The organism is Leucothrix mucor DSM 2157, from assembly GCF_000419525.1.
Lineage (GTDB): Bacteria > Pseudomonadota > Gammaproteobacteria > Thiotrichales > Thiotrichaceae > Leucothrix > Leucothrix mucor.
Genome location: NZ_ATTE01000001.1, coordinates 4880001 through 4995343 on the forward strand (window position 1 = coordinate 4880001; position 115343 = coordinate 4995343).

Annotated in this window: 109 protein-coding genes and 2 rRNA genes (2 of these 111 cut by a window edge); 66 read left to right on the plus strand and 45 right to left on the minus strand. The window is 47.9% G+C overall.

What is annotated here, in order from left to right:
* The 3 genes from LEUMU_RS0122395 to LEUMU_RS0122405 all read left to right on the plus strand — a co-directional run.
* Positions 1-1718: ribosomal RNA gene (locus LEUMU_RS0122395) — 23S ribosomal RNA — on the plus strand (it extends 1156 nt beyond the left edge of the window).
* 132 nt (positions 1719-1850) lie between these two features.
* Positions 1851-1966 (plus strand): 5S ribosomal RNA (gene rrf / locus LEUMU_RS0122400).
* A gap of 114 nt (positions 1967-2080) precedes the next feature.
* Positions 2081-2992: a homocysteine S-methyltransferase family protein gene (locus LEUMU_RS0122405; RefSeq protein ID WP_022954536.1), complete on the plus strand. Its 912-nt coding sequence runs from the start codon at positions 2081-2083 to the stop codon at positions 2990-2992.
* A 60-nt stretch (positions 2993-3052) separates the two neighbouring features.
* Here the strand turns inward: LEUMU_RS0122405 and LEUMU_RS0122410 are convergent, their stop codons facing one another.
* The 5 genes from LEUMU_RS0122410 to LEUMU_RS0122430 all read right to left on the minus strand — a co-directional run bounded on the left by LEUMU_RS0122410 (position 3053) and on the right by LEUMU_RS0122430 (position 9597).
* The gene (locus LEUMU_RS0122410) at positions 3053-3727 is read right to left on the minus strand and encodes a sarcosine oxidase subunit gamma (protein ID WP_022954537.1); all 675 of its coding nucleotides are present in this window, start codon (positions 3725-3727) and stop codon (positions 3053-3055) included.
* Positions 3720-6740, minus strand: a complete 3021-nt coding sequence (locus tag LEUMU_RS0122415; RefSeq protein ID WP_022954538.1) for a sarcosine oxidase subunit alpha — start codon at positions 6738-6740, stop codon at positions 3720-3722. Before LEUMU_RS0122415 ends, LEUMU_RS0122410 begins: the two co-directional genes overlap by 8 nt.
* Positions 6740-7036 carry a sarcosine oxidase subunit delta gene (locus LEUMU_RS0122420; RefSeq protein ID WP_022954539.1) on the minus strand — a complete coding sequence of 99 codons (297 nt, stop codon included), beginning with the start codon at positions 7034-7036 and terminating at the stop codon, positions 6740-6742. Before LEUMU_RS0122420 ends, LEUMU_RS0122415 begins: the two co-directional genes overlap by 1 nt.
* 14 nt (positions 7037-7050) lie before the next feature.
* Entirely contained in the window at positions 7051-8304 is a 1254-nt protein-coding gene (locus tag LEUMU_RS0122425) for a sarcosine oxidase subunit beta family protein (protein ID WP_022954540.1), read from the minus strand.
* Between the two features lie 219 nt (positions 8305-8523).
* On the minus strand, positions 8524-9597 hold the full coding sequence (locus LEUMU_RS0122430) for a CNNM domain-containing protein (RefSeq protein WP_022954541.1): 1074 nt from the start codon (positions 9595-9597) through the stop codon (positions 8524-8526).
* A 233-nt stretch (positions 9598-9830) separates the two neighbouring features.
* On the opposite strand from LEUMU_RS0122430, the gene LEUMU_RS0122435 reads away from it, so the two are divergent.
* On the plus strand, positions 9831-11453 hold the full coding sequence (locus tag LEUMU_RS0122435) for a GGDEF domain-containing protein (RefSeq protein ID WP_022954542.1): 1623 nt from the start codon (positions 9831-9833) through the stop codon (positions 11451-11453).
* 4 nt (positions 11454-11457) lie between these two features.
* Here the strand turns inward: LEUMU_RS0122435 and LEUMU_RS0122440 are convergent, their stop codons facing one another.
* The 3 genes from LEUMU_RS0122440 to LEUMU_RS0122450 form a co-directional block, all read right to left on the minus strand.
* Positions 11458-12765, minus strand: a complete 1308-nt coding sequence (locus LEUMU_RS0122440) for a TRAP transporter large permease (protein WP_022954543.1) — start codon at positions 12763-12765, stop codon at positions 11458-11460.
* A 2-nt stretch (positions 12766-12767) separates the two neighbouring features.
* Positions 12768-13304 (minus strand): TRAP transporter small permease, encoded by a 537-nt coding sequence (locus LEUMU_RS0122445; protein ID WP_022954544.1) that lies wholly within the window; start codon positions 13302-13304, stop codon positions 12768-12770.
* Between the two features lie 90 nt (positions 13305-13394).
* Positions 13395-14372, minus strand: a complete 978-nt coding sequence (locus LEUMU_RS0122450; RefSeq protein ID WP_022954545.1) for a TRAP transporter substrate-binding protein — start codon at positions 14370-14372, stop codon at positions 13395-13397.
* 188 nt (positions 14373-14560) lie between these two features.
* On the opposite strand from LEUMU_RS0122450, the gene LEUMU_RS0122455 reads away from it, so the two are divergent.
* Both LEUMU_RS0122455 and LEUMU_RS0122460 read left to right on the plus strand, forming a co-directional pair.
* Positions 14561-15616, plus strand: coding sequence for a GlxA family transcriptional regulator (locus LEUMU_RS0122455; protein ID WP_026745038.1), 1056 nt, complete (start codon positions 14561-14563; stop codon positions 15614-15616).
* 74 nt (positions 15617-15690) lie between these two features.
* Complete coding sequence (locus tag LEUMU_RS0122460) at positions 15691-16266, plus strand: DUF2889 domain-containing protein (protein ID WP_022954547.1); 576 nt, start codon at positions 15691-15693, stop codon at positions 16264-16266.
* A 130-nt stretch (positions 16267-16396) separates the two neighbouring features.
* Here the strand turns inward: LEUMU_RS0122460 and yegD are convergent, their stop codons facing one another.
* Positions 16397-17776 (minus strand): molecular chaperone, encoded by a 1380-nt coding sequence (gene yegD / locus LEUMU_RS0122465; protein ID WP_022954548.1) that lies wholly within the window; start codon positions 17774-17776, stop codon positions 16397-16399.
* 192 nt (positions 17777-17968) lie between these two features.
* Positions 17969-19096 carry a CaiB/BaiF CoA transferase family protein gene (locus LEUMU_RS0122470; protein WP_022954549.1) on the minus strand — a complete coding sequence of 376 codons (1128 nt, stop codon included), beginning with the start codon at positions 19094-19096 and terminating at the stop codon, positions 17969-17971.
* Positions 19097-19265: 169 nt separating this feature from the next.
* Between LEUMU_RS0122470 and pepQ the strand changes: the two genes are divergently transcribed.
* The gene (gene pepQ, locus LEUMU_RS0122475) at positions 19266-20582 is read left to right on the plus strand and encodes a Xaa-Pro dipeptidase (protein ID WP_022954550.1); all 1317 of its coding nucleotides are present in this window, start codon (positions 19266-19268) and stop codon (positions 20580-20582) included.
* 121 nt (positions 20583-20703) lie between these two features.
* On the opposite strand, the gene cobD is transcribed toward pepQ, so the two are convergent.
* From cobD to LEUMU_RS0122490, 3 genes are all read right to left on the minus strand, one after another.
* Positions 20704-21669 (minus strand): threonine-phosphate decarboxylase CobD, encoded by a 966-nt coding sequence (gene cobD, locus LEUMU_RS0122480; RefSeq protein ID WP_022954551.1) that lies wholly within the window; start codon positions 21667-21669, stop codon positions 20704-20706.
* 28 nt (positions 21670-21697) lie between these two features.
* Entirely contained in the window at positions 21698-22603 is a 906-nt protein-coding gene (gene cbiB / locus LEUMU_RS0122485) for an adenosylcobinamide-phosphate synthase CbiB (protein WP_022954552.1), read from the minus strand.
* Positions 22604-22734: 131 nt separating this feature from the next.
* Complete coding sequence (locus tag LEUMU_RS0122490) at positions 22735-23571, minus strand: DUF533 domain-containing protein (protein ID WP_022954553.1); 837 nt, start codon at positions 23569-23571, stop codon at positions 22735-22737.
* Positions 23572-23794: 223 nt separating this feature from the next.
* On the opposite strand from LEUMU_RS0122490, the gene LEUMU_RS0122495 reads away from it, so the two are divergent.
* Positions 23795-25036, plus strand: a complete 1242-nt coding sequence (locus tag LEUMU_RS0122495) for a sirohydrochlorin chelatase (RefSeq protein ID WP_022954554.1) — start codon at positions 23795-23797, stop codon at positions 25034-25036.
* Positions 25037-25184: 148 nt separating this feature from the next.
* On the opposite strand, the gene LEUMU_RS29095 is transcribed toward LEUMU_RS0122495, so the two are convergent.
* From LEUMU_RS29095 to LEUMU_RS0122510, 3 genes are all read right to left on the minus strand, one after another.
* The gene (locus LEUMU_RS29095; RefSeq protein WP_211223053.1) at positions 25185-25889 is read right to left on the minus strand and encodes an ankyrin repeat domain-containing protein; all 705 of its coding nucleotides are present in this window, start codon (positions 25887-25889) and stop codon (positions 25185-25187) included.
* 173 nt (positions 25890-26062) lie between these two features.
* On the minus strand, positions 26063-28540 hold the full coding sequence (locus LEUMU_RS0122505) for a right-handed parallel beta-helix repeat-containing protein (RefSeq protein ID WP_022954556.1): 2478 nt from the start codon (positions 28538-28540) through the stop codon (positions 26063-26065).
* Positions 28541-28838: 298 nt separating this feature from the next.
* Positions 28839-29300, minus strand: coding sequence for an Lrp/AsnC family transcriptional regulator (locus tag LEUMU_RS0122510; protein ID WP_022954557.1), 462 nt, complete (start codon positions 29298-29300; stop codon positions 28839-28841).
* A 133-nt stretch (positions 29301-29433) separates the two neighbouring features.
* Between LEUMU_RS0122510 and phhA the strand changes: the two genes are divergently transcribed.
* Positions 29434-30216, plus strand: coding sequence for a phenylalanine 4-monooxygenase (phhA, locus tag LEUMU_RS0122515; RefSeq protein WP_022954558.1), 783 nt, complete (start codon positions 29434-29436; stop codon positions 30214-30216).
* Between the two features lie 36 nt (positions 30217-30252).
* Complete coding sequence (locus LEUMU_RS0122520) at positions 30253-30594, plus strand: 4a-hydroxytetrahydrobiopterin dehydratase (RefSeq protein ID WP_022954559.1); 342 nt, start codon at positions 30253-30255, stop codon at positions 30592-30594.
* Between the two features lie 220 nt (positions 30595-30814).
* On the opposite strand, the gene LEUMU_RS0122525 is transcribed toward LEUMU_RS0122520, so the two are convergent.
* The gene (locus tag LEUMU_RS0122525; RefSeq protein WP_022954560.1) at positions 30815-31702 is read right to left on the minus strand and encodes an NAD(P)-dependent oxidoreductase; all 888 of its coding nucleotides are present in this window, start codon (positions 31700-31702) and stop codon (positions 30815-30817) included.
* Between the two features lie 380 nt (positions 31703-32082).
* Between LEUMU_RS0122525 and LEUMU_RS0122530 the strand changes: the two genes are divergently transcribed.
* The 4 genes from LEUMU_RS0122530 to LEUMU_RS27360 all read left to right on the plus strand — a co-directional run bounded on the left by LEUMU_RS0122530 (position 32083) and on the right by LEUMU_RS27360 (position 35500).
* Complete coding sequence (locus LEUMU_RS0122530) at positions 32083-33627, plus strand: ATP-binding protein (RefSeq protein WP_022954561.1); 1545 nt, start codon at positions 32083-32085, stop codon at positions 33625-33627.
* Positions 33628-33634: 7 nt separating this feature from the next.
* The gene (locus LEUMU_RS0122535) at positions 33635-34585 is read left to right on the plus strand and encodes a helix-turn-helix transcriptional regulator (RefSeq protein WP_022954562.1); all 951 of its coding nucleotides are present in this window, start codon (positions 33635-33637) and stop codon (positions 34583-34585) included.
* A gap of 90 nt (positions 34586-34675) precedes the next feature.
* Entirely contained in the window at positions 34676-35086 is a 411-nt protein-coding gene (locus LEUMU_RS0122540) for a RidA family protein (RefSeq protein WP_022954563.1), read from the plus strand.
* Between the two features lie 126 nt (positions 35087-35212).
* Positions 35213-35500, plus strand: coding sequence for a hypothetical protein (locus tag LEUMU_RS27360; RefSeq protein WP_022954564.1), 288 nt, complete (start codon positions 35213-35215; stop codon positions 35498-35500).
* Between the two features lie 210 nt (positions 35501-35710).
* Here the strand turns inward: LEUMU_RS27360 and LEUMU_RS0122550 are convergent, their stop codons facing one another.
* Positions 35711-36793, minus strand: coding sequence for a class I mannose-6-phosphate isomerase (locus tag LEUMU_RS0122550; protein WP_022954565.1), 1083 nt, complete (start codon positions 36791-36793; stop codon positions 35711-35713).
* A 24-nt stretch (positions 36794-36817) separates the two neighbouring features.
* Positions 36818-38290: a mannitol dehydrogenase family protein gene (locus LEUMU_RS0122555; RefSeq protein ID WP_211223054.1), complete on the minus strand. Its 1473-nt coding sequence runs from the start codon at positions 38288-38290 to the stop codon at positions 36818-36820.
* Between the two features lie 136 nt (positions 38291-38426).
* Between LEUMU_RS0122555 and LEUMU_RS0122560 the strand changes: the two genes are divergently transcribed.
* Entirely contained in the window at positions 38427-38777 is a 351-nt protein-coding gene (locus LEUMU_RS0122560; protein ID WP_022954567.1) for a hypothetical protein, read from the plus strand.
* Positions 38778-39154: 377 nt separating this feature from the next.
* Here LEUMU_RS0122560 and LEUMU_RS0122570 read toward each other — a convergent pair whose 3' ends face one another.
* The 7 genes from LEUMU_RS0122570 to LEUMU_RS0122600 form a co-directional block, all read right to left on the minus strand.
* Complete coding sequence (locus LEUMU_RS0122570; protein ID WP_022954569.1) at positions 39155-40642, minus strand: aldehyde dehydrogenase; 1488 nt, start codon at positions 40640-40642, stop codon at positions 39155-39157.
* A gap of 94 nt (positions 40643-40736) precedes the next feature.
* Positions 40737-41972 (minus strand): Tm-1-like ATP-binding domain-containing protein, encoded by a 1236-nt coding sequence (locus LEUMU_RS0122575; protein ID WP_022954570.1) that lies wholly within the window; start codon positions 41970-41972, stop codon positions 40737-40739.
* 21 nt (positions 41973-41993) lie between these two features.
* Positions 41994-42935 carry a phosphotransferase enzyme family protein gene (locus tag LEUMU_RS0122580; RefSeq protein ID WP_022954571.1) on the minus strand — a complete coding sequence of 314 codons (942 nt, stop codon included), beginning with the start codon at positions 42933-42935 and terminating at the stop codon, positions 41994-41996.
* Entirely contained in the window at positions 42935-44242 is a 1308-nt protein-coding gene (locus LEUMU_RS0122585; RefSeq protein WP_022954572.1) for an aspartate aminotransferase family protein, read from the minus strand. The genes LEUMU_RS0122580 and LEUMU_RS0122585 overlap by 1 nt, the downstream gene beginning before the upstream one ends.
* Positions 44239-45744 carry a tripartite tricarboxylate transporter permease gene (locus LEUMU_RS0122590; RefSeq protein WP_026745044.1) on the minus strand — a complete coding sequence of 502 codons (1506 nt, stop codon included), beginning with the start codon at positions 45742-45744 and terminating at the stop codon, positions 44239-44241. Before LEUMU_RS0122590 ends, LEUMU_RS0122585 begins: the two co-directional genes overlap by 4 nt.
* A gap of 8 nt (positions 45745-45752) precedes the next feature.
* Entirely contained in the window at positions 45753-46292 is a 540-nt protein-coding gene (locus LEUMU_RS0122595; protein ID WP_022954574.1) for a tripartite tricarboxylate transporter TctB family protein, read from the minus strand.
* Between the two features lie 97 nt (positions 46293-46389).
* On the minus strand, positions 46390-47340 hold the full coding sequence (locus LEUMU_RS0122600) for a tripartite tricarboxylate transporter substrate binding protein (RefSeq protein ID WP_022954575.1): 951 nt from the start codon (positions 47338-47340) through the stop codon (positions 46390-46392).
* 131 nt (positions 47341-47471) lie between these two features.
* On the opposite strand from LEUMU_RS0122600, the gene LEUMU_RS27365 reads away from it, so the two are divergent.
* The 4 genes from LEUMU_RS27365 to LEUMU_RS27370 all read left to right on the plus strand — a co-directional run bounded on the left by LEUMU_RS27365 (position 47472) and on the right by LEUMU_RS27370 (position 50580).
* Positions 47472-48251 carry an IclR family transcriptional regulator gene (locus LEUMU_RS27365; protein ID WP_022954576.1) on the plus strand — a complete coding sequence of 260 codons (780 nt, stop codon included), beginning with the start codon at positions 47472-47474 and terminating at the stop codon, positions 48249-48251.
* Positions 48248-48916, plus strand: a complete 669-nt coding sequence (locus tag LEUMU_RS0122610) for an HAD-IA family hydrolase (protein WP_022954577.1) — start codon at positions 48248-48250, stop codon at positions 48914-48916. Before LEUMU_RS27365 ends, LEUMU_RS0122610 begins: the two co-directional genes overlap by 4 nt.
* Positions 48909-50279 carry an aspartate aminotransferase family protein gene (locus LEUMU_RS0122615; protein WP_022954578.1) on the plus strand — a complete coding sequence of 457 codons (1371 nt, stop codon included), beginning with the start codon at positions 48909-48911 and terminating at the stop codon, positions 50277-50279. The genes LEUMU_RS0122610 and LEUMU_RS0122615 overlap by 8 nt, the downstream gene beginning before the upstream one ends.
* Positions 50280-50367: 88 nt before the next feature.
* Positions 50368-50580: a Uma2 family endonuclease gene (locus LEUMU_RS27370; RefSeq protein ID WP_022954579.1), complete on the plus strand. Its 213-nt coding sequence runs from the start codon at positions 50368-50370 to the stop codon at positions 50578-50580.
* Positions 50581-50652: 72 nt separating this feature from the next.
* Here LEUMU_RS27370 and LEUMU_RS29365 read toward each other — a convergent pair whose 3' ends face one another.
* Positions 50653-50787, minus strand: coding sequence for a hypothetical protein (locus tag LEUMU_RS29365; RefSeq protein ID WP_281169943.1), 135 nt, complete (start codon positions 50785-50787; stop codon positions 50653-50655).
* A gap of 168 nt (positions 50788-50955) precedes the next feature.
* Here LEUMU_RS29365 and hpaR point away from each other — a divergent pair, with 168 nt between their 5' ends.
* The 15 genes from hpaR (at position 50956) to LEUMU_RS0122700 (ending at position 66265) form a co-directional block, all read left to right on the plus strand.
* Complete coding sequence (hpaR, locus tag LEUMU_RS27375) at positions 50956-51372, plus strand: homoprotocatechuate degradation operon regulator HpaR (RefSeq protein WP_281169954.1); 417 nt, start codon at positions 50956-50958, stop codon at positions 51370-51372.
* 228 nt (positions 51373-51600) lie between these two features.
* A complete protein-coding gene (hpaE, locus tag LEUMU_RS0122635) occupies positions 51601-53109 on the plus strand; it encodes a 5-carboxymethyl-2-hydroxymuconate semialdehyde dehydrogenase (protein WP_022954582.1) in 1509 nt (502 codons plus the stop codon).
* Between the two features lie 4 nt (positions 53110-53113).
* Complete coding sequence (locus tag LEUMU_RS0122640) at positions 53114-54586, plus strand: NAD-dependent succinate-semialdehyde dehydrogenase (RefSeq protein WP_022954583.1); 1473 nt, start codon at positions 53114-53116, stop codon at positions 54584-54586.
* Positions 54587-54590: 4 nt separating this feature from the next.
* Positions 54591-55454: a fumarylacetoacetate hydrolase family protein gene (locus tag LEUMU_RS0122645; protein WP_022954584.1), complete on the plus strand. Its 864-nt coding sequence runs from the start codon at positions 54591-54593 to the stop codon at positions 55452-55454.
* Positions 55455-55487: 33 nt separating this feature from the next.
* Positions 55488-56525 (plus strand): TRAP transporter substrate-binding protein, encoded by a 1038-nt coding sequence (locus tag LEUMU_RS0122650; protein WP_022954585.1) that lies wholly within the window; start codon positions 55488-55490, stop codon positions 56523-56525.
* Between the two features lie 56 nt (positions 56526-56581).
* Entirely contained in the window at positions 56582-57088 is a 507-nt protein-coding gene (locus tag LEUMU_RS27380; RefSeq protein WP_022954586.1) for a TRAP transporter small permease, read from the plus strand.
* Positions 57085-58401 carry a TRAP transporter large permease gene (locus LEUMU_RS0122660; RefSeq protein ID WP_022954587.1) on the plus strand — a complete coding sequence of 439 codons (1317 nt, stop codon included), beginning with the start codon at positions 57085-57087 and terminating at the stop codon, positions 58399-58401. Before LEUMU_RS27380 ends, LEUMU_RS0122660 begins: the two co-directional genes overlap by 4 nt.
* A 58-nt stretch (positions 58402-58459) precedes the next feature.
* The gene (locus LEUMU_RS0122665) at positions 58460-60388 is read left to right on the plus strand and encodes an FAD-dependent monooxygenase (RefSeq protein ID WP_022954588.1); all 1929 of its coding nucleotides are present in this window, start codon (positions 58460-58462) and stop codon (positions 60386-60388) included.
* A gap of 41 nt (positions 60389-60429) precedes the next feature.
* Positions 60430-60816: a 5-carboxymethyl-2-hydroxymuconate isomerase gene (locus LEUMU_RS0122670; RefSeq protein ID WP_022954589.1), complete on the plus strand. Its 387-nt coding sequence runs from the start codon at positions 60430-60432 to the stop codon at positions 60814-60816.
* 46 nt (positions 60817-60862) lie between these two features.
* Positions 60863-61666: a 2-oxo-hept-4-ene-1,7-dioate hydratase gene (gene hpaH / locus LEUMU_RS0122675; RefSeq protein ID WP_022954590.1), complete on the plus strand. Its 804-nt coding sequence runs from the start codon at positions 60863-60865 to the stop codon at positions 61664-61666.
* Positions 61667-61680: 14 nt separating this feature from the next.
* Complete coding sequence (locus LEUMU_RS0122680; protein WP_022954591.1) at positions 61681-62478, plus strand: aldolase/citrate lyase family protein; 798 nt, start codon at positions 61681-61683, stop codon at positions 62476-62478.
* Positions 62479-62844 carry an Aromatic-ring-opening dioxygenase LigAB, LigA subunit gene (locus LEUMU_RS27385; protein ID WP_022954592.1) on the plus strand — a complete coding sequence of 122 codons (366 nt, stop codon included), beginning with the start codon at positions 62479-62481 and terminating at the stop codon, positions 62842-62844.
* Positions 62841-63659: a DODA-type extradiol aromatic ring-opening family dioxygenase gene (locus LEUMU_RS0122690; RefSeq protein WP_022954593.1), complete on the plus strand. Its 819-nt coding sequence runs from the start codon at positions 62841-62843 to the stop codon at positions 63657-63659. The genes LEUMU_RS27385 and LEUMU_RS0122690 overlap by 4 nt, the downstream gene beginning before the upstream one ends.
* 457 nt (positions 63660-64116) lie before the next feature.
* Positions 64117-65139, plus strand: a complete 1023-nt coding sequence (locus LEUMU_RS0122695; RefSeq protein WP_022950591.1) for an IS110 family RNA-guided transposase — start codon at positions 64117-64119, stop codon at positions 65137-65139.
* Between the two features lie 529 nt (positions 65140-65668).
* Positions 65669-66265 carry a Uma2 family endonuclease gene (locus tag LEUMU_RS0122700; RefSeq protein ID WP_022954594.1) on the plus strand — a complete coding sequence of 199 codons (597 nt, stop codon included), beginning with the start codon at positions 65669-65671 and terminating at the stop codon, positions 66263-66265.
* A gap of 4 nt (positions 66266-66269) precedes the next feature.
* Here LEUMU_RS0122700 and LEUMU_RS0122705 read toward each other — a convergent pair whose 3' ends face one another.
* On the minus strand, positions 66270-66668 hold the full coding sequence (locus LEUMU_RS0122705; protein ID WP_022954595.1) for a TerB family tellurite resistance protein: 399 nt from the start codon (positions 66666-66668) through the stop codon (positions 66270-66272).
* Positions 66669-66891: 223 nt separating this feature from the next.
* On the opposite strand from LEUMU_RS0122705, the gene LEUMU_RS27390 reads away from it, so the two are divergent.
* Positions 66892-68055: an efflux RND transporter periplasmic adaptor subunit gene (locus tag LEUMU_RS27390; protein WP_022954596.1), complete on the plus strand. Its 1164-nt coding sequence runs from the start codon at positions 66892-66894 to the stop codon at positions 68053-68055.
* On the plus strand, positions 68052-71111 hold the full coding sequence (locus LEUMU_RS27395; RefSeq protein WP_022954597.1) for an efflux RND transporter permease subunit: 3060 nt from the start codon (positions 68052-68054) through the stop codon (positions 71109-71111). Before LEUMU_RS27390 ends, LEUMU_RS27395 begins: the two co-directional genes overlap by 4 nt.
* Positions 71112-71230: 119 nt before the next feature.
* On the opposite strand, the gene LEUMU_RS0122720 is transcribed toward LEUMU_RS27395, so the two are convergent.
* Positions 71231-71965, minus strand: coding sequence for an autoinducer binding domain-containing protein (locus tag LEUMU_RS0122720; RefSeq protein ID WP_022954598.1), 735 nt, complete (start codon positions 71963-71965; stop codon positions 71231-71233).
* 336 nt (positions 71966-72301) lie between these two features.
* Here LEUMU_RS0122720 and LEUMU_RS0122725 point away from each other — a divergent pair, with 336 nt between their 5' ends.
* Positions 72302-72661, plus strand: coding sequence for a transposase (locus tag LEUMU_RS0122725; RefSeq protein ID WP_022954599.1), 360 nt, complete (start codon positions 72302-72304; stop codon positions 72659-72661).
* Between the two features lie 80 nt (positions 72662-72741).
* Here the strand turns inward: LEUMU_RS0122725 and LEUMU_RS0122730 are convergent, their stop codons facing one another.
* From LEUMU_RS0122730 to LEUMU_RS27405, 3 genes are all read right to left on the minus strand, one after another.
* A complete protein-coding gene (locus LEUMU_RS0122730) occupies positions 72742-73014 on the minus strand; it encodes a LysM peptidoglycan-binding domain-containing protein (RefSeq protein ID WP_022954600.1) in 273 nt (90 codons plus the stop codon).
* Positions 73015-73210: 196 nt separating this feature from the next.
* The gene (locus LEUMU_RS27400) at positions 73211-73639 is read right to left on the minus strand and encodes a LysM peptidoglycan-binding domain-containing protein (RefSeq protein ID WP_022954601.1); all 429 of its coding nucleotides are present in this window, start codon (positions 73637-73639) and stop codon (positions 73211-73213) included.
* A gap of 152 nt (positions 73640-73791) precedes the next feature.
* Complete coding sequence (locus tag LEUMU_RS27405) at positions 73792-74727, minus strand: fatty acid desaturase (RefSeq protein ID WP_022954602.1); 936 nt, start codon at positions 74725-74727, stop codon at positions 73792-73794.
* A 197-nt stretch (positions 74728-74924) separates the two neighbouring features.
* On the opposite strand from LEUMU_RS27405, the gene LEUMU_RS27410 reads away from it, so the two are divergent.
* The 3 genes from LEUMU_RS27410 to tmpT all read left to right on the plus strand — a co-directional run bounded on the left by LEUMU_RS27410 (position 74925) and on the right by tmpT (position 77713).
* Entirely contained in the window at positions 74925-76496 is a 1572-nt protein-coding gene (locus LEUMU_RS27410) for a DNA-3-methyladenine glycosylase 2 family protein (RefSeq protein ID WP_022954603.1), read from the plus strand.
* Positions 76493-77005 carry a methylated-DNA--[protein]-cysteine S-methyltransferase gene (locus tag LEUMU_RS27415; protein WP_022954604.1) on the plus strand — a complete coding sequence of 171 codons (513 nt, stop codon included), beginning with the start codon at positions 76493-76495 and terminating at the stop codon, positions 77003-77005. The genes LEUMU_RS27410 and LEUMU_RS27415 overlap by 4 nt, the downstream gene beginning before the upstream one ends.
* Before the next feature lie 66 nt (positions 77006-77071).
* Positions 77072-77713: a thiopurine S-methyltransferase gene (gene tmpT, locus LEUMU_RS0122755; RefSeq protein ID WP_022954605.1), complete on the plus strand. Its 642-nt coding sequence runs from the start codon at positions 77072-77074 to the stop codon at positions 77711-77713.
* On the opposite strand, the gene LEUMU_RS0122760 is transcribed toward tmpT, so the two are convergent.
* On the minus strand, positions 77703-78512 hold the full coding sequence (locus LEUMU_RS0122760; RefSeq protein ID WP_022954606.1) for a phosphate/phosphite/phosphonate ABC transporter substrate-binding protein: 810 nt from the start codon (positions 78510-78512) through the stop codon (positions 77703-77705). The genes tmpT and LEUMU_RS0122760 overlap by 11 nt on opposite strands.
* A 29-nt stretch (positions 78513-78541) precedes the next feature.
* Here LEUMU_RS0122760 and LEUMU_RS27420 point away from each other — a divergent pair, with 29 nt between their 5' ends.
* The gene (locus LEUMU_RS27420; protein ID WP_022954607.1) at positions 78542-79435 is read left to right on the plus strand and encodes a LysR family transcriptional regulator; all 894 of its coding nucleotides are present in this window, start codon (positions 78542-78544) and stop codon (positions 79433-79435) included.
* Here LEUMU_RS27420 and LEUMU_RS0122770 read toward each other — a convergent pair.
* Together LEUMU_RS0122770 and LEUMU_RS0122775 are read right to left on the minus strand one after the other, a co-directional pair.
* Positions 79432-80004, minus strand: coding sequence for a DUF4360 domain-containing protein (locus tag LEUMU_RS0122770; protein ID WP_022954608.1), 573 nt, complete (start codon positions 80002-80004; stop codon positions 79432-79434). The genes LEUMU_RS27420 and LEUMU_RS0122770 overlap by 4 nt on opposite strands.
* A gap of 110 nt (positions 80005-80114) precedes the next feature.
* Positions 80115-80795, minus strand: coding sequence for a phosphoglycolate phosphatase (locus LEUMU_RS0122775; RefSeq protein ID WP_022954609.1), 681 nt, complete (start codon positions 80793-80795; stop codon positions 80115-80117).
* A gap of 219 nt (positions 80796-81014) precedes the next feature.
* Between LEUMU_RS0122775 and LEUMU_RS0122780 the strand changes: the two genes are divergently transcribed.
* Both LEUMU_RS0122780 and pntB read left to right on the plus strand, forming a co-directional pair.
* The gene (locus tag LEUMU_RS0122780) at positions 81015-82580 is read left to right on the plus strand and encodes a Re/Si-specific NAD(P)(+) transhydrogenase subunit alpha (protein WP_022954610.1); all 1566 of its coding nucleotides are present in this window, start codon (positions 81015-81017) and stop codon (positions 82578-82580) included.
* Between the two features lie 3 nt (positions 82581-82583).
* Positions 82584-83975 (plus strand): Re/Si-specific NAD(P)(+) transhydrogenase subunit beta, encoded by a 1392-nt coding sequence (pntB, locus tag LEUMU_RS0122785; RefSeq protein WP_022954611.1) that lies wholly within the window; start codon positions 82584-82586, stop codon positions 83973-83975.
* Positions 83976-84052: 77 nt separating this feature from the next.
* Here pntB and LEUMU_RS0122790 read toward each other — a convergent pair whose 3' ends face one another.
* From LEUMU_RS0122790 to LEUMU_RS0122800, 3 genes are all read right to left on the minus strand, one after another.
* Complete coding sequence (locus LEUMU_RS0122790) at positions 84053-84826, minus strand: tetratricopeptide repeat protein (RefSeq protein WP_022954612.1); 774 nt, start codon at positions 84824-84826, stop codon at positions 84053-84055.
* Between the two features lie 138 nt (positions 84827-84964).
* Positions 84965-86719: an ATP-binding response regulator gene (locus LEUMU_RS0122795; RefSeq protein ID WP_022954613.1), complete on the minus strand. Its 1755-nt coding sequence runs from the start codon at positions 86717-86719 to the stop codon at positions 84965-84967.
* On the minus strand, positions 86716-87228 hold the full coding sequence (locus LEUMU_RS0122800) for a putative pterin-binding protein (protein ID WP_022954614.1): 513 nt from the start codon (positions 87226-87228) through the stop codon (positions 86716-86718). The genes LEUMU_RS0122795 and LEUMU_RS0122800 overlap by 4 nt, the downstream gene beginning before the upstream one ends.
* Positions 87229-87341: 113 nt before the next feature.
* Between LEUMU_RS0122800 and LEUMU_RS0122805 the strand changes: the two genes are divergently transcribed.
* On the plus strand, positions 87342-88004 hold the full coding sequence (locus LEUMU_RS0122805; RefSeq protein WP_022954615.1) for a response regulator transcription factor: 663 nt from the start codon (positions 87342-87344) through the stop codon (positions 88002-88004).
* Here the strand turns inward: LEUMU_RS0122805 and LEUMU_RS0122810 are convergent.
* Entirely contained in the window at positions 87990-88442 is a 453-nt protein-coding gene (locus tag LEUMU_RS0122810; protein WP_022954616.1) for a rhodanese-like domain-containing protein, read from the minus strand. The genes LEUMU_RS0122805 and LEUMU_RS0122810 overlap by 15 nt on opposite strands.
* Before the next feature lie 249 nt (positions 88443-88691).
* Here LEUMU_RS0122810 and urtA point away from each other — a divergent pair, with 249 nt between their 5' ends.
* The 11 genes from urtA (at position 88692) to tnpC (LEUMU_RS27425) (ending at position 100575) form a co-directional block, all read left to right on the plus strand.
* Positions 88692-89990, plus strand: coding sequence for an urea ABC transporter substrate-binding protein (gene urtA, locus LEUMU_RS0122815; protein WP_022954617.1), 1299 nt, complete (start codon positions 88692-88694; stop codon positions 89988-89990).
* A 92-nt stretch (positions 89991-90082) separates the two neighbouring features.
* Positions 90083-91705 carry an urea ABC transporter permease subunit UrtB gene (gene urtB, locus LEUMU_RS0122820; protein WP_022954618.1) on the plus strand — a complete coding sequence of 541 codons (1623 nt, stop codon included), beginning with the start codon at positions 90083-90085 and terminating at the stop codon, positions 91703-91705.
* A gap of 11 nt (positions 91706-91716) precedes the next feature.
* Complete coding sequence (urtC, locus tag LEUMU_RS0122825; protein ID WP_022954619.1) at positions 91717-92805, plus strand: urea ABC transporter permease subunit UrtC; 1089 nt, start codon at positions 91717-91719, stop codon at positions 92803-92805.
* Positions 92802-93632 (plus strand): urea ABC transporter ATP-binding protein UrtD, encoded by an 831-nt coding sequence (gene urtD, locus LEUMU_RS0122830; RefSeq protein ID WP_022954620.1) that lies wholly within the window; start codon positions 92802-92804, stop codon positions 93630-93632. The genes urtC and urtD overlap by 4 nt, the downstream gene beginning before the upstream one ends.
* Entirely contained in the window at positions 93625-94332 is a 708-nt protein-coding gene (gene urtE, locus LEUMU_RS0122835) for an urea ABC transporter ATP-binding subunit UrtE (RefSeq protein ID WP_022954621.1), read from the plus strand. Before urtD ends, urtE begins: the two co-directional genes overlap by 8 nt.
* A 277-nt stretch (positions 94333-94609) precedes the next feature.
* Positions 94610-95686, plus strand: coding sequence for a glycine zipper domain-containing protein (locus tag LEUMU_RS0122840; RefSeq protein ID WP_022954622.1), 1077 nt, complete (start codon positions 94610-94612; stop codon positions 95684-95686).
* Positions 95687-95750: 64 nt separating this feature from the next.
* Entirely contained in the window at positions 95751-96125 is a 375-nt protein-coding gene (locus tag LEUMU_RS0122845) for a hypothetical protein (protein ID WP_022954623.1), read from the plus strand.
* 18 nt (positions 96126-96143) lie between these two features.
* Complete coding sequence (locus tag LEUMU_RS0122850) at positions 96144-96563, plus strand: hypothetical protein (protein WP_022954624.1); 420 nt, start codon at positions 96144-96146, stop codon at positions 96561-96563.
* A 71-nt stretch (positions 96564-96634) separates the two neighbouring features.
* A complete protein-coding gene (locus LEUMU_RS0122855) occupies positions 96635-97204 on the plus strand; it encodes a hypothetical protein (protein WP_157474434.1) in 570 nt (189 codons plus the stop codon).
* Complete coding sequence (locus tag LEUMU_RS0122860; protein ID WP_022954626.1) at positions 97204-98685, plus strand: AAA family ATPase; 1482 nt, start codon at positions 97204-97206, stop codon at positions 98683-98685. Before LEUMU_RS0122855 ends, LEUMU_RS0122860 begins: the two co-directional genes overlap by 1 nt.
* A 423-nt stretch (positions 98686-99108) precedes the next feature.
* On the plus strand, positions 99109-100575 hold the full coding sequence (gene tnpC / locus LEUMU_RS27425; RefSeq protein ID WP_022950222.1) for an IS66 family transposase: 1467 nt from the start codon (positions 99109-99111) through the stop codon (positions 100573-100575).
* Between the two features lie 210 nt (positions 100576-100785).
* On the opposite strand, the gene LEUMU_RS0122870 is transcribed toward tnpC (LEUMU_RS27425), so the two are convergent.
* The 4 genes from LEUMU_RS0122870 to LEUMU_RS29100 form a co-directional block, all read right to left on the minus strand.
* Positions 100786-102333: an ATP-binding protein gene (locus tag LEUMU_RS0122870; RefSeq protein WP_022954627.1), complete on the minus strand. Its 1548-nt coding sequence runs from the start codon at positions 102331-102333 to the stop codon at positions 100786-100788.
* A gap of 80 nt (positions 102334-102413) precedes the next feature.
* The gene (locus LEUMU_RS0122875) at positions 102414-102983 is read right to left on the minus strand and encodes a Uma2 family endonuclease (RefSeq protein ID WP_022954628.1); all 570 of its coding nucleotides are present in this window, start codon (positions 102981-102983) and stop codon (positions 102414-102416) included.
* 548 nt (positions 102984-103531) lie between these two features.
* Positions 103532-104998 (minus strand): IS66 family transposase, encoded by a 1467-nt coding sequence (gene tnpC, locus LEUMU_RS27435; RefSeq protein WP_022950222.1) that lies wholly within the window; start codon positions 104996-104998, stop codon positions 103532-103534.
* A 24-nt stretch (positions 104999-105022) separates the two neighbouring features.
* Complete coding sequence (locus tag LEUMU_RS29100) at positions 105023-105364, minus strand: sulfurtransferase (protein WP_022954630.1); 342 nt, start codon at positions 105362-105364, stop codon at positions 105023-105025.
* Between the two features lie 269 nt (positions 105365-105633).
* Between LEUMU_RS29100 and LEUMU_RS0122895 the strand changes: the two genes are divergently transcribed.
* A complete protein-coding gene (locus LEUMU_RS0122895) occupies positions 105634-106335 on the plus strand; it encodes a transglycosylase domain-containing protein (RefSeq protein WP_022954631.1) in 702 nt (233 codons plus the stop codon).
* A gap of 28 nt (positions 106336-106363) precedes the next feature.
* Here LEUMU_RS0122895 and LEUMU_RS0122900 read toward each other — a convergent pair whose 3' ends face one another.
* On the minus strand, positions 106364-106912 hold the full coding sequence (locus LEUMU_RS0122900) for a YcxB family protein (protein WP_022954632.1): 549 nt from the start codon (positions 106910-106912) through the stop codon (positions 106364-106366).
* Between the two features lie 221 nt (positions 106913-107133).
* Here LEUMU_RS0122900 and LEUMU_RS0122905 point away from each other — a divergent pair, with 221 nt between their 5' ends.
* From LEUMU_RS0122905 to ureG, 7 genes are read left to right on the plus strand one after another with little or no spacing between them, the layout of a single operon-like run.
* Positions 107134-107982: an urease accessory protein UreD gene (locus tag LEUMU_RS0122905; RefSeq protein ID WP_022954633.1), complete on the plus strand. Its 849-nt coding sequence runs from the start codon at positions 107134-107136 to the stop codon at positions 107980-107982.
* An 18-nt stretch (positions 107983-108000) separates the two neighbouring features.
* Positions 108001-108303, plus strand: a complete 303-nt coding sequence (ureA, locus tag LEUMU_RS0122910) for an urease subunit gamma (protein WP_022954634.1) — start codon at positions 108001-108003, stop codon at positions 108301-108303.
* 14 nt (positions 108304-108317) lie between these two features.
* Positions 108318-108644 (plus strand): urease subunit beta, encoded by a 327-nt coding sequence (locus LEUMU_RS0122915; protein WP_022954635.1) that lies wholly within the window; start codon positions 108318-108320, stop codon positions 108642-108644.
* Complete coding sequence (gene ureC / locus LEUMU_RS0122920) at positions 108641-110344, plus strand: urease subunit alpha (RefSeq protein ID WP_022954636.1); 1704 nt, start codon at positions 108641-108643, stop codon at positions 110342-110344. The genes LEUMU_RS0122915 and ureC overlap by 4 nt, the downstream gene beginning before the upstream one ends.
* Positions 110344-110943, plus strand: a complete 600-nt coding sequence (gene ureE / locus LEUMU_RS27445; RefSeq protein WP_022954637.1) for an urease accessory protein UreE — start codon at positions 110344-110346, stop codon at positions 110941-110943. The genes ureC and ureE overlap by 1 nt, the downstream gene beginning before the upstream one ends.
* Entirely contained in the window at positions 110943-111671 is a 729-nt protein-coding gene (locus LEUMU_RS0122930) for an urease accessory protein UreF (RefSeq protein WP_022954638.1), read from the plus strand. Before ureE ends, LEUMU_RS0122930 begins: the two co-directional genes overlap by 1 nt.
* 9 nt (positions 111672-111680) lie before the next feature.
* On the plus strand, positions 111681-112289 hold the full coding sequence (gene ureG / locus LEUMU_RS0122935; protein WP_022954639.1) for an urease accessory protein UreG: 609 nt from the start codon (positions 111681-111683) through the stop codon (positions 112287-112289).
* On the opposite strand, the gene LEUMU_RS27450 is transcribed toward ureG, so the two are convergent.
* Positions 112284-112799 (minus strand): TlpA family protein disulfide reductase, encoded by a 516-nt coding sequence (locus LEUMU_RS27450; protein ID WP_022954640.1) that lies wholly within the window; start codon positions 112797-112799, stop codon positions 112284-112286. The genes ureG and LEUMU_RS27450 overlap by 6 nt on opposite strands.
* Before the next feature lie 515 nt (positions 112800-113314).
* Here LEUMU_RS27450 and hppD point away from each other — a divergent pair.
* The 3 genes in view from hppD to fahA are tightly spaced (at most 15 nt apart) and all read left to right on the plus strand, a layout consistent with a single transcriptional unit that may run on beyond the window.
* The gene (hppD, locus tag LEUMU_RS0122945; protein WP_022954641.1) at positions 113315-114409 is read left to right on the plus strand and encodes a 4-hydroxyphenylpyruvate dioxygenase; all 1095 of its coding nucleotides are present in this window, start codon (positions 113315-113317) and stop codon (positions 114407-114409) included.
* 9 nt (positions 114410-114418) lie between these two features.
* Positions 114419-114952, plus strand: coding sequence for a VOC family protein (locus LEUMU_RS0122950; protein ID WP_022954642.1), 534 nt, complete (start codon positions 114419-114421; stop codon positions 114950-114952).
* 15 nt (positions 114953-114967) lie between these two features.
* Positions 114968-115343, plus strand: the 5' portion of a protein-coding gene (gene fahA, locus LEUMU_RS0122955) for a fumarylacetoacetase (protein ID WP_022954643.1). 965 nt of this gene lie beyond the right edge of the window; the window shows 376 of its 1341 coding nt (coding positions 1-376); it begins with the start codon at positions 114968-114970; the stop codon falls past the right edge of the window.

The window sequence follows — 115343 nt, forward strand, 5'->3', positions numbered from 1 at the left end:
ATCGGATTTATCCGATTGGTAGAGGAGCGTTCTGTAAGCCAATGAAGGTGAATCGTAAGGTTTGCTGGAGGTATCAGAAGTGCGAATGCTGACATAAGTAACGATAAGACGGGTGAAAAACCCGTCCGCCGAAAATCCAAGGTTTCCTGCGCAACGTTAATCGGCGCAGGGTTAGTCGGCCCCTAAGGCGAGGCAGAGATGCGTAGTCGATGGGAAACAGGTTAATATTCCTGTACCGCTAATAAGTGCGATGGGGTGACGGAGAAGGCTAGGCTAGAACACAGTTGGTGTGTATCTAAGCGTTTAGGCAGAGAACTTAGGCAAATCCGGGTTCTTAATGCTGAGGCGTGATGGCGACGGTTCTACGGAACTGGAGTAGTCGATGCCATGCTTCCAGGAAAAACCTCTAAGCTTCAGCTTATTAGTGACCGTACTCTAAACGGACACACGTGGATAGGATGAGAATTCCAAGGCGCTTGAGAGAACTCTGGTGAAGGAACTAGGCAAAATAGCACCGTAACTTCGGGAGAAGGTGCGCCCCTGACGGTTCATAGCTGTTGGGGGCCGCAGAGACCAGGTGGCTGCGACTGTTTATCAAAAACACAGCACTCTGCTAACGCGAAAGCGGACGTATAGGGTGTGACGCCTGCCCGGTGCCGGAAGGTTAATTGATGGGGTTAGCTTCGGCGAAGCTCTTGATCGAAGCCCCGGTAAACGGCGGCCGTAACTATAACGGTCCTAAGGTAGCGAAATTCCTTGTCGGGTAAGTTCCGACCTGCACGAATGGCGTAACGACGGCCACACTGTCTCCACCAGAGGCTCAGTGAAATTGAAATCGCAGTTAAGATGCTGCGTACCCGCGGCTAGACGGAAAGACCCCGTGCACCTTTACTACAGCTTTGCACTGAACATCGGGCCTACTTGTGTAGGATAGCTGGGAGGCTTTGAAACCGGGACGCTAGTTCCGGTGGAGCCAATCTTGAAATACCAGCCTGGTAGTTCTGATGTTCTAACCACGGCCCCTGATCGGGGTTTGGGACAGTGTATGGTGGGTAGTTTGACTGGGGCGGTCTCCTCCTAAAGCGTAACGGAGGAGCGCGAAGGTTCACTAATCATGGTCGGAAATCATGAGGTTTGTGCAAAGGCATAAGTGAGCTTGACTGCGAGACAGACACGTCGAGCAGGTACGAAAGTAGGTCTTAGTGATCCGGTGGTTCTGTATGGAAGGGCCATCGCTCAACGGATAAAAGGTACGCCGGGGATAACAGGCTGATACCGCCCAAGAGTTCATATCGACGGCGGTGTTTGGCACCTCGATGTCGGCTCATCACATCCTGGGGCTGAAGCGGGTCCCAAGGGTATGGCTGTTCGCCATTTAAAGTGGTACGCGAGCTGGGTTCAGAACGTCGTGAGACAGTTCGGTCCCTATCTGCCGTGGGCGTTAGAATATTGAGGAAAGCTGCTCCTAGTACGAGAGGACCGGAGTGGACGAACCTCTGGTGTACCGGTTGTCACGCCAGTGGCATAGCCGGGTAGCTAAGTTCGGACAGGATAACCGCTGAAAGCATCTAAGCGGGAAGCCCCTTCCAAGATGAGTATTCTCTGGAGACTAGATCTCCCTAAAGGGCCGTTGAAGACTACGACGTTGATAGGCACCATGTGGAAGCGCAGTAATGTGTGTAGCTAAGGTGTACTAATTGCCCGTGAGGCTTGATTCTATAACCCTGAATGGTTTGTTTGGACGAAAGTGTAGGACATTACCACTAGATTATTACTGATTTTACGTGCGATTGAGCGCGGGGCAGCTGAGGCTGTTGCCGCAAACCAGTTCAGTCACACACACCGGTTTTCCTGGTGACCATAGAGACATTGAACCACCTGATCCCATCCCGAACTCAGCAGTGAAAAGTGTCATCGCCGATGATAGTGTGGGGTTTCCCCATGTGAAAGTAGGACATTACCAGGATTGAACAGAAGGGCCCCGTACAGTACAACTGTCCGGGGCTTTTTTTATGCTTAAAATATGTAGTATGGTGACTTGATAGTCAGCCTTTACTTTTAAAAACTTTGGATAGTCGATATGAAAAACAATGCTTTAATGATTCTTGATGGTGGCATGGGTCGTGAGTTGAAGCGACGTGGAGCACCTTTCAGACAACCTGAGTGGTCAGCTCTAGCGATGATGGAAGCTCCGGAAATTGTTCGCCAAGTGCATGATGATTATATTCAAAGTGGTGCTCAGCTGATAACCACCAATAGTTATGCACTGGTGCCTTTTCATCTTAGTGAAGAAGTATTTAAAGAGCAGGGTTTGAGCTTGGCTCAACGCTCAGGTGATGTTGCGAGAAAAGCTGCCGATGCTAGTAGCACCCCAGTTAAGGTAGCTGGGTCGTTAGCGCCATTGTTTGGATCATATCGTGCAGATCTATTTGAAGCAGAAAAGGTTGAAGCCCTGGCTACACCATTAATTCAGGGGCTTGAGCCTTATGTTGATCTATGGTTATCAGAAACTCAGAGTTTAATTGCTGAGCCAGTAGCTGTTAAAGCGGTGATAGATAAGCTTAGTAGCAGTAAAAAACCGTTTTGGGTCTCCTTTACTCTAGAAGACTCCTTGGCTATTGAGGAACCAGTATTACGTTCTGGTGAAACAGTCGTTGATGCAGTTAAAGCGATGCATACAAGCGGCGCTGACGCAGTATTATTTAATTGCTGCCAGCCAGAGGTCATTGAAAAAGCACTGTTAGTGGCTAAAGAAACCTTTGCTGAATTAGGGCAGCCAGACTTTCCATTAGGTGCTTATGCAAATGCATTCCCACCTCAGCCAAAAGATGCCAAAGCGAATGAAAATGTCAGTGCGTTGCGGGACGATTTAGACCCTTCTGATTATTTAGGTTGGGCGAAAGAGTGGCAAAAGGCAGGAGCAAGCTTGATTGGAGGCTGCTGTGGAATTGGTCCAGAGCATATTGCAGTATTGTCTCAAGAACTGAGCTAAATGAAATAGACACTGCCTACTGGGGTTAACCTCAGTAGGCAGTGCTTGTTGGCTTAACTTCTAAGCTTTGACTGAAAAACCAAATTCCGCGCAGGCATCCTGCAACCAAAGCCAGCTGTAATCCGCAAAACTTCTGCGGATTACTAGCTCAAATCCCTGCTCACCCGTGCGACGAATCACTGCCTGTGACTTGCCAAATAGCGATGTCACAACCTTCCCCACGGGCATGTGGCTAATATGGATATCATAGGGCGTACACTTCTTCAACATTTCCTCAGAATCCGCGCCATCCACAGTAATTACCGTCTGGCCACCAGATACATTCACAATAGCAAAATGTGTATCACCGATAGCCTCGCGCAGTTGTTGCTCTAACTCAAAACCAGTGCCGCCAGTGGTGGTGATTAGCCACTCATCCGGTGAGATCCAGCGAATCACACGGCCTTCATTCTCAGTACTTTGCAAGTTAGCAGGTAGGGTCATTCCTAGTGCTGATTCTACACCCGCAGCAAATGCTGCATTGTCGGTGTTACCACGTAGTACTAAATGATCCAGTAGTGCCAATTCCTGCAATGTGATCCCAGCATCCTGTGCACCTTTTTCAGCGACAGTTTTCAAATCAGCATGATACAAAGGGCTTTCCGCACGAACGCTATCATCCGCCGGAATTTGATTCATCTGAACAACGTTTTGCGTGCTGACCGTAGTATCTGTTTGTGTAGTGATATTAGACACGTTGGCGTTCTCCTTTTGGATCGTAGAGTACAGGGCTGCAGACTTCCGCTTCAATAATGCGGCCATCTGCTAGCGGGTAAAATACAGACTCACCCATGCGATTCAAACCGTTTTTAATCATGCCCATGGCAATTGAATGACCAAGGTTAGCACTGTAATAACTGGAGGTAACATGTCCCAACATGTCCATTGGGATTTTCTGCTCAGGATCATTGACTGCCTGAGAGCCTTCCGGAATAACAGCATCAGCTACTTTAGTTTTCAGACCAACCAAGTGCTTACGGTTAGGACGAACACAATCTGCACGTGCCATGCCGCGTTTACCGATAAAGCTAAACGGCTTGGTGTTAACCACTGCCCAGCCGTGATCTAAATCATATGGATGCACCGAGCCATCGGTGTCTTGCCCGACAATAATGAAGCCTTTTTCTGCGCGCAATACGTGCATGGTTTCGGTGCCGTAAGGCGTGATATTAAATTCCGCACCGGCCTCAATAATCGCTTCCCAAACGGCTAAGCCGTAATTGGCTTGCACGTTAACCTCGTAAGACAACTCGCCAGTAAAGGAAATACGGAATACACGAGCCGGAACACCAGCGACCGTGCCAGAGCGCCAGTCCATGAACTTGAAGCTTTCTGCATCCAGATCAATATCGCTGGTGAGCTTTTCCATGACTTTACGGGCATTTGGCCCTGAGATCGTTGCCGTTGACCAATGGTCGGTGACGGAGTTGAAATATACTTCCATCTCGGGCCATTCGGTCTGATGATAGATTTCCAACCAAGACAATACCCGTGCTGCGCCGCCGGTAGTAGTGGTCATCAAGAAATGATTCTTACCCAAGCAAGCGGTCACACCATCGTCAAACACCATGCCATCTTCGCCACACATCAAACCGTAGCGACATTTGCCAACAGCTAGTTTAGCCCAAGCATTGGTATAAACGCGGCCTAAGAACTCACGTGCATCCTTACCTTGAATATCAATTTTACCCAGTGTGGAAGCATCCAAAAGACCAACACTTTCGCGAGTCGCTTTGCATTCGCGGTTAAGCGTGTCCTGCATGCTTTCGCCAGCTTTTGGGTAGTACCAAGGGCGTTTCCATTGGCCGACATCCTCAAACAATGCGCCGTTTTCCATGTGCCAGCGGTGGATTGCGGTGTAACGTTCTGGGTCGAATAAATCACCACAGTTACGTCCTACAATCGCGCCAAAGGTGACTGGCGTGTAGTTCGGGCGGAAGATGGTGGTGCCAGTTTCAGGAATGGTTTTATTCAGCGACTTGGCAGCGATCGCCATGCCGTTAATGTTGCCGGTTTTACCCTGATCTGTTCCAAAGCCCATTGCGGTGTAACGCTTCACGTGCTCAATGGATTCAAAGCCTTCACGAGTGGCTAATTCAATCGCAGCGGCTGTTACGTCATTCTGGAAATCGACAAACTGCTTCGGTGCACGGCTGGTGGCTTTGCTGTGTGGAATGTGAAATAGGGCCATTGGCTTGCCTTCAATCACAGGCTCAGTAACCGCTTCGTCCATATCCTCAACATCAAAACCGGCATTGCGTGCTGCAGTCAAACCTTGTTCGGTACCTTCTCGCAAGCAAGCATCTAACTGATAGCTGCCATTGATAGCACCTGCAGTCAGCTGCTTTTGTATGGTTTCGCCGGGTAGGAAGCCGATTGCCTCATCGCTCCAAACCGGACGGCTGCCTGTATGGCAAGACAAGTGAATCGCAGGGCTCCAACCGCCAGAGCTGGCAATTAAATCACATTCCAGCAATTGCGCATCACCAGTCAGTTTATCGCCGGCTTCATTCATTTGCGCAACCATTGCACCAGTAACGCGTTTGCTGCCTTTGGCTTCGATAACGCCTGAGCCAGTAATGACTTTAATGCCGCGAGATTTTGCGACCAAGATGCATTCACTGTCTGGGTTGGTGCGAGTATCAACGATGGCAACCACTTCACGACCTGCATCCAGCCAATCAAAAGCCGTTTGGTAGGCATTGTCGTTAGTGGTCATTAACACGAGCTTCGAGCCGGGCGCAACAGCATAGCGACGCACGTAAGTTGAAACAGCTGAGGCCAACATCACGCCCGGTAAATCATTATTACCAAATACCAGCGGACGCTCATGAGAACCCGTGGCTAAAACAACCCATTTAGCGCGAATCCGATGCATGCGTTGGCGGACCTTACCCAATGGCGAACGGTCACCTAAGTGATCGGTGCAACGCTCATGAATCGTCAGGAAGTTGTGATCGTGATAACCATTAACGGTTGAGCGAGGCAGCAACATGACATTGTCATAAGCACTTAACTCAGCAACGGTTTGCTTTACCCACTCCGCCGCTGGCAACATATTGATTTGCGCCGTGCTATCGAGCAAAGAGCCACCAAATTCAGCTTGCTCATCAGCCAGAATGACACGTGCGCCACTCTTTGCTGCAGCCAGTGCTGCACTTAAACCTGCAGGCCCACCACCAACAATTAATACGTCGGGGTGCTGATTGATGTTGTCATAAATATCAACGTCAGACTCTAGCGAGCTACGACCAAAACCGGCCGCCTTACGAATGAACTTCTCGTAGGTCTCCCACATCGATTGCGGGTACATAAAGGTCTTGTAGTAAAACCCTGGTGGCATTGCGCGGCCACCCAGTTTTCCTACCAAACCCATCATGTCGTTTTCAGCATTCGGCCAGCCGTTTGTGGCACTAGCAACTAAGCCATCGAATAAGTCTTGCTGTGTAGCACGCACGTTTGGTGTTTGAGTCGCTTCAGTGGCACCCAGCTGTAACAGCGCGTTAGGTTCTTCAGCACCGGCAGCCATAATTCCACGAGGGCGGCTATATTTAAAGCTGCGGCCAACGATGTCTACACCATTAGCGAGTAGAGCAGAGGCGACGGTGTCACCCGTCATACCGGTATAAGTTTTGCCGTTGTAGCTAAAGCTCAGGCTTTGATCACGGTCAATGCGACCACCGGAAGGGAGGCGATTTTTCTGTGTCATCAGGCGTTCTCCTCCGCACGAGTGAACTGTGGTTTCGTACCAATTTTGTAAGTCTCTTTAATCTCATACGTCTGCGTATCGCGCGTGATATTAAAGAATTTGCGACAACCAACGCCGTGTACCCACAACTCATGGTGCAGGCCGCGTGGATTCGTCCGGAAAAACAGGAATTCGCCCCATTCTTGATCGGTGCAGTTATCTGGGTCTAGCGGGCGTGGAATATGCGCTTCGCCAGCAGCGTGGAATTCTTCTTCCTCACGGTGCTCTTCGCAGTAAGGACAATAAATATAAAACATAATAAACCTCGACCTTAGTGGGCAACGCCGGCAGCGCCGTGTTCGTCAATGAGTGCACCGTCGTGGAAACGGAACATGGAGAATGGCTTGGCTAAGTCGCTGGCTTCGCCTTTCGCAAGTGTCTCAGCAAAGGTGTGGCCTGAGCCTGGTGTGGCTTTAAATCCGCCGGTTCCCCAGCCGCAGTTGAAGAATAAGTTCTCAACCGGTGTAGCGGAGATGATCGGGCAAGCATCGGCTGTCGTGTCAACGATACCGCCCCATTGGCGATTCATGCGCACACGACTAAAGCAAGGGAATAGCTCGACAATAGCTTGAATATTGTGCTCGATAGTGCCGTATGAACCACGCTGACCATAACCCAAATAGCCATCAATCCCCGCACCGATCACCAAGTCGCCTTTGTCTGACTGCGACACATAGCCATGTACTTGATTGGACATGGTGACCGTGTTCAGGATTGGCTTGATTGGCTCAGAAACCAGTGCCTGTAATGGGTGAGACTCAACTGGCAAACGGAAGCCAGCCATCTTAGCAACAACCCCTGAGTTACCCGCAACCACGCAACCAATGCGATCGGCTTTGATTTCGCCTTGCTGCTTTGTGACAACCCCAACTGCTGCGCCATCTTCTTTTAAGAAGCCGGTCACTTCGCACTGTTGGAATAGATCAACGCCCAATGTATCAGCGGCACGGGCATAGCCCCAAGCCACCGCATCATGCCGTGCAACACCAGCACGAGGCTGGAATGATGCTCCCATGATTGGGTAACGTGGACGGTCGGAGCAGTCCATCATTGGCTCGACTTCTTTCACACCTTGGGCATCTAATACTTCGCCATCAATCCCGTTTAAACGGTTGGCGTTAACACGGCGATTAATGTCGCGCATGTCTTGTAATGTGTGGCCGAGGTTAAGTACGCCACGTTGTGAGAACATGACGTTGTAATTTAAGTCTTGGGATAAGCCTTCCCAGAGTTTCATCGCGTGCTCGTAAAGGTTTGCGGCTTCATCCCATAGATAGTTTGAGCGCACGATCGTGGTGTTTCGTGCGGTGTTTCCGCCGCCGAGGTAGCCTTTTTCGATGACTGCAACATTGGTGATGTTGTGGACTTTGGCAAGGTAGTAAGCGGTCGCTAAACCGTGCCCGCCACCGCCGACAATAATCACATCGTATTTGGCTTTAGGGGTTGGATTGCGCCAGACGCGCTGCCAGTTTTCATGATAGCTAAGGGCGTGTTTGACCAGCCCGAACCCGGAATATCGCTGCATGACAGAGCTCCTCTAATGGCGAATTATGCGATGGTGTTGGGATTTATAGTAGCACTGGCGGGATGGTCTGGATTTCTTTTTTACGACATTTTTATTTTTATTTGCGCCACAAAAAATAATGCCCGACAATAAATGTGCCGGGCATTGAGTGAGCCTAGGCTCAATAGTTTGTTAGATGGATAGGTTGATAAGCACTACAACGACCAAATAAGTCGAAACCTACTTATCCTCCCCCTCAATCAAGCCAATCTTCTTAGCCCGTTGCTTCCACTTCCGACGCGCTAATTCACGCATATCATCGGTATGGTCCATCTCATCAATAATCTCTTTACCCAGCATTGTTTCAATCACATCCTCCATTGAAACAACCCCCGCCATGCCGCCAAACTCATCCACCACAATGGCGATCTGTTCACGCTTTTCCAGAAAGTCATTAAACAAGTCCGGTATCGGGTAATCCTCTGGCACCATCGAGATAGGGCGCTGAATCACAGAAACTGCCTGATCGCCTTCATTCGCCAGCAGCTTTTCCAGTACTTCATTTTTCAAAATAAAGCCTTGGATATGGTCAGGATGGGCATGCTCATAAACCGGGATTCTAGAGAAACGTAATTTAGGATGCGCTTGATAAAAGCCCGCAATCGTCTGCTTCTCATCTACCTTAATTGCCACAGTGCGTGGCGTCATCACATCACTAACCAGCACAGTATTAAACTGCAGCAGGTTATTAATCAGATGTGATTCAGTTTGTGCAAACACGCCTTCTTTAGTACCAAGCTCTGTCATAGCCAAAAAGTCAGAACGGGTAAATACCGCGTCAACCTTGTCCTTCTTCAGCATTTTAGTCAGTAACTGGCTAAACCAAACCAGTGGGTACAAGGCTTTAATCAGCAGCCCTAGCGAGGTCACTGTAAAGTTAGATAGCTCTTTCCAGTAGTTAGCGCCCAGTGTTTTTGGGATCAGTTCTGAGAACACTAAGATCGCCATGGTCATACCCGCTGGTACAACAAAGCCAGTAATAATCGGATTAGAGTCGGCCCAAATTTGCGCGGCCTGACTACCGACACCCAGCGCACCCACGGTATGAGCGATGGTGTTTAGCGTCAGAATAGCGGCTAATGGCTGGTCGATATTCTCTTTAAACAGCTGCAGCTGTTGACCGACTTTGGTGCCTTCTTTTAATTTGATTTGCGCGTAAGAGGGCGTGATACTGAGCAGTACCGCTTCCCATAAGGAGCACAAGAATGAAAATAGCAGTGCGATAAAAAAGAAAATAATCAGTAGTGAGAGCATAAGTCCAAGTGTCAGTTATTTTGAATGCGTACATTCTACCGCAAACTGTTTCTGTGACAGAAAAAACTGTGACTTTAAGCCGAAATAGTATGCATTCGAGGTTAATACGTCATATGAGCTTATAATTAATTTCAATTGCGATAAATATAGTACATTTTATATGCTAATCTCTGCTTTTAGATGTGATTAAAATAACAGCAAATTCACATTGGGTGATGAGCGTATACAAATTTATGAAAAAATGTCTTTTGATCATTTTGGTGTTTCAGGTATTACTGCTACCGCGTCATTTTGCGTTCGCTCAGCCTACAGAATCCTCGCTAGAACACGTATCTCTCCAGCTTTCCTGGAAGCATCAGTTTCAATTCGCAGGCTATTACGCCGCCGTTGCTAAGGGCTTTTATCGCGAAGTCGGTTTAGATGTGCGCTTGCTGGAAGGTGGGCAAGGCAGTCGCTGCGATGAGCAAGTACTAAGTCAGGTCGAGTATTGCAATGCCTCTGGCTCAGTGGTGAAACTACGGCTTAGTGGCCAGCCAATTGTGATGCTGGCCAGTATTATCCAGCACTCTCCAATTGTATTGATCACCCAAAAGCACAGTGATCTGAAAACCCCGCACGACTTAATTGGTAAGCGTGTCGAAGTGTTGTTGTCCGGCCAGCCAGTACCTGAAATCTATGGCATGTTGAAGAATGAAGGCATCGCGATTTCACAGCTGATGCTGTATGAGAATTCGGTTGGGATACAGGCATTACTCAACAATGAAGTGGATGCCCTGTATGGCTTTTCTACGAATGAGTTATATCAGCTACAGCAGTCTGGCTTAGAGTTTAACGTGATTTCACCACAGAGCTATGGCGTCGATTTTTATGGCGATGTGCTGCTAACCAGTGAATCAGAGGTACGCCGAAATCCCGAGCAGGTAAAACAGTTTAGAGCCGCATCGCTCAAGGGCTGGCGCTATGCGATGGCCCATCAGGAGGAAATCGTTGATCTCATTTTACGCGATTACCCGGCCTCAAAAACGCGTGAAGCTTTGCTGGCTGAAGCGCAAGCGATTGAAAAGCTGATGCTGCCAAACTTGATTCAAATCGGCCATACCAACCCCAGTCGCTGGAAACACACAGCGGATACCTTAGTGAGCTTAGGGCTGGCAAAGCCGAACTACTCGCTGGATGGGTTTATCTACGAGATAGATGAGGGCAAAGGCTATCTGTGGCTGCTGCGTTTATTGGGTGCTAGTTTATTACTAGCGTCGGTGGCAGCGGGATTATTATGGCTGTTTAATCGCAGGCTGACTGCAGAAGTTGAAACCCGCATGGCGGCATTAGAGCGCCTCAGGAAAGTGAAAGATGCCGCACTTGAGAAAGCTTATACTGATGAGTTGAGCGGGATGGGAAATCGTCGTGCATTTTTCGAGCGGGGTAAGGACTTATTGGGTTTAGCCAATAGCGACCTCACGCCAGTCTCAGCCATCGTGCTTGATATCGACCACTTCAAGCGAATCAATGATGACTATGGGCATGCCATGGGCGATGAAGCCATTCGCGTGATTGCGCGTGTGATTTTAAATATGATTCGGGCGACGGATATTCAGGGACGCATCGGTGGTGAGGAGTTTGCCGTAATGCTGCCACAAACCGAGCTGAAAGGGGCGATGGAGTTAGCAGAGCGTATGCGGCTGGCGATTGAGCAGGTAGAGATTGAGCGATTAGGGATTAAAGTGTCAGTGACCGCCAGTATTGGTGTTAGCACTGCTTTGGACTATAAAGATGATATTAATAGTCTCGTCCAGCGCGCAGATAATGCGTTGTACTGTGCAAAGCGCGCTGGACGAAACCAAGTGGTCAGTGCTTAAGCCATCACGGTAGCGCCCGCATATTATCGGGCAGGTAAGTGGCCAGTGATGGGAACCAAATCATCACAAACACCATGAGCACCATAATCAAAAACATGGGGATGGCGGCCTTGGCGATAAACGTCATTTCATGATCGGTAATGCCTTGCATCACGAACAGGTTAAAGCCGATGGGCGGTGTGATCTGCGCCATTTCAACCACGACAACAATGAAAATACCAAACCAAATCAGATCGATACCCGCTTCACGCACCATTGGCTCAACCACTGCCATGGTTAGTACGACCGATGAAATCCCATCCAAGAAGCAGCCGAGAATGATGTAAAACACCAACAGCGCCATCAGTAGTTCAAAGCGTGAAAGATTCCAGCTACCAATCATGTCAGCCAAGGCACGAGGTAGGCCGGTAAAGCCCATCGCCATCGACAAGAAAGCCGCTCCGGCCAGTATCAGCGCGATCATGGCTGAGGTACTGGTCGCACCCATCAGACTTTCCGAGAACGATTTCCAAGTCAGCGAGCCTTGGAATAAGGCCAGTAACAAGGAACCAATCACACCAAATGCCGCCGCTTCAGTCGCCGTTGCCAGCCCGCTGTACATTGAGCCGATAACGACCGTAATTAACAGCAACACCGGAATCAAAAAGCGGGAGATTTTCAGCTTTTCGATAAAGCTCAGTGGTGGTTCTGGGGTCGGGTTGAAGTCCTTGCCAAAGCGCGAATACAGCGCAACATAGGCCATAAACATACCCGCCAGTACGATACCGGGAAGGATGCCCGCCATAAACAACTTGGAGATGGATTCATTAATCGTCACGCCGTACACAATCAGCGTGAGCGAGGGAGGAATCATCAAGCCAAGTGTTGCTGCGCCGGTTAGCGTGCCCACAATCAAGTGCTCGGGATAATTACGCTTTCGCAGCTCTGGAATTGCCATTCTGCCGACGGTGGTAAGGGTTGCTGCCGAAGAGCCGGAGACTGCTGCAAACACCGTACAGCCCACGATATTGGTATGCACCAAGCCACCAGGTAAGCGCGCCAGCCATGGGGATAAGCCCTTAAACATATCCTCAGATAAGCGCGATCGAAATAGAATTTCACCCATCCAGATAAATAAAGGCAGGGCCGTTAGCGTCCATGACGATGAGGATGACCAGATGGTCGTTATCATCGCATCGCCGGCAGGGCGGGAGGTAAACATCTCCATACCCACAAAGGCTACGCCCATGAGCGCTAAGCCGACCCAAACGCCGGTTCCCAGCAATAACAGCAAGATAAATAAAAACAAAACAATGAGTTGGATTTCTTCCATGCTTAAGCGTCCTCTTTATTTTGTTTGATGATTTCACTGGTAATGCGATGATCGCCAGCAAAAATCACGTGTAGGAAGTGGTCGGTGAGGGCAATGGCAAAAATGGTTACACCAATCACCATCGACATCTGTGGAATCCATAATGGCGTGGCGTCTTGCCCTTGGCTCACGTCATTAAATTTCCACGACCAATACGTTGTTTTGATGGCGTAGTAACAAAAATACCAAGCCAGTGCAGAGCCTACGCCGAAGCACCAGATATTAAGGTAGCGACGGACTCTCGTACCCACGCTATTCAATAAAATACTGACCCGAATGTGCGAGCCACGATTCAAAGCATAGGAGAAAGCAAAAAACGAAGCCGCTGCCATGCAATAACCGGCGTAATCCGGCGCACCGGAGAACACTTCGCCAGTCCAGCGAGCGAACATTTGAATAACAATTAAGACTAAAATGGCGACTAAAAACATAGAGGCGATGACGCCACTCAACCAATACAAGCGATCCAGTGCAGTGCGCACGGTGCTGAAACTAGACATAGATATTCCCGTAAACAGGGAAGGCGCCGCAACTCCCTGTTAGGAATTAGCGACGCCTTCATTGGTCAGATGAAACTTTCCGGTCAGGGATTACTTCGCAGTGTTAAAGGCGTCCACAATGGCTTGCCCTTCGGCGCCTGTTTCTTTTAGCCAATCTGCAGTCATTGTTCCACCGATCGTTTGTAGCTCGCCAACCAGCTTTTCACCGGCAGGGGCAACCGTCATGCCTCCAGCAGCCAGGCCTTTTACGGTGAAGTCTGTGTACTGAACTGCCCGCCAGTTACCGGCGTACTCTGCCAACTCGGCGCAGGCTTTAACGACGTTTTTGTTCGCATCGCTAGTGTCTTTCCAAGTGTCTTTGTTAACGAACACATAGTTGCGTGGCAACCAGGCATTAACCTCGTAGAAGTGCGTCAGGCTCTCCCACACTTTGCGGTCATAACCGGTAGAACCTGATGACACCATCGACTCAGCAACGCCAGTAGCAAAGGCTTGAGAAATTTCAGCCGCTTCAATCGTCACAGGCAACATGCCAGTCAACTCAGCCAAGCGCGCTGTGGTGTTGTTGTATGAACGGAATTTGGTGCCTTTCATGTCTTCAACAGAATTCACTTCTTTCTTGAAGTACAAACCTTGTGGAGGCCATGGCACAGAGTAAAGCAGTACCAGATTTTGCTCATCTAGCAGTTTACTGATCGGCGCTTTAGCGGCTTCCCATAGCTTGGCAGAGGCTTCAAAAGAGGTTGCCAAAAAGGGTACAGAGTCAAAACCAAACAGTGCATTCTCATTCTGATGGCTAGACAGTAGGCGCTCACCGATTGGCGCTTGGCCAGTCTGAACAGCACGCTTGATATCGCCACCTTTAAACAGTGATCCAGAGGGATGAGTAGTGATGGCAATATCACCGCCAGTACCGGTCGTTACGCAGCGAGCGAACTCTTCACCAGTGGCTGAGTGGTAGTTGCTACCAGAGTAAGCCATGGGCATATCCCACTTTTCGGCGGCTTGTAAAGTGCCGGCACTGAAACATAATGCAGCGATCGTGGAAGCGAGTGCGATTTTTTTCATAGTATCTCTCCAGAGTTGAGGTGAAGCAGAACGGGGATTGAACATACCTAAATGACTATACCTTAATAAAGATTCATTTATCCAGAGTTTAGAAATCGATTGCGACGTTGCCCTGTACATAGGGAACCCATACAGCGCAGGCTTTTTTAGTTAGAATGCAGATTCAAGCCATTACCAGCAGTCCGCCCATGCCCAAAACCAATACACCACGCCAGCCAGACAGCCCAGTGCGCGCCCGAAATCATGGCTATATCACTCAGCCAGCGGACAGCGCAGTGCAAGATACTCAGGTCTGGCGCGTGGGTTTTGTGCTGCTGGAGCATTTCTCGATGATGGCGTTTACTGGTGCGGTCGATGCGCTGGTAACGGCTAATTTGCTGAGCCAGGCAGAGCGTTTCCAATTCGATTTTTATGGCTATCGTGGTGAAGAGGTTAAGAGTGATCTGAATATCGATGTGTTGGTATCGGGCGAATTTGAGTCGATTGATCCGGCCCGGTTGGATGTGTTGTTAGTCTGCGGGGGCTTACGCACCAATTTACAAGTGAATCCAAAATTACAGCAAGTATTACAGCAAGCGGCAAGGCTTAAGCGGCGGGTCGGTGGTATCTGGAATGGTAGCTATATTTTGGCGCAAGCAGGGATTATGCAAGGCTATGAATGCACCATTCACCCTGAAAACCATGCACTAATGAATGAAGTATTCCCGCGCGTTAAGGTCAGTAAAAAGCCGTATGTCATTGACCGTGATCGCCTAAGTAGTGCGGGTGCCACGAGTACCTTGGGGCTAATGCTGACGCTCATTGGGCAATTATCCGGCGAGGACCTTATGCGCGGCGTAGAAGGTATTTTGAATGTGGATAGCGTATTGGGGGAGGCGGCTGATGGCAGTTTAACCATGTTGCCAACCGACCCAACTCTACCGCAGCCCTTGCGCGATACGCTGCTGTTGATGGAAACCCATATTGATGAGCCCTTATCGGCTGTGGAGTTGGCGGAATCTGTGGATTTATCCCGCCGCCAAGTCGAGCGTCTATTCCAGCAATATCTTGATACCTCACCTGCGAAATACTATTTGGAGTTGCGGCTGAACCGTGCGCACCAGCTTTTGCGGCAGAGCAATGCATCGGTGGTGAATATCGCGGTGGCTTGTGGCTTTAGTAGTAGCGCGCACTTTAGTCATTGCTTTAAAGGTCACTTTGGGATGAGCCCGAGTATGGTTCGTAAACAACGTCACAATTCTTAGTCAAAATGTCTTAGTTGCGCCGCAACATAAATGCGCATAAAATCACTTGTTCTGAACAAATAAATGGATAAGTTATGCCGCTTTCAAGTCCTGCTCCTCGCAAGCAAATGCACACTCGTGTTGTGACGTGTAAAGGCTATTTACGCGAAGATGACCTTTGGGATATCGAAGGCCATATGACCGACGTTAAGCCGTATCGCTTTGAAAATATCGACCGTGGCGGGTATATCGAAGCGGAAGAGCCACTACATGGCATGTGGGTTCGCCTGACGATTGATGACCAAATGATTGTGCGTGCCGCTGAAGCATCAATTGATTTCTCGCCGTACAGTAACTGCCCGAAAATTGAGCCGGATTATGGCAAGCTGGTTGGTTTGTCAGTGGGTTTGGGGTGGAATAAGGCGGTTCGAACCTTGTTCCGTGGTACGGCTGGTTGCACGCATTTAACCGAACTGCTTGGGCCAATGGCGACCACGGCGTTTCAGACGGTTTTCTCCGGTCGTAATGAAGGGCGCAAGGTTGAGGGCAAAGCGGAGATGGGCATTCAGCCGAACGAGCGTCCGGTGTTATTGAATAGTTGTCATAGCTATGCGCCGACTAGTCCGGTAATTTTACGGCATTGGCCAGACTTTTATGAAGGCGAGAAGTGAGTCTCTGGCTTGCTCTGAACTTACGAATAAGCCAGCTGGCGCGCAGTTTTTAAGAAGCAAGCCAAGTGCTCATTACTTGGTTTAGTTTTGCGTGACTGCCTTGATTTAGGGGGTAAGATTGGTTTGCGGTTTAAGCAAATATCCGCTTAGACCACACCGTTAAGCCCGCCGCAACACTTCCGAAGTGGTCTCCATCGACCACTTCGATATTGCCCAGCTTCTGCTCAATCGCCTGACGAATTGCGGGCGATTTCGCCGAGCCACCGGTCACATAAATCAAATCTGGCTGACAGCCAGCTTGGGCAATCGCTTCTTCCATTAGCACAACCATGCGCGACAAGGGGTGAGCAATGGCTTCGGCAAACTGTTCCCGAGAAATGGTGCAGCCTAAGCCCGCTTCGATATACTCCAGCGAAACCGCATTACTTTCAGCGTCGGATAAGGCAATTTTGCATTGCTCGGCACTGCGCACCAGTTGCTGATTTTGGCCATTTTTACGCATTTTAATAAAGCGTTTTAGTAATTCAGGCTCTTTTGTTTCGCGCACCAGCTGTTGAAGTTGTAGTTTGACTGGCAGGCTGTTGAATTTAGCTTGTGCGCCTACATCATTGGTTTTTACCGCATCCAGAAAAATCTGCCGAGGCATGGAGAGGCCATTTCTGAGCGTCGATTTCATTCCAAATAGTGGCATGAAGTGCTTGCCAGCCAACTGGATATCCAAATCATTTCCGCCGACTCGCTCACCGCTGTGCGCTAGAAAATCCTGATCCCGATGTTCGTTATGGCGATAATCCGGCCCCATGCGCACCATCGCGCAATCCGTGGTTCCTCCGCCGACATCGACGACTAGCACTGTTTTGTTCTCATGCAGGCGCTCTTCAAAATCCATACCTGCGGCAATGGGCTCAAACAGAAATTCGATGTGTTTAAAGCCAGCACGTTGAGCGGATGTGGTTAGAATATCGATGGCTTGTTTATTACTTTTGCTTGCATCTGAGCCTTGGAAGTTGACCGGACGCCCGATCACGGTATGCGTAATCGCATCACCTAAAGACAGCTCAGCCTGCTGCTTTATCCGCTGCATCATAGCCGTGACAATATCTTCAAAAAACTGGATAAACTCGGGGCGAAAACCACTGCCGCCTAAAAATGATTTTGGTGATTTTACGAAGTAGCCTTCTTCCGGCAGTGCTAAGTATTGCTCAAAGGCATCTGTACCAAAAAATAGGGTTTGCTCGCTGGCTTTAATGTCCTCGTCGTAGCGCACTCGTTTGGCTTGTGCCAGTGCGGAGGAGCGGGCGATAGCATACTGATCCTGCAAGCTTTTATCAGGAATATGCGCACCAACTGACTCGGGAATGAGTTCACGCTCCAGCGCATATAAGGTGGATGGCATAAAGGCTTTGCCATGATCCAAAGGGAGGAGTTTTATGGCATCGGAACCATCTGCAGCAGGGGTGACTGCACCGATGGCACAGTTGGACGTGCCGTAATCAAAACCTGAGATCATGAGGTTACCTTTACGCGGCTTATTGAAATTTTTTAAGCCGGTAACGGTAGCATACTGAGCCCCTCTGATCTAGTTTCGCGGACCATTGGCGGGGCTTTGAATTCCTGATTAGTTAAGCGGGGATATGCTCTAGCTTAGGAGGCGAGTTGTAAACGAGTGACAGACTAAGGCGGCGACTAGTTGAGAAAATGGCTAGCTAAGTGCGTCGGACTCTTTAAGTGTTTCAATCTCAGCCTCGCTATAACCTAAACGCGATAATAGCTCAGTAGCATTGGCTCCAGCGGCTAGCGGTGCAGTGGGTGTCGCTGCTGGCGTACGGTCAAAACGTGGCGCAGGAGCGGCTTGCATAATGCCATCAACGCGCAGGAAATTTTCCCTTGCTGCATTGTGGCTATGCGACTCAACCTCGTCAAAGCCCAGCACTGGCGAGACACAGGCATCGCTCTTATCAAATATCGCCATCCACTGATCACGAGTCTTGGTTTTAAACAACGCTTGATATTGCTCACGTTTTTGTGGCCATTGTTGGTAGGCATATTGCGTGGCTAGTTCGTCCTCTGGCAAGCCTGCTTTCTTTAATAAACCGGCAAAGAAATGAGGCTCCAGCGGCCCAACGGATAAGTGTTTACCGTCGGCTGTTTCATAGCAGCGATAAAATGGCGCGCCACCATCCAGTAAATTGCTTTCGCGTTCGGGGCTCCATTGTTGGCGCGCTAATAACATGTGAATCAGCCCCATCATTGCCGGTACGCCATCGACCATTGCCGCATCGATGACCTGACCTTTGCCGGAATGACTACGCTCATACAACGCAGACAACACGCCCAGCAGTAAAAACATGGTGCCACCGCCATAATCCGCGACCAGATTCAGCGGTGGAATAGGGGCTTCCCCTTGTGAGCCGATGGCACTTAGCGCACCGGTTAAGGCCAGATAATTAAGGTCGTGCCCCGCGCTTTGAGCCAGCGGCCCCGTTTGGCCCCAACCTGTCATGCGGCCATAAATTAGTTCGGGATTTTGCTGGTGGCAAGCCTCAGGCCCAAGCCCTAATTTCTCCATCACACCGGGACGAAACCCCTCAATCAAGATATCGGCTTCGGTGATTAACTGTTGAGCGATTTTCAGGCCGCTCTCGGTTTTTAAGTTCAACGCAATGGACTGCTTATTACGGCGATTAATATCGGTCGGGTCAGCCTCGCCACTTTGGCGGTCAATTAGAATTACTTCTGCACCCAAGTCGGCCAGTAGTTGTCCAGCTAACGGGCAAGGGCCAAGCCCCGCCATTTCGATGACTTTCAAATGTGCTAAAGGGCCACTCATATCTGATTTTCTCCTCGCTAAGCCGTTGCCAGCATTGATTTTCCTGCATTATTGGCACTGACTTTAGGGCAGTAACGCGCTTGGCGCAATGCCGCAAAAAAACGGTTAACCTGCCGCCTAGGTCTGGGCTAGTATAGATAGCAAATAACTCCCCAAAGGATTTAGTCCGATGCAGTCGCTTTACCAAGATCACATTGTCACTTTGCAGCAGCGCAGCGCCACTATTCTCGAACGGCAAAATCTCGATGCCTTAATTATCCATTCTGGCCAGTTAAAAATGGCGTTTTTGGATGACCACAGTTACCCGTTTAAGGCGAATCCGCATTTCAAACATTGGCTGCCGTTGGTGAGCCATCCTAATTGTTGGTTGATTGTGAATGGACGCGATAAGCCGCAGCTGATCTTTTATCGACCGGATGATTTTTGGCACAAGGTTCCGGATGAGCCGACTGACTTTTGGGTAGATAGCGTGGAGATTCGTTATCTGCAACGCAAAGAGCAGCTGGCCAGTTTGTTACCATCTGACCCGAGCAATATGGCTTATATTGGTGAGTATTCTGAGTTGGCTGAGTCGCTAGGGATTGGTCATCAAAACCCACAGCCGGTATTGGATTATCTGCACTTTCACCGCAGCTATAAAACCGAATATGAATTGGATTGCCTGCGTGGCGCGACTAAGAGCGCAGTGGCGGGGCATCTGATTGCCAGAGCGGCTTTTTATGCGGGCGAGTCAGAATTTGATATCAATCAGCATTATCTCAAAGCCATTCGGCAGGGCGATAATCAAGTGCCGTACAGCAATATCGTGGCGCTTAATGAAAACTGCGCGATTCTGCATTACACCCAGCTACAAACCGAAGCGCTGGAAAACGGCGAATTGCGATCTTTTTTGTTAGATGCGGGTGCTGAGTTTAATGGCTATGCCGCTGATATTACGCGCAGCTATAGCCACAAGAGTGATGAGTTTGCAGGGCTGGTTGCTGCACTTGACGAGCAGCAACGTGAGATTTGCGAGGTGATTAAGCCGGGTCTTTCTTATGTGGATTTGCACATTGAAATGCATTATCGAACAGCTGCTGTGTTGGGTCAGTTTGGACTGATTAAATGTTCTGCCGAGGCAGCGGTTCAGCAGGGTGTGACCAGTACTTTTTATCCGCATGGCTTGGGTCATTTCTTAGGGCTGCAAGTGCATGATGTGGCAGGCTTTATGCAAGATGAGTCGGGCACGCATTTGAGTGCTCCGGCTGAGCATCCGTTTTTGCGTTGTACGCGGGTGATTGAGCCGAATCAGGTGTTTACCATTGAGCCTGGGTTGTATTTTATTCCGAGTTTGTTAGCGAAGTTGAAGTTGTCGGAGCAGGCGAGCGTGGTTAATTGGGAGCGGGTTGAGCGGTTTGTGCCGTATGGTGGTATTCGCATTGAGGATAATGTGATTGTCCATGAGGATAGGATTGAGAACATGACCCGAGAGGCAGGATTGGCTTAGGTTGTTTGGTTTGGGCGCCTGCTCTCAGTGTTAACTGCACTTCGCCGACTCGCAGGCTCGTAAGGACTGCGTGAAGTTAACACTGAGATCAGGCTATAACTTAACCTGAAATATTGTGTTGTTAGCTGAGATCAACGGGGGTGTTGCTTAGTCCAAATCTTAGTGCGCCAGCATCGGGGAATAGACGGGTTAGGATGCCTTTCTGGCAGAGTCTTTCGTGTTCTTTGGCGGCGGCTTCTTTTCCGAGAATTACGTAGGCGAATAGGCCGGCTTCGGCGACTTCTCTTCGATAGTGTTGTTCTAATTGAGCTTTGAGTACAGCCATGGCGACGGGAATTTGTTGGCGCTGTTGCTGTTGCCATTGCTTGTCGCTAAGCGCTAAGCGACCAGCCCATCGTGCGGGGTTGCTGACTGACCAGTCATCTTGTAGCGCGACTAATCCACTTAATATTGATTCTTCCGCCCAGACAAAACCCAGTCTAATTCCAGCTAAGCCAAAGAACTTCCCGATGGATCTGAGTACGATGAGTCCGGCTTGGGCATGTTCCTGAATCAGGCTACCTTCTGGCGTTAAATCCATAAAAGCTTCATCAACGACTAGCCAGCCTCCGCGCGCGGCTAGTTGCTGATGCCAGTTGTTTAACTGTGATTGTGAGTAGCGTTGTGCAGTGGGGTTGGTGGGGTTTACTAGTAGCAATACATCCAGCGTTGCCAGTGCATCATCCAGTTCACTTAGTGCTAATTCCAATACTTCATGACCAGCTTGTTGCCAGGCTTTGTAGTGGCTGTGGTAGGCAGGGCTGATAATACCGACGCGGCTTTTGGTTCTTAACTTTGGTAAGCGTGCGATGGCTTCTTGAGAGCCTGAAACGGGCAGTAATTCTGGGCTGCCGTAGTAAGCTGCGGCCGCAGTTTCTAATCCATCATTAACTTCGGGCAGGCGATTCCAGATTGCTGGGGGAACTGCTGGTAGTGGGTAAGTGGTTGGATTGATACCTGTCGAGAGATCGAGCCATTGTTCACGAGGAATGCCGTAGCGCTGGCTGGCGAGTTGGAGTTGTCCGCCGTGGGAGTGAGTCGGTTGCATGGGAGTTCCTGTATTTTAAGCGGTGGTTTTAAAGTGCGCTTAGGCCTGCGAATAATAGAGCGATTGCTGCCCAGATATACACGCTGCGATCAATTAGGGTGAGTGCGCGGCTTAAGTCTGGTGCTTCTGGCGGACGGCCATTGCCGAGTGTTGGGCGGCTTTTTAATTGGCCATGGTAAATGGCATTGCCGCCGAGGCTTAAGCCTAATGCACCTGCACCCGCTGCCATCACGACACCAGCATTTGGGCTATACCATTGACCGGCTTGGGCGCGCCACGCTCGCATTGCACCTTTAAAGTCTCCGGCCAAGCCGTAAGTGATGGCGGTGAGGCGAGCGGGGATGATATTTAACAGGTCATCAACACGTGCGGAGAATTTGCCAAATTGCTCGTAGCGATCGTTACGGTAGCCCCACATGGCATCCAGCGTATTGCATAAGCGGTACAACACAACGGCTGGCGCGCCGCCGACGGCTAGCCAAAATAACGGAGCAAAAATCGCATCGCTGCCATTTTCTAATACGGATTCGATACCGCCACGGCTAATAGCGGAAGGGTCTAATTCGGACGTATCGCGGCTGACAATCCAGCTGAGTTTGGCGCGGGCTTCGGTGAGATTGCCTGCGGTGAGTGCTTGTTCTACCCAGCCGCCATGTTGCCGCAAACTTTGCCAGCCGATAGCCAGCCAGCCACATAAGATGCTCATCCACCAGCCGCCGAGTAGTTGATCAATTAGCCAAACGAGCAGGGTGATCGGTATAACGGCCAATAGCCATGCAATAACGCCTTTGCTGATTTTCTCGGAGCCGTGATTAAGTAGGGCTTCGATTTTATCGACGAAGGCACCATAACCAACCAGTGGGTGAAAGCGTTTAGGTTCGCCCAGCAGGCGGTCGATCAGTAGAGAAATGGGCAGGCTTAACAGGTGTAGCATGGGATAGTGCGCCGGGAAGGAGGAGAGCGCTTAGACTATCAGCAGCGAGGGGGAGAATCATCTTTTTTACACGCCAAAAAAACGGGCCAACATTGCTGAAGGCCCGTTTTGCTAGCGTTTAAATGATGCGATTAAGCATACAGTTTTGGAGCGCCTAGCTTGTCGTGAATCTCGTTGCTGGCTTCCTGAGTCAGGTTCAAACCTTGTCTCAGAGTATCCAAGTAAACGGCTTCTTCTTTAGTATCTAAGCTGATTGCCATTAATGACATCAGGTAAACCTGCTGCTCTAATCCTGGAGGAACATCAGCGATCAGACCCGTTAAGTCCAAAGGTGCCTGCATTTCACTGCGAACAAAATCCGCTTCTTCCTGAGTGATTTCACCCAAGTGCTCAGTGATTTTACGCTGCTCATCAGCATCCATCTGGCCATCTGCTTTTGCTGCGCTGATCATTGCACGCAGTAATACTGCTGCATTTTTCTCATCTTGATCAGATACTTGCTCTGGCTCGTTGCCTTGTAGTGCGCTGTTAAACATTGCGCCAAAATCAGGGCTAGTTGCTGCCGCTGCTGCGCCGCCAACTGCTGCACCGCCGCCCAGTGAGCTTAGTAAGCCACCCAGTCCGCCGCTGCCACCTTGCTGACCACTCAGGCCAGACAGTAAGTCGCCCAATCCACCGGAGGATGCACCACCAGCGCCTGAACCACCCATCAAATTACCTAGCATGCCGCCTAAACCACCAGCACCTGCGCCGCCAGCTTGGCTTCCGCCTGTCAGTCCGCCGAGTAATCCACCCAGTCCGCCGCCTGCGCTACCGCCAGTGCTTGCGCCGCCCATCAGGCCGCCCAACATGCCACCGAGTCCACCGCCGGAAGAAGTACCACCCGCTGCGCCACCCATGACTTTACCAACGCCTTTTGCCACGATGATACCCATGGCTACTTTACCTAGTGTTCCCATTAAACTCATTTTGCTTCTCCCGATGCAGTTAAATAATTAGATTTATTAATTTGTCTTTTTATTGACCATGACTAATAAACCTCAATCGTGATGATTGTTCAACCCTTTAGTGGCAATCCAGACGAAAGGGTTCATAAACAATCTTTCGGGCAGCTATTAGTTTCCTTTCTTGTCAGGCCATAGCAACAGCGTGGATAATGGTCGCCTTTAAATACGGGTATTCAGGGTCACCATGAAAAAGACAGGGATTATGATTTGCGGCCACGGCAGCCGTTCTAAAGTTGCAGGTGAAGAATTTGGTCTATTGGCGAAGGGCCTGAAGGCGCGTTATCCAAACATTCCTGTTGAGCATGGCTTTCTGGAATACTCCGCACCCAATATCCACATGGGGCTGGATAGAATGGTGGAACAGGGGATTGAGGAGATCTACGCCGTGCCCGGCATGTTGTTTGCCGCGACGCACGTAAAGAACGATATTCCTTCAGTATTAACCACTTACCAGCAGCAGCACGATGGTTTAACGATTCACTATGGTCGTGAGTTGGGCTTGCATCCTTTAATGATTGCGGCGTTTGAAGCGCGCATTTTAGAAGCGATGGGCATGAGTGAAGCACCAGCTCCGGGCGCATTGTACGACACCATGTTAGTGGTCGTCGGTCGTGGCACCTCTGATACCAATGCGAATGCCGAAGCCAGCAAACTGACGCGCATCGTGGCGGAAGACTTGGGCTTTGGTTGGGCTGAGACGGTTTACTCTGGGGTAACGTTCCCATCCGTTGGTCGTGGTTTGGAGATGGCATTGAAGCTTGGCTACAAGAAAATTGTGGTTGCTCCTTACTTCCTATTCTCCGGTCGCTTGATTACACGTATCCACAATTATGTGGAGAAAGTGGCTGCTGAAAACCCTGATGTCAACTTTATGACCGCACATTATCTAAGTGATCAGGCGCATGTGATTGATACCTTTATGGCGCGTATCGAAGAGTGTGCCACCGGTAAAATTGTGGAAAATCACGATTTGATGAAGTCATTCCATGAGCGATTGGCGCGTGGTGAAGTAGATATTCATCATCACCATGCTGAGTTCCAACCGGAAGGTGGTGAGCATTCACATGATCATACTCACTCTCATTCTCACGGGGATCACAGTCACTCGCATGATGGGCACACGCATTCCCATGGCGACCATAGTCATTCACACGACGGGCATACGCACTCCCATGCGGCAGCTGCTAGCACGGAAGAGGCAAATGTCGCCAAGAGTGCGGGTAGCGCTGAAGAGCATGTAAAAGCACATGGCCATTCGCATGGTATTTATAAGCACATTGCGCACCCACACGGCCCACGTACCATGGTTGATGACAATCTATGTCATTGCTTTATGAGCCAGTTGCCAGCGGAAGTGATTGAAGAAGAGCGTCGTTTAAGAGCGGAGCAGGGGATTAAGCCGGTTCACGATAAGCCGCCGCACTAAGCTGTTTTGCTGCGCTAAACTGTGATTGATTTGGCTTAATGGTATGAAAAAGGCGCTCCACTATTGATTTAGTGGAGCGCCTTTTTATTGAAAGCCACGTTAAAACTGCCTGCGCAAAGCTATTGATGCGCGGCTATATTAAGTAGGATTAAAATCCACCTTGACTGCGCAGGTAGTTCTGCACCGTTGGATATTTACCGGCAATCGCTTGATCTAATGGTGTTCGGCCCGTCACATCTACCGCATTAATATTCGCGCCATTGCTCAGTAGTAGCTTAACAATTTGCAAACGGCCCGAGCGCGCAGCAGAGTGCAGCGCTGTCCAGCCATTGCCTTCCACGGTATTTACATTTACACCGGCATTCAGGCAGTTGCGTACAAAATTGACATCACCACCCGCAGCCTTTTTATGCAGGGCATCGCCCGCAAGGCAGTTTTGGCGAATTTGCGCATTGTTGTTAATCGGCGTATGTCTCGACAGGCAATTACGTAAGCCGGATTCACGAATATTGAGCTCGGCTAGTGAAGCATGTGCAGATACGCTACGGCACCATCCCTTATGACCCCACATATTATTACTCCAGCGATTTTGAAGTGCCGCATTGTTGGTAGGAATTGCGCTTGAGCAACCTTCGCTCACTCGACGATTTGCCTGCAGAGCAGAGGCTTGCGCATAACTATCGCAATAGGCGATGTAGCGTGAGTCGTTAAAACTAATGCCCTTTAGCGAATTGGCCCAGCTCACCAAGCTTTGGTAATTAGCCGTTTGGCGGTAGTGATGCGCAGACCCTGAAACGGGTATTAATAAGCCACTGATCAATATCAGCGACAGGAAAGTCGTGTGCTTTTTCATAATATCATCCATCTCATAGTCGGCAGGCAGGAATAGACCTCTCCAATTAAATGGAGGGACCTACTCAAATAACTATAGGACACTATTTGCTAACTTGTTGAACATGATCATTATTAACTGATTTAAACGGCCAGCATCACAAATGCATGCGGATGATCTGGCCGTTATGCAGCTTAATAGTATTTATGCTTACTGCGTTTCGTGCTGTGCTTGTTAGTATGTTTACCGTGTTTATCAGCGTGCTTGTGTTCCTTTGAGTCACGCCCTTGGTGTTGATGCTTAGAGTGCTTTGACTTATGAGGGGGCTCGCGCTCATGGGTATCGCTTTCGGAGCTAGTTTTAGTATTACAAGTCGCATTCGCCGCACCTGTTTTGTGATGTCCCAGTTTGCGACTTTTGCCTTTATGGTGATTCTTCTTGTTGTGATGCTTATGGCCATGAGCGTGTCGCTGTTTAGCAGTGTTGCAGGCCTCCATTCCCGCATTGTTTGCTGCTTGCTCAGCTAACTCTTCTAAGTAGCTAATGCTATCGGCATCCTGATACAAACTGTTGCTGTCATAACCGGTTGCTTCCTGAAAGTTCGACAAGCCAACATAAGACGTACCCGTAATCCCGCCCCAGTCAAAAATAGCCGAATCGGCATTTGCAGATGCACCAAAGTACAGATTGTTATCAATCGTTAAATCCGTGGCATTTGCCGCTGCAATCAGCATCAGATCAGAGCGCGAGACAAACAAGTTATTCTGAATCGATAAGCCATCGGCCTGTTGGATGGTCAGCTCGCCACCCCATTCGCCATTTTGGTAGTTTTGCTTAAACTCATTAAACTCAATCGTGGTATTGCTCACAGCTGCGCCAGCGTGAATGGTGCCGACAACCAACCCAGCATCGTCATTTTCATAAGCGACATTGTAGCGAATGGTATTGTTTTGCGTGGTTCCCGGCTGCTCACAACCCACTGAAAAGCCAACCGAGTTATGGTGGGAGATATTGTGCTCAACCAATACATTATGCGCACCATCCAAGTAAATTCCGGCCGAGTTAGCCACCGGAGAAACGGCATAGCTCACGGTATTTTTACGGATAATGCCATCACGTGCATGGTTTACGGCATCCGGAATCTGCACGCCGTTAGCATCTTTAACCCAGGTGTAATTACCCGCCGCCACAATGCCGATATTCGCGATCTCGCGGATGGTATTTTGCTCAACCAGAAAGTCCGTCACATTGCCGACAATTTTAATGCCTTCGCTGTACCCCGGCACAATGTCATACAGCTGATTACCGCGAATCACGATATTGTGCATGGCTTGCTCAGGATTATTTCCAATCACTGCAATCGGGTTTAAGTTGTCTGAAGGTAGCGGTTTGGTTTCATCTTCCGAGGCTTCATCGGCCCAACTCATGCCGTGCAATGTGTTATTGATTAGCTCGATATGGTGGCTACTGCCTTCCATATAAATGGCTGACTTTGGCCCGTATAAATTGGTAAAGGTCAGCCCTTTAAGTCGCACATAAGCCGCTGAGCTAAAGGAAGCCATGGCGCTAAATGGCTGATCTAATAAGCCACCATCAATCACGACAGACTCATCGTTATAAGCTTGTACCGTAAAATATTTACCGCTTGAGCCGCCCCGTAAAGCTTCAAAATACAGCGCAGTCGGGATTTGATACGTACCGGCGCGAATATTGATCGTTGCATTATCTTCGGCATGAGGAATACTAAATAAGGCTTTGTGGATTGTTTTCCATGGCTTATCCAAGCTTCCGATACCGGCGTCATCATCGCCATCGGTGCTGACGTAATACTGCTGATTTTCAAACACATCCGCATCGTTATCTTGCAGGGTATTGCCGCTGAGGGTTGCCAGCGCAGGCGCTAACACGAGAATCGGCTCGCCATAGCCGGTGACTAGGTCGTGTAGGTTATTATTCTCAATCGTGATGTCGTAACTGTCGCCCACCACGGCAATGCCATTAAAGCGATCGGATAGGGTAGGATAGGCGGCATCTTCTGCGTTAGTGGTCCATTGAGAATTACGAATTTCATTGCCCGAGAGTGTTATCAGGCTGGAGTTATTGATGTAAATCCCTGACTTGCCAGCGCCACTAATATTGCTCAGCTCAAAGCCGGAGATCGTGACATTCGCCGTGCCCGCAATTGAAATTAGTGCGCCATTCTCAGCGACATTGGCCCCATCTAACATTACGTTTTCATCGGGAAACGCGATTAAGTTGAAAGGTGATGAGGCACTGGCATCCCCGCCACGCTCTTCGCCAATATACAAAACGGCCGGTGCATAAACGCCTCCGCGGACGACAATATTCGCGGATTGGATATCATAGGGAACATTGTTCATGGCCCACGTAATCGACTTCCAAGGCTGGTCAATTTGGCCGGTTCGGCTGGGGTCATCAATGCCGTTGGTTGCATCTATCCAATAGGTTTGCTCGCTAATGGAGTCTGCGCTGTGTGGCGCGTTATTTACCACACTAAGTGCTGCCGCAATGGTTTGGTAACTGGCTTGCTGCTCTGCGCTAAAGTCCGTTAACGCGGCATGCGCGCTCAGGCTGATTGAAAGCGCTAAATTAAGTAGTGAAAATCCAAGAAATCGTTTGAGTGTGAAGCGTCTTTTATTAGTTTTAGTCATCTTACTGCTATCCTTGATTGCACATCCGGAGTCCGCCATGACTTGCCCGGAAGTGCCGCACTGTGTCCCTGTGCATTAACATTGAAAAGCCGGTTTTTTGATTGGTATCGTGAGGAATGACCGGCATCCATATCGTTGTGAACCTGCAGGCTCACCTCTGCGCAAGATAGCGTTTGTGGCTGAAGCTTCCCATTGAATACCCGACGAACGAGCGCGAATATTAAATAAAGGACGTGCTGGGAATTGTGATGATTACTAATGGCTCACAGGGTTTGGATGTTGAGTGTCACAGACTTGATCAATCCTGTGCGACTAACTGTGTGGTGTACTTTTTTTGCTTTAGCGCAAAGAAGGTATTGCTTGCTTTGACGATATTTCGGCCGAGTAATTGCTTCATTAAAAAGCTTTCCAGCGTCAGGTTATCTTTGACCAATACCCGCAGCAAATAGTCATAACTGCCGCTGACGGAGTAGCACTCCAATACCTCCGGCGTGCTTTCTATAAATTCATCAAATGAGCGCATGGTGGCTTCGGTGTGATCGGTGAGCGACACCTCGATATAGGCTAAGGTATTGAGGTTAACGCTGGCGGGGTCGAGCAGTGCAACATACTGTTTAATAATCCCTAAATCTTCTAACCGCTTAACCCGCCGCCAACAGGGCGCAGTCGACAAATTCACCTGATCGGCAAGGTCTTGGTTAGTGATGCGCGCATTCTGCTGCAATATCGCGATAATCGCCTTATCAAATTTATCTAGCAAGATTCTGTCCCCTCATCGCTCTATTTAGAAATATCCTTTCTAATTAGTAGTCGATCAAGAACTATTACGCAATAAGCTATCCCTAATATTTAAATATACTGAGAATCATTCGCGATGAGGGGAGGATAAAAAAGTGGCTAAACTCAGTCAGTACGTTGCTAAACAGCCCGACGCTAGCGGCTGTATTCAGTACGATGCGGTTGAAAATGAGACCTGGAAAATCTTAATTCAGCGGCAGATGCCCTTGGTGGAGCAGTATGCTTGTCCAGAGTATATCGACGCGCTGGCTAAGCTGGATTTACCCTTGGATCAGATTCCGCAATGCGCCGCCATTACCGAGCGCCTAATCGCCAAAACAGGTTGGAAAGTGGCTCCAGTCCCAGCCTTGATCGACTTCAAAACGTTCTTTGATATGTTGGCGAATAAGGTGTTTCCTGCCGCGTCATTTATTCGGTCCCGCCAAGAATTAGACTACCTACAAGAGCCGGATATTTTTCATGAAATATTTGGGCATACGCCACTGCTAAGCGACCCACACTTTGCCGAATTTACCCATAGCATTGGCTTACTTGGCCAGCAGGCGGATAAAAGCCAGTATGTGTGGATTGCACGCATTTACTGGTTTACCGTGGAGTTTGGTTTGTTAAACGATAAAGCGCTGGGCGCGGGACTTATTTCATCGTTTAGTGAGTTGTCGTATTCGGTCGAAAGCAAAGCGGCAATTCGCAAGCCATTTGATTTGATTGAGGTGTTGCGTACACCGTACCGCATTGATATTCATCAGCCAATTTATTATGTGCTGGAGTCGATGGAGCAATTGCTGGAGCTTAGTAAGCAAGACCTGTTTGCTGCGATTGAGCAAGCCCGAGCGCTTGGGCTGCATGCGCCATTGTATCCTGTGAAAGCGGCCAGCTAATTAAGCACTAATTACACTAGAGAAGAGGAAATTAATATGAGTCAGGTTTGTGATTTAAGTCAGGGAAAATGCGTGCCATGTGAAGGTGGCGTTCCGATGTTATCGCGTGAAGAAACGAAGGCATTTGCGGCGCAGTTGCATGAGGACTGGGTGATTGCCGAGGATAATAAATCGATCACGCGAGCGGTGAAGTTTAAGGGCTTTGCAAAAGTGGTTTTGTTTGTGAATGCCATGGCTTGGTTGGTGGAGAAAGAAGGGCATCATCCGGATGTGAGCTTTGGGTATGGCTATTGCGATATTACGTTTACTACGCATGCGGTGGATGGTTTGTCGGAGAATGATTTTATTTGCGCCGCAAAGGTTGATGGGTTGCTTTAGATAGCAGGTTGTCGCTGGGCTTTATTCAATTCGCTCACTCAAGCTGCGCTTGAAATGATTCGCGGAATTAAATAAAGCCCAGCGACAACAATCAGCATTATCTTAGCGGTTGGGGAGGGTGATGGTATTTCTTATAGGGCCAGTGGTGCAGCCTCGGTATGAATAAATGACGGGGAAGTGCCTTAGCGACAAAAGCTTGGCTAAGGCACTTTATGGCGGTTTACTTAGTCATATCCTTTACAAAGAAATCGACCATTTCGGACACCATGTTATCGCCCATCCCCTGCTCAACGGCGGTGGAGAATGCTTTGTTGGTGCTGGTTGACATGGTTGATTCAACGCCCAGATCAAGTGACATTTGGCGGTAATAGCCGACGTCTTTTGATGCGTTGCGAATTGAGAAGCCTAGTTTGGTTGAGTCGCCGTCGACACCATAAGCTTTTACGAAATCCATCATGGCGGAGCGCAATGGGCCTGCTGCCATGACGTCATACAGTGCTTCGCGGGATACGCCGGCTTGGTCTGCCATTGCAAAGGCTTCGGCCATCGCGCCTGCGGTTGTCATTCCGAAGAAGTTGTTAATTAGTTTGATGGTATTTCCTGAGCCTAGCTCGCCCAAGTGGAATACATTTTCGCCTAAATCTTCCAATACCGAGCGAATTTTCTCGAAAGCGGCTTTGTCGCCGGAGCACATAATATTGAGTAAGCCATCGACCGCATGGGCTGGGGTTCTGCCTAATGGGCCGTCCAGATAGGTTCCGCCAGCGGCGGCAACTTCTTCGCCTAATGCTTTTGTGGAGGCGGGGAGTGAGGTTCCAAAGTCGATCACTACGGTGCCAGGTTTTAGGCCGTTGATAACGCCATCTTCGCCACGCATACGGCCTTCGACTGACGCGGAGGTATCCATGCATAACATGACGATATCGCTGGCTTCGGCTACGGCGCGTCCGGTGCTTGCTTCAGTAGCGCCAGCTGCAACGGCTGCGTCAATTCTTGGGCGGGATACGTTGCCCATTACGGTGAGTGAATAGCCTTTGTCTTGTAAGCGTCCGACCATTGCTGCGCCCATTAAGCCAAGGCCAATAAATCCAATTGTTGGTTGAGTCATGTTTCCTTCCCTCTATGTGAAAACTGTAAGTGTTTTGGGGTATTTCCCCTGTAATCGTTTTATCTGACGGTTTCGATGTGACCATCATAGATAGTCTGACAAAAAGTGCTTCTAGCCAAGTGACGCTTGGGAGACTAGCTACTAAATGTTACAAGAGTTGCCATCAGATGAGTGGGATTATGGTAACAAATTTTTACAAATTATAAATGCATCATTATCAGTACTATTGGGTGAGAGACGCATATTCCTGCGAATGTGATTATCAGAATGGTATTACGGCCACAGGGCAATGAGGATCGTGTCATGTTTATTGTGGTGCTCTTGTCATCTTAGATTCCATGCTAAACTCAATACTCTAACCTCCTACGCACTGAACCATCATGAAGCGACGTAAATTACCCATCGGCATTCAATCCTTCGCTAAGGTCCGTAGTGATGATTATTACTACGTTGATAAAACGGCACTGGCTTTGGATTTGATTGACGGAGGTTCTCACTACTTCCTGTCCCGCCCGCGTCGATTTGGTAAAAGCTTATTTTTAGATACCCTGAAAGAGTTGTTCGAAGGCAACGAGCCCTTGTTTCAAGGCTTGGCGGTGCATGATCAATGGGATTGGTCGGTCAAATACCCCGTGTTGCGCTTTACCTTCAGCGGTGGCCATTATGCCGAGCAAGGTCAAACCGAAAAAACACTGTTTGAACAATTGGATGTATTGGAGCAAGCGTATGAGGTTCCCACCATTTATGGTACGGCTTCCGGTCGTTTAAAGGCCTTGATTGTTCATGCGCAAAAACGAACCGGGCAGCCGGCTGTTGTGTTGGTGGATGAATACGACAAACCCATTTTAGATGCGCTACATGACCCGGTCCTTGCTCGCGAAAACCGTGACTTCCTGCGCGGTTTTTATGGCACGATTAAAGACGCTGACGCGCACATCAAGTTTACTTTTTTAACCGGCGTGAGTAAGTTTTCCAAGGTCAGTTTGTTTTCTGGTTTAAACAATCTGAAAGACATCACGCTGGATGCTCGATACTCAACGCTGTGCGGCTACACAGATAACGATATTGATACTATTTTCGAGCCTGAACTAGCAGGGCTGGATCGTACTGCCATTCGTGATTGGTACAATGGCTACAACTGGCTGGGGGAGGGCGTTTATAACCCGTTTGATATTCTGCAACTGTTTGATAAGCGTGAGTTTGACAACTATTGGTTTGAAACCGGTACGCCAACGTTCTTGGTGGATTTACTGTTTGAGCGTCAGGTTAGGTCATTGCAGTTGGATAATATGTTTAGCAGCAGCACGATGTTATCCAGTTTCGATGTTGAGCAAATCATTACCGAGGCGTTGCTGTTTCAAACCGGCTATTTGACGATTAAGTTCACCGAGCGCTTAGGCGATACAACCTTCTATACCCTCGGATATCCGAACCGTGAAGTCTATAAAAGCTTAAACGAAAGCTTGTTATCGGTGATGGTGAGAAACCCATCCGAACAAGCCATGCAGAGTGGGCGACTGTACAAAGCCTTATTAGTTAACGACTTTGATGCACTGAAAACCATCTTCCATGCTTTCTTTGCCAGCATCCCTCATCATTGGTATACCAGCAACGACATTCAAAGTTTCGAAGGCTTTTATGCCAGCGTGTTTTACTCTTATTTTGCGGCGTTGGGTTTGGATGTAAAGGTTGAAGATTGCACTAACCATGGCCGCTTGGACATGACGCTGAAATTCAATAATCAGGTCTATTTATTCGAGTTTAAAGTTGTGGAGTTAGCGCCTAAAGGTAACGCACTGCAGCAAATCAAAGACAAGCAATACGCGGATAAGTATCGTGACTTAGATCAGCCTATTCACTTAATTGGCGTCGAGTTTAGCAAGGTCGATCGGAATATTGTGGGCTTTGAAGTAGAGCAAGCGTAATCCACCAATGAAAAAATTCGACCGAGTCACCTCAATCCTAATCTACCTACAAACCAAATCAGTAGTGACTGCAAAAGAGTTAGCCACCCGTTTTGAAGTCTCTGAGCGCACGGTCTACCGAGATTTACGCTCGCTTGAGAACGCCGGTGTGCCTATTGGCGCGGAAGCGGGCGTCGGCTATTTCCTGGAAAAATCCTATCGCTTACCACCCGTAGCTTTTACCCGTGAAGAAGGTGCTTCTCTACTATTTGGCGCTAAAATGCTGGAAAGCCGGGTCGATGCCGCGACGAGTGAAGAATACAGAACGGCGCTGGATAAAATTCGCTCGGTAATGGAGTCTGAAGATCAGCATTATCTCAATGCCATCGACAATTCCATTGCGGTATTTAAACCGACAACCTCGGAGGATGCCTTAGAGCAGGATACGTGGTTGCCTGAGTGTCGTGCGTCTTTATCCCGATCTCAAGTCGTGGTGATTGGCTATGAGGCCGGCTCTTCCTTGGCGGCAACCACCCGCGAACTGGAGCCGATTGGGCTTTATTATTACAACGATAATTGGCATCTGATTGCTTGGTGCAGGCTACGTGAAGACTATCGTGACTTCCGGCTGGACCGAATCAAAACACTCACCCTGAAGCCCGAGCAATTTGTGCGCAGGGAGCACGAATCACTTCAGGAATATCTGGAGCGCGAATCTTCCAAAGACTTGCATGAGATTGTCGTGGTGTTCTCCTTTGAGGCGGCTCGATTTGTGGGAGAGCAGCGTTATCGCTTCGGTATCGTTCGTGAGCGCGAGCTTGAGGAGGGCGTGGAGATGACTTTTGTCACGCCGTATCTGGATTACTTTGGTCGCTGGCTACTTCAGTTTGCCTCGGGTGCCAGTAGCGATAACACGCTTTTACAGTCGGTTATGAAAAAGCTAGTCGCTGAGCTTAGCGATAAATGGGCAAGCTCCTAATTCTCTCCTGACACACTGTTGTCAGGAGTGTCCTCTAAAGTGGGTTTCATCGGAATCATACTGAACACCGGCATTTAGAGGATAAGCACAATGAGCAAGCAAACACTTCACAGAACACCAGTAAACCCATGGGCATGGTCACAAAAAGTCGGCTATAACCAAGGCGAAATATTGGAAGGTGGCAGCCGCCAATTAATCTGCGCAGGCCAGACGTCGGTTGATGACGAAGGCAACCCTCAGCACACCGATGATATGAGAGGGCAGGTACAACTTGCACTGGAAAACCTGGAAGCCGTGCTAGTGGCTGCGGATATGAGCCTTGCGAATGTGGTGAAGCTAAATATTTACGTGACTGACATGGATGAGGCGATGAAGAACTTTGATTTACTGGGTATGCGCTTTGGACCTCTAGGTATTGCGCCGCCGATGACCTTAGTGGGTGTGACTCGACTTGCGCTGCCAAGTTTGATGATTGAAATTGAAGCAACAGCGACAGATTGATCTCAGCCGTTTATAGCGACGGACAGCTTGTGAAGTCATTCTCCATAGTTTCTTCATGACTTCTCCTTATGCGATTCATTATTGGCGTGCAAAGTCTCTGGAACGATAACTAACAGAGAACAAATAATGAAACACACTAACAAGCTAATGCTCACACTCGCGCTAACACTGTTTGTCACTGCCTGCGCGACCAATGACGAGGGCGGTGAGCGTGGCGGCAAAGGCGGCGGAAGAACCCCTCCGGCAGAAGCCTTTACGGCGTGTGAAAGCTTATCTCAAGGCGAAGCCTGCTCAGTCACAACACCACGTGGTGAAATGAGCGGGACTTGTAAAGCAGCGCCAAGCGGCCAAGTTGGAGCGCTGGCCTGTGCGCCAGAAGATGGAAAGGGCGGTAAGTCACGCATGAGCCGCTAAGCAGTACCTAGCCAAGCTACAGCTCATCAAACTGCCATGAACAATGGCCTGATGACGAAGCTATAAAAGCAGTCACGTACTCCACTAAAAGACGAGTGGAGTACGTGCTGACTTAAAACTAGTGTGACGCTTGGGCAGATTACACGGAATCTGTTACAGGGTCTTACTGGGTCGTTACTGATTGTCTGCCGCTATTAATATAGATTCCTATCACTTAATTTCTGGCGGATAACACTCAAGAATTTGAACCCCCGCTTCCGAAACAATCGTCGCCATCTCAACGCCCGCAGGGCAGAAAAACCGATCAAGCCTCTTAAGCTGAGTCGTCTCTTCACCAATCATGATACTGCATTCGCCTTCGGTCACGATCCCGATGTAAAAGTCTTTCTCCACCTTCTCAACCGCTCCTGAAATCGTCGATCTTTTGACTCGGAATTTATCGGTCACACTGTCATCAATTAATGACTCTTGAAACGACGTATTCGTGTACTGACGCTCAACTTTAGGCTGCTGATAGAACTTCTTTTTTGCATCCTCAATGGATAGCTGCGTGAAGTCAAAAACATCCATGCAGAACTCAAGATCGCGCTTCATAAAACGAGACTCAACAGGCATGGTATAACCCGCTTTTGAGAACTCAAAGCGCACTGCCCAATCAGAGGGCTCCATAATCTCAACCATCAAAATACCCTCACCAATGGCGTGAGGTGAGCCGCCGGGAATGTATAAGCAGTCGCCCGGTTTTACGGTGATTTTCTCGAAACACGCTTCCATCGCATCGATGTTTTGTGTTTCGATCATTTCCTTAAAATCTTCACGGCTTGGCGGGTGCTGAAAACCAACATACACATAAGGATCAGTGCCTTCACGCACATCTAATATGTAATAGCCTTCAGCCTTGCCGTGGTTACTGTTCAAATGCTCGCGTGCAAACTCAGCCGTCGGGTGTGCCTGAAAGTGCAGGCGTACCGAGGAGTCTAAAAACTTCACCAGTAGCATCGGGTTTAAGTCGAATGCTTGGGTGTGTTGTTCGCCCAAAAAGTAACTGGGGTTCAACGCCAGTAGCTCATCAAAACGAATCGTCTCACCGCCGATCACTGCTTGAGAAACGCCTTCTACGATATGTTCGCGGTCAGGGTTTACAGCCTGCGTAGTCGAGCCAATCCAGTCCTCAGGAAAATGGGTATCTTCCGGAACCGCTTTTTGCTCCATTTGATCAAGAATCTTGCCGCCGGTATAAGTGCGCCATACGCGGTTTGGGGGGAAGCGAACGAGCTTGTTTGTATAATTCATGAGTGTTCCGTGATGTTACTGGGTTTAATTTTGGAGGGTTTTAGCGACAAGAGCTTGAGCGCCAATGGTTCTTAATTGGTCAACAGCCTCAGTAAGTGCGCTAACCAATGTTTTGTTTTGAATCAAGTCATCGCCAAAGATTTTGCTGATACCTAGCAAGCCTAGAACAATTGATTCTGCTGTGTTCGCGCCATTGTAAGCTTCACGCAACTCTGCCAGCATTGGGTCTTTCACAACAATAGTCTCGCCTTTCTCATCTTGTTCACCGGCGTATACCATCCAGCCTGCGATACCAAGAATTAACCAAGGCGTCGGTGTGTTATTGGCTAAGTGGAAGCGCAGTGATTCGCATAGGCGCTGTGGTAGCTTCTGGCTGCCATCCGTTGCGATCTGGTAGGTCTCGTGTTTGATACTGGTATTTGAGAAGCGGGAAATCAGCAAGTTGGCGTAGGCTGCTAGGTCGGTGCCTTCTGGCATGGATAGCGTCACTGCTTGCTCATCGGTCATGAGTTTGAACGCCGCATTACGAAAGGCCTCATCCGCCATGGTTTCGTAAATGTAGCGATAGCCCGCCAAATAGCCGAGGTAAGCTAAGAAAGAGTGACTGCCGTTAAGCAAGCGCAATTTCATTTCTTCAAAAGGCCTAACGTCTTCAACGAAGGTTGCACCGGCGACATCCCACTCCGGTCGTCCATTCACGAAGTCATCTTCAATCACCCATTGTGTGAATGATTCGCAGACGATGCCGCAAGGGTCGTTAACGCCAAGCTGCTCTGTGAGCTCGGCAAAGCTGTCATCGGTGATGGCTGGCACGATGCGATCGACCATGGTGCAAGGGAAGGTCACGTTTTGCTCAATCCATGCGCCAAGCTCGGTATCCAGCTGGTTGGCATAATCCAGAATGACTTGCTTTGCGACGCGGCTGTTATCTGGCACATTGTCGCAAGACATCACGGTAAATGGTTTGAGCGATGCCTCTTTACGTATTCTCAGCGCTTCAACAATATAACCAATTGCAGACTTGGGGCTTTGCGGCGCTGCCAAGTCTTCAATAATCATGGTGTTGTTGAGGTCTAAGCGCCCGGTGCTTAAGTCTGCACAGTAGCCTTTTTCGGTGATGGTTAGCGAGACAATCGCAACTTGTGGCTCTGCCATTTTGTCTAGCACTGCCTGTGTGCCATCCAGTTTGGGATGGACTGACTCGATCACTGAGCCGCTGATTTTGGCGGTAATGGTGTCGTTGCCTTTCTCTAATACTGAGAATAGGTGGTCTTGCTGGCGAAGTTGCTTGATAAGGTCGACACCAAATAGACTGATCTCACAAATTCCCCAATCAGAGTTTGTTTTTTCAAGCATCTCATTGGTATATAACGCTTGATGAGCACGGTGAAACGCGCCAAAACCAAGGTGAACAATACGGGACTTGAGTGCTGATCGGTCGAAGCTCGGGCGAATGACTTGAGCGTTCAAAGAGGCATTTGATATATTCTTGTCCACGATTTCCATCCTTTGGTTTAGATTTGATAAGCTAGTGCAGCATTCCTGAGAATGCGTCTATTAGTATATTACGTTATTCATTTAATATGTTACTTAATGTGGTTTTCGCAATTCACCAGCAAACGAGCCCGTAAGCATGCGCAAAACAGATAAGAAAATTGATAAACAAATCAGCATCGCGCTAACCGACGTGTGCGAGAACGCTCTGGAACAGTTTACTGGTTTTGAGTGGTTAACTCATTTAGTGAATTATTCCAACTTTCCGAGAAGTCTGAAGGTGGTTTGTGTATTTGATACGGATGACAATCTTAGCCGCTTTCTGGCAGGCAATAATGCCCAAGAGCTAGGCGCTTTAATTCAGAAAAAGCTGTTTGAAATTGATGTGGTGATGAGCGATACCGCCAGCCAGATTGCTTACGATACGGAAGAGCAGTGTCAGGAAAAAGATAAGGGAAAGTGGGCGGATAGGCTAAGCAGATTAAAGTAAGCCACCCCAAGCGAGGTGGCTCTTCGGGTACTTACTCGCCGATGCCTTTAGGGCCTTTCTTTTTAGCCGCTTTTGCTGCTTTCTTTTCTTTAGCGGTTAAAAGAGGCGCTTTCTTTGTGTCTTTTTTACTGTCTTGGCCTTTACTCATAATCATTTCACCTATTGTGATGTCATAAACCTAAGGCCAGACAAGGCTGGCTTCAGGGCAGTTGAGAACTGCGTAACACTGTCAGTATGTGCCTATGAGTGGCTAATAGATATATAGCTATCAATTTAAAATCAACTATTCAGTCTGCCGCAGGGTGTTATTCAATTCGCTCACTCAAGCTGCGCTTGAAATGATTCGCCGAATCAAATAACACCCCACGGCAACGTGGTTATAGTTGAATCCATGCCGTTTTAAGGTTGGTGTATTTGTCCAATGCATGCATCGACTTATCAACACCGTTGCCCGACTGCTTAACTCCACCCAGCGGCACGGTTACATCAGGCCCACCATAGGTATTCACATGCACCACGCCTGCTTGAATCGAGCGAATCATGCGATGAGCGCGAGATAAGTTATCGGTCCAAACACCCGAAGCCAAACCATAGTTAGAAGCATTCGCCAGCTGTACCGCTTCCTCTTCTGTATCAAAGCTCACGACACCGAGTATCGGGCCAAATACTTCTTCTTTGTCCAGCTGCATTGTTGACTTAACGCCATCAAACACGGTTGGAGACATGTAGTAACCACCACTTTCGGTGAGAATGCGCTCGCCGCCAGTGACTAAGTTGGCTCCTTCTTTTACCGCACTTTCAACAAACGATAGGTCCTTTTCAAGCTGCACGGCACTATTCACTGCACCGATATCACTGGCTAAGTTTAAGGGATCTCCGATGCGCAGTTGGCGAGCGACGGCGACTAAGTGCTCGACAAATTCATCATGCGCTTCGCGCTGGACTAATAAGCGTGATCCTGCCACGCAGACTTGGCCTGAGTTTCTGAAAATTCCCATTGCGGAAACTTTGGCTGCCTTCGCTAAATCTGCGGTATCTGCAAATACAATATTGGGTGATTTGCCGCCCAGTTCCAGATACACCCGCTTCAAATTAGAGCGTGCTGAGTATTCCAGTAACTTACGTCCAACAAAACCAGAGCCGGTAAACACCAATACATCGACATCGTTGTGCAAGCCCAATGCTTCGCCAGATACAGCACCTTGTCCGGTAATCACGTTAAACACGCCATCGGGTAGCCCTGCTTCGCTACAGATTTCTGCGAGACGCAACAAGCTTAACGAGGCTGTTTCAGAGGGCTTTAGTACCACGGAATTACCGGTTGCCAGTGCGGGTGCAATTTTCCAGGCAGCAATCATCAGTGGGAAGTTCCACGGTACAATGGCCCCGACGACTCCAACGGGTTCACGGTGAATCATACCCAGCACTGAGCTAGAGGTTGGGGCAATTTCTCCGTACACCTTATCAATGGATTCTGCATAAAAGCGCATGGTCCCAGCGGCAGAGCCAGGCTCTGCACGGTAGGCCATATTAATCTCCGTCCCGTTATCACGCACACCAAGTACTGCAAGCTCTAGTGCATTGGCCTCGATTAAATCAGCAATTTTCAGCATGACTTTCTTGCGTTCGGCAGGTGCGGCTTTCGACCAACTACCTTTTTCAAACACCTCACGAGCCGCCTTCACTGCGCGATCGACATCCTCTGCGCCAGCATCTGCCATCGTAGTGAGAACCGTTCCATCAATCGGACTAATCACGTCCATGGTTTGACCACTGCTTGCGGCCTGCCATTCACCGTTAATAAATAGCTGCTGAGGGGCAACCGTCTGTTGGCGAAGCGTGTCAATTTTTTGTTGATCTAACATAGTCATTCCCGAAGTTTTAATGCACCGCTAGCGTGCAGTCCATGAACTGATAATACATAAGGTTGCCGGTCTAAACCGACCCCATTGCTGCTAATTAGCTGGTTTTAATGGTGCCGTCCGCAACCCACTGGTCAAAGATTTCAAGTGCGGTATCGGCAAATGCCTGATCATTGATATGCGCATCTATCTCCGTCATTTTAACGGGAGCCACAATGGCCTTGCGCATTTCATCACAGAATGCCGCCAAGCCTTGCGGATCGTAAGCATCGCCACCTTCCTTATCCCACTCTTCAATGCCTTGGTTCGGTAAGATGAGGTGAGTTGGCGCGCCAGACTCGGATAAGCGCTTAGCCATCTCTCTTGCTGTTTGCCTGCGTTCTTCGCTATTGAGTGCGGATGATTTAATCAAGCGGTTGTGAGCGTGAAAGGGCCGGTCCTGAAACTGTTTTGGTATGGCTTGCCAGCCCGCAAAATCAATCAGGTCGATAGCGCCCGGTGCCACTAGTTGTGGAGTACCTGCGCGGCCAGCACTTAACAAGCGATCCTGGCCTGAGTTGACTACTGAGCCAAAGACTAAGTTACTCAGCTCCTGCATGGAGAAATCCATCACACAGGCAAATTCGCCTTTGGCCGCGATACTTTCATAAGCCATACCGCCCATGCCCGTTGAGTGAAAAATGGCGACTTCAAAGCCACGTGCTTCAAGTGCAGGTTTTAACCGTTTCATATAGCGCAAACAAGAGCTGCCTAGTGATGTCATGCCGACGACCGGACGATCATTAGTGCAGGGCTCCACTGCTCTTGCGGCACCTAATACTGCACCAGCTGCTTGGCTTAGGGAGGATTTACACACGCTATTCAATCCATATAATCCACCCGCCCAGAGAATCATTTGGATATCTGCGGCTAAGCGTCCAGGCTCTATTAGCGGTGAAAAGGATACGGTTGAAACCACATACTTTGGAATACCTAGTGGTAAGGCTTGGCACACATCCAACGCTAAGTCTGTCGCCATGGTGCCGCCTAAGAATACAATGCCATCGAAGCGTCCTTGCCGGAGGAGGTCAGCTGCCAATCGGGAGGCACCGGCGGCCATCATCTGTATCGCTTTGTTTTCACTATTGAAATCAATGGCTGCTTGAATGGAGCTACCAGCGGCTTCGGCGACTTGATGCTTTGAGATATCCTTTGGCTGCTCAGGGTCGCCTAGCACACTCACATCCATGGTCAACACGCCACCGCCCATGGCTTTGATGCGTGATGCCATGTATTCCAGCTCATCGTTTTTAGTATCGTAAGTGCCGACAATTAAAATCGTTTTATCTGACATAAGATCCTCCTGAAAATCGTTTTACTCGCTGAGGTATGGTTCAGCGAGTGCGATGGCATTATTAATAAAACGCTCACTGCGTTGCAGTCCACCGGCTTCATTCAAGCGTGGTACCACCCAGCCGACATAGGTACAGGCACGTAATAACATAAGCAGCGGTAAGTATTCCGTTGCTAGCGGTCGCACCGTTTGATAGCCTTCAATTAAGGCTTGCTCCAGCTGAGGGTAGTCCGGCTCATCGCGATTTTTAAACAGCGCAGTTGCCACCTCAAATAAGCGAAACCCGTAGCCACTGTCATCAAAGTCCAGCAATTGAATGTCATCGCCTTTCAAAAAGATATTCTCACGCACCATGTCAGCGTGAATCAGACCGAAATCCAGTTGCCCATCCAGCTCATTCAATACTTGTGCTGCCTTATCTCGAACGGCTTTTAGTTGCTTGGCCTGTGCGCTGGAAAGCTGTGGATTGTCCCAAAAACGCCCCCATAACGGCTCTTCTCCGACTAGGCCATCCTGATCCCAAGCGGGTCGGGTAAAGCCATTAGGCGTCTTCCAACCGTCGGTGACTTGGTGTAAATGGGCCATGGTTTGCCCGATTTTACGGAAGGTTTCCAATCGCTTGTCAAGTATCAGAGCTTGTCCGGTACTGCCTAATGGCACACCATCCAGCAGGCTCAGGCAGTCAATTTGCCAGTCATCAATCACCTCGCCAAAACTGCCTGCGACTGAAGTAATCGGCTGAGGCACTGCCATTCCTTGATCAGCCAGATAAGCCATCCATTGCAGCTCTGAGTTTAGCTGTGCATCGCTGCGATATTGCTGGCGATGAAGGCGTAAAACACAGGGCTTTGCTTGTGCTGGTTTAATGAGATAAACGCGGTTTTCCCGCTCAGCGAGCAAAGAGTAGGGCGTCTCCTCAGACCAGCCCCAGCGCACGAATGCTTGGCGAATGATGGAGTCCATTACGCCTCCAATGGTGTAACAGCCAGTACCGCATCCAGTGTTTGCAAAAACACATCGGCTTCTGCCCGCCCAAATACCATCGGTGGGCGGACTTTGAGTACGTTGTAATGAATGCCCAGTTTGTTAATCAGTACGCCCTGTTGACGCATGCCATTGACCACGCGTTGAGTAAATTCTGTGGCGGGTGCTTTGCTTGCTTTATCCAGCACCATTTCGGCACCAAAGAATAAACCAGAGCCTCGCACATCACCGATACAGTCATACTTTTGAGCTAATTGTGACAAGCCTTGTCGGGCATATTCGCCAACGTCCCGGGCATTTTCCATTAGCTGCTCTTCCTGTACGACTTTCAGCGTTGCCATTGCTGCAGCACAAGAAACGGGGTTACCACCGAAGGTATTAAAGTAGCGGAATGAGTTACGGAAGGTGGCAAGAATTTCAGGTGAGGTCACCAGGCCTGCAACCGGATGACCATTGCCCATGGGTTTACCCAAGGTAATGATGTCGGGTGTGAAGCCCATCCGTTGGTGTGCCCACATATGAGTGCCCGTGCGGCCAAATCCTGGCTGTACTTCATCGGCAATGATGACGCCACCGGCTTTGCGAATAACCTCCACGGTAGGGGCTAGCCAGCCCATTGGCAGATCTGGAAAGCCTTCATTGGCAAAGTATGGGCATAGAATCATTCCTGAAAATCCGACGCCGGAGCTTTCCAGTTCAGCAATTTTTTCCTCAACCGCACTGGCAAAAGCGTGAGCATGGGCCATGCCGGCTTCACCACCTAAGGGGCGATAGCTGTCTGGTGCCGGAACATAGGCAACGCGATCTGCACCGCCACCGATGGGTGGGTTGGTGCGGCTTAAGCGAGACACGCTTTCGGTATTGCCATGATAAGTGTGGTCGGTCGCGATAATTCCGGTTTTACCTGTTACCGCCTGTGCCATGCGCAATGCAATATCGTTAGCTTCAGAGCCGCTACAGGTCATAATCACACTGGAAAATGGCTCTGCAAACGTTGCTGTTAAACGGTCTGCATAGTCGAGGATGCCTTCATGTAAATAGCGGGTATGCGTGTTTAGGGTGTTTGCTTGTTGGCAGATTGCTTCGACCACTTTGGGGTGGCAATGTCCGACATGTGCAACATTGTTATAACAATCTAAATACCGTCTGCCAGCCTTATCCCAAACCCAAGCGCCTTCACCTTTGACTAAGTGAACAGGCTCTTCATAGAAGGTTGAGACATTGGGCCCAAGGCGTTGTACGCGGCGCTTTAATAGGGTTTCTACTGCGGGTGAGTTAGCGGTCACGATTGATCTTCCTTTTGAATTTTCTTTTTGTGTCCGTGGTATTCTTTAATCACGGTACGCACATGTAAGATGATGACTAGCACAATAATGCCGAAGATGATTGCGGAGATGGGGCGGTCAATAAAGTCCAGAGGTGTTTTTACGCGAGCCATTGAGGAGCGCAATTTCACTTCCATAATACCGCCCAAGACCATCCCCAGAATAATGGGAACGATAGGGAGGTTCAGGCGTTTTAGTACCAAACCAAACACACCAAAGCCTGCGGCGATCACGCAGTCGGTCACTGAGTTTCTCAGCGAGTACACACCAACGAAGCTCAATGCCAGTATCACCACACCCAGCAAGCGGGTCGGGATTTGAATCATGCGTAGAATCATATTGGTGGAGAACATCAGGAAGATCAGCACTAATACATTCAGCAGCAATAAGGCGATATACAGCGCCATTACAAAGTCCATTTGATTCTGGAATAACTGCGGCCCTGGAATAACGTTGTGTACGTAAAACACTGATAACATCATGGCGGTGAGTGCTTCACCGGGAATACCCAGTGCCAGCAGGGGAATCATGGCGGCAGCCGGTACTGCATTATTTGAAGTCTCTGAGGCGACTAATCCTTCGGGAGAGCCTTTGCCAAATAACTCAGGATTCTTTGAGGTTTTTTGGGCATAGGTGTAGGACATAAACTGAGCGGTGAATTCACCCACGCCCGGAATCATTCCCATCAATATGCCAAAGCCTGCGGAAACACTGGCGACACGCTTGTAAATCCAAAGCTCTTTTAAGCCTTCAAACAAGCCACCTTCTACGGGTACGGCCTTGGGAGCGCTATCTTTTTCAGTGAGCAGTAAAAAGGCTTGTGAGAGAGCGAATAAGCCCAATATCACGACAATCAAATCAACCCCTGAAGCCAGCCAGGTCTGCTCAAAGGTGTAACGTTGGGTGTAGCCGATGGGCTCCATGCCAATACTATTTAGGAAAATACCGAAGCAGGCGAGCATTCCTGCAGCTAAGACCTGACCACGGTGGGCAAAAATCACCAGAACAATACCGAGTAGTGCCGCCATAAATATCTCACGGCTACCAAAGTGCGGAGCGATCATGGCTAAAATCGGCGCAAATAGTATCAGGCAAACGATTGAGAGTATGCCGCCAATGAATGAGGAGGAGTAAGCAAGGCTGAGCGCGCGACGACTTTTTCCTCGTTTGGTCATGGGGTAGCCGTCGTAGGTGGTGAGTGCATTAACGGCAGTGCCAGGTGTATTAATCAGGATGGCAGGGATGGAGCCACCATACATAGATGAGCCATAGATGCCGAGTAATAGTGTTAGACCGACAATGGGCTCTAAGGAAAATGTGGCGGGTAGTAAGATGGCAATGGCAACTGCTGCGCCCACGCCGGGAATCGCCCCAATCAATACACCACCTACTGAGCCAATCAGTAAAGCGATCAACACATCCCAGCGGAGCAAGGTATCCATTGCTCCCATAAAAACGTCCATAACGCCCCCTAAAAATTAATCAGCATGAAGCTACGGATTGCATCGGGTAAATATTCATAGAGCATGCCGCCCGGAATTTTCACTTCCAGAAAGGTCTTGAATATCAACACAATGAGTAAACCGATAAATGCTGCGATGAGTAGTATTTTTTTGTCTCGGTAGCCCGAACGAAAAGCCAATAGCGGAATAAATAATACCGTCATTGGCAGGTAGCCGATGATCGGCACTAACCAAACATAAGCCAGAAACCATGCCGCATATTCTAATGACCTAAGCCAGAAGCCGATCTCTTTTAAGCGGCCATAAATACGGGGTGACAAGGCTGAACCAATGAGGTGCAGCAGCGCAAAAAACGTCATGCCCACTAAGCTCACCATGGGCCAAAATCCTGGTTGCGCAAAGATCTTGCCACGCTTGTTCCACTGTACTTGATCACCCAGTTGGGAGAGCAGCAAGGCGGAGAATACTAGGAAGAGTACCGCAAACACTAAGTCTCCAGTACGGCGATCACGCTTGAACAGGGCTTGCATGGACTTCACTCTAACCATGGCTGTTCCTCAGATAGTTTATATCGATAGCTCTTAAGCAGAAGTTCCTCCCCGTATTGCATGATGCAAACGCAAATAGGGGAGAGGCAATCAGCACTTATTCTTCAAGTACTTTGTCTAACACTTTGAGTGTTTCAAGGTCCGCTTCAATCTGCTTGTTAGAAGCTTCTGCATCCTGCCAGTAGATTAGTGCACCAGTTTCTGCCGCCAGTTTTTTTGCCGCATCAGAAGCGATCACTTTCTTAGCAGAGGCAATGATCTTGTCGCGGGCAATCTGAGGGGTGTCTTTATGTACAAACAAACCATTCCACAATGAGACGTTTAACTCAGGCACCAGCTCAGCAACCGTTGGAACATCGGGCGTCAATGGAATGCGTTCTGCACCGATGGAGGCAATGATTTTAACGTCATCTATACAAGGGAGTATTTGCTGCAAAGTGGTATTCATTACATCAACATCACCCGAGGCTAAAGTGTTGCAGTTCAGGTCATCGAATGCCGCGTCAGAGCCGAACTCAAAGCCTTTTTCTTTGGCCAGTGCCAGTGTTACCCGTGTTGGAATGAGTTGTGCACCAAAGTGGCCGAGCGCCAAATCATTGTCTTTAGCATAGGCTACTAAGCCATCAATATCGTCGTAAGGGGCATCTTTACCGGCAGCGATAACAAATGGGTAGGTAAAGAAATTACCCAATGGCTCAAATGGGTTTGGTGTTAACTCGGGAATTCCAATTTGTGGTCCAATCGTTGGAACCGCAATAATGAATGAGCCTACGGTGTAACCATCTGCTGGTGCTTTGGCCACTTCAACCGCGCCGGGGAAAGGCCCACCACCACCACCAGGTTTGTTTACGACAGCGGCTGCAACGCCATAATCTTTTTGAAATTCTTCTGCAATCATTCGCGTCAAAACATCTTCCAAATCGCCAGGTGGCCAAGGCACCACAAAGGAGACCGGTTTTTCAGGGTACTCGGCGACAGCCGCAGTTGAAGCCAGTAGTGCTGTGCAAGACACGCTAAGTGCCAATGCAACGGATAATAATTTGCGCATGTAAATCCTCCAAAGAATTATTTCAATTACAATCGGTTCACTATTGTCACCGATGGTGTAAATAATTATTGCAATTAAAAAGCGCTTGTGTCAATAATTTATTGCATAAAGCGATTAACACGGGAGAACACATGAAAACGGTCGACAAGGCTGTCAAGCTGCTCAATCTATTCAGCGTTTCACAACCAGAGATTGGATTAAGCGAGCTGGCGCGAATGGCAAACTATGATAAGGCGGCGACACGACGTTTTCTGGTTGCCTTGCAAAATCATCAATTTATTGAGCAAAACTCTGAGACTAAAGCGTACCGCTTGGGCATTGGTTTTATCCATCTTGCTAAGGTTCGTGAAGCCACGATGCCTTTAGAGGTTGTTATCCAGCCGGCGCTGACGCGCTTGATGGAGCGCACCAATGAAACGTCGCACGGAAGCCTGATGGTCAATGGCAATCTGTCGAGTATTGGCATCAGCTTTCCTGCTCGTGGTAATCGTGCGCATTTAGAGTTGGGCGAGATTTTGCCACTGCATGCAACGGCTTCCGGCATTGTATTTCAGGCTTTCTCTGGTGGTATCAAACTGGACGACTTATCAGCGTACACCGATTCGACGACTACCGACCCAGATAAGCTCACCCAAATTATTACTGAGACACGCCAGCGAGGTTACGCCGTCGCCAGTGGCTTTTACTGTAATGAAGTCACGGGTATGGCAACGCCTTACTTTGATGCAAATGGCAAGCCAATGGGATGTATTGCGGTGGCGACTCCCAGCTCACGCTTGACGAATGATTTGCAGCAAATCATTCAAAATGCGCTGTTTACTGAAGCGCAATACATTACTAAAGCAATTGGTGGAAAGATTCCGCCAAGCTATCAGTCCTTTATTTCATCGTTAGAGGAGCACGCGGCATGAGCCAAGCCCCTGCGTTAGTTCTAGACTTTGGTGGAGTTATCTCCCGTACCATTTTTGAAACTCATGACCTGAGTGAAAAAGCCTTGGGTGTTCCTAGAGGAACGCTTACGTGGCCCGGGCCGTTTGCGCCTGAGCAAGATCCGCTGTGGCAAGCCATGCAAAATGACGAGATCAGTGAGCGGGATTACTGGCTAACACGCGCCAAACAAGTCGGCGAACTGGTCGGTGAAAACTGGACTACCATGCAGCAATTCGTGCAAGCCGTGCGGGGTAATGATGTGATGGCTGTGATTCGACCTGAGTTTTTAGCCACGATCGATGCAGCTAAAAAAGCCGGCTATCAACTGGCTATTTTATCCAATGAGCTGGATTTGTTTTACGGGAAGGATTTTAGAAAACAGTGCGCTTTTCTGGATGACTTCGACCTCATTGTCGATGCCACGTATACCGAAATTCTGAAACCTGATCCTCGCGCTTATCAATTAGTGACCGATGGTTTAGGCCTTGCGGCAGAGCACTGTGTGTTTGTCGATGACCAATTACGCAATATCCGTGGCGCTGAAGCCGTGGGTATGCAAACCGTACATTTTAACGTAATGCAACCAGCCGCGAGCTATCAACAGGCGCTTGAGCTGCTGGCTAATGAAGGAGAGCACCATGACTAATCTACCTGAAGCAACAGGTTTCGAGCACTTGACCGGACACGACCAGTCCTTCTGGCACCCAATGACTCACCCTGCGGATGCATTGGCTAATCCTGCGCGGATTTTTGTGAAAGCAGAAGGCGTCGAGATAACCGATAACACCGGACATACTGTGTTGGATGCAGTGGGGGGCTTGTGGAATGTGAACTTGGGCTACTCCTGTGAGCCCGTGAAAAAGGCGATCAGCGATCAGCTGCAACAGATGCCTTACTACTCCTCCTTTCGTGGTACGACAACCGCACCTGTGCTTGAGTTGGCCAGCAGTTTGAAAGAATGGTTTGCAGAAGATGGAATGACTCGTTCGTTCTTCACCTCAGGTGGTTCTGATTCGGTTGAGACTTGCCTGCGACTGGCGCGTCAGTATCATAAAGTCCGTGGCGATAAAGACCGTTACAAATTTATCGGTTTGAAAAAAGGCTACCACGGGACTCATTTTGGCGGCGCATCGGTCAACGGCAACTCTAACTTCCGTCGAAACTACGAGCCGCTGATGCCAGGTACTTATCACATTCCTGCCCCGTGGACTTACCGTAACCCGTTCAATACGACAGACCCTGTTGAGATTGCCAAGCTGTGTGCTGCCTTGCTGGAAGAAGAGATTAAATTCCAGGGCGCGGATACCGTTGCTGCGTTCATTATGGAGCCAGTGCTAGGTGCCGGTGGCGTTATCGTGCCGCATGAAACCTTTATGCCGATGGTGCGTGAAATTTGTGATCGCCACGGTGTATTGCTAATTGCCGATGAGGTGATCACTGCGTTTGGCCGTACTGGTTCTTGGTCTGGCTCTCGTCATTGGGGTGTTAAACCTGATTTGATGGCGACTGCAAAAGCAATCAGTAACGCTTATTTCCCAGTTGGCGCAGTCATGATTAATGACAAAGTGGCTGAAGCCTTTGAGTCTAACAAAGACGCAATGGGCGCTATCGGACACGGTTACACCTATTCAGGGCATCCTGTGGGTTGTGCTGCGGCTGTCGCTACCTTGGCAGAGACTAAGCGCTTGAACGTGGCTGCAAACGCCGCTGCGCGGGGTGAAGAGCTGCAGTCTGGTTTGAAAGCATTGATGGCAAAGCATAACAAAGTGGGTGATGCGCGTGGTGTCGGCCTAATGGGGTGCTTGGAGATGGTTGCTGACCGTGAGAGCAAATCACCTCTGGATAAAGGTTCAATGGAAGCGGTTGCCGACGCGGCTTATGAAGATGGCGTGATTGTTAGAACCTCGGGGAATAATATTATTGTTTCTCCGCCATTAATTATTACGAGCAGCGATGTGCAACGCATCTTAAACGCGCTTGATACCGGCTTGAGTACTATTAAGGCTTAAATCGGCAGATGCCAAAGTGAGGTGGTTAACCGCCTCACTTTGACAGTAGAACAGCTGAGGGCTAATCTGGTGATCTCCACCTGTGAACATGAAGCTGGCTAACAGTCTATTCAATCATCTAAGCAATAGTCCTTGTCAGGTATTTCAGTCTGATATGAAGGTCGCGATCGATGCTTTGGATGACACCCGCTATTACTATCCTGATGTGCAGGTTAGCTGCGAAGAAGAACACGACGATTATGTAAACCGGTCGCCATGCCTGATTATTGAGGTCTTATCGGGTCGCCATGGTGCCGCCTAAAAACACAATGCCATCGAAGCGCCTTTGCCGGAGGAGATCAGTCGCCAATAGGGAGGCACCGGCGGCCATCACCTATATCGCTTTGTTTTCACTATTGAAATCAATGGCAGCCTGAATGGAGCTACCAGCGACTTCGGCGACTTGATGCTTGGAGATATCCTTTGGCTGTTCAGGGTCGCCTAGCACGCTCACATCCATGGTCAACACGCCACCGCCGGGCTTGAGCGCTTTGTTCTACGCTGTGTATAATCGAGTATTAATCGAAGATATAGACAAAGATCGCGGAAAAGTAACCCAGCTCCCATTACCTTCATGAAATCATCCAAATCACTGATATAAGCAACCATTATGCGTAAATTCGAACGATCACTGCCCATGTCCTTACTGATAGCTCGAGAGTCGGTGATGAAAAAATTCATACCTTATTTGCGTGAGCATAAACTTTCACCACAACAATGGCGTGTACTTCGTGCATTGTTTGATAGTGAAGGTGTTGAAATGACTGACCTTTCAAAAATATGTTTTCTACTGCTGCCTAGTCTTTCAAGAATCATTCAAAACTTAGAGTCGCGCGACATTGTACTAAGAAGCAAAAGTCCAATAGATCAACGCCGTTCAATTATCAGTCTGACTGCATACGGAAAGGAGCTGGTAGAGCAAATGGCCCCAGAATCTGAAGCGCGCTATGCACATATCACTGACAAATTCGGTTACGAAAAACTAGAGTTACTTTACGGACTATTAGACGAGTTAGTTGAGAAGTTAGAAGAGAGTGAAGAAGATAAATCGTAAGAATTTACACCCATTGTAAACTCCCCCCATCACCGACGACCTTTATTTATTTTTCAAGATAGCGTTTGACATAAATAATTTTACTGCTTATTATTTTGTTACTTAACAGGTTAAGTATATATGGTTTTCACCCATCACAACGTATATACATAACTCGCGCCACAACACCCCGACATGTGTCTGCGCTAGTTATTCAATGGCAACACTATCGATTTGGAGGAGTAAAATATGAGTACGCTGGATAAGAACTTAGAGAAGCTGGATGGTTATCTCGCTCGTTTTAAAGAAACCGGTATCCTGAATAGAATTAATGGTGTTGATCAATCTGGATCAGCAGGGGTATTTCAATCGATTAGCCCAGTAGATAAGAGCCTGATATGCGATGTCACTCGTGGCACTGAAGCTGACGTTGACCTTGCTGCTCAAGCGGCTGCCGATGCTTTTCCAGCATGGCGAGATATGAAGGCGCTAGATAGAAAGCAAATCCTTCACAATATTGCAGATGGTATTGAAGCTCGCGCCGAAGAGATTGCACTTTGTGAGTGCTGGGACACTGGTCAAACTATTCGCTTTATGGCAAAAGCTGCGATACGTGGCGCTGAAAACTTCAGGTTCTTTGCGGACAAAGTGGAGTCAGCTCGCGACGGTCAACACCTTCAATCGCCTACGTTGATGAACTTGACTACCCGCAAGCCCATTGGCCCTGTTGGAGTTATCACGCCGTGGAATACCCCCTTTATGCTATCAACCTGGAAGATTGCTCCCGCACTTGCAGCAGGTTGTACCGTAGTACACAAGCCAGCTGAAGACTCTCCGCTGAGCGCACGCATTCTGGTTGAAATCGCTGAAGCAGCAGGCTTACCTAAAGGTGTTCTCAATACAGTTAATGGTTACGGCCATGATGCAGGTAAGCGCCTGACTGAACATCCTTTAATAAAGGCAATTGCTTTTGTTGGTGAAAGCCGCACCGGAAGTATTATCACAAAGCAGGGCGCTGATACGCTAAAACGCATGCACTTAGAGTTGGGTGGTAAAAACCCAGTCATCGTATTTGAAGATGCTGACCTTGATCGTGCATTAGATGCCGTGTTGTTTATGATCTATTCGATCAATGGCGAGCGTTGCACCTCATCGTCACGCTTGTTGATACAAGAGTCTGTGCGTGAAGCGTTCGAAGCAAAACTTATCGAGCGCGTGAATAACATCAAAGTTGGCCACCCGCTTAATCCTGAAACGGAGATCGGCCCGCTGGTGACAGAAGAGCATTACAACAAAGTGTGTAGCTATTTTGACATCGCAAAAGAAGACGGTGCGACGGTTGCGGCTGGTGGCGTGAAGTTGGGCGACGCAGGGTATTTCATCAGACCAACGCTATTCACGCATGCCAATAACCAAATGCGCATTGCCCGGGAAGAAATATTTGGCCCGGTGTTAACCTCCATTCCATTTTCAACCGAAGAAGAAGCGCTGGCGATTGCTAATGACAGCCCTTATGGCTTAGCAGGCTACGTGTGGACTAATGATTTGACGCGTGCTTTGCGATTCACCGATCAGCTCGAAACCGGCATGATTTGGGTGAACAGTGAAAACGTGCGTCATTTGCCATCGCCGTTTGGTGGGGTTAAATCCTCGGGTATTGGTCGGGACGGTGGTGATTGGTCATTTGAGTTCTACATGGAGCAAAAGCACATCGGTATTGCCCTTGGCCACCACAAAATTATGCGGTTAGGTGCCTAATATTATGTTTGATCTAAAGGATAAAAGCTTACTCCGTGAAGCAGCGCTAGTCGGTACTCGATGGGTCGCTGCCACAGAGGACTCGCGCATTGAGGTCACTGAACCGGCCACTAATACAGTGATTGGATATGTGCCTAAATTAGGCGCAGATGAGACGCGTGAAGCAATCGAAACGGCTGAGGCGATGCGTCACGGCTGGGCGAAGCGTACGGCTAAGGAGCGCAGCAACACTCTTAATGAGTGGTATCGCCTGATTATGGACAATCAGGATGATCTTGCGGCCATCCTGACCGCAGAGCAAGGTAAGCCACTGGCCGAAAGCAAAGCGGAAATCGCTTATGGTGCAAGCTTTATTGAATGGTTTGCTGACGAATGCCGTCGGGCTTATGGCGATATTACGCCTGGCCATGCAGCGGATAAGCGCATTATTACGATCAAGCAGCCCATCGGTGTTGTCGCAGCGATTACCCCATGGAATTTTCCCTGCGCGATGATCACGCGAAAAGTGGGGCCAGCACTGGCCGCAGGCTGTTCGGTGGTATTAAAACCGGCTTCGCAAACACCTTTCTCCGCTATTGCACTCGCAGTTTTAGCCGAGCGTGCGGGTATTCCTGCTGGATTGTTTTCAGTGCTGACAGGGTCTGCTTCAGCGATAGGTGCTGAAATGACGAGTAACCCAATCGTTCAAAAGTTGACGTTTACCGGCTCGACTGAGATTGGCTCGCTACTCTATGCGCAATGCGCGCCGACCATTAAAAAGCTGGGACTTGAGTTGGGCGGTAATGCTCCGTTTATTGTTTTCGATGATGCTGATATTGATGCAGCGGTTGAAGGCGCGATCGTGGCTAAGTTTCGTAACAATGGTCAAACCTGCGTATGCGCCAACCGGATCTATATACAAGCGGGTGTCTATGATGCATTTGCTGAAAAGCTCTCTGCTCGCTTGGCGACACTGTCGGTTGGAAATGGTTTTGATGAAGGCACTGTGTTTGGGCCATTGATCGATCAGGCGGCTGTTGAGAAAGTTCAGGAGCACGTGAATGATGCGAAAGCGAAAGGCGCTCATGTGTTGCTTGGTGGCAATCCACATGCGTTGGGCGGTACGTTCTTCGAACCGACCATTCTGACGGGTGTAACGGCAGAAATGGCTGTTGCTGGCGAGGAGACTTTTGGCCCTATCGCCCCGTTGTTTAAATTTGATACCGAAGCCGAAGTGATTAAAGCGGCAAATGACACCGAGTTTGGCCTTGCCTCGTACTTTTATACCCGTGACCTTGCACGTACCTGGCGTGTGAGTGAAGCACTGGATTCTGGCATGGTGGGCGTCAATACCGGCTTGATTTCAACCGCTGAGGCGCCGTTTGGTGGCGTCAAGATGTCGGGTATTGGCCGTGAAGGCTCACGTCATGGGCTTGATGACTTTTTTGAACTGAAATACATCTGTATGGGCGGCATCAATGACGCCGATGAGGAATAAAATAATGAAATACGCAACTTACACAGCCAATGGAAACACGTTCTACGGCGCAATTAACGATGAAGGTGCGATTGCACTGTCGCCAGAATTTCCGCAATGGCCGACCTTATATGATGTCATCGTGGCTGATGGGCTTAACGAACTCGCGACTGCGGCTGCGAACAAAGCGGTCACGCATACCGAATTCGATTATGAAATGGTCATGCCTAATGCCCCTCGCATTTTATGTGTTGGTGTGAACTTCCCAGACCGCAATGCTGAATACAAAGATGGACAAGAGCAGCCAAAATTCATGTCGCTGTTTCCACGCTTTGCCAGTGGTTTCACAGGCCATAATCGCAACTTGGTTAGACCACCTGAAAACCACACGCTGGATTACGAAGGTGAAGTCGCGATTGTGATTGGTAAAGGTGGTCGCCGCATCCAACAAGCGGATGCTTACGATCATATTGCGGCGTTAACACTCTGCAACGAAGGCACGATTCGGGACTGGGTACGCCACGCTAAATTTAATGTGACTCAAGGTAAAAACTGGGATAAATCAGGCGCTATTGGTCCTTGGCTGGTGCCTTTTACCGATGCTGCACAGATTGATGATGCAAGAATCATTACACGAGTAAATGGTGAGGTCCGTCAGGACGATGTGCTGTCTCGCATGATGTTCCCTATTCGTAAAGAGATTGAATACATTTCGACGTTTATGACGTTAAAACCAGGCGACATTATTGTTACCGGCACACCAACAGGTGCAGGTGCTCGTTTAGATCCACCGCAATACCTCAAGCCCGGCGACCGAGTTGAAATAGACGTTGAAGGGATCGGTATATTGAGTAATGGAATCGAAGACGAAATCGTTTCAAAGAAGTAAATTTAGATAGAAAATACAATGGAGGAAACATCAATGAAAAACTTTTTAAATAAGTTCATCATTTCGACAGCGACTGCCGCGACAGTATCGTTGTGTACGCTCGGCTCAGTAGCCTATGCAGATACTACTCTTGCATTATCAAGTTGGCTTCCACCTCGCCATCCTATTGTTGCTGGTGCGATTAAGCCTTGGGCTAAAGAAATTAAGAAAGTGACTGACGGTCGAGTAACTGTACGTGTTCTAGCTAAACCAATGGGTGCTCCACCGGCTCATTATGATATGGCACAAAAGGGGATTGCGGATATCACCTACGGCCTACACAGTTTTACAACTGATGACCGTTTTGTTCGCTCTCGTATCGGCCAATTTTCTTTTCTGGCAAATGATGCGGTGAGTGGTTCAAAAGCTTTTTGGGAAGTCTATGGCAACCAATTAGAGGCTCAAAAAGAGCATGAAGGAACGAAACTCTTAGGGCTATTTATCCATGGTCCTGGAGAGCTTCATAATAACAAGCATGAAATAAAGTCTACGGATGATCTTGCAGGTTTAAAGCTACGTGTACCTGGCGGCTATGTTTCAGAGTTGATGGCAAACCTGGGTTCGACCACCTTGTTTATGTCTACTGGTGAAGTTTATGAAAAACTGACGCGTGGCGTTATCGATGGTGTGACATTCCCTATGGATGTTCTGCATGCATTTAAACTGTCGAAAAATGTTAAGCACACCATGATAGTCCCTGGCGGTCTTTACAATACGAGCTGGTTTCTAGCGATGAATGAAGATAAGTGGAATGAAATCTCTAAAGAAGATCAAGCGGCTATAGAAGCACTTTCAGGAGCAGCCTTCGCAGAACGAGTAGGTAAGGCTTGGGATGAAGCAGATGCTAAAGGTATCGCAGCGGGTAAAAAAGATAAGGTAAACGTCTACGATACGCCATCAAGTGTGCTTGAAGCGATTAAAGCGAATGCTAACACGCTAGAGAGCGAGTGGGTCGAGTCCATCAAAGCAGATGGTTATGACGGAAAAGCTGCGCTAGAGAAGTTCCGAGCGCTTACAGCTGTCGTTTACTAAGTAATGAAAAAGTATCAACTCCACAGCAAAAGCACTATTGAAAATGGGAGGATAAAATGCGTTCAGTTCTAGAAAAAACGTTAGGTTTGGCGGCAGCATTGATTTTGTTCTGTTTGATCTGTGTTACCTGTGTAGATGTTGTGGGTCGGTACTTTTTCGATTCACCACTAGCGGGTGCTTTCGAGTTGACAGAAGTCATGTTGGCAGCACTTGTGTTTGCAGCATTCCCACTGGCCACTGAGCGTCGCGAACATGTGGAGGTCGATTTACTAGGCATGAAGCTAGGCCCTGCGGCTAATCGCGTGCTTTCAGTCTTTAGCGGAGCGTTTTCGTTTGCGTTATTGACTACATTTTCATGGCGTTTATTTATCCACGCGCATGAGATTGCGGCAGATGGGGCTACAACGAATGCTCTAACCATACCACTCTCGCCGTTTGTTTATATAGCAGCCTCAAGTGCACTCTTGAGCGGTTTAATCGCGTTAGTGCGAGGCTTTTATCCTTCGGCTGATGCCGTGGTGGAAAATCAAGATAGCAGCAAAGCTGAGAGGGTCGTTAAATGATTGAGTCACTATTAGGCTTTGCTGTTCTTTTTACTCTAATACTCCTGCGTGTACCCATCGCGTTTGCAATGTCTGCAGTAGGTGGTATTGGTTTTGCTTTACTCAATGGATGGAGTCCTGCGTGGTATATGACAGGACAAGTCGTCTTTGATACAACATTAAGTTATAGCTTGTCGGTCATTCCTTTATTTATCTTCATGGGAAATATGCTGGCCAGTTCTGGCGCAGCTCACGGCCTTTTTGCAGGCGCAAACCGATTGTTTGGCGGTATGCGTGGTGGTGTCGCGATGGCTTCCGTCTTTTCCTGTGGTGGGTTTTCAGCCGTTTGCGGATCATCTCTGGCGACTGCTGCAACCATGTCAAAAGTCGCTATGCCGTCAATGCGCAAGTTTGGCTATGCAGACAGCTTAGCAACAGGTTCGATCGCTGCTGGTGGCACACTCGGTATATTAATCCCGCCGAGCGTTATTCTCATCATCTACGGACTACTCACCGAGTCAAATATAGGGTTACTCTTTATTGCCGGGATCATTCCGGGGATTGTTGGCGTTGTTTTTTATCTGATTGCAGTGATGGTTGCGGTCAAGCTAAACCCAGAGTTAGCACCTGTCGAAGAAAATCCTGAACCGATGAATCGTGGAGACATCATTGGCGTCTTCAGTGTAGTCGGGCTGTTCTTATTTATCATGATAGGGATCTATGGTGGGTTTTTCACACCCACTGAAGCAGCGGGTATGGGGGCTGGTGCGTCGGTGATTATTGCGCTTGCCTTACGAAAAATGACTATGTCGTCTTTCTTCGGGGCCATTTTAGATAGCATTCGTGCTACTGCAATGATTTTTGCCGTCATCATTGGTGCTGAACTATTTACCAACTTCATCAATTTTGCAGGCCTACCTGAGGCTCTATCTGAATTTGTGGTTGGTGCTGAATTATCTGCTTGGATGGTCATCGCAATTATCATCGTCATTTATATGATTTTGGGTTGCGTGCTGGAAAGTCTGTCGATGATTTTGTTAACCGTTCCTATCTTTTATCCACTGATGTATGAACTAGAGTTCGCGAACGAATTATTGCAAGACCCTGAGTACGCCCTTATCTGGTTCGCCATTGTGGTTGTCGTAGCCACTGAGATCAGTCTTATTACACCGCCCGTTGGTATGAACGTCTTTGTACTCAAAGGAGTGCTGAAGGACGTCTCACTCGAAACCATATTTAAAGGTGTTTTACCTTTCTGGATCGCGGATATATGTCGTTTATTGTTGTTGGTTAGCTTCCCCATTATCTCGCTTTGGCTAGTGGATAAGATGTAAATAAAGGGACGCCAGACAGCTAATGATAAATATACAAATGAGTTAGGAGATTTATAACATGCAATACCACCTAAATGGTTTTAAACCTGGTAACTACCAGATTCCCGATGCGATTAGAAAGCCTGACCCTCTACCGCCGATAGTAGATCTTCCAACGGAAGTCGATGTGTTAATTGTTGGTTGTGGGCCTGCGGGACTTACGATGGCTAGACAGTTAGCTGAGTTTACTGACATCACAACCTGCATCGTTGACTTGCAAGAAGGTCCGTTGTTGTTTGGTCGTGCTGATGGTATTTCGTGTCGTACCATAGAAATCATGGAAGCTTTCAACAGCAGTGACATGGTGGTGAAAGAGACTTACCAACTAAACCAAAATACTTTCTGGGAGCCTGACAGCGACAACCCTGAAAAGATAAAACGGACGCATAAAATACCTGATGCGAGACTTGGATTGTCTGAGTTTCAACATGGCATTGTTAATCAGGCACGACTTCACCAGTTATTGCTGGAAGGCATGAAAAACTCAGTCACCGGCCTTGTTCCTCATTACAGTCGTCGCTTACTGGAGTTAGACGTTGACGCTGAGTTGACGCAGGACTTAAATGCCCATCCTATCACTGCAACGTTTGAACGTGCGGATCAGTCTGAATCACCTAAAGTTGAAACCGTACGCGCCCGATACGTTGTTGGTAGTGATGGCGCAAGAAGTGCTGTCCGAAAAAACCTAAAAATAGCATTGGAAGGCGATTCAGCAAATAAAGCATGGGGTGTTATGGATCTGTTATTAGTGACAGATTTTCCTGACATTCGCGTTAAGAGCTTTATCCAATCGAAAGAACACGGCGCAGTGATGACTATTCCGCGAGAAGGCGGTTATTTGGTTCGATTTTATATAGAGCTTGGCCTATTGGAAAAAGGTCAACGAGCTGGAGATCTGGATCTTAAAGCTGAAGACGTTATCGCTAAAGCACAGCAAATTATGTCGCCGTATACGTTAGATGTTAAAGAAGTGGCATGGTGGTCAATCTACGAGGTTGGGCAGCGTGTAGCTGAGCGCTTTGACGATACACCGGTTGGTAATCCAGAAGGTCTTATTCCTCGCGCGTTTGTTTCTGGTGATGCCTGTCATACCCATAGCCCGAAAGGTGGTTGGGGGTTGAATACTTCACTACCCGATACGTTTAATCTTGGCTGGAAAGTGGCTGCTGTTTTACAAGGTAAATGTAAGCCTGAACTACTACAGACCTATGCTTTAGAGCGTCGCAAAGTTGCATTACAACTCATTGATGCCGATAGACAATTATCAAAGCTAGTAGCGACACAGCCGTCATCTACTAACGATAAAACAGAAGCTAAAACGAATACTGCTGACATTGAGAAGTTCATGGCTCGGCAAAATGGCTTTGTCGCTGGTACTGCTATCGAATATTACCCGTCATACATATGCACGGGCGCAGAGAATCAACATTTAGCCGCTGGGTTTAAGATTGGTCAACGATTCCATTCTGCACAAGCAATACAAATAGCGGATGGTAGACGACAGCATTTAGGACACCTCAATAAAGCGGATGGTCGCTGGCGCATTTTCATTTTTGGTAATGAACAAAACCCAACTGAAAGCTCATCGGAGTCTTACAAGTTGGTAGAGTTTTTGGCCAACGATGAGTCATCACCTGTACGGAAATATACGCGTGAAGGTGACGATATTGACTCAGTATTTGATGTGTATGGGGTCTTCCAGCAAGACGACTTGTCAGTGACTGATTTACCAGATTTTTTATGGCCTGCTAAAGGCAAGTTCGACCTGAGAGATTATGAAAAAGTCTTCCAAGCAGAAACCGGCAACGACATTTTTGAGCTACGTAATATAGATCGCACTAGTGGTTGTATGGTTGTGGTTCGACCAGACCAACACGTTGCCAACATATTGCCGCTTAATGCTCATGCCGAACTATCAGCGTTTTTTGATGAGTTCATGATCGCTTAAAAAACGCTAAGCCACTTGTGTTGTATATATAGGAATTTTTTATGGCTCACTTTGTACTCGAATATTCTGAAAATTTAGGACTAAAAAACGACCAGGATGCTATCCAGCAATTATTTGCAGACTTGCATACTGCGGCGGAAGATACGGGGTTGTTCCCATTAAAAGGTATTCGTAGCAGAGCTTACTGCTGCGAGCAGTACCGTCTTGCGGATGGTAATCCTGAGCTTTGTTTTGCACACCTTGAAGTTAAGTTGGGTGCAGGGCGTTCATTAGAGGATAGACAGCAAGCAGCTGAGCAATTTTTTGCGGTGTTTACACAGCACTTTGACAGTGCTTTTGCTTCAAAAGGTGTTGCGCTATCGTTTGAAATGAAGGAATTAGAACCCGTTTTAAAATTCAACAAAAATAACATCCAAGATTATTTATAAGTGATTAGATCAACGTTGTAATTAAGCATTTAGATAGGAGTTAGTTGTGTTAAATAGTGATCAAATTCAAAAAGCGGCGGATGATTTATACACTGCGGAGTCTAGCAGAAAGCAAATTGATCCCCTTACTTTAACGTATCCAGATATGGATATGGAGGATGCCTATGCGATTCAGTCTTCATGGGTTAAGCGAAAAATTGAAGATGGTCGTAAAGTTGTCGGTTATAAAATAGGCTTAACCTCTCGTGTGATGCAGCGTGTGATGAACATCGAGACGCCAGACTATGGTGTGTTGTTGGATGACATGGTATTTCCTGACGGTGGCGATATTAAAACAGCTGACTTTACTGATCCTCAGATTGAAGTGGAGTTAGCGTTTGTACTCAAAGATCGTTTGTTTGGTGAGAATGTCACGGTAGAAGAAGTGATGGCCGCAACGGATTACATCATTCCAGCCTTTGAATTGATTGCTGCCCGTAGTCATCGTGTTCATCCTGAAACGGGGTATACGCGAAAGGTCTTTGACACTATTGCAGACAATGCAGCCAATGCAGGAATCATCATGGGTGGCCGTAAAGTGAAGCCCGGCGACGTTGATTTGAGATGGTGTGGTTCTATCGTCAAAGTAAATGGCGTGGTTGAGCAAACAGGCCTTGCTGCGGCGGTACTGGATCATCCCGCGAATGGTATTTGTTGGATTGCCAAGCGCTTTGCTGCTCATGGTATCGCGCTAGAACCAGGGCAGGTTTTACTCTCAGGTTCATTTACAGCACCAATGAAAGTTAAAGCCGGTGACACGGTTGTCGGTGACTATGGTGAGTTGGGTTCTATTTCAGTTAACTTTGTTTAATAGGAGCGCTTGTCATGCCACTAAAGAAAAATGCTTTTAAACAGGCGCTCAATGCAGACAAGCCATCCTTTGGTTTGTGGTTAGGGATTCCTGATACAACCGTTGCTGAAATAGGGGCGGGCGCTGGTTTTGATTGGGTACTAATTGACGCTGAACATGGCCCTTTTGATTTGAAGTCGATTATGGCTCATCTGCAAGCTGTTGAGCCATACCCTGTGTCGGCGGTTGTTCGACCTGTTGAAGGACAGACTGCGCTAATTAAACAGTTAATGGATATTGGTACTCAGACGTTACTAATTCCGATGGTGAATACCGCTGAGCAAGCTGCTGAGCTAGTTAAAGCGGCTTACTATCCTCCTGTAGGTATTAGAGGTTTAGGTACTTCTATGGCTAGAGCGGCTAACTGGAATCGCGAACCTGATTATCTTAAAAAGGCCAACGATGAAGTCTGCATAATCGTGCAAATCGAAACGTTAGAAGGTTTGAAAAATATCGAATCAATCGTGGCGGTTGAAGGCGTTGATGCGGTGTTTATTGGGCCATCAGACTTATCAGCAGCGATGGGTCATATCGGTAATCCGGGTCATCCTGAAGTGCTAGCAGCCATTGAAAATGGTTTTAAAGTTATTAATGACGCCGGCAAAAAAGCGGGTGTTTTAGCGGTGACTAAAGACTTGGTTAACCACTATGTAAATGCTGGCGCTCAATTTATTGGTGTAGGTGTAGATGCTGCCTTACTGGCGAATGCGACCAAAAAATTAGCCGCAGAATATATCGACACGAATGATACAAATGAATCGGCGGGGTATTAAATGAGTCTCTATTACACACAAAAAGTACTTTATGATCTAAATCGTGATACGAAGGTACAACAACGTTATCAAGATGATGTTGACAGTTTATTGGCTAATTACACACTAACAGATGAAGAAATATCTGCTATCACTGAGCCTGATATTGGCTTGCTGTACGTGCTGGGTGTGAATGGTCAAATCTTGATGCACTTTGCCGCTTTTCATCAAATTGCATGGGATGATTATCTTCAAGCGATGAGAGATGGTATAGAAAAGTATGGGCCTGTGAGAGAAGGGGTTTATGCAATGACTGGTGCAGGTCAAAGTTTTACTCAAGAGACAGAAGTCAGTGCTTCATTAGAGAATACAGAGGGCAAGTCATGAGCTTAGTTTATGCAGGTGTGTGTAGTCATGGGCCGGGAATTACTGCCCGTGCAGACAGAGCAGACCCAGAGTTGCGCGATGCTTTTTATGCAAACCTAGGCCAAATGCGACAGGATATTGTTGACTCTGGTGCTGAGGCATTAATTGTTATTGCTGCGGAGCATTTTGCGAACTTCTTTATGAATAACATGCCTGCTTATTGCATTGGTATGGCAGATGAGTATGAAGGACCGATTGAAGATCCGGATTGGTTAAAAATCCCTCGTACAAAAGTACCCGGTAATGCGGAGTTGTCTGAGCGTTTAATCACTGAAGTGTTGAAAACAACGGATACTGCATTTTCTCAAGAATGGAAGTTTGACCATGGCATTAGCGTGCCACTTAATTTCTTAACGCCAAATTACGATCTACCGATAATTCCCGTGAATATTAATTGCCAAGGGCCACCATTAACACCACTGCATCGTGCATGGGCGTTTGGTGAAGCGATTAGAGCAGCATGTGACGCATTACCTGAAAAAATAGCATTGGTTGGAACTGGCGGAATCTCACATTGGCCTGCAACACCGGACTCTGGAAAGATCAACAGCGAGTGGGATGCAGAGTTCATGGATCGTTTTCAGCGTAATGACAAAGAAGCCATGTTGTCATATACGAATGAAGAAACTTATAGAGATGGTGGACAGGGTGGGTATGAAATCAGAACATTGATTGCTACTGCTGCCGCTGCGCGAGGCGCTAAAGCAGATGTTCACTTTTTTGAGCCTATTCCTATTTTTGCGACTAGTTGTATTTGCGCGAAGTTTGAGTTGTAAAGCAAATGGTATTAAAAAATAGCTGCTCTTCCAAAAGAGTAGCTATGCAAGGCTAACTAATGGAAGTTGAGCCTTACTAGGGTGTTCTAGTTTAGAAAGCTAGAGGCTGATAGTAGCTTCAACTTTGTTATTACAGTGTTATTTCAAAATTAACGAGTTAACTGTTCAATTAAATATGTATTACGAACAAGTTAACTACATGGAGGAAGTATGAGTAATCAAGTTTTTGCAAGAATGTTAATTAATGGTGAGTCGAGAGAGTCAGATGATACATCTGACACCATAAACCCTGCAACAGGGGAAGCTTTTGCAACTTGCTTCTCGTTTTGGCGCAAGAACACGAAGACAACACCTTGTCTAAACGTAAGTGATGAAATGGTCTCCTCCCCTTAATCGGCATCTATGTGCCAGAATTGGAAGGTACAAATCTTACCAATACAAATGAGGAGAAGACCACATGAGTAATATTAGCGTCATTGGAATGGATTTATCAAAACAGGTTTTTCATATTGTTGGCCTAAATACTCGGCATAAAGTTGTTATCAAGAAAATGCTCAAACGGAAGCAGCTGATTACTTGGTTCTCCAATCTGCAACCCTGTCAAGTGAGTATGGAAGCCTGCGCTAGCGCTCATTACTGGGGAAGAACACTGAAAAAAATGGGATTTGAGGTGTCACTGCTGCCTGCGCAACACGTCAAAGCATTTGTTCAGGGAAATAAGAACGACTACAACGATGCACTGGCCATTGCTGAGGCAACGAGTCGCCCAAAAATTCACAATGTGCCGCTAAAAACAGTGGGACAGCAAGACCAACAAGCGATTCAGCGCATGAGAAAACAAGCAGTTCAGAGCCGAACAGCACTTTGCAACCAAACTCATGGTTTAGTTGGGGAGTACGGACTGGTTATACCTAAGGGGGTTACTGCATTACGCAAAGCTATTCCTGATTTATTGGAAGACGCTGAAAATGGATTGACCGACTTATTCCGACAGCTCCTCAAGCAGCGCCTTAATCAGTTGATTGAGTTAGAAGCGCATATTCAGTTCTATACTGACCTGCTAGTGAATCAAGCTGAACGCTGTGAGGAAATCAAACGCTTACAAAGCATTCCGGGGTTTGGCCCTATTGTTGCCAGCGCCTATTACAGTTATGTGGGTAGCGGTGAAGTATTCCGTAACGGGCGGGGTGTATCCGCTTCGTTAGGCTTAGTTCCTCGTCAGCACAGTACCGGCGGTAAAAACGTCCTGTTGGGCATTAGTAAGCGAGGTGATCAGGAACTGAGGGGGTTATTGGTTCATGGTGCCCGTGCTTTTGCCAGAGTGGCGAATAAGAAAAATGACCGCTTGAGCAGTTGGGTCTGTCAACTTATTGAGAAGCGGGGGATGAATAAGGCCACCGTTGCACTCGCGAACAAGTTAGCCCGCATTGCATGGGCGGTGACAACCAATAAAGAGGCTTATATTGCTTATCCGCGCTAGCGCATTGAAGGACGACAAGGTACGCTTTTATAATTTAAGGAAGAGTGTGTAGCTTTCTTCTACCCGTTGCAAAGGAACACTAATTGTTGATGACATAACTGGTTAAACCGGCCTGGCAGAAACCTGATGTGAACAGAGGCTAAAAAAGCCGTGTAAGCGATAAGGATGCTAGGCGCGACTGCTTCATCAAGGCCCCGTGTTATAGACGCGATAAACAGGCCGGATATACGAACGCAAACCTATCTGTCAATCAATGAGTATTGTTGTTTGCAAAACTGGAGGAGACCATATATGTTCACGCGCAATATCAATAACTTACAAAGCAATAGCTTAGTGAACGTTTCTTTATTGATTAATAACCACGTTATTTATATATCCTGCTAGGTCAATAGGTTATCTAACTTGTTGATTCTACGTGTGAACACTTACCTCAGTTAGGTATTAGTTCCATAGGTCAGAGCTCCACTTTGACAGCTGACTAGCTGAAGGCTAATCTTGTGATATCCAGCAGCGAAGAGAGTTACACGATATGAGTATCGCTTCCAAATCAACTTGGGTAAGCCCTGAGGAATACCTTCAGCTCGAAAATGATCGGGCAGATGATGGTGAGCGTTGCGAATATAATAATGGCCACGTCTACGCAATGGCTGGCGCGAGCAGAACGCACAATTTGCTCACAATGAAGCTTGCCAATAACTTATTCAATCATTTAAGTAGTAGCCCTTGTCAGGTATTTCAGTCTGATATGAAGGTCGCGATTGATGCTTTGGATGACACGCGCTATTACTATCCTGATGTGCAGGTTAGCTGCGAAGAAGAAAATGACGATTATGTAAACCGGTCGCCATGCCTGATTATTGAGGTCTTGTCAGTGAGTACCGCTCAAAAGGATCGTGCGGAAAAGCTGGCGGGATATCGGCTTATTCCAAGTCTGCAAGAATATGTGTTGTGCTCTCAGGACTCTCCATTTATTGAGACTTACCGACGCCGTACCAATTGGCAAGTTGAGCACTTTATTAGTGGGCAAACGCTGTACCTTGAGTCCGTAGAGTTAGATATCAAGGTGGATGAGCTGTATAGCTTTTGGCAAAACACTCCGCCACCCCAAGGCAACGGAGCGTACTAATTCTTTAGACCTTCGGAAACAACGCATCGCGGATACGCTCAAAGGCAGCGTATTCGCGCGCTTCAAACTTGTGTGAGGTCATCATCGAGTTGAGCGCCCGCATCAATCTCAGCTCCACGCCCGGAAAATCCGCTAGCTTTTCTTGCAGCACTTCCAAATACGTTTCAAAGTCGCCATCAAACTGAGAGGCTGCGCTATACAGCTGGCTGACTTGCTCATCATTCAACCCAAAATCATTCTTGAAGAACGCATTAAAACGCTGCTTTTCCTTATCGGTTTCTACCTGATCGGCTGAAATCACATGGTAAATCACCACGGCAAAGGCGCGTTGCAGGGTTTCATCCTGACGGTCCAGCTCGAGGTGAGAAGGGGTGTCAAACCATGCTCTTAGTTTTGTCGGCATCTTGTAGCTCCAATAATATGAGTCGCGATCATTAAATTATAACAAAAAGCGCATTGGCCGACTAATACAAGCGAGTGTTCATTCTTCGAACTAACCGGTTGGTGTATTGTCTGTTTAAGTGGCTTATTGTTTTAGGTTTGACAAGCCACAGAGCGCACCGATACTCTGCTCCTATAAGCGAATAAAACAATCTAACTATTTAAAATAACGAAAGATTCTAGCTATGAAATTGTCCTTACACCGCATTGCCTTGCGATCTGTTTGCCTCTGCCTGTTACTCAATCTTCAGGTATTTGCCGCGGATGAGCCCATTGTCGCAAAAACGACAGTCGCTCCCACGGTTACCGTCGATACCGCCAGAAAAACCAAGTTGATTGATCGGGTCTCGGTTTCCGGCACGTTAGTTGCTGGTGAGGAGGTCTATGTGAATACGCGGATCAATGGCTATGCGATTGAGAAGATCAATGTCGACATCGGCGATCAGGTGAAATCTGGTGATGTGTTAGCGGTGCTGGATGGCATGAATCTTAAATCACAGGTATTACAGGCTGAGGCAGAGTTATCCCGTTCGATGGCAGCCATTGCTCAAGCCCAAAGTCAGGTCAATGCGGCCAAGGCAACGCGGAAGGAATTAATCCTGTCATTAAATCGCTCGCAGCGTTTACGCCGTAGTGAAGTGATTAGTCAGGAAGAGTTGGATAAAGCGGTGAGTAGTTCAGACTCTTCAGAAGCGAATCTAATGAGTGCTGAAAGCGGCTTGGATGTGGCGCGAGCGCAAAGCAATCAGGCAAAGTTACAGCTGGAGTTGGCGCAATTAAACCAAGCACGTGAAAAGATTCGGGCACCGGTCGATGGGATTATTTCTGCCCGTACCGCACGCTTGGGCGCGATTGCCTCCTCCGGTGGTGAGCCATTATTTCGAATGATTGAAAATGGCGTGGTCGAGATGGAAGCGGAAGTGATTGAGACGGCCTTATCGGCCATCAGTGTGGGTAATTCTGCTGAAATGGAGATTGCCGGACTCAAACCAATGACGGGGCGGGTGCGCTTGATTTCACCCACGGTGGATGACCGCACACGCTTGGCTAAGGTTCGCATTCGCTTTCCGGCGGCTACCCGCTTACGACCCGGGCTGTCAGCTAATGGCTGGATTATTGTGAGTGAGCGCAATGTGACGACCGTGCCGATCAGCGCGATTACCACCAAAGATAATCAAGAATATGTGAGCTTGGTAATAGATGGCGTGGTTGAAAAGCGGCAAGTCACCGCGGGTGCAGTCTCCGATGATGGGCGACGTGAGATCATCTCCGGCCTTAAGGATGGCGATGTGGTCATTGCCAAAGCCGGTGCCTTTTTTAGCGATGGCGATAAGGTGACCGCACAATGAATATGTCTACCTGGGCGATTCGCCAGCCAGTCCCGACGCTGGCCTTATTTTTGGTGTTATGCCTGATTGGTTTGGTGAGCTTTGGGCGCTTACCGATCACGCGCTTTCCCAATATTGATATTCCAATTATTACTGTGAATGTGGCACAGCCGGGTGCAGCGCCATCTGAACTGGTCAGCCAAGTCACACAGCCAATTGAAGATGCAGTCTCCAGCGTTACCGGCGTCAAGCACGTCACCTCACAAGCAACCGATTCCTCAACTAGCATCACCATTGAATTTAATCTGGAAGCCGATTCTGATCGTGCGTTAAATGATATTAAAGATGCGATTGCAGGTATCCGCAGTGACTTACCGGATGCTATTTCCGAGCCTATTATCAAGCGGTTGGATGTGACGGGGCAGGCGATTTTAACCTATGCCGTATCAAACTCTAATCTGTCGATTGGGGCGCTGTCTTACTTTGTCGATAACGTCATGTCGCGTGAGCTACAGGCACTTTCCGGCGTGGGTAAAATCACGCGATTGGGAGGTGCAGACCGTGAGATTAAAGTTGAGTTGGAGCCAAACCGCCTGCTGGCTCTAGGCATTACCGCATCGGATGTGAGCAGCCAGTTAAGCGCCACCAATATCGATTTAGGTGGCGGGCGCGGAAACCTTTCAGGACAAGAGTTTAGCATTCGCGCGCTCGGTAGTGTGGATAGCATTGAGAAGCTATCAGAAACCCAGTTGGCGCTTTCCAATGGCCGCACCGTGCGCTTGGATGACTTGGGTAAGGTGATTGATGGTCCCGCAGAGGTGCGTTCATTTGCCATGAATAATGGGGAGTCGGTGGTCGCTTTTGGGGTGTATCGGGCGACTGGTGCCAGTGACATTACCGCCTCGCAGGCCGTGAAAACCAAGCTGGCTGATATCGAATCGCGCTATCCTGATTTTAAAGTCTCGTTGATTGACGACACCACGGTGTATACCGAAGGTAACTACAAAAGCGCGATGGAAACCCTGTATGAAGGGGCGGCATTGGCGATTATTGTGGTGTTGATTTTTCTGCGGGATTGGCGCGCCACCATTATTACGGCGGTGGCCTTACCGCTGTCGATTATCCCGACCTTTTTTGTAATGCAAATGCTGGGCTTCTCGCTCAACACGGTTAGCTTACTGGGCATTACCTTGGTAACGGGGATCTTGGTGGATGATGCGATTGTGGAAATCGAAAACATCATGCGGCATATCCACATGGGAAAGCCCGCCTATGAAGCTTCTACCGAAGCGGCCAGTGAAATTGGCTTAACTGTAATCGCGATCAGCTTTTGTATTGTGGCGGTGTTTGCGCCGGTGAGCTTTATGAGCGGCATTGCCGGTCAATACTTTAAGCAATTCGGGCTAACGGTCGCCGTAGCCGTGCTGTTTTCATTGCTGGTGGCGCGCTTAGTCACGCCCATGATGGCTGCATATTTTCTAAAAAGCACGGGCGTTGCCGCTGAAGAAAAAGACGGCTGGCTAATGCGCGTTTATCAACGCATTCTGCATTGGACGCTTCGCAACCGCACGATCACTTTGCTAATGGGCGTATTGATTTTTGCAGGCTCTATTTACTCAGCCACGCTGTTGCCAAGTGAATTTGTACCGGTGACGGATGAGGGGCGCTCGACCATTTCAGTGGAGTTGCCACCGGGCTCTACCTTGGATGATACCCGTCGAGTCTCGCGTGAGATTACCGCCAAAATTGCCGCTGTGGATGAGGTTGATCGGGTGTTTGTGGATGGGGGCTCCGGTGATATCACCAAGGCCAATTTCATTATCAATTACATTCCAAAATCAGATCGTGATCGCTCTGCCGTTGAGCTGCAGCGTTATATTCAAACCCTTCTGGAAGGCACGCCGGATGTACGACTGACCTATATGAAAGCTGATGGTCAGCGTGATTTTCAGCTGTCGGTATTAGGTGATAATACAGAAGCGGTGCAAGCGGCTGCTGGCCTGCTATCCAAGCAAATAAAAGGCGTTCCCGAGCTGACCAATATCACGGCTTCGGCATCTTTGGCGCGTCCGGAAATCCGCATCACGCCAAAGTCAGAACTGGCGGCGGAGTTAGGAATTACCGCCGGCGCATTGGCCTCGACCATCCGCGTGGCAACGATTGGAGATAGCAGTGCGAATCTGGCTAAATTCAATGCGGGCGATCGTCAGCTCCCGATTACTGTGCGCATGAAAGAGTCGGTGCGTGATGACTTGTTCCAGATGGCAGGTGTGCGGATTCCAAGTACCGCAGGTGACCCTGTGCCGCTAGGCGTGGTTGCAGATATTACCTTTGCCAATGGCCCGAGTACCATCAAGCGCTATGACCGCCGTGAATTGGTGACCATTGAAGGCGATCTCACTGAAGGCGCCACGCTAGGTGCAGCAGTGGAAAAAGTGAATAACTTACCCGCTGCGGTGAATATGCCAGAAGGCACGCAAATCAAAAGTGCGGGGGATGCAGAAGTCATGGCGGATGTATTCTCCAGCTTTGGCTTGGCGATGGGGGCGGGTATTTTGCTGGTGTATGTGGTGCTAGTCTTGCTGTTCTCCAGCTTTATTACACCGATTACGATTCTGCTGTCATTGCCCTTAGCGGTGGGTGGGGCGATCTTCGCGCTGTTTTTGGCGAATAAGGCAATTAGCTTACCGGTGGTCATTGGCTTCCTGATGCTGATGGGGATTGTGACGAAGAATGCGATTATGCTGGTGGAGTTTGCGATCGAAGCTATGAGTCGCAATGTGCCGCGAGATACCGCCATGCTCGATGCTTGTCATAAGCGGGCGCGTCCGATTGTGATGACGACCATTGCGATGGTGGCGGGTATGGTGCCGAGTGCTTTAGCCTTTGGAACGGGCGGCGAGTTTCGCTCGCCAATGGCCATTGCGGTGATTGGTGGTTTGTTGGTATCTACCTTGCTGTCGTTATTATTCGTGCCATCGTTGTTTAGTGTGATCAATGGTTTGAAGAATCGATTACGGCGTTTATTAGTGACGGTATTGGGCGCGAATCAGCCGCAAGAGGATTCTGCAGCTTAGAAAGTTTTAGTGGCAAATCCGGTGTTATTCTCCGGATTTGCTAGCAATTATTAGCCGAAGTGTATTTACCGGTGGCCTTTTAAAGTGGTTATTGATAGGCAGCTATTTGGCATAACGCCTTACAAAAACTCTCTCATATTTGTCATGCCAAGAATGTACATCAGCTCATTGGTTGAGATATCGCCAAACTCTCGGCGGATGGTGAGTAATACCTTTTCAGCATAGCGCTGAGTGATGCCGTACACCTCTGGAATATTCTTCATGGGCGCGCCACTCATCATATGGCGGAGCACATTCTTTTTGGTCTCACTAAGGTTTTCCAAGAGTGGGGCGATAAAGAACCGCATGTCCTCATTGGATTGGATAATGCGTGTGTGGTAACGATTCGCGCACATTTGCAGCACTTCCAGTGAGTCCTGCTTTAGCTTTTGAAAGTGATCCGCATCGTCAATTTTACTCACCACTGAAATGCCCGCGATGGCAAACGTACCATGCAGCACTAACACGGTCAGCCCGTGATAAATACCAAATTTGGCCCGTACCATTTCCTGCACGGCCCGCTCACTGTCAGTGACTTTGCCTGCATCAATCTGTTCCCACCAGTCAATCGGCTCGTCATAACCCTCAAATGCAAGGCGAATAATGAAGTCATTATTGCCGTAATTCTTTTCCAGGTAGTAATCAATGCAGGGCGCAAATCCTTCGGAACATTGGAAAACAGGCTGCACTTTGCTGTTGATGAAGACGGGCTTAGGGATGAATGAGTATAAGACACCATCATAACCAAGGCGGGTGATATCCCGCGCTAATTCGAGAAATTCGGGGTTAAATGACTCCGTTGATATCTTATCCATCTTATGACTCTTTCTATTAATTATAGGCCACTTATCGAGGGTTTTCTTGCACTCTCGTGGAGTTTCTTAGTCTCGGCTGACAAGTAACTAAAAGTGGCTAATTACTTGTTCTTCACCTGAACTTAAGCAATTTAGCACAGCTTGGCTCACTTTACCCCAAAAAAAATGATAAGCGAGGTGGCTATTATCACCGAGCTAATAATATTAACTATTTGATAATTATAGGCAAGTTGCTAGGGGTGTAGTTTTCGACCCTTGATAAGTCAACTAAAAAAATATCCAATTGCTGAGCTAACATATTTATATAAGAACGCAGTTAAAAAGGAACACTACCCAATGCCAATAACATCAAGACAAGAACGTAATATTTTACGCATGGGTGAGTTAATCAACTGGCAACTACTGGAGAGTCGCATAGGGCATCACTTTGCGCGAAAAAATTCTCCGCCGATGCGCCTGTTAATAGGCTTACTGTATTTAAGAATGATCAACAACTCGTCTTACGATGAGGTTTTAGAGAAGTGGAGTCAGTCTCCCGCATTGTCTAAGTTTTGCGGTGATGAGCGCTCAGCTAGCGGTATCAATGATATTCGCCCTTCGACCCTGAGTATTTGGGAGCGAGAGCTTGGAAGCGATGGCATCCGTTGGATGCAAGTAGCCATCACTGACTTAGGCAGCAGGCCTCGCTTGCACTAGTTCTCTCGGCAATTCCGAGGAGGGAATAATCTAACCGAATCCCCCAAGCCAGCCTATTTGGTTTTGGGGGATTTGGTTATTTAACTTAGTTTGATATCCATGCCGATTTTAATCTGGTTGGCATGATGAAGGTTATTCAGGCGCATGATTTCCTTCATTGATACTTTGTAGTGCGCTGCGATTTTCTCCAGCGTATCACCACGCTTCACCCGGTATATCTTTGTTTTAACTGGCGCTTTCGCCAGACTTTGCTTACCCGTTTTATTCGAGTCTTGGTTGCTTGCTGCCATCGTGCTTCCTGCGAAGCCAAGTGCCATCAACGCCGAAAGTAGGGAAGTCGTTAGCATTTTCATTGTGTAAATCCTTTACTAGTTAGTGCAACTGTCGTTAATTTGTTATCGGCTTGTTAGGGGAATCTCATTTGCCGATGCGCAGCAGTATGCTCCAACATTGTGTAGCCGGGCGTTAAATTTTGTTAGGGTTTTGTAAAGGTATACGAGTGGATTTATCCCCCACGCCATATCCATGGCATGAGGGATTTAGCGTTGCTTAGCTCAGTCTGATGTTCATGCCGATTTTCAGGTGATTGGCATTACGCAGGTTGTTCAGGTGCATTAGTTTATTCACTGAAATGCCGTAGCGTGTTGCGATGCGGTACAGGGTATCGCCCGTTCTTACGCGGTGAGTTCTCACTTTAACGACTTTTCGTGGTTGCTGCTTAACGACGCGTTTAACGACACGCTTTGCTGCAACGTGCTTAACGGGCTGTTTCACGACGCGCTTAACAACACGTTTAGCCGGCTTCTGTGACACTTGCTTAGTGGCAACTCGTTTAACCGCTTTCTGGTGATGGTTGCCTGTTTGTACGTGAGATTTTTTGATGACCATCGAATCTTCATGCTTCGGTGCGGCGGCGGCATTACCTGCCAATCCAATTGCCATAATCGCGGTCAGTACAGAAGTTGTTAGCATTTTCATGATGTCATTCCTTTATAAGTGAGTAGTGTTATTTTCAATTTATTAACCGGCTTGCAGTGACTGTGTAGCCGATGTAGAGAAGTATGCACTAGGCCTCTGTAAGGGTGGGTTATGACAAGGTAAAGCTACGTCAGGATTGTGTAAAGAAGGCGTTAAGCGGCTTTGGGTGCGGCAGAGTAGCGTGGGCTTTCCTTGGCATTGAGCCAGTAACGACAAGCGATTTCCCGATAGCCTGAAAAATGGTATCCGTTATTATCGGCAAGGATTTGCTCGCGCTCAGCTTTCCAGACGGCAGGAATCTTATACCAAGCCAAACCCGGATGCGCATGATGCACGGCGTGTAGATTATTGTTTAAAAAAGCCAGACTAAGTAGCGGGCAGGCTTCTACAATGACTGAGCGATGTTTGGGATCTGCTGCCAGCTGATGTTCTGCAAATGAGCGTACTAGCGAGAGCGCTAATCCGGGATAGACGAACACCAGCAGATACTCCCAAAACGAAATGCCACACACGGCGACCACCCAATACAACAACAATGCACAAGCCGCAGCGTGGACTAGCCAGCGCTTGAACGTGTGTTGGCAACCACTGAGTAATTGGCGGGACTCGCTAACCAGCAGCTGCGCCATAATGTGTATTGGTCCCCAGAAAAAGCGACCTACAAAACTGTTATAAAATTGGTAGTAGCGCTGTTTCCAGTTAGGCAACGTTTCCCATTGATCGGCGCTGATGTAATAGCTTTCCGGATCACGATCAGGATCAGTCAGGTCATCATTATTGTGGTGTTTTAAGTGGGTTTGTTTGTATAGCGAGTAGGGAATCCATAAAGTCATGGCTGGAAAAATCAATGCTTCATTAAGCCATTGCCAAGGGGTTGGATGGCCATGAAGTACCTCATGCTGCAAAGAGCCAAATAAGGTTAAGGTATAAGCCGCGAGAGGAATGATCAACCAGAGGGGAATCTGTTGGTAAAAGAAAGTGAGCAGCGCAAAGCTCAACCAAGTCACTGCAATTAAAAATACAGTGGGCCACTCAACGTGATTGGGCGTGCGAGCTTGTGATGGTTGGCGATGGGCGTTTGTGTTCAACTAGAGTCTCCAGAGGTGTGTGATTGGCTAATAGATTAGCAATGCTTAACGCATCAGAAGAACTATCAAATAATGATTTTGAAGATCAGGAAAACTGATTACTTAGAATAAGCAATCACAACAGTGCCGGAAATGGCTAATATCGCTTAGCGTTAAGCGGTAAACTGATTTTATTCAAAGCTTGGGTGATACCCGCCATGTCAGTTAATACCGTCGAAATTGAAGTCGCTAAACAGAGCGTTGGAGACAGTTTGCCGATTTCGGACTTTTCTACGCTCACTATGCAGCAATGCCAGCGCGCCAGAGTCTCGCGAGATGGTCGTTTTGATGGGCACTTTTTTGTTGCGGTGAAAACCACGGGGATTTTTTGCAGGCCTATTTGCCCTGCGAATTTGCCGCACGAGTCCAATGTGGAATATTTCGGGAATCAAGCGCAGGCGCTGCAAGCAGGTTACCGACCTTGTCTGCGTTGCCGTCCAGATAGTGCGCCGGGCTCATGGGCATGGAAAGGGGTGGAAACGACTTTTCAGCGAGCGATGACATTGATTGGGCAGGGCGAGTTGCAGCGTCATAATCTGGTTGAGCTATCCGCTCGCTTGGGGATTAGTGATCGTTACTTGCGGCAGTTGTTTCAGCAATATCTTGGCATGTCGCCTAAGCAATATGCGCAATATCAGCAGCTGATGTTTGCCAAGCAGTTGCTACATACCAGCAATATGAGTATTGGTGATATTGCGATTGCTAGCGGCTTTAATAGCGTGCGCCGCTTTAATGATGCGTTTCAGAAAAAACTTCGATTAGCTCCACGGGATACGCGTAAGCAGACTGCCGCCGCTTCAGGTCGCGCAAGCAAACAACTTCGCTTAGCCTATCGCCCGCCATTTAACTGGAGCCACTTACTTAACTTTTACCGCAAGCGTGCGATTTGTGGCATTGAAGCGGTTGGCGATGATTTTTACGCCCGTAGCTTTAAACTTGATAACGCCAAGGGCTGGTTTAGCGCTCAGCTTGCCGATAAAAATACACTGGCTATTGAGTTTGAAATTGATGATATCTCTCAGTTAAAACACATGGTCGCGCAGATTAGAAGGTTGTTTGATTTAGATGCCGATATTGCCGTGATCGAACAACACCTCAGTCAAACAGCGATTGCGCCGCTAATGAGCGAAGGGCTGCGGATACCGGGTGTATGGAATCAGTGGGAAGCGGGTGTGCGAGCTATCTTTGGCCAGCAAATTTCAATCACTGCAGCGATTACCTTATTGAATAACTTTGTGGAAAACCTGAATCAGACTAATAATGAGCTTGGCAATGAGCTTGGCAATGAGCTTGGCAATGAGCTTGGCAATGAGCTTGGCAATGAGCTTGGCAATGAGCTTGAAGCGATCAAGGCTGCGGACATGGACTCTAATGAGCTAAAAGCCAACCGCTATTTCCCCACACCAGCCGAAATTACCGCCGCCGACCTAACATCTCTAAAAATGCCACAAAGCCGCAAAGACACCTTAAAGCGCTTCGCAGAATTTATGGTTGATCACTTCGATGCGCCACCGGAAGAATGGCTGGCACTCAAAGGCATTGGGCCATGGACGGTTAGTTATGCCAAACTGCGTGGCTTATCGCCGCCAGATTGCTTTCTCTCGACAGACCTTGTGATCAAAAAAGCCATTGCCACATTACCCGAACAAAGCACTCAAGCCGAGCTTATCGACGCTTTATCACCTTGGGGCAGCTACGCCACCTTTAACTGTTGGAACTCACAGTCATGAAATATTTTACCCATTACCAAAGCCCCGTCGGCACCATTACTTTGCAAGCCAATGATAAAGGCCTGTTAGGTGCGTGGTTTGATGTTCACACGACAGCGCCCGATGACTTTGGTATCGCCTGTGATAACCACCCAATCTTGCAACAAGCCGTCACCGAGTTTGGTGAATACTTCGCGGGGAAACGCACCCAGTTTGAAGTACCAACCGATGCACAAGGCACTGACTTTCAGAAGCAAGTTTGGAAAATGCTACAGACCATTCCCTTTGGTGAAACCTGGAGCTATCAGGATTTGGCGATAGCCATTGATAATCCCAAAGCAGTGCGTGCAGTGGGCTTGGCAAACGGCAAAAATCCAATCTCGATTATTGTGCCATGCCATCGGGTAATCGGTAAAAATGGCAAACTCACTGGCTACGCTGGCGGCATTGATAAAAAGGAAAAGCTGTTAGTCTTGGAAGGGATTTTGGATGACGTATCACCCGCGCAAATGCCGCTGGATATGTCATAATTTCCGGAATAATCAGCGATACCAATTAATCATCGCAACCCAACCACTGCTAACTAAGGTTTAGATATGAAAGCGAGCTTCTGGCATCAAAAATGGGAAAATAACCAAATTGGCTTCCATGAAAGTGATGTAAATCCACTATTAGTAAAACACATCGATCAGCTGAATCTGGCAGAGGGCAGTCGAATTTTTCTGCCATTGTGCGGCAAAACATTGGATATGGCTTGGCTGTTGGATAAGGGTTATCAGATTGTCGGTGCAGAGCTAAGTGAGCTGGCGATTCAGCAGTTATTTGCAGAGTTCGATATTGAGCCGCAGATCTCAGAAGTTGGGAAATTAAAGTGCTATCAAGCTGAAGGACTGGATATTTTTGTTGGCGATATCTTTGATTTAAGCGCGGAGCAACTCGGCAAGGTCGATGCGATTTACGATCGGGCTGCTCTGGTCGCATTGCCACCAGAAACTCGCAAGCACTACACTCAACACTTGATCAATCTCACCGAGAGCGCGCCACAATTACTGCTGTGTTTTGAATATGATCAAAGCCTGATGTCTGGCCCGCCGTTCTCCATTGTGGGCGAGGAAGTGCATGCGCATTATGATCAAAGCTATGATGTTCAGCAGCTGGAATCGACTCCCATGGAAGGTGGCTTCAAAGGCACGATTGCCACCTTAGATACAGTCTGGTTACTGAACCCTACTGCTTAATGGCATCCAGCAATCGAGAATCATACACAAAGTTATCCACAATTCTCTGATAGTCATTGCTGCGATTAAATAGCCCTTTTTTGAGCAGCATGGCAGCTCTGGCGCTCTCTAAATCCGCATCATTAAACGCGGCTTCCAATGCAGCTTGCATGCGGATAATGGTGTCGGGCGAGGCGGCTGCGCTAGTCACATAAGGGTGGGCTGGCGCTTCGTCGGTTTGCCCGATAATGCGTATGCCATCCAACGCTTGCGGGCGATATTGTTTGAGTAGGTCGTAGGTTACGCAGTCAATGGCCGCCACATCAGCACGTCGCTCAATAATGGCTTCCAAGCTGGAGGCATGCGCACCACTGATATCAACCTGTTTGAAAAACTGACCCTCAACGCTATGCGGCTGCACTTTGGCAAATAATGAATTCATGCCAGAGTGTGATTCAGAGCCATTGATGATCGCCGTGTGGCCGTATAAATCTGCAATATCCTGATGCGCGCTGTCTTCATGTACCACAATCCAGCTGGAATAATGGCCGGTCGAACAGCCCTCGGCATCCCAATCGGTGATCAGCAATACACGCAGCGAATCCTTCAAGCCATAAGCCACGTCAAAGCCGCAGCACTGGCTTAGCAGTAAGTCCGGATGCTGCCAAAGTTCTTTGACTGGCACATCATGCAGCAATTGCTCCGGCACCTGATCAACACCCGCTTGCTTTAGGTGACGCGCAACGCCTTGCCACCAAGCATCGCTGGCTTTGCGAAATTCTGGAAAGTCGTACATTGGCAAGCTGGCTTGTTTATTCATTCGTCATTTCCCCGTGCTATATTGCGCGAATGATACGCTACTCTTTAAAACAACTCAGTTATTTTGTGGCTGCCGCCGAGCTACGCTCAACCTGCGCGGCGGCTCGTCAATTGCATGTGTCGCAGCCGTCGATATCGGGAGCGATTAAGCAGTTGGAAGCTTCCTTTGGCCAAACTTTGGTGATCCGGCAAAAAGGGCAAGGTATTACCCCAACTCCTTATGGGCGTGAGTTGATGCAGCGCGCCAAGCACTTGTTGAATCTGGCTAGTAATTTGGATTCGGACTGCACCACGGAGAGCGTTGGCTCAGTGTTACTGGGCTGTTTTGTAGATATCAGCCCGTATTATTTGCCAATGGTGTTGCTGAATTTAAAACAGCGCTATCCGGGAATTGATCCTCGGGTTATCAATGCCGAACTTACCGAAATTCCGGGCATGTTAAAGCGTGGCGATTTGGATATCGCGATTAGCTATGGCGTATTGCAAGAAGAAGGGCTGATTTACGAGCGGCTAAAGTCGGTGACGCCACATGCCATGTTACCGGCAGATCATGAGTTGGCTGCGCTGGAGCGTGTGCCATTAAAACGCTTGATGGAAGAGCCGTTTGTGTTATCTGATGCGCCATATTCCAGTGACTTTTTATTGATGACTTTGAGTAGTTTGGGTTATCTGCCGAAAGTCGCTCATAATGCGCAAACCTTTGAATTACAACGCGGCATGGTGGCGAATAATTTAGGCGTGTCGTTGGTGTATACGCAGCCTCTATGCTCAAGAAGCTACGATGGCAAAGAGTTGGTATACCGGCCTCTACAGGAAGAGTTACCTGCACAAAATATTGTACTGGTACGCAACAGCCACCTTGAATTAACGCCGGTGACTGCTGCGGTTTGGGAGCTAGTCCGCGAGCTTATGACAGATCTCTAAGCTTCTTGATGGCAGCTGCGATAAAGGATTTTTACTGAGAAGCTATTCACGGTTAGATAGTCTTTTTGCTCTGGCGTGCTGCGTATTAAAGCACTGGCTTTCAGGCGCAAAATACTGTCACTGCCACAAGCGGCCCATTGCTCGGTTTTATTCGATACGGTCAGGTTGTCGTGGGTACTGGCTTCAAGTACGGCTGATTTTTCGGTAAAAGGATCTGCTGAAAAGCCTGCGCTAACGCTGATATCACCACTGGAAGCATCGCCCAATGAAGCAAAGGCATGCATCGTTGTCTCGCCAACCCCGATTTGATAGCCCGCTGGCACACTAACACCGACCGCAATATCACACTTCTTACGCTCCAATTCTTGCTGATCGGTGGCGCTGCTTAAGTGAAAGGCTTTGGGAATAATGGTCAGTGAGTCCGGTGTTAATTTAACCACGGTATCGCTATCGGCTTCGCAGCCATTACCTGCATAACCGACTTCGCCAAACTTGGCTTGGCTACCGCTAAAACCGATAGCGGGGACTAAGGCGACAAGTAAGGCGAGTTGTGCAATCTGGTATTTCATGAGTCTGTTCCTTTGCTGATGTGCAAAGTTTGACAGAGGATAGTTGGCCAAGTTCTTCGATGTACCGGTCCTATTGAAAATATAAATGAGCGCTCAATAATTACGGCGATTTATTGAATGCTTAACAGCAAGTCCGGCAGTTCACTGAGTGACTGCACAATGTAATCAGGCTCCGATAGCGCAATATCTTCGCCATGGTTATAGCCGTAGGGTACTCCAACGACCCGTATTCCCGCTGCTTTAGCTGCTGCAATATCATGGCGCGAATCACCCACCATCAAGCACTGATCAATGTTGACTTGCTGAATGCTTGCCACGTGTAGTAAGGGAAGTGGATCGGGTTTTTTGCGCTCCAGCGTGTCGCCACCAATGATTTGATCAAATATGTCAATAATTTGTAAATGCCGTAATAAGGTTTTTGTAAATTCTTCGGCTTTATTGGTAATGCAGGCAACCTTATAGCCTTGAGACTTGAGTGTTTTTAATGTCTCCACGACGCCATCATAAAAAGTCGTGAACTGGCAAACGTTATTGCCATAGTACTCCCAAAAAATAGGTATGGCTTTTTCGTAAAGTTCAGGATCAGGCTCTTTATGCATATCTTGCGTTAAGATTCTTTTTATCAAGGTAAACAAGCCATTACCAATATAGTCACGTGTTTTGTCAATACCGCATAAGGGCAAACCCAAACGCTCCAAAGTGCGGTCAGCGCTCCAGGCTAAGTCGGGAATCGAGTCGACTAAAGTGCCATCTAAGTCGAACATGACCAGCTTAATTTTGGATTGTGTCATTAGGGGAGTCCTGAGGCTAAAAAGGGATTATGTCACGTGGCTTTATTTATTCGGTCTGCAATACAAATTCTATCTAAAATTTGTAAAAAGTGATATTCATCTATAAGTGCCACGTCATTCTACAGGAATTGACCGGATAACTGACAAGCCTGAGCGTGCTTAACTAGTGATGCGGCGGAGGAAGTCGGTGGCGCCAAAAATTTTTCAGGAGAACCATGTATGAAGATTTCAGTACCAAAGGAGGTTGTCAGTGGCGAACGACGCGTCGCGACAACTCCTGAAGTGGTCACTCAACTACTGAAGCTTGGATATAGTGTTGAGATTGAGTCCGGTGCGGGCGAAGCGGCCAACTTTAGTGATGCAGCCTATCAGGAAGCCGGTGCCAGCATTGCCGCCAGCAAGCACGATTGCTGGCACGATGCCGATATTATCCTGAAGGTGAATAAGCCGGATGAGAACGAAGAAGAGTATTTTAAGTCCGGACAAACACTGATTAGTTTTTTCTGGCCTGCGCAAAATGAAGCTTTGCTGCAGCGCTTGGCTGATAAAAATGTGAATGTGATTGCCATGGATGCGGTCCCCCGCATTTCCCGTGCTCAGAAGATGGATGCGCTGAGCTCGATGGCCAATATCGCGGGCTATCGTGCCGTGGTTGAAGCCTCGAATCATTTTGGGCGCTTCTTTACGGGTCAGATCACCGCAGCCGGTAAAATTCCACCAGCTAAAGTCTTAGTGATTGGTGCCGGTGTAGCAGGCTTATCTGCAATTGGTGCGGCTAGCAGCATGGGTGCGATTGTTCGCTCATTCGATACTCGTCCCGAAGTGAAGGAGCAAGTTGAAAGCATGGGCGCTGAGTTCCTGTTATTGGAATTCGAAGCGGATGAAGCCGGTGGCACCACTGGCGGCTACGCAAAAACCATGAGTAAAGAATTTATTGATGCCGAAATGGCGCTGTTCCGTGAGCAAGCCAAAGAAGTCGATATCATTATTACCACCGCACTGATTCCCGGTAGACCCGCGCCTAAGTTGATTTTGGCGGATATGGTTGAGCTGATGAAACCCGGTAGCGTGATTGTTGATCTGGCAGCAGAGCAGGGCGGCAACTGTGAGTTGACCGAGCCTGGCGAAGTGGTGGTAAAGCATGGCGTGACGCTCATCGGTTATACCGACCTCACCAGCCGATTAGCGACTCAATCCAGTCAGCTATACGGCACTAACTTACGCCACATGCTGGCCGACTTAACACCCGAGAAAGACGGCAATATCGTCCATAATATGCAGGATGATGTCATCCGTGGTGCAACCGTTACCAAAGCCGGCAAGATTACTTGGCCACCACCAGCGATTAGCGTGTCGGCAGCGCCTGCAGCAAAGGCTGCACCTGCGGCAGTTGCTGAGCCAACCAAGGCCGAGCTTAAAGCGATTGCCAAAAAGAAAGCGACGACTACCTTGGTGAGTATTTTCCTAATGATTGGCTTTTTGCTATGGGTAGGTTCAGTTGCACCGCCTGCATTTATGAGTCATTTGATCGTATTTGTGCTGGCGATTTTTGTTGGCTGGCAGGTGATTTGGAATGTTTCGCCATCCTTACACACGCCGCTAATGAGTGTCACCAATGCGATCTCAGGGATTATTGTGATCGGGGCTGTGCTGCAGATTGGGTCATCCTCATTCATTGTCTCGTTTCTGGCGGCGATTGCCGTGTTGATCGCGAGTATCAATATTGCCGGTGGTTTTTTAGTGACGCAGCGTATGTTGCGCATGTTCAGTCGTGAGGAGGATTAAGTCATGATGAATGGCGTAGTAGTCGCGTCCTATATAGGCGCAAGTATCTTATTTATCCTAAGTTTAAGTGGGCTTAGCAAGCAGGAAACCGCCCGCCGTGGAAACCTATACGGCATGCTGGGAATGGGCTTGGCAATCATTGCTACCATTCTGAGTAATCGAGTTGAGAGCTATATTTTACTGATTGTGATGATGGTGATTGGTGGCTCGATTGGTGCGGTACTGGCCAAGAGGGTTGAAATGACCGCGATGCCTGAGCTGGTGGCGGTACTTCACAGCTTTGTGGGAATGGCGGCCGTGCTGGTGGGTATTGCCAGTTATCTCGACCCCAATATGCACTTCACCGGTGCTGAGAAAACCATTCACGAAGTTGAAATTGTATTGGGTGTGTTTATCGGTGCGGTCACCTTTACCGGTTCGGTGGTTGCCTTTGGTAAGCTCAAGGGGCTGCTATCAAGCAAACCGCTAGTATTTAGCAGCCGTCATTACGTGAATCTGGGCTTGGTTGTCTTCTCAGTCATTCTGGCTGCGGTATTCCTATCCAGCGATAGTGTTGGCATGTCGATGTTTGCGCTAGTGTTAGTTATGTTGCTGGCCTTTGTCTTCGGTGCCTTGTTGGTTATGGCGATTGGTGGCGCGGATATGCCTGTGGTTATCTCGATGCTAAACAGCTATTCAGGCTGGGCCGCAGCCGCCACTGGTTTTATGTTGGCAAATGACCTGTTGATTGTGGTGGGTGCATTGGTGGGTTCCAGTGGTGCGATCCTGAGTTACATTATGTGTCAGGCCATGAATCGCAAATTCCTAAGCGTGATTATGGGTGGTTTTGGTAATACGCCAGCAGGTGCTGCAGATGATAGCGAGATTGCTGGTGAAATTACCGAAATCAAAGCCGATGAAACCGCTGAGCTATTAAAAGATGCTAAAGAGGTCGTGATTGTGCCGGGCTATGGTATGGCGGTTGCTCATGCACAGCATCCGGTATCAGAGATGACTAAGCGCTTGCGGGCTAATGGCACCAATGTGCGCTTTGCAATTCATCCCGTCGCCGGTCGTATGCCAGGTCATATGAATGTGTTGCTGGCCGAGGCCAAAGTACCGTATGACATCGTGCTGGAAATGGACGAGATCAATGACGAGTTTCCGGAAGTCGATGTAGTCATGGTGATCGGTGCGAATGACATTGTGAATCCATCCGCGAAGGATAATCCAAATAGCCCGATTGCGGGTATGCCAGTACTGGAAGTTTGGAATGCGAAAACCACGATTGTATCAAAGCGTTCAATGGCATCGGGTTATGCAGGTGTCGAGAACCCTCTGTTCTACAAAGAAAACTCGCGCATGTTATTTGGCGATGCGAAAGATAGTGTAAATGAGATTCTGAAGCGCTTGTAAGCGTGGTAGGATCTAAGCGGTAAAAAGCTGCGGCGACAATGATTGTAGGGATCGGTCGCCGCAGTGATCCGGATCAATTAATGCAAATGACCGGGGGTTGTAAACGTTGTCATTTTCGGCGCTTGATCGCCGAGTATCATATTAACTTCTGACTCATAGCCATAGGCTGCTGCAATGGCCAGCCAGTATTCTGCACGCGTCATATCAGCGGCAATGTTAGCCTCGCCGTGTAAATACAGCTCACCTAAGTCGAGAGCAACATACGGGTCTTGAGTTACTGCAAGGTTAAACCAGAAGGCGGCCTTGTCTGCTTCTCCGAAGTATTTCAGATAGACAATACCCAGATTGATTTTCATTAGTGCATGGCCACCCGTTGCGGCAGTCAGTAGCAAGTCTTCAGCGTGCTTGAGATTTTGCGGTACGCAGTTGCTGCCCTGAGATAAGATCATTCCCAGATTATAAATGCTGTGCATATTGCCTTGATCGGCAGATTCGCGGTACAGCGCAACGGCTGCTGAATTATCGACGGGTAAGCCGCCCTCACCAAACTCATACATCACGGCTAAGCGCTCTTTGGCAGGGGCAAAATTTTGCTTTACAGCCTCGCGGTACCACTGAACGGCACCATTATAGTCACGGACATCACTAATGCACTGCATTAAAACGCCGGTGTTGTGTTGAAAGGCGCGGTCGCCTTTTTCGGCTAGCTTGATAAAAGAGCCAAGTGCTGGATTATAGTTGTTAGAGCGTATGCAGGCTTCGGTGATTTTCCTAGCCTGAGTGTGCTCGATATTGCTCTCGTCGAACTGTAAATAGAGTTCACAGATTCGTGAGTTATTCTCAGTATTCATTTATTTACTCCCCAGTAATAAGATGAATTAAATGACTTGTAGCCGACGTGTGAAACGACTATTAGCTCATTTATAGATCATCTTAAAGTGAAACAACTTAGGAGTCCTCACCCTCTAGGGTGAAAATCAGATTGGCGGTTAAATGTTGCGCAAAATGCGTTGAATCGCGACCCTTAAAATGGCTGGCTTTAACGGCTTGCGGAAAACACTGTGACCGGCCTTTCGTATTTCTTCCAGTCGCTCGGAGTCTGTCTCACCGGTAACCACCATGGTCGGGGTTGCGCCTAGTATGGTTTGCACCTGTTCGATCACATCACAACCGTTATAGTTCGGGCTCAAATAGTAGTCGCTGATCAGTAGCGTTTCATTGGGATTAAAGTCATCTCGCTCATAGAGTACTTTGGCTTGGCTAATGGCTTGCTCCATAGTGGCTGCGGTAACAACCTTGCAGCCCCAGCTTTCCAGTAATACGGCCATTGAATCCAAAATGCTACGATCATCTTCAATCACTAATACCGTCAGGTTCTCCAGCGACCATTGCGCGCGCGAGCTGTCCGGTAAATTATCTTTAGCAGGCGCTTCAGCGAGGTTGAGGCCGAGCGTGAACTTGCTACCGTGCCCAGGCTCTGAGTCGAGTTGCAGTTCATGGCCTAACATTTCACATAAGCGCTTTACAATGGATAAGCCTAAGCCCAACCCTTTAGTATTATTGGCGCGGGTTTGATCGAGCTGCACAAACTCATCAAAAATGACCTGCTGATCATCCTCAGAGATGCCAGGGCCTGTGTCTTTAATGGTGACCGAAGCGCTATTAGCGGTGTGGCTGACCGATAAAGTGATCTCACCTTCATGAGTGTAATGCACCGCGTTACTCAGTAGGTTTGAGATAATCCGCTCCAGCAATAGCTCATCGCTGGTTACATACAAATCTTCTGGATTATCCAGCGTCAGCACCAATCCTTTACTATTGGCTTGCTCTACATAGCGGTCCAACATTTTATTGAGAATCGGGCTCAGCGCGATGGCTTCGTTATTCACTGTAAGCTGTTCTGCATCCAGCTTGGAGATATCCAGTACGCCATTTAATAGCTCGGTAATACTATCTAGTGAATGATGAATTCCCTGAAACAAGCGGGCATTGTCCGGCGTTTCGGCTTGCGATTGTAAGGTGCTTAATAGCAAGGTCACCGCTTGCAATGGTTGGCGCAGGTCGTGTCCGGCAACCGCTAGAAATTTAGCTTTGGCGACTTTTGCTTGTTCGGCTTTAATCAGTGCTTCTTTAGTCGCCCGCACTTGAGTCGTTAGTAATAAAATAAGGATGGCAACGATTGAAACCACCCCAAAGACTGATAGAACAACCAAGGTGCGGGAGTGCAGCGTGGAGCGTTTGAGGTAGGCTTGCTTCCAGTTGGTGCCAATGCGTATTTCACTCAATACTTCCAGCACAACCGGAATGATTTCCTGCTCCATGACCTGATCAAAGGCTCTCCAGGAGCCATCACCCGGCCGCAGTTGCATGACTAGTGGCTCAAGTGTTTTGAAGGCATTAAAGCTGTGTTGTAGCTTTTCATGAATTCCCGGAATAGTTGAAAGCACCTCATTGGTTTCTCCTTTAAGGAGAATCTCAAACTTACTCCAGCAAATATCATAAACCTCTGCGACGCCCGATTTGGTTTTGAGTGGATTGCCGAGAGAGTAGCTATCAAATGCCTGCTGCGTTTGATAGATGCACAAACGCAATTGGTAGCCATTAACCACAATATGCCTGACCTTGCGCGTGTAATCGTCGGTCTCTTCGGCATGTTGCTTATAAGCGCTAAATAGCATGGCGCCAAAGGCTAATAAGACAATAAAGATCAGCAGGTAGTGCGGGGTTTTTGACGCTGAGGTCATAACACCTCAATCATGGATAGTTGCCACACGGAGCGGCTATTGATTTGCTTCTTCTTAAGTTGTTGTCGCTCATCCAATGGATAAATCAGCCACAGCGGGCCTTTGCTGCGAATCTTCATGTATTCACCGTGATTTTTCAGCGCAATCAAGGTGCGGTGTTCATACATGTCTTCAACCGGTACACTCGCCGAGTAGTCATCGATGCCATGCACTCTCAATTGGCCTTCAGTGACGCCAACCAGTTCAAATATTGCCTTGGCAGGGACGCCTTCAAACTGCTGTACGCCATCGGTCCAATAGGTTTCAGTGTCTAACTTGACCATGCCCAAGGCTTCCAGCATTTCGCGGTCAAAGCTGGCAATACCGTCGCCATTACTGTGTTTAATATTGCCCGTAATCGTGAGTAAAACTTTACCTTTAGGCGCGGGTAATGTGTCTGCAATGGCCGTCAACGGGAGCAGGAGTAGCATTAATACCGAGCTTAGCAACAGGTTTAACGAACTTGACATATATATCTCCGAAGCTTGAAAATAAGATTCTCTTAGCGGCTTTCTGCGAAATTATAAGAGCATGAGGCTCTTGGTGCTAGTGGTTTTGGCGTATTCTTAATTATGGAAGATTTATGAAAATAATACACGTAGATGATCATACGCTGTTTACCGAAGGCTTAAATGCAGTACTGACCCGGCATGATCCCAGCTTAGAGGTGATTAGTACGATTAGCGCGCGTGAAGCGTTGGAGATTCTTGATATTCAGAAGGCTGAGGATGATCTGGCTGATTTGCTGCTAGTGGATTTACACATGCCAGAGCTGGATGGCTTTGCTTTTTTGCAGGCGGTTGAGCAGCGCGACTTGTATATACCGGTGGTCATTATTTCTGCCAGTGAAGACTTATGGGATATTCGTGCGGTCATGGATGCTGGTGCAACGGGCTTTATTCCTAAGACTTACAAGATCGACCAGATCGTTGGCATTTTAGACGTGATTATGAAGGGAGAGGTGTTTCTGCCCGATGATATCCGAGCTGGCATCGCACATTTGCCCAAGCAAAAGCCGGTCGACATTATTGATCGCTTAATGGCGCACTACAATCTAAAGGCTCGCCAAGTAGAAGTGCTACGGCTCATGCAGGAAGGTTATAGCAATGATGATATTGCGACTATTATGTATTTAAGCCCCAATACCATCAAAACTCATGTAAGCACGCTGCATAATGCCTTTGGTGTGAAAGACCGCTTTAACTGCGTGCGCTTCGCTGAAAAAGTGGGATTACTGAACCACTGAGTCCGCAGGCTTTGCCGCGCTATCGGAGTAAGGGATAACCGCTTTGCCATCCTTAATCCAACTGTTAATCCCTCTGCTCACATTGTGAACTTGGCTGTAGCCCAGCTTACGATCTAAAAACTGACTGACCATTCCGGTTCGTCCACCGACAGCACAAATCAAAATAAACGGCTTATCTTTACCCGCAATTTTATCCAAGTCGGCAATCCACTTTTCTAAATCATAATCCCCGTTTTCATCAAACAAGGTGAGTAAATGGCTGCCCTCGATAATGCCAGTTTGCTGCCATTCTGACTTCATGCGCACATCGATGACCGGTATGCCTTGTTTAACCAGCTCCTCGGTTTTTTGGTTATCGATATTAATGATTTCAGCCTGCGCGCTCAGGCTTGAGAGTGCGAGTAGGGCGGCTAGGCTCAATGTATGAAGTAATTTCATGAGGTTATTATCCGAAGTGATTATTTTATTCTCAATGATATAGGACTCACGACTTGAGGAAAACATTCCCTTTTAATGCATAAAAAGTCGCTTTTTGGTGCGCCAATCGCTTTTCCTGTTCTGTCGTGGTGCGGCGAATGCGTGACCTTGGATTACTAAAGGCTTGGCACCTTGTACCTTAACGGAATGTTAATGTTGGCACGCTTCATGCATTGAAGCTTTCTGAGTCTATTAACCTGAGATTAAGCGATGAAGAAACAGATCAAAGTAATGCTGGCGTCAGTTCTGACTGCCGGATTTGTGTTTGGATCAGCGGCAAATGCTGCAAGCCACTCAGAAGGTGAAACGATTAAAGTAGGGGTGCTACACTCCTTGTCTGGCACCATGGCCATTAGTGAAACCACACTAAAAGACACCATGCTGATGCTGATTGATCAGCAAAACAAAAAAGGCGGCCTGTTAGGCAAGCAACTGGAAGCGGTAGTCGTTGACCCAGCTTCAGACTGGCCGCTATTCGCGGAGAAAACCCGTGAGCTGCTGACTAAAGATAAAGTAGATTCTATTTTCGGATGCTGGACCTCAGTTTCTCGTAAATCAGTATTGCCGGTTATTGAAGAGTTGAACGGCTTGCTGTTCTACCCGGTTCAGTACGAAGGTGAAGAGTCGTCTAAAAACGTATTTTACACCGGTGCTGCGCCAAACCAGCAGGCAATTCCTGCGGTTGATTACCTAATGGCTGAAGGCGTAAAGCGCTGGGTGCTGGCGGGTACGGACTATGTTTACCCGCGTACCACTAACAAGATTTTAGAGGCTTACCTGAAATCAAAAGGTGTCGCTGGCGAAGACATCATGATCAACTACACGCCGTTCGGTCATTCTGACTGGCAGTCCATTGTTGCTGATATCAAGAAATTCGGTGGCGAAGGCAAGAAAACAGCCGTGGTTTCTACCATCAATGGTGATGCTAACGTGCCATTCTACAAAGAGTTAGGTAACCAAGGCGTATCGGCTGAGTCGATTCCGGTTATCGCATTCTCAGTGGGTGAAGAAGAGCTGTCTGGCTTTGACACTAAGCCTTTGGTTGGCCACTTGGCGGCATGGAATTACTTCATGAGCGTTGAGAACGATGACAACGAAGCCTTTATCAAAGAGTGGAAAGCCTTCACTAAAGACGATAAGCGCGTCACGAATGACCCAATGGAAGCGCACGTAATCGGTTTCAACTTGTGGGTTAAAGCCGTTGAAAAAGCCGGTACTACGGATGTTGATGCAGTAGCTAAAGCCATTATCGGTTTAGAAACTCCAAACCTAACCGGTGGAATTGCGAAAATGCTGCCTAACCATCACATCACTAAGCCAGTATTGATTGGTGAAATTCAGGAAGATGGCCAGTTTGAAGTCGTTTGGGAAACCGAAGGTACGGTTGCTGGCGATGCGTGGTCTGACTTCTTACCGGGCTCTAAAGATCTGGTCTCTGACTGGACCGATGCGAAAAACTGCGGTAACTACAACACCGTAGAAGAAAAGTGTTTGGGTGCTGTTAACTAAACTCCTCTCCGTGTTCTCTTCAGCACTTGTTCGCGCCCACTCTTAATCGGTGGGCGTGAACTTCTTCAAACATCTCACCAGAGGTGACATCCGTGCAGCAAAACAGATATGCCATCCGGTATTGGGTTTTTGCCTTATTACTCAGCTTGTTCAGTGGATTATTGACGACGGCAAATGCCGATGAATCCGTACTGCAAGCGGGTATCGAAAACCTGCTAGCCAAAGGCTTCAACCAGAAAATTCAGGGCGCAAAGCAAGTTGCCGAGAGTGGCGATGAGCGAGCTGAACAAATCCTAAAAGCATTGCTCGATAGGCAGCTTTTCTCCGTCAAATCAGATGATACTTTAGTGTTCTTCGACGAGGACACTGACCCCACACAAGCCAAGCAAGTCATAAGCGGCGAGATGCTACCAATCAGCGATGACGTTAAGCTTTCAAGAATTCGAACCAATAACAAAATGCGCGGGCAGATTAATCAGCTGTTGGCGCAGATCCAGTTATCCAGCCCCAGTGCAGAGAAGCGATTGGCGGCGGTGAAAGCCATCACTGGTAAAGCCGATGCAGAGCAGGTGGAGCTGGTCAGCGGTTTATTAAAAACCGAGCCTGATGTGCTTGTGCAAAAGGAAATGCAAACGCTGATCTCCTTATCGGAGTTGAGCTCGGATGAGCCAGAGCGGGTACTGGCGGCGATTGGGCATTTAAAAGGCAATCTGAACCAGCTGGTACGCCCACGTTTGGAGTCCTTAGCCGAATCGGATAATAAGCAAATTGCCGATGCGGCCACGCAGACCTTGGTCTCGATCAATGAAAAAGTGAAGTGGTATGGTCACCTCGAAACGCTGTTCTTTGGCCTGAGCTTAGGCTCGGTATTAGTACTGGCGGCGATTGGTCTGGCGATTACCTTTGGTGTCATGGGTGTCATCAATATGGCGCATGGCGAGCTGATCATGATTGGCGCGTACACCACGTACAGTATTCAGCATTATATTTTACCCAATTACCCAGGCATCGCCCTGGTGCTATCCATTCCGGCGGCCTTTATTGTGGCGGGTTTGGTGGGGATTGTGATTGAGAAAACCGTGATTCGTCATCTCTATGGACGGCCTTTGGAAACACTGCTGGCGACCTTCGGGATTAGCCTGATCTTGCAGCAAGCGGTACGCAGTATTTTCTCACCACTGAATCGCTCAGTGGAAGCGCCAAGCTGGATGTCTGGCTCGATTCAAGTCAATGAAGTGCTGTCACTAACCCTGAATCGTATGTACGTAATTGCCTTCTGTTTGGTGGTATTCACCGCGCTATTTTTAGTGTTAAAGAAAACCTCGCTGGGCTTACAAGTCCGAGCCGTTTCACAAAACCGTGGCATGGCGCGTGCAATGGGCGTTAAAGCCTCAAAAGTGGATGCCATGACCTTTGGTTTGGGTGCCGGTATCGCGGGCATCGCCGGCGTGGCCTTATCTCAGCTGACCAATGTCGGCCCGAACTTAGGGCAAGGCTACATTATCGACTCCTTTATGGTGGTGGTATTTGGTGGCGTGGGTAACTTATGGGGAACCTTGATTAGTGGCTTCACTTTGGGTGTTGCAAACAAATTTATGGAGCCTTGGGCGGGTGCCGTGTTGGCCAAAATATTGGTACTGGTATTCATTATTCTATTCATTCAGAAACGTCCGAGGGGCTTGTTCCCTCAAAAGGGACGTGCGGCAGAGAACTAAGGAGCGGCGAGATGTTTAGAATGTTACGAGGCGACTACGGTGGCCAGATATTGATCGCAATTTTGATCATGGCCTGTGTGGTAGTGCCGTATCTGAATTTATATGTGCCGCCGGAAAGTCCGCTGCACCTTTCAACCTTTACAGTGACCCTGCTGGGTAAATACCTGACCTATGCCTTGCTGGCCTTATCGGTGGATTTGGTGTGGGGTTATCTGGGAATCCTGAGCTTAGGGCATGGTGCATTTTTCGCACTGGGCGGCTATGCAATGGGCATGTACCTGATGCGCCAGATCGGTGATCGCGGCGTGTATGGTAATCCTGACCTGCCGGACTTTATGGTGTTTCTGAATTGGAACGAGCTGCCGTGGTTTTGGCAGGGCTTTGATATGTTCTGGTTTGCCATGATTATGGTGGCGTTGGTGCCGGGTTTATTGGCCTTTGTATTTGGCTGGTTGGCCTTTCGCTCACGGGTCACCGGCGTGTATCTGTCGATTATTACCCAAGCGCTAACCTACGCCTTATTGCTGGCGTTTTTCCGCAATGAAATGGGCTTTGGTGGTAACAACGGCCTGACTGATTTCAAGGATATTCTGGGCTTTAATCTGCAATCAGATGAAACCCGAATTGGTTTATTTCTCGCCTCCGCCATTGCGTTGTTATTGGGTTATCTAAGCTGCCGCGCCATTGTTGCATCGCGCTTAGGACGGGTTGCCATGGCGATTCGCGACTCTGAAACACGAGTCCGGTTTATTGGCTACCGAGTCGATAAAATTAAGCTGGCGATCTTTACCTTCTCAGCGGTATTAGCTGGTATTGCAGGCTCTTTGTATGTGCCTCAGGTCGGTATCATTAACCCCGGTGAATTCTCGCCACTTAACTCGATTGAGCTAGTAATCTGGGTAGCCGTTGGCGGACGTGGCACTTTGTACGGAGCCGCTTTAGGTGCGCTAGTGGTGAACTATGCAAAAACCTATCTGACCGGTGCATTGCCAGAGGTTTGGATCTTCGCGCTGGGTGCTTTATTCGTGCTGGTAACCTTGTATTTACCTCGCGGAATTGTCGGTATTCTCCAGCGTAAGCAAAAGGAGCCCGTGACATGAGTGCATTAGACACGTTACGCGAAACCATGCGCCGTGATGAGGTATTTGCCTTTGCCAAGCCCCATCAAAATCTGGAACCCATTACCGATCGAGGCGTGATTTTAAGCCTGGAAGGGGTGAGTGTTTCCTTCGATGGCTTTAAAGCAATTAATGATTTGAATCTGGCGATTGATGCCGGTGAGTTGCGCTGCATTATCGGGCCAAACGGTGCCGGTAAAACCACCATGATGGATATCATCACCGGTAAAACGCGGCCTGATAGTGGTCGGGTGCGCTTTGGCCAAACCATGGACTTGCTGGGCATGAATGAGCCTGAAATTGCTCAGGCTGGCATCGGGCGAAAATTCCAAAAGCCAACTGTCTTTGAATGCCTCACCGTTGCTGAAAATCTGGAACTGGCGATGCAGGGCGATAAGTCGGTCTGGGCGACATTCCGCGCGCGTTTGAGTGGCGAGCAGCAGGACTATCTGGAGCAAGTGCTAACCACTATCGGCTTGCAAGATGGCGCGGATGGCCGCTCTGGCTCTTTATCGCATGGCCAGAAGCAGTGGTTGGAAATCGGCATGTTGCTGATGCAGCGACCCCATGTATTGCTGGTGGATGAGCCGGCGGCGGGGATGACGCATCAGGAAATGGATAAAACCACTGAACTGCTGACCTCCTTAGCCGGTGACCATACGGTCGTCGTGGTGGAGCATGATATGGACTTTGTACGCTCCATTGCGCAGCGCGTTACCGTATTGCATCAAGGCAGCGTATTGGCAGAAGGTTCGATGGACGATGTGCAGCGTGATAAGCGCGTGATAGAGGTGTATCTCGGTGAGTAATAATCTACTAAGTATTCAAAACTTAAACCAATATTACGGCGAGAGCCACACGCTGTGGGATGTGATGTTGGACGTACCAACTGGCAAATGTACCTGCTTAATGGGGCGCAATGGGGTTGGTAAAACGACCCTGTTGCAAGTCATTATGGGGCTGTTGCCGACCGAGTCTGGCGAGATCATGCTGGATGGGCAAGCCATTCAAACGGTTAGGGCTGAGCAACGCGCCAGCTTAGGCATTGGCTATGTGCCGCAAGGGAGGCAGATTTTCCCACTAATGACGGTGCATGAAAATCTGGAAATTGGGCTACTGGCGCGCAGTGATGGGGTTAAAAAAGTCCCTGAGTTTGTGTATGACTTGTTTCCAGTGCTGAAGGATATGCTCAAGCGTCGCGGTGGTGATTTATCCGGTGGCCAGCAGCAGCAATTAGCCATTGCGCGAGCGCTGATGATTGACCCGAAAATGCTGATATTGGATGAGCCTACGGAAGGGATTCAACCGAATATTGTACGTCAGATCGGGGATATTATTACTCAGCTGAATAATGAGCTAGGGCTGACTGTCTTGTTGGTTGAGCAGAAGCTGCCGTTTGCTAGGAGAGTGGCGGATACGTTTTGTATTTTGGATCGGGGTAGGTCAGTGGCGTCGGGGGAGATTGCTGGGTTGAGTGATGAGTTGGTTGAGAGGTATTTGACTGTTTGAATGCTTCATCCTCTATAAAATTGCTGGAATATGTTTACGATTGTTACAAACATATCCAGCAGTGATTTCAAAAAACAGCTGTATTCTATTATGTTCAGGTTCTGAACGGTAAGCCTTAGTATAATTTATAAAAAAAGTCTTAAAATGGCTATAAATCGAGGGCATGATCAACAAATCTAGTTATCCATGACTAGTGGCGAAATTAATTTTGAGTACATAAACAGGCGAGTTCTACCCTTCGCCTACTTATTCGTGCGTCTTAAAATATAGGTAATTCATGACAGCGCAATCAAATGATAAAAATATTAGCAATATCATTGAAGGTATTTTCGAATCTCAAGCAGGGTTTGACAGCACACTTAATCTAAATGATGTTTTATCAAGAATCTACCAAGCGAATAGCTCAGAGGGGTTGGAAGATGCAAATGCAGTAGCGGAAGCAATTTCCAAAACGATTGATATTATCGAAGACAATTATCAGTCACTTGCAAAAGCTAAAGAAAGCGGGAGTTCAAGAGTTGCATGGTTTGAACAGCAGCTTGAAGGGGTAGTGCATGAATACAAAATCGAAAATACTGAGGAGTTTTTTGGTGAAATTAAAAATGCTATATCTGAATCAAACTCCAAAATAGTAAAAGATATATTTGGTGCTGAAAGTGAACTCTTCTTGCCGCTGAAGAGTACTAAATTTCAAGGTTTAAATAAAACCGCCATTGTTAATAACTTCGAAGAGGAAGTGAAGAACAATACTCTGTACAGCGCTTTAATTTTTGATAATGGAAGTTTTGAGCCTGATGAAGGCTCTAAGGAAGTTAAAGCGGTAAAAGACTACTTTGAGAGTGGTTTAGATTCAAAAAACGATAAAGATTTCAAAAAAAATATATCAATGGCTGCCGTCATTGCCAAAGAGAAAGGTTTTCTACCTGCCCTTGAGGGTAAATCAACGGAAGAAATTACAACGATTGTTGATAGAGGGGTAACCGCTGCAAAAGTTGCTCATAAAGTAGGAAGTGGTGAGTTTTCGCCAATTGATGCTGTTGAATATACGGTAGATCGTAGTGTTGCGACAATAAATGCAACGATAACGGCTACTTGTATGAAAATAGGGGAGGCGGTAGGCAGCAAGGTGGGAGCAGCTATTGGTTCTGTACTTAGTCCAGCAGGCGCTGTTGTAGGGGCTACGGTGGGAAAGATAGTCGGCAAGGCGGGGGGCTATGTTGTCGGAAAGGTGATTAAAAAGGGAGTGAAGAAGGTCGCAACAGGGGTAAAGTCAGTGGCTAAAAAGGCATGGAAGGGAGTGAAGGAGGGAGCTAAAAAGGTTGGTAAAGCCATTAAGGACTTTTTTAGTTTTTAAATAAACTTTTGTTTTCTACTAATTTTTAAAAATAATAAAATATTAACGGTAGCTGAGGCAGGTTATGGCGAAGAAAATAAAATTCAACCTGAGGCTTGATGGTAATCCTGTCCGGAATATAGAAGGAATAAGGGATAATTTTTCTATTGATGATGTTCTTGAAGTATACCAAGATGGAATATTACAACGGTGGCTAAAGTCTAGAGGTTTTGATGATATATGTCATGAAGTGAAAAATATTGAGGATAAAGATAATCCTATTTTTGATCTTTTGAAAATATTCGAGGTGCCTTTTGATGAAGAAGAAGTTTCTGAAACTATGATTTCTATTCAACGGCTTAATAGACGTCGTGAAAGGATGCAGTTGTTAGATAAATTAGAAAAAGAAAATGGTATTAAAAAAATACTGTTTATTTTAAATAAAATAACAAAAAAATAACGGTAGCTGAGGTAGGTTATGGCGAAGAAAATAAAATTCAATATGAGACTTGATGGTAATCCTGTACGGAATATTGAAGGAATAAGGGATAACTTTTCTATTGATGATGTTCTTGAGGTATACCAAAGCGGGGTGTTACAGCGGTGGCTAAAGTCTAGAGGTTTTGATGATGCATATTATGAAGTGGAAAATATTGAAAATAAAAATAATCCAATATTAGAGCTTGTGAAAATATTTGATATTAATTTTGATGAAATGGAACTCAAAGAAATAATCTCTTCTATAGAGCAACTTAAAAACAATCGTGAAAAATATAAATTACTAGACAAGGGAGTGGTAGATAATAAAAAAATAATAGAAAACTATCACCTTGAATATAATGAATTATTAGAAAAAGCAACTGAATATAAAGATGATTTTAACGAATTAAAAAAATAGCGAAGATAATAGGGGAAGATTATATTGAGTTGTTTGCTTTAGATGTTCACTTTTTCTATGAGAAATTTATTGTGTCAAGCCCATTTATGATTATTGCGTGTTTGAGCAACTATTTATTAGTAAAATATTTTATAAATAATAATTTTATTTACACTAGATTAATGGTCGATTTTGTGCAAAATTATGATGAAAATATATTTTCAAAACTTATAAATGTACCCAATAGTTCACTTGTTGAGGTTAGAGGATCGGGGGGTAAGGGGTGGAAGGAGGTAGTAAAAGAGAGAGTTATAATTATAAGAGTAGACTTTGATAGATTCACAGACAAGTCCAAACACAGTTTTGTTGACACTTCTACTTGGCTTCGCTCAATACAAGCAGAATACAATGACAGGCTTTTAAGTAAAGAAAACTGTGTGAGGACTCATATGGAAGAAAACTGTGTGAGGACTTATAAGGAAGAAAAGGTGAGTATTCATGAGCTATATAATAATATTAAAATAAAAAAATTGAAAATATTGCCTGATTTTTTGAGTAGTTTGTCTTTTAATAGATATGATCCTCTCTTTGAGTTGATTGATGGTTTTGACGTTAAGAAAGCGCATGGTGAGTATAAAATTCAATATTTGAGGGTTAGCTAATGATTTCACTAAATAAATTAGCTTCCTACGTTGAATCATATCGGCCAATAATTTACATGGAAAGCTTCGATTTTTCCTCTGTAGATAAGATGATTTTGGAAGTCTCAGAAGGTGCAAAAATTTACGAGTATAATGATGCTGGTGGAAATGTGGACTTTGAAACAAAACATTCCATTGATGATTACTCTATAAATGAATTCCTTTCATTGTTCGATAATGTTAAAGAAGGCCACACCGTTATTGTATTAAAAGACATTCATGAACATCTTGGTGATTTAAAAACGATTGCTTTATTGAAGGCTATCGCATTGAAAACTATAAATTTAGAAGGGTATGAGGTAACTATTTTTATTGTATCTACAAAATTAGTTGTGCCTGTAGAACTAGAAAAATTAATTACAGTCTTTGATATCCCTTTTCCTACCGTCACTGATATCTCTAAAGTTATATTAAATTATGCTGAAGATATGGAAACGATAATAGATAGTAAACTCGTTGCCGACTTGTCAGTATTACTAAAAGGATTCACTGAGTTTGAAATCGTTCAGATATTAAATTTAGCATTTCACAATAGTGGCTCAATACAGGAAGAAGATAAGAAGCTGATTCTAGAAGAAAAAGAGCAAATTATAAAGAAAACGGGTTTGCTTGAAATTCTGAATTTTAAAGAAACGGTTAGTGATATTGGTGGACTTGAGAATTTAAAGAAGTGGCTGGAAAATAAATCGTATATCTATTCTAAACTAGAGGAGGCGACTAAGTTTGGTGTAGATGTCCCGAACGGCATTATGATTGTTGGTATGCCAGGTTGTGGTAAAAGCCTGACGGCGAAAGCAACAGCAAACTTATTTCAAGTACCTTTAGTTAAACTCGATGTCGGGAAGTTGCTGGGTAAGTATGTTGGTGAAAGTGAAGCCAATCTTCGAAGAGCTATAAATATTGCTGAGGCTATTAGTCCTTGCGTGTTATGGATTGATGAACTAGAGAAGGCTTTCGCTGGTGTTGGAAGCTCAGGTAGTGGGAATGATGTTACCACTAGGTTGTTTGGCCATTTTTTGACGTGGCTTCAAGATAAAGAAAGCTCAGTTTTTGTCGTAGCAACATCAAATGATATTTCTAACCTTCCACCTGAGTTTTTGAGAAAGGGACGTTTTGATGAGATATTTTTTGTTGATTTCCCTAACGCTGAGGAAAGAAGGAAGATATTTGAGATTCATTTGAAAAAAAGAAAAAAGATGAATGTAAAAATTGATACTACAGAGCTAATGCAAAAAACTGATAAATATAGCGGTGCTGACATTGAATCTGTGATCAAAGAGAGTATAGAGAAGGCGTTTATTAACGGTGAAAAGGAGCTTACGACAAGTGACTTAGTTAAAGAAATTAACGACACGACGCCAATTTCTGTATCATTGAAGGATAAGATAAGTAAGGCTCGAGACTCCCTAAAAAGTTTGGATATTAAGAATGCTAGCAAGTGAGTAAGCTAACTGACTTTCTTTATGAAACCTTTGAGATATATTAGTTCCGACTTCATCTGACACTTCGAGGGTAAAGTCTATGTACTTGCAGAGGGGAAAGTATTGTTGGTTATTACTCGCTTAGCGCTCACTCAGTTTCTCGTGAAAATTTACCCAAGGATATCAAGCTAGGTGGCTATCAGGATATTCCGTTCTTGTTACTGGGTAGGCTTGCCGTAGACAAAAAATATCAGGGGCAAGGCTTTGGGTTCGTCAGGCTTCAAGGGAGTACGCGGCGATTGGTTCTGAATATTTTTGCACTTTCGACACTTCTAGCAGGCAAGTAAGTGATGGCTGAGCATCTCTGGCCTGACTAGCTTGGGTTGTTATAGACGTAACCCTTCACGGGGTTGCATTTAGGCCACAATTCGTTATGATTAAACAATGAACAAACTAACTGAGGCGCTTTTCAATCACCAACTGCCCGCGGATCTGGCGGCGTCGCAGCGTCTCAATCGTCAGTTATTGGATTTAGTGACCCAACTGGAACAGCGTGTCGCTGAGCTGGAAGACATCGCAGGCAGCGGGAGTTCTTCCAGAAACTCCTCCAGACCACCGTCCCAGGATTCACCGGAACAACGGGCTAAGCGCGAGAAGAAGCCTAAGAGTCCTCGCAAGCAAGGAGCCCAGCCGGGTCATCAGGGTCATCAACGCGTTCGGGTAGAGCTGTCTGCGACGGATGAGCAAGTTCATTACTACCCAGGCACTCAATGCACCTGTGGTGCGGTGTGTGATGTCGCTCAGGAGCCTTATCAGCGACATCAGGTCTTTGACCTGCCTGAGGTTCGCAGTCAAGTCACTGAACATTGTCTTTATGAGGCAATCTGTCCGGGTTGCCGCAAGCGTCAGGTGGCTCGCTTGCCAGACACGGTTCCCTGTGGGCAAATGGGGCCGGGACTGGTCAGCTGGATTACGCTGATGAATGGCGCTTATGCCTTATCGGTGTCAAACATTCAACGCTTACTGAAAGATCACTGGCAACTCGCCTTCAGTACCGGTGCCGTGAGCCAGGCCACCCGCTCGGTCACGGGATGGTTGCTGCCGCTGTATCAGCAAGTGGGTCAGGCGGTACGGAATTTACCCGTTGCTCATGCGGATGAAACCAGTCATTACCGCAATAATGAGCAGCGTTGGCTTTGGGTGCTGTGTTCCTCGCAAGTCGTCTACTTTCTAACGCATCATTCTCGGGGTAAAGGTGCCGCGAAGGGTTTACTGGATAATTTTGAGGGTATACTGGTCACTGACCAACATGGCGGCTACAACGATTATCCGGTCGAAAAGCGCCAGCTTTGCTGGGCGCATATTATCCGTAAGTTTCGGAAAATATCAGAACGTGTGGGACGGGCCGGGGTGCTGGGGAAACAACTCTGGCGATTATCCCGCTTGATTGTACACTGTCGTAATCGTTGGCGATCGGGCGGCTATTCTGATGCTGGCTACCACACACGAATGCGACGATTCAAACAGGCGATCCATACGCTACTGTGCCTGGGGTGTGAGACCGCGCCCGCTGACCCGTTAAAAAAAGCCAGCAAAACAGCCAATCAGTGCAAACGACTGCTGGCGGATGAATCGATGCTCTGGACGTTTTTGCAGGATCGCGCGATTCCCATGACCAACAATGAAGCAGAACGTGCGATACGTCCTTATGTGATCTGGCGTAAAACCAGTTTCTTCAGTCAGTCTGCCAGAGGAGATCAGTTCCGTCCGGTGATTCTGACTCTGACTGAAACCTGTAAGCGGTTGGGCTTAGGCGTTTATGGACTATTGAGAAAAGTCTGTGAACAAGGCCTGTGTGGTGAGGCTATTACCGTACGGCTACCCTTAGGTCAGCACGCTATATCAGCGTAAGCCCCCCGTGAAGGGTTACGTTATAGACAGCTGGGTAATTGGCAGTAATATTACCCAGCAGTACCTTTTGCACGTTGATTAAGGCGTTCCCAAAATGCTCTATCGATAGGTACAGGTGGCCGAGAACTTAACCCTCTCAGCAATGCCTGCTCAAGCCTTTCTTCAGCAGCACTTTGTTTTTCTGGCTTTGCCAAAGTGGAGTGGTAGGAATCAAGCTTGTTCAACGTCAAACCCCTCCACATTGCGTGATTCCTTACTAAAATCCACTCCAATTAAATGAATCGGCTGATTCAGCGAACGGTATTTATCCGCATACGCCTTATCCTTAATCTGCTGAAGCGCATTGCCTTCAGGCGCTAGTTCGACCACTTTAAATTCAAAAATATAGACTTGGCTGTTGAATTTCAGCGTCATATCAATGCGCCCGAGATTGGTACAGTCTTCGACGGTTACATCCAAGCCTAAGGCGGCAAAATAAGAATAAAAAACGCTGGCGTAATAGCCTTCGTAATTTTGGATCTCATTGTTTGAATACCAGTGATGCGGGATGCTAGCGAAGAAGCTGTGGAACAGTTGCTTAAGTCCGTCAAAATCATTTTCCAGCAACAGGGAGTACAACTGCATCCTTTGTGTGACTTGTGTTTCTGTGTTCTGGACAAAGAATTGCAGCAGGCTGTTATTGAGGCTTTGGTAGACTTCTTTATTGGGGTAGCCCAACCGATAAAAACGGTTGCCGCCTAAGTCCGTTGAGTTTTTAATTGTCAGGTAGCCTGTTTGAAACATCACCGCTTCAATGGGCATGTTCTCTAGGTCAAAGCTGGAGAGTAAGGCTTCATCACTATTGCGACTGGCAAGGTTGGGTGTTGGGATACGTTGAGTGCGGATCAGATCAACCAAAAAAGTGGGTGTGCCGGTTTCAAACCAGTAGTTTTTAAACTCACGCCGATAGAAGAGTTGTAATACATCAAAGGGATTATAAACCCCTTCACCTAACCAGTTATAGCCGTTGTACCACCCTCTGATTTGTTCGCGATCAAGGCCTTCCAACTCGGCTGAAAATACGGTATCAATGTCATTATCCGTATAGCCGCAGAGTATGGAGTAGCGAGGGTCCAGCGTAATATCGGTGAGATTGTTCAGACCTGAAAATAGGCTTACTTTAGAAAACTTGCTTACACCGGTTAGAAAGCTAAACTTGATATGGGCGTCATAGTCTTTAATGGTGCCGTAAAAGCCGCGCAGGAAATCACGGTTCTCTCTGGCGATATCCGGTGAGTTAATGGCATCCAGAATAGGTTTGTCGTATTCATCGATAAGGATCACAACAGGCAGCTTGGTTTTGGCTTTGATGTTGTCCATTAAATCGGCAAAGCGACTGCCGGCATCATCAAACTGGCGCTTCACATCGAATGCTTGCTCAATGCGGGTCAGTTGTTGATTCAGCGACTCGGCTAAACTTTGCTGTTGGTTGTAATTCTTACGCCCGAAGCTGAAGCGTATGACTGGGTATTTGACTGACCAATCCCATTGCTCATGTGCTGCCAGCCCTTCAAATAGTGCTTCATTGCCTTCAAAGAGTTCTTTCAGCGTGTCGAGGAAAAGGCTTTTTCCAAAGCGTCGAGGGCGGGAAAGAAAGTAGTGTTTGCCGTTGTTAACCAGATCAAGCGCCAACGCAGTTTTATCAACATAGTAATAGCCGCCCAGCCGTATTTCGCTGAAGGTTTGAATGCCTATGGGGAGCTTGCGTTGTTGATTCATCGTGATGGCTTCTGGTTCGTTGATGAATCGATTTTAGCATGACTGATATGCCTTGTTGGAATTATCCAAAGCAGGTTGCACTACAAGCGGACTTTTTCATAAACCTCATCTACCCGAAGTTGGCAACCAATCGTCACTAGTTCAACCAGTGATTCTGGTGAGTTTGCCTCTGAGAGAGTCCACTGCCCATCATCACTACGGACATAGCGTTCAATGCTGTACCGGTCCTGTGCGATTAGAACGTATTCACGTAGGGACTCCATGCGACGGTAATGTGCAAACTTAGCGCCGCGATCGTAACCTTCTGTCGATGGAGATAGTACTTCAATGATCAAAACGGGGTTAAGCAGAGTGTCCATTTCGTCATCTTCGAATTCAGCATCATTGCAAACAACGGTTAGATCTGGATAAAAATAGGCTTCCGTCGCGCGCGAACGTACCCGCATGTCATTAATATAAGCGGAGCAAGGGCTTCCACGTAACTGACCATGCAATAGACCTGCAAGATTAAACACCAATTGATTATGCTCGCGACTTGCCCCCGCCATTGCGTAAACCTGACCGTTTAAGTATTCACTCTTTTCGGTGGCTTCACGCTCTTGTTGCAGGTATGTCGCAGGGTTAACTGTAGGTAGTTGGGCGGCTGGCATGGTATACGCTCCGTTTGGATATACTGAAAGTATAGCATTAGATTATGCTTGTTTTGGCTGTTGAATAAGATCGATACCTGAGTGTGCATTTATGAGTATAGAATGATGTATATCTATAAGTGAGCACATGTATTGGTGTGTCTAAAACCGGTGATAAGTATGAACTCCGAAACCAGAAAAAGTCCGACCGCAAAATTACGTATCGATGATCTGACACTTCGGTTGTTACAGTATGAGCAGACTCGTTTTAACAAAAGCGATTGGTGCTTGTTTTTTGGTTCTTTGGATATACCTGTAGAGCCAACAGAGCGAATGAAGAAGGCTGCTAAGCGGTACAATCAAATCGTTAGTCCTGATGGAGCTTAGTGATTCAAATCCAAAGCAGGTTGTACTAGCCCAGACTTGAGCTAGTACAAAAGTGGCCAAGGAGCCTACTTCGCCATAACCGCCCGCTGCAATACAACCAGCTTATCCCACTGTTCAGCCGATAAAATCTTACGAACATTGTCACGACAAGCCGTCTTTGAGGGTAACCCTTCACGGGGGGCTTACGCTGATATAGCGTGCTGACCTAAGGGTAGCCGTACGGTAATAGCCTCACCACACAGGCCTTGTTCACAGACTTTTCTCAATAGTCCATAAACGCCTAAGCCCAACCGCTTACAGGTTTCAGTCAGAGTCAGAATCACCGGACGGAACTGATCTCCTCTGGCAGACTGACTGAAGAAACTGGTTTTACGCCAGATCACATAAGGACGTATCGCACGTTCTGCTTCATTGTTGGTCATGGGAATCGCGCGATCCTGCAAAAACGTCCAGAGCATCGATTCATCCGCCAGCAGTCGTTTGCACTGATTGGCTGTTTTGCTGGCTTTTTTTAACGGGTCAGCGGGCGCGGTCTCACACCCCAGGCACAGTAGCGTATGGATCGCCTGTTTGAATCGTCGCATTCGTGTGTGGTAGCCAGCATCAGAATAGCCGCCCGATCGCCAACGATTACGACAGTGTACAATCAAGCGGGATAATCGCCAGAGTTGTTTCCCCAGCACCCCGGCCCGTCCCACACGTTCTGATATTTTCCGAAACTTACGGATAATATGCGCCCAGCAAAGCTGGCGCTTTTCGACCGGATAATCGTTGTAGCCGCCATGTTGGTCAGTGACCAGTATACCCTCAAAATTATCCAGTAAACCCTTCGCGGCACCTTTACCCCGAGAATGATGCGTTAGAAAGTAGACGACTTGCGAGGAACACAGCACCCAAAGCCAACGCTGCTCATTATTGCGGTAATGACTGGTTTCATCCGCATGAGCAACGGGTAAATTCCGTACCGCCTGACCCACTTGCTGATACAGCGGCAGCAACCATCCCGTGACCGAGCGGGTGGCCTGGCTCACGGCACCGGTACTGAAGGCGAGTTGCCAGTGATCTTTCAGTAAGCGTTGAATGTTTGACACCGATAAGGCATAAGCGCCATTCATCAGCGTAATCCAGCTGACCAGTCCCGGCCCCATTTGCCCACAGGGAACCGTGTCTGGCAAGCGAGCCACCTGACGCTTGCGGCAACCCGGACAGATTGCCTCATAAAGACAATGTTCAGTGACTTGACTGCGAACCTCAGGCAGGTCAAAGACCTGATGTCGCTGATAAGGCTCCTGAGCGACATCACACACCGCACCACAGGTGCATTGAGTGCCTGGGTAGTAATGAACTTGCTCATCCGTCGCAGACAGCTCTACCCGAACGCGTTGATGACCCTGATGACCCGGCTGGGCTCCTTGCTTGCGAGGACTCTTAGGCTTCTTCTCGCGCTTAGCCCGTTGTTCCGGTGAATCCTGGGACGGTGGTCTGGAGGAGTTTCTGGAAGAACTCCCGCTGCCTGCGATGTCTTCCAGCTCAGCGACACGCTGTTCCAGTTGGGTCACTAAATCCAATAACTGACGATTGAGACGCTGCGACGCCGCCAGATCCGCGGGCAGTTGGTGATTGAAAAGCGCCTCAGTTAGTTTGTTCATTGTTTAATCATAACGAATTGTGGCCTAAATGCAACCCCGTGAAGGGTTACGTTCAAAGTGCTTGTTTAACTGCATATTAAAGACAGGTTTTTCGGCGTGCCACGTGCTTGGGTCTGCTGTTTTAAATGGAATATTGATATCGACGACATCGGTAAAGCCCGTAAACATAATTTCAATGGGATCACGGACATCGATAAATAGCATTTTATCGCCAAGTTCTTGCTTCATTTTCGCCACTTCATTGGAGTCGATGTATAGCCCCCATGAGGTTTGCTGTGCAGGGGTGCTTGGAACATCGGCTGCTTGTACCGATACAGCATTGATACAAGTGGCTAGGAGTAAAGGGGTAATGAGTAAGTGTTTCATCGGTGCGCTTCCTGTGAATTGATCACTGCTTGGTTAACAATGATCTGATAGTAGGCGAGCGCTTTTTTTGAAACATTGATAAAACACAATGCACGGTGAGGGATTTACTCTTTAATCCGCTGGGGCGCTGCTATCTACAGCGTTCTGCGAGCTTTGTTGTAATGGCTAATCGAATGATCAATCATTTCTTTGAGGCAATCTTCTACTATAGTTAATGAGAAATAACTCATTATTCAGTGGTTATAGGATGAAAACCTAACGGGTGCATTATGAAATTCCTCATCTCACTTATCGTTATCCTCGCGGTGATCGTAGCGCTTGCTGTTGGCGCGATGGAAGGTAGCTATTACTACCAGATCAATAAGCTCAAGCCTGAGAAGCAGCTATCCGATACGGATTACTCCAAACAGCTGCAAGAGATAATGTGGGTTACCTCATCCGAAACTGGCGAAATCGGGATGGATCAGCTCTCTGCGACGAGTTTTGTTTACCGTACTTTCAGTTCGTTTGGCTCTGAGGAAAAAGGCCCTGGGCTTCAAGGCTCTTTCGTCGCGGCTAATCTGGCCGAAAATATGCTGGATAACGAGCTTCAGGCAGACTCCTCGGGAGATGGTCGAATGGCACAGTCAGGCTTGTTAAGTGTCTGGGTGACCAAAAACTATTCTGCGACTGAAGCAATGAATGCCTCCATCGATCGGGTGTATCTCGGAAATGAAACCTACGGTGCGGACAATGCCGCTAAGCTTTACTTTAACAAGCCGGCAGATTCGCTAAGCCTGTCTGAAAACCTTGTGCTCGGTGTGTTCTCCTATTTGCCCGACTCAGTAACTGTTTGCGGGGATGGTGCACAGCTGGCCGAGCACGCTAAATCATTACTGGAGCTGATGAAAATGAATTTCCCCGCTAGCTATCAAGGCTCAGCATTCACACTGCCCGAGTTTAGCGAAGCGGTGAAGGCAGGTTGTAACTAGCGCAAACCGCCCGTAGCTAAAGCCAGTTTTAGCTACGGGTGCGTGTGTATTGTTCATTGATAAACGCGATCCAATGGCTCTGCCCAGCCCCATTACCCAACGCCCGTTTGGGAATGTGCAATGCATGGTAGTTATCAATATATAAATAGATCTGACTATCTGTGCTTTCAATGCCGACGATCGCTTCCCAGCTAAATGAATACGCGCTATGGGCGGTTTTAAACGCGACGCCGTCTTCTGAAAATGACACCGTTTGCTCACCCAGTGAAAAGCCATTGTCGTCGAATGCGTAGCGTTCGTGGAGTTTGCGTCGGTAGGAGCTAAAAGCCATAAACCCGATCAAGCCCAATGCCGCGAAGATCAGCGAGGTATTGAGGTAGCTGAAGTCGATCTTGTACGCATCATAAAATCGCAGCAGGCTAGCCAGTGCGATCACCACAAAAAGAGACAGCACCCAGTTGGCGATATCCAGTTTTCGCTTTGCATTGGCAATGCGCTCCACTCGCATATAACCATATTTACTAAGCTCGGCAATCTCGGCTCGGGTGAGTTTAAATGTCAGGGGCTGGTCGCTCATTATTACTATCGTCTCCACAAAAAATCAGTGTTCCACAGGCGTGGCGTAGTGGCAACTTTTACGTGGCACTAGTTTTGTGCACAAAGGCTTATTTTGGCACCAAATTAGTGCGGATGATGTGGCGACTAGCGTTGGAGCGAGTCCCCGTGCCACTGTATCGGTGTTGGCTTGGTTTTTGCTTGGAGTGTAGTGTGCTCTAAATTAAACAAGGATCATAAGTCTTGGCTGCCATTCCCTTAGAAAAAATAAACCCGTCCTCTGGTTGGAAGGCCAAGCTTGAGCTGGCTTATGTCGCTCGACCTGAGCGCACCGTGTTAGCTCGCAGCAGTCGTCGTGGTCCCTTAGCCGTACAGCGCGCGTTTTATCCGGAAGATGGCGTTTGCCATTCCTATGTTTTGCATCCCCCCGGCGGCGTAGTGGGCGGGGATGAGTTGATAATAGATGTCACGGTAGAAGCCGAGGCACATGCCTTGCTGACGACTCCCGGAGCCACCAAGTTTTATCGCTCTGCCGGTCCGTTTGCTGAGCAAATTCAGCAATTCAAGGTAGAAGAGGGCGGCGCTTTAGAGTGGCTGCCACAGGAAACGATATTCTTTCCCGGTGCCTGCGCAGGGCTTAAAACACAAATTCAGTTACATCCCAAAGCCAGTTATTTAGGTTGGGAAGTGCATTGCTTGGGGCGGCCGACTAATCAGGAAACCTTTGATTCCGGCGAATTGCTATTTCAAACCGACATTCAGCGCGATGGCGAGCCTTTGTACAAGGAGCATTTGCAGCTGGACAATCCTTGGGATTTACAAGGCATGGCAGGCCTCAGTGGCTATCCGGTGATGGCGACGATGCTGGCGCTACCGGCCGGAAACGATGCCTTAGAACTAGCGCGCCAAGCCTGCAAAGCCTTTGGCGGCGAGGGTTATACTGCTCCAACATTACTCGATGATGTGTTAGTTGTGCGGTATTTAGGCAATAGCACCGAGCAGGCGCATCATTTATTCAGAAAAATTTGGTTGGCAATTCGGCCGCTGGTGAATGGCCGTTTAGCGGTTGCGCCACGCATTTGGGCCACCTAGTCAATACACGGAGGAAATATGGAATTAACGCCAAGAGAAAAAGATAAATTAATGCTGTTTACGGCAGGCTTGCTGGCGGAGCGCCGTAAAGACAGAGGCTTAAAACTCAATTATCCGGAAGCGATTGCTTATATCAGTGCCGCCATTTTAGAAGGCGCGCGCGATGGCAAAACCGTGGCTGAGTTAATGGATTATGGCCGCACGTTGCTGAGCGTCGATGATGTCATGGATGGCATTGCCGAGATGATTCACGATGTGCAGGTAGAAGCCACATTCCCCGATGGCACCAAGCTGGTGACTGTCCACGATCCCATAGTTTAAGCGGAGGTAAGCCTATGAAACCCGGTGAAATCATAGTCGGCGACGGCGATATCACAATTAACGAGGGACGTGACAAAGTAACGGTGTCCGTTGCTAATCTCGGCGATCGCCCGATTCAGGTTGGTTCGCATTATCACTTCTTTGAAACCAATAGCGCGCTGCAATTTGATCGGGATGCCACTCGTGGCTTTCGTTTAGATATTGCCGCCGGCACTGCCGTGCGGTTTGAGCCTGGCCAAACCCGTGAAATCACGTTGGTGGCTTATGCTGGCTCGCGTGAAGTGTATGGATTTAATGGTGCCATTATGGGGTCGCTGGACAGCAAGGGGGCTAAATCATGAGTACTATTGATCGTCGCGCTTATGCGGAAATGTATGGCCCAACCACTGGCGACCGTGTGCGCTTAGGCGATACTGAGTTGTTTATTGAAGTCGAAAAAGATTACACCCGCTACGGTGATGAGGTGAAATTCGGTGGCGGTAAAGTCATTCGTGACGGCATGGGGCAAAGCCAACGGCTGGATGCGGAAGTTGCCGATGTGGTGATTACCAATGCACTGATTCTGGATCATTGGGGTATTGTTAAAGCGGATATCGGCATTAAAAACGGCCGCATTAGTGGCATCGGTAAAGCGGGTAATCCGGATATTCAGGATGGCGTGACCATTGTGGTTGGGCCGGGAACTGAAGCGATTGCGGGCGAAGGCTCGATTATTACCGCAGGTGGCGTGGATTCTCACATTCACTTTATTTGCCCACAGCAGGTTGAAGAGGCACTAAGCTCTGGTGTCACCACGATGTTGGGTGGCGGAACGGGGCCTGCAACTGGCACCAATGCCACGACCTGTACACCAGGTATTTGGAATATGCATCGCATGTTGGAAGCCGCCGATTCCTTACCGATGAACTTAGGTTTCTTGGGTAAAGGAAATGCCAGTGTGCAAGGCGCGTTAAACGAGCAAATCGAAGCCGGCGCAATGGGCCTTAAGTTGCATGAAGATTGGGGCACCACGCCAGCGGCGATCGATACCTGTTTAAGCGCTGCAGAAGACTACGATGTGCAAATAGCCATTCATACCGACACGCTGAATGAGTCGGGCTTTGTGGAAGATACGATGGCTGCATTTAAAGGCCGTACCATTCACACCTATCACACCGAAGGGGCCGGTGGTGGCCACGCACCGGACATTATTCGTGCCTGTGGTGAAGATAATGTATTGCCATCCTCAACCAACCCCACGCGCCCATACACGATTAATACCGTGGATGAGCATCTGGATATGTTGATGGTTTGCCATCACCTAGACCCTAGTATCGCGGAAGATGTGGCGTTTGCTGAGTCGCGAATTCGTCGTGAAACCATTGCGGCAGAAGATATCCTGCATGACTTGGGGGCCTTCTCGATGATTGCTTCCGACTCGCAAGCCATGGGGCGAGTGGGTGAGGTGATTACCCGCACTTGGCAGACCGCGCATAAAATGAAAGTGCAGCGGGGCAGTATGCAAGGTGACCCTTCGCACCATGATAATTTGCGGGCGCGTCGCTATATTGCTAAGTACACAATTAATCCGGCGATTACCCATGGTATCTCGCATGAGGTGGGATCGGTTGAAGTCGGCAAGCTGGCTGATTTAGTCATGTGGAAACCGGCCTTTTTTGGCGCTAAGCCCAGCCTGATCATCAAAGGTGGTTTGATTGCTTACGCACCCATGGGTGACCCGAATGCTTCGATTCCAACGCCACAGCCAGTACATTATCGCCCAATGTTTGGCGCGTTAGGCGCGGCGCGTTGGTCGACTCGGATGACCTTTATGTCGCAAGCGGCAGTGGATAGCCAGCTTGCCCAACAGTTGGATTTACGCAGTATGATTGGCGCGGTAAAAGGGTGTCGTACGGTCAAAAAGAAAGACATGATACTGAATGACTATCAACCCAAGATTGAGGTTGATTCGCAAACCTATGAAGTGCGTGCCGACGGCGTATTGCTGACCTGTGAACCTGCTGAAATTTTACCTTTGGCCCAACGCTATTTCCTATTCTGATGAGACGATTAACACATAAAGTAAGCACTGAATTGCCAGCAGATGCCTCGGTAACGCTACCGCTGGATTTACGCATTAAAAGCCGCTTGCGGGTCACGCTGGATACGGGTGAAGATGCAGGTTTGTTTTTAGAAAAAGGCTCGATTTTGCGCGGGGGTGAACAACTGGCAACTGAGGATGGCTTTGTGGTGCGGGTAAATGCCGCGCAGGAGCAGGTTTCCAGTGTATATACCGATGACCCTTTGCAGTTGGCTAAGGCTTGTTACCACTTAGGAAATCGTCATATTTCATTGCAGATTGATACGGGTATGTTGCGCTATCAACATGATCATGTATTGGATGAAATGGTGCGCGGTTTTGGTTTAACGGTGACGGTTGAAATAGACGCTTTTGAGCCGGAAGGTGGCGCGTATCAAACTGGTGGACATGGCCATTCGCATGGTCACAGCCACGATAATGATCACGAGCACGACCATGAAGCTTCGCATGATCATAATCACGAGCATAACCATGACGCCTCGCACAGTCACAGTCATGAAGCGGATCATAGTCACAGCCATACACATGATGCGTCAGCCACAGCTGAGCATTCACACTAATGGGGACTGATATCAATCAGCCTCCCAGCTCGGGTATTTCACTCTGCGATACTGGCTCTGGGCAAATGGCACTATTACGCTTAATGCAGCTGACCAGCCCCAGTTTGCCAGTGGGAGCTTTTGCTTATTCCCAAGGTTTGGAAGCTGCGGTAGAGGTGGGCTTGCTAACAGACCGAGACAGCGCTGGCCGTTGGATTTTAGATATCATGAAAAACGGTTTAGCGCGCTTAGAATTGCCGCTGTTTTACCGGCTGTATGCGGCATGGCAAGCGGGCGATGAGGCTACCGTTACACGCTTCAATACTGAACTGTTTGCCCAGCGCGAAACGCGAGAACTGCGTGCAGAAGATGCGCATATGGGCGGCGCACTGGCGCGCTTGCTTACCGAGTTAAATATGCCAGAAGCAAAAGTGTGGAAAGGTAATCCTAAGGCAAGCTTCACCACCTTATTTGCACTGGCTTGCGTGAAATGGCAGATTGAAGTGGATCAGGCTGCGCATGGCTTTTTATGGTCATGGTTGGAGAATCAGGTCGCAGCAGCGATTAAGCTGGTGCCGCTGGGCCAAACCGATGGCCAAAAACTGATTGGCGAGCTACTCCCGCATATTCCTGACTTATTGGCAAAAGCCAAGACGCTGACCGATGATGAAATTGGCGCAAGCCTGCCGCTATTAGCGATTCTTAGCGGACAGCATGAAACACAGTATTCCCGATTATTTCGCTCTTGAGAGATATTTATGACAGATAGTAAGTTACTTCGCGTTGGTGTTGGCGGGCCGGTTGGTTCCGGTAAAACAGCGCTACTCACCCAATTGTGTAAAGAAATGAAAGACCGCTTCGAAATGGCGGTGGTCACTAACGATATTTACACTCGCGAAGATGCTGAGTTTTTACTTCGTAACCAAGCGATGGATGCAGACCGCATCGTAGGTGTTGAAACCGGTGGTTGCCCACACACGGCTATCCGTGAAGATGCTTCGATTAACCTGGCCGCTGTGGATGAGTTGCACGCTCGTTTTCCTCAGCTGGATTTTGTGATTATTGAAAGTGGCGGGGATAATCTGAGTGCCACGTTTAGTCCGGAGTTATCTGACCTCACCATTTATGTGATCGATGTAGCTGCTGGCGATAAGATTCCCCGCAAAGGTGGGCCGGGCATTACTAAATCCGATTTGCTGGTTATCAATAAAACGGATTTAGCGCCGATGGTGGGAGCGTCATTAGAAGTCATGGATACTGATACCAAGCGCATGCGTGGTGACAAGCCTTATGTGTTTACCAATCTGAAAACCGGCGACGGCGTTCAGACGATTGTCGACTTTATCGTGCATCAAGGCATGTTATAAGTGTTTGTCTAACATCGCTTCAAACTGTTCAGCCTTGATGATTCCGGTATAGATTTTTAATACTGTTTGATCAGGGCTGATTAGCACACTGTAAGGCAGCGCACCATCCGGATCGCCATAGGCCGCAGCCACTTTGCTGGCCAGCTCCAAATTATGAGTAACTGGGTAGTTGACCTTGTTGTCGAGCACGAACGGCAATAGCGTGTCTTTATCTTCAGTGGCTACCCCTAAAATCGTAAACTTATCTCCTCCGTATTTCGCCTGCATTTTCATAAAGGTTGGTAGCTCCTGCATGCAGGGCGGGCACCAAGACGCCCAGAAATTCAGCAGTACTAACTTCCCACGGTAATCCGATAGCTTTAATGGCGAGTCATCGCTGAGCAGTGGCAGGCTAAAGTCTGGCGCGGCTTTGCCTTCCAGTGAGATATCGAAGATTGGCTGGCGGCCACGGTCGCAACTGCTTAGCATCAGGCAGCTAACAAGGATGATCCAGCGTGCTATTATTTTCATTTTAAAAGGTTCCGGAAACGTTCATTTTTAGGGTATATAAAAACTAAATGGAGGGTTAAAGTTTAGTCGCTTGATGCAACGCAGCAAAATCACTAATATCTAACCCGTAAGATGATTTCCTCCTCCTCGACCAGTCGGAGACTTGTAACGAAAGCCACTTTGTTACTCTGTCTCCCTCTGGTTTTTTAATGCCTGCGATTTGACAATTTAGTCTACTCCCACAAGCAGTCGCATTATTCTCCCCAATTATACTCAAGTTTGAACGGCTAGCGCCTTGCTTCGGATGACCTGTGCCTGTTGAACTCACAATTTTGATTATGTATAGCCGCAGAGTTGCGTGTGCTCAAGCGTGATTTTTTAGTTATCTAATTATTCAGTGCAGGATTCTATTGTTTTTCTGTGAAATACGACGTTATCTTGCGTATAGGGTTGATTCTTGGGGGAAATTCGCAGGGTATTCATCTGCCAGAGTCGCCATAATGGTCGCCTAATCACACTTAATGGAGGCGCTCATCATGACTAATACACCTGATAATAATGACTTGTTTGAAAATCCACTTGGCTTAGATGGCTTTGAGTTTATTGAGTTTGCCTCTCCCAAGGCTGGCGTGCTTGAGCCTGTGTTTGAGATGATGGGCTTTACCAAGGTGGCCACTCACCGTTCTAAAGATGTTGATTTGTACCGTCAGGGCAATATCAATTTCATTATCAATCGCGAAAAAAATAGCTTAGCTAAATACTTTGCCGAAGAGCATGGCCCATCGGCTTGCGGTATGGCGTTTCGGGTAAAAGACTCGCGTAAAGCCTATAAGCGCGCGCTGGAGCTTGGCGCGCAGCCAATTGACATTACCCCAGGCCCGATGGAGCTGCGTTTGCCCGCCATCAAGGGAATTGGTAATGCACCGATTTATCTGATCGATCGCTACGTAGATGGCGCGGCCATTTACGATATCGACTTTGAATATGTCGAAGGCGTTGATCGTCATCCTGAAGGCTGTGGTTTTCACACGCTGGATCACCTGACGCACAATGTATATCGCGGCCGCATGAAATATTGGGCGAACTACTACGAAAAACTATTCAACTTCCGTGAAATTCGCTACTTCGATATTAAAGGCGAATACACCGGTTTGACCTCAAAAGCGATGACTGCACCGGATGGCAAAATCCGCATTCCGCTTAATGAAGAAGGCGCCGGTGGCTCGGGTCAAATTGAAGAATTCTTAATGGCATTTAATGGCGAGGGTATTCAGCACATCGCCTTAGCTTGTGATGATTTATACGCTTGTTGGGATCGCCTAAAAGCCAATGGCATGCCATTTATGACCGCGCCGCCTGAAACTTACTATGAGATGTTAGAGCAGCGTTTGCCGGGCCATGGCGAGCCATTGGATGAATTAAAATCTCGCGGTATTTTGCTAGATGGCACCACAGGTGATGGCTCCCCACGCCTGCTATTACAGATTTTCTCTGATGCGCTATTAGGCCCTGTCTTCTTTGAATTTATTCAGCGTAAACAAGATGATGGCTTTGGTGAAGGTAACTTTAAAGCCTTGTTTGAATCGATCGAACGTGATCAGATTAATCGTGGCGTGTTAAAGACTAACTAGGAGATCATTATGAAACTCTCGGGAATTCATCATGTGGCATACCGCTGCAAAAATGCCAAGCAGACGGTTGAGTGGTATGGCAAATATTTAGGTATGGATTTTGTACTGGCGATTGCGGAGGATGAAGTGCCATCCACCAAAGAGCCCGACCCATACATGCATGTATTTTTAAATGCAGGTGGCGGCAATATTCTGGCATTTTTTGAGTTACCGACTAAGCCTGAAATGGGCTCTGATCAAAACACCCCACAATGGGTGCAGCATCTGGCGATTAAAGTCGACAGTATGGATGACTTATTGGCTGCCAAAGCGCGTTTAGAAGCGGATGACATTAAGGTGATTGGTCCGGTGAATCACACGTTATTTCAATCGATTTATTTCTTCGACCCTAATGGTCATCGCTTGGAGTTGGCATTTAGCACCAACACGCCAGAGATGGATAGCAAGCTGGATGCGGTGAAATGGGATATGTTGAACGAATGGGATGAAACCAAAAAAGCACCACAGCATGCGCGCTGGATGCATGATGGTACTTATAGCTGATTGAGGGCGCTTACAATGACACAATTAAATGAAACGCATGGCCCGTCGCTACAAAGCTGGCTAAACTCAGCTAATGTGGAAGGGACTGACTTTCCCATTCAGAACTTGCCATTTGCAGAGTTTCGCCGAGCGGGAAGCGATGAGGCTTTTCGGGGTGGTGTGGCCATTGGTGATCAGGTTATTGATCTTGCCGCGCTGAATAACGCTTATTTACAAGGCTCCTTGGGCGACTTATTGACGGCTGAGGCGGCGATTGCTTTGGCGGCTGCGGCTCAGTCTAGTTTGAATGAATTGATGTCATTGGGGCCGGTGCATTGGTCGGCGCTGCGTTTGGGATTGTCGCGTGGTTTACGAGCAGGTGCAGCGCATGAGTCAGTGATTGCAGCGTGTT

What these genes read in the sequence shown, in the direction of transcription:
- LEUMU_RS0122690 (WP_022954593.1), top strand. Translation starts at nt 62,841, where the DNA reads ATGAGCTTAGTTTATGCAGGTGTGTGTAGTCATGGGCCGGGAATTACT.
- LEUMU_RS27450 (WP_022954640.1), bottom strand. Translation starts at nt 112,799, where the DNA reads ATGAAAATAATAGCACGCTGGATCATCCTTGTTAGCTGCCTGATGCTA.
- LEUMU_RS0122645 (WP_022954584.1), top strand. Translation starts at nt 54,591, where the DNA reads ATGAAATACGCAACTTACACAGCCAATGGAAACACGTTCTACGGCGCA.
- LEUMU_RS0122640 (WP_022954583.1), top strand. Translation starts at nt 53,114, where the DNA reads ATGTTTGATCTAAAGGATAAAAGCTTACTCCGTGAAGCAGCGCTAGTC.
- LEUMU_RS0122520 (WP_022954559.1), top strand. Translation starts at nt 30,253, where the DNA reads ATGAGTCAGGTTTGTGATTTAAGTCAGGGAAAATGCGTGCCATGTGAA.
- LEUMU_RS0122425 (WP_022954540.1), bottom strand. Translation starts at nt 8,304, where the DNA reads ATGCAGCGATATTCCGGGTTCGGGCTGGTCAAACACGCCCTTAGCTAT.
- LEUMU_RS0122695 (WP_022950591.1), top strand. Translation starts at nt 64,117, where the DNA reads ATGAGTAATATTAGCGTCATTGGAATGGATTTATCAAAACAGGTTTTT.
- LEUMU_RS0122790 (WP_022954612.1), bottom strand. Translation starts at nt 84,826, where the DNA reads ATGAATACTGAGAATAACTCACGAATCTGTGAACTCTATTTACAGTTC.
- ureE (WP_022954637.1), top strand. Translation starts at nt 110,344, where the DNA reads ATGAGACGATTAACACATAAAGTAAGCACTGAATTGCCAGCAGATGCC.
- LEUMU_RS0122810 (WP_022954616.1), bottom strand. Translation starts at nt 88,442, where the DNA reads ATGAAATTACTTCATACATTGAGCCTAGCCGCCCTACTCGCACTCTCA.
- pepQ (WP_022954550.1), top strand. Translation starts at nt 19,266, where the DNA reads ATGCAGTCGCTTTACCAAGATCACATTGTCACTTTGCAGCAGCGCAGC.
- LEUMU_RS0122505 (WP_022954556.1), bottom strand. Translation starts at nt 28,540, where the DNA reads ATGACTAAAACTAATAAAAGACGCTTCACACTCAAACGATTTCTTGGA.
- LEUMU_RS27390 (WP_022954596.1), top strand. Translation starts at nt 66,892, where the DNA reads ATGAAATTGTCCTTACACCGCATTGCCTTGCGATCTGTTTGCCTCTGC.
- LEUMU_RS0122570 (WP_022954569.1), bottom strand. Translation starts at nt 40,642, where the DNA reads ATGTTAGATCAACAAAAAATTGACACGCTTCGCCAACAGACGGTTGCC.
- LEUMU_RS27370 (WP_022954579.1), top strand. Translation starts at nt 50,368, where the DNA reads ATGAAGCTGGCTAACAGTCTATTCAATCATCTAAGCAATAGTCCTTGT.
- LEUMU_RS0122415 (WP_022954538.1), bottom strand. Translation starts at nt 6,740, where the DNA reads ATGACACAGAAAAATCGCCTCCCTTCCGGTGGTCGCATTGACCGTGAT.
- LEUMU_RS0122540 (WP_022954563.1), top strand. Translation starts at nt 34,676, where the DNA reads ATGAGCAAGCAAACACTTCACAGAACACCAGTAAACCCATGGGCATGG.
- LEUMU_RS0122560 (WP_022954567.1), top strand. Translation starts at nt 38,427, where the DNA reads ATGCGCAAAACAGATAAGAAAATTGATAAACAAATCAGCATCGCGCTA.
- ureC (WP_022954636.1), top strand. Translation starts at nt 108,641, where the DNA reads ATGAGTACTATTGATCGTCGCGCTTATGCGGAAATGTATGGCCCAACC.
- LEUMU_RS0122600 (WP_022954575.1), bottom strand. Translation starts at nt 47,340, where the DNA reads ATGCGCAAATTATTATCCGTTGCATTGGCACTTAGCGTGTCTTGCACA.
- LEUMU_RS0122595 (WP_022954574.1), bottom strand. Translation starts at nt 46,292, where the DNA reads ATGGTTAGAGTGAAGTCCATGCAAGCCCTGTTCAAGCGTGATCGCCGT.
- ureG (WP_022954639.1), top strand. Translation starts at nt 111,681, where the DNA reads ATGACAGATAGTAAGTTACTTCGCGTTGGTGTTGGCGGGCCGGTTGGT.
- LEUMU_RS0122445 (WP_022954544.1), bottom strand. Translation starts at nt 13,304, where the DNA reads ATGTCTAGTTTCAGCACCGTGCGCACTGCACTGGATCGCTTGTATTGG.
- LEUMU_RS27395 (WP_022954597.1), top strand. Translation starts at nt 68,052, where the DNA reads ATGAATATGTCTACCTGGGCGATTCGCCAGCCAGTCCCGACGCTGGCC.
- LEUMU_RS0122405 (WP_022954536.1), top strand. Translation starts at nt 2,081, where the DNA reads ATGAAAAACAATGCTTTAATGATTCTTGATGGTGGCATGGGTCGTGAG.
- LEUMU_RS27415 (WP_022954604.1), top strand. Translation starts at nt 76,493, where the DNA reads ATGAAATATTTTACCCATTACCAAAGCCCCGTCGGCACCATTACTTTG.
- LEUMU_RS0122665 (WP_022954588.1), top strand. Translation starts at nt 58,460, where the DNA reads ATGCAATACCACCTAAATGGTTTTAAACCTGGTAACTACCAGATTCCC.
- LEUMU_RS0122660 (WP_022954587.1), top strand. Translation starts at nt 57,085, where the DNA reads ATGATTGAGTCACTATTAGGCTTTGCTGTTCTTTTTACTCTAATACTC.
- LEUMU_RS0122705 (WP_022954595.1), bottom strand. Translation starts at nt 66,668, where the DNA reads ATGCCGACAAAACTAAGAGCATGGTTTGACACCCCTTCTCACCTCGAG.
- LEUMU_RS0122725 (WP_022954599.1), top strand. Translation starts at nt 72,302, where the DNA reads ATGCCAATAACATCAAGACAAGAACGTAATATTTTACGCATGGGTGAG.
- urtC (WP_022954619.1), top strand. Translation starts at nt 91,717, where the DNA reads ATGTTTAGAATGTTACGAGGCGACTACGGTGGCCAGATATTGATCGCA.
- ureA (WP_022954634.1), top strand. Translation starts at nt 108,001, where the DNA reads ATGGAATTAACGCCAAGAGAAAAAGATAAATTAATGCTGTTTACGGCA.
- LEUMU_RS0122950 (WP_022954642.1), top strand. Translation starts at nt 114,419, where the DNA reads ATGAAACTCTCGGGAATTCATCATGTGGCATACCGCTGCAAAAATGCC.
- LEUMU_RS0122420 (WP_022954539.1), bottom strand. Translation starts at nt 7,036, where the DNA reads ATGTTTTATATTTATTGTCCTTACTGCGAAGAGCACCGTGAGGAAGAA.
- LEUMU_RS0122525 (WP_022954560.1), bottom strand. Translation starts at nt 31,702, where the DNA reads ATGACTCAACCAACAATTGGATTTATTGGCCTTGGCTTAATGGGCGCA.
- LEUMU_RS0122930 (WP_022954638.1), top strand. Translation starts at nt 110,943, where the DNA reads ATGGGGACTGATATCAATCAGCCTCCCAGCTCGGGTATTTCACTCTGC.
- urtD (WP_022954620.1), top strand. Translation starts at nt 92,802, where the DNA reads ATGAGTGCATTAGACACGTTACGCGAAACCATGCGCCGTGATGAGGTA.
- cobD (WP_022954551.1), bottom strand. Translation starts at nt 21,669, where the DNA reads ATGCAACCGACTCACTCCCACGGCGGACAACTCCAACTCGCCAGCCAG.
- LEUMU_RS0122610 (WP_022954577.1), top strand. Translation starts at nt 48,248, where the DNA reads ATGAGCCAAGCCCCTGCGTTAGTTCTAGACTTTGGTGGAGTTATCTCC.
- LEUMU_RS0122535 (WP_022954562.1), top strand. Translation starts at nt 33,635, where the DNA reads ATGAAAAAATTCGACCGAGTCACCTCAATCCTAATCTACCTACAAACC.
- LEUMU_RS27410 (WP_022954603.1), top strand. Translation starts at nt 74,925, where the DNA reads ATGTCAGTTAATACCGTCGAAATTGAAGTCGCTAAACAGAGCGTTGGA.
- hpaE (WP_022954582.1), top strand. Translation starts at nt 51,601, where the DNA reads ATGAGTACGCTGGATAAGAACTTAGAGAAGCTGGATGGTTATCTCGCT.
- LEUMU_RS0122495 (WP_022954554.1), top strand. Translation starts at nt 23,795, where the DNA reads ATGAAAAAGACAGGGATTATGATTTGCGGCCACGGCAGCCGTTCTAAA.
- hppD (WP_022954641.1), top strand. Translation starts at nt 113,315, where the DNA reads ATGACTAATACACCTGATAATAATGACTTGTTTGAAAATCCACTTGGC.
- LEUMU_RS0122450 (WP_022954545.1), bottom strand. Translation starts at nt 14,372, where the DNA reads ATGAAAAAAATCGCACTCGCTTCCACGATCGCTGCATTATGTTTCAGT.
- tnpC (WP_022950222.1), bottom strand. Translation starts at nt 104,998, where the DNA reads ATGAACAAACTAACTGAGGCGCTTTTCAATCACCAACTGCCCGCGGAT.
- LEUMU_RS0122795 (WP_022954613.1), bottom strand. Translation starts at nt 86,719, where the DNA reads ATGACCTCAGCGTCAAAAACCCCGCACTACCTGCTGATCTTTATTGTC.
- LEUMU_RS0122900 (WP_022954632.1), bottom strand. Translation starts at nt 106,912, where the DNA reads ATGAGCGACCAGCCCCTGACATTTAAACTCACCCGAGCCGAGATTGCC.
- LEUMU_RS0122530 (WP_022954561.1), top strand. Translation starts at nt 32,083, where the DNA reads ATGAAGCGACGTAAATTACCCATCGGCATTCAATCCTTCGCTAAGGTC.
- LEUMU_RS0122615 (WP_022954578.1), top strand. Translation starts at nt 48,909, where the DNA reads ATGACTAATCTACCTGAAGCAACAGGTTTCGAGCACTTGACCGGACAC.
- LEUMU_RS0122490 (WP_022954553.1), bottom strand. Translation starts at nt 23,571, where the DNA reads ATGAGTTTAATGGGAACACTAGGTAAAGTAGCCATGGGTATCATCGTG.
- LEUMU_RS0122580 (WP_022954571.1), bottom strand. Translation starts at nt 42,935, where the DNA reads ATGGACTCCATCATTCGCCAAGCATTCGTGCGCTGGGGCTGGTCTGAG.
- LEUMU_RS0122780 (WP_022954610.1), top strand. Translation starts at nt 81,015, where the DNA reads ATGAAGATTTCAGTACCAAAGGAGGTTGTCAGTGGCGAACGACGCGTC.
- yegD (WP_022954548.1), bottom strand. Translation starts at nt 17,776, where the DNA reads ATGATCTCAGGTTTTGATTACGGCACGTCCAACTGTGCCATCGGTGCA.
- LEUMU_RS0122770 (WP_022954608.1), bottom strand. Translation starts at nt 80,004, where the DNA reads ATGAAATACCAGATTGCACAACTCGCCTTACTTGTCGCCTTAGTCCCC.
- LEUMU_RS0122805 (WP_022954615.1), top strand. Translation starts at nt 87,342, where the DNA reads ATGAAAATAATACACGTAGATGATCATACGCTGTTTACCGAAGGCTTA.
- LEUMU_RS27360 (WP_022954564.1), top strand. Translation starts at nt 35,213, where the DNA reads ATGAAACACACTAACAAGCTAATGCTCACACTCGCGCTAACACTGTTT.
- LEUMU_RS0122650 (WP_022954585.1), top strand. Translation starts at nt 55,488, where the DNA reads ATGAAAAACTTTTTAAATAAGTTCATCATTTCGACAGCGACTGCCGCG.
- LEUMU_RS0122680 (WP_022954591.1), top strand. Translation starts at nt 61,681, where the DNA reads ATGCCACTAAAGAAAAATGCTTTTAAACAGGCGCTCAATGCAGACAAG.
- LEUMU_RS0122700 (WP_022954594.1), top strand. Translation starts at nt 65,669, where the DNA reads ATGAGTATCGCTTCCAAATCAACTTGGGTAAGCCCTGAGGAATACCTT.
- tmpT (WP_022954605.1), top strand. Translation starts at nt 77,072, where the DNA reads ATGAAAGCGAGCTTCTGGCATCAAAAATGGGAAAATAACCAAATTGGC.
- LEUMU_RS0122800 (WP_022954614.1), bottom strand. Translation starts at nt 87,228, where the DNA reads ATGTCAAGTTCGTTAAACCTGTTGCTAAGCTCGGTATTAATGCTACTC.
- LEUMU_RS0122845 (WP_022954623.1), top strand. Translation starts at nt 95,751, where the DNA reads ATGGCGAAGAAAATAAAATTCAACCTGAGGCTTGATGGTAATCCTGTC.
- tnpC (WP_022950222.1), top strand. Translation starts at nt 99,109, where the DNA reads ATGAACAAACTAACTGAGGCGCTTTTCAATCACCAACTGCCCGCGGAT.
- pntB (WP_022954611.1), top strand. Translation starts at nt 82,584, where the DNA reads ATGATGAATGGCGTAGTAGTCGCGTCCTATATAGGCGCAAGTATCTTA.
- urtA (WP_022954617.1), top strand. Translation starts at nt 88,692, where the DNA reads ATGAAGAAACAGATCAAAGTAATGCTGGCGTCAGTTCTGACTGCCGGA.
- LEUMU_RS0122460 (WP_022954547.1), top strand. Translation starts at nt 15,691, where the DNA reads ATGCCGCTTTCAAGTCCTGCTCCTCGCAAGCAAATGCACACTCGTGTT.
- LEUMU_RS27400 (WP_022954601.1), bottom strand. Translation starts at nt 73,639, where the DNA reads ATGAAAATGCTAACAACTTCTGTACTGACCGCGATTATGGCAATTGGA.
- LEUMU_RS0122730 (WP_022954600.1), bottom strand. Translation starts at nt 73,014, where the DNA reads ATGAAAATGCTAACGACTTCCCTACTTTCGGCGTTGATGGCACTTGGC.
- LEUMU_RS29100 (WP_022954630.1), bottom strand. Translation starts at nt 105,364, where the DNA reads ATGAAACACTTACTCATTACCCCTTTACTCCTAGCCACTTGTATCAAT.
- LEUMU_RS0122455 (WP_026745038.1), top strand. Translation starts at nt 14,561, where the DNA reads ATGCCCAAAACCAATACACCACGCCAGCCAGACAGCCCAGTGCGCGCC.
- LEUMU_RS27420 (WP_022954607.1), top strand. Translation starts at nt 78,542, where the DNA reads ATGATACGCTACTCTTTAAAACAACTCAGTTATTTTGTGGCTGCCGCC.
- LEUMU_RS0122760 (WP_022954606.1), bottom strand. Translation starts at nt 78,512, where the DNA reads ATGAATAAACAAGCCAGCTTGCCAATGTACGACTTTCCAGAATTTCGC.
- LEUMU_RS29095 (WP_211223053.1), bottom strand. Translation starts at nt 25,889, where the DNA reads ATGAAAAAGCACACGACTTTCCTGTCGCTGATATTGATCAGTGGCTTA.
- LEUMU_RS0122720 (WP_022954598.1), bottom strand. Translation starts at nt 71,965, where the DNA reads ATGGATAAGATATCAACGGAGTCATTTAACCCCGAATTTCTCGAATTA.
- LEUMU_RS27385 (WP_022954592.1), top strand. Translation starts at nt 62,479, where the DNA reads ATGAGTCTCTATTACACACAAAAAGTACTTTATGATCTAAATCGTGAT.
- LEUMU_RS0122775 (WP_022954609.1), bottom strand. Translation starts at nt 80,795, where the DNA reads ATGACACAATCCAAAATTAAGCTGGTCATGTTCGACTTAGATGGCACT.
- LEUMU_RS0122875 (WP_022954628.1), bottom strand. Translation starts at nt 102,983, where the DNA reads ATGCCAGCCGCCCAACTACCTACAGTTAACCCTGCGACATACCTGCAA.
- LEUMU_RS0122470 (WP_022954549.1), bottom strand. Translation starts at nt 19,096, where the DNA reads ATGAGTGGCCCTTTAGCACATTTGAAAGTCATCGAAATGGCGGGGCTT.
- LEUMU_RS0122915 (WP_022954635.1), top strand. Translation starts at nt 108,318, where the DNA reads ATGAAACCCGGTGAAATCATAGTCGGCGACGGCGATATCACAATTAAC.
- LEUMU_RS0122440 (WP_022954543.1), bottom strand. Translation starts at nt 12,765, where the DNA reads ATGGAAGAAATCCAACTCATTGTTTTGTTTTTATTTATCTTGCTGTTA.
- LEUMU_RS0122435 (WP_022954542.1), top strand. Translation starts at nt 9,831, where the DNA reads ATGAAAAAATGTCTTTTGATCATTTTGGTGTTTCAGGTATTACTGCTA.
- LEUMU_RS0122850 (WP_022954624.1), top strand. Translation starts at nt 96,144, where the DNA reads ATGGCGAAGAAAATAAAATTCAATATGAGACTTGATGGTAATCCTGTA.
- hpaR (WP_281169954.1), top strand. Translation starts at nt 50,956, where the DNA reads ATGTCCTTACTGATAGCTCGAGAGTCGGTGATGAAAAAATTCATACCT.
- LEUMU_RS0122840 (WP_022954622.1), top strand. Translation starts at nt 94,610, where the DNA reads ATGACAGCGCAATCAAATGATAAAAATATTAGCAATATCATTGAAGGT.
- LEUMU_RS0122550 (WP_022954565.1), bottom strand. Translation starts at nt 36,793, where the DNA reads ATGAATTATACAAACAAGCTCGTTCGCTTCCCCCCAAACCGCGTATGG.
- cbiB (WP_022954552.1), bottom strand. Translation starts at nt 22,603, where the DNA reads ATGCTACACCTGTTAAGCCTGCCCATTTCTCTACTGATCGACCGCCTG.
- LEUMU_RS27380 (WP_022954586.1), top strand. Translation starts at nt 56,582, where the DNA reads ATGCGTTCAGTTCTAGAAAAAACGTTAGGTTTGGCGGCAGCATTGATT.
- LEUMU_RS0122670 (WP_022954589.1), top strand. Translation starts at nt 60,430, where the DNA reads ATGGCTCACTTTGTACTCGAATATTCTGAAAATTTAGGACTAAAAAAC.
- LEUMU_RS0122860 (WP_022954626.1), top strand. Translation starts at nt 97,204, where the DNA reads ATGATTTCACTAAATAAATTAGCTTCCTACGTTGAATCATATCGGCCA.
- LEUMU_RS0122870 (WP_022954627.1), bottom strand. Translation starts at nt 102,333, where the DNA reads ATGAATCAACAACGCAAGCTCCCCATAGGCATTCAAACCTTCAGCGAA.
- LEUMU_RS27365 (WP_022954576.1), top strand. Translation starts at nt 47,472, where the DNA reads ATGAAAACGGTCGACAAGGCTGTCAAGCTGCTCAATCTATTCAGCGTT.
- LEUMU_RS0122895 (WP_022954631.1), top strand. Translation starts at nt 105,634, where the DNA reads ATGAAATTCCTCATCTCACTTATCGTTATCCTCGCGGTGATCGTAGCG.
- LEUMU_RS0122590 (WP_026745044.1), bottom strand. Translation starts at nt 45,744, where the DNA reads ATGGACGTTTTTATGGGAGCAATGGATACCTTGCTCCGCTGGGATGTG.
- LEUMU_RS0122430 (WP_022954541.1), bottom strand. Translation starts at nt 9,597, where the DNA reads ATGCTCTCACTACTGATTATTTTCTTTTTTATCGCACTGCTATTTTCA.
- LEUMU_RS0122575 (WP_022954570.1), bottom strand. Translation starts at nt 41,972, where the DNA reads ATGTCAGATAAAACGATTTTAATTGTCGGCACTTACGATACTAAAAAC.